Origin of the sequence: Brevibacillus sp. NPDC058079, from assembly GCF_042885155.1 — a bacterium.
Taxonomy (GTDB): domain Bacteria; phylum Bacillota; class Bacilli; order Brevibacillales; family Brevibacillaceae; genus Brevibacillus.
The window spans coordinates 228,306-343,648 of the sequence record NZ_JBHVSO010000002.1 but is presented as its reverse complement, the minus strand read 5'-3'; the positions used below and the strand labels follow the sequence as shown (position 1 = coordinate 343,648).

At 45.0% G+C, this 115,343-nt stretch carries 110 protein-coding genes, 1 other RNA gene and 5 pseudogenes (2 of these 116 cut by a window edge); 84 read left to right on the top strand and 32 right to left on the bottom strand.

Going from position 1 to position 115,343, the window contains the following annotated elements:
• Positions 1–557, top strand: partial view of a hypothetical protein gene (locus tag ACFVS2_RS08310; RefSeq protein ID WP_390232949.1) — the 3' portion only. 283 nt of this gene lie to the left of the window's left edge; 557 of the gene's 840 nt are visible here — the last part of the coding sequence; its start codon lies off the left edge, out of view; its stop codon occupies positions 555–557.
• Between the two features lie 447 nt (positions 558–1,004).
• Here ACFVS2_RS08310 and ACFVS2_RS08305 read toward each other — a convergent pair whose 3' ends face one another.
• On the bottom strand, positions 1,005–1,484 hold the full coding sequence (locus ACFVS2_RS08305; RefSeq protein ID WP_173617282.1) for a CcdC family protein: 480 nt from the start codon (positions 1,482–1,484) through the stop codon (positions 1,005–1,007).
• A gap of 98 nt (positions 1,485–1,582) precedes the next feature.
• Complete coding sequence (locus ACFVS2_RS08300) at positions 1,583–2,782, bottom strand: MFS transporter (protein ID WP_173617283.1); 1,200 nt, start codon at positions 2,780–2,782, stop codon at positions 1,583–1,585.
• A 194-nt stretch (positions 2,783–2,976) separates the two neighbouring features.
• On the opposite strand from ACFVS2_RS08300, the gene ACFVS2_RS08295 reads away from it, so the two are divergent.
• Together ACFVS2_RS08295 and ACFVS2_RS08290 are read left to right on the top strand one after the other, a co-directional pair.
• Positions 2,977–3,657 (top strand): CPBP family intramembrane glutamic endopeptidase, encoded by a 681-nt coding sequence (locus ACFVS2_RS08295; RefSeq protein WP_390232946.1) that lies wholly within the window; start codon positions 2,977–2,979, stop codon positions 3,655–3,657.
• Positions 3,658–3,678: 21 nt separating this feature from the next.
• Positions 3,679–4,230: an RNA 2'-phosphotransferase gene (locus tag ACFVS2_RS08290; protein ID WP_390232945.1), complete on the top strand. Its 552-nt coding sequence runs from the start codon at positions 3,679–3,681 to the stop codon at positions 4,228–4,230.
• On the opposite strand, the gene ACFVS2_RS08285 is transcribed toward ACFVS2_RS08290, so the two are convergent.
• A complete protein-coding gene (locus tag ACFVS2_RS08285) occupies positions 4,227–4,760 on the bottom strand; it encodes a DUF309 domain-containing protein (RefSeq protein ID WP_390232943.1) in 534 nt (177 codons plus the stop codon). The two genes, ACFVS2_RS08290 and ACFVS2_RS08285, sit on opposite strands and share 4 nt — an antisense overlap.
• A gap of 91 nt (positions 4,761–4,851) precedes the next feature.
• Between ACFVS2_RS08285 and ACFVS2_RS08280 the strand changes: the two genes are divergently transcribed.
• Positions 4,852–5,103 carry a hypothetical protein gene (locus ACFVS2_RS08280; RefSeq protein ID WP_173617287.1) on the top strand — a complete coding sequence of 84 codons (252 nt, stop codon included), beginning with the start codon at positions 4,852–4,854 and terminating at the stop codon, positions 5,101–5,103.
• Positions 5,104–5,154: 51 nt separating this feature from the next.
• On the opposite strand, the gene ACFVS2_RS08275 is transcribed toward ACFVS2_RS08280, so the two are convergent.
• The gene (locus ACFVS2_RS08275; protein ID WP_007728413.1) at positions 5,155–5,325 is read right to left on the bottom strand and encodes a YjzC family protein; all 171 of its coding nucleotides are present in this window, start codon (positions 5,323–5,325) and stop codon (positions 5,155–5,157) included.
• Between the two features lie 136 nt (positions 5,326–5,461).
• Here ACFVS2_RS08275 and ACFVS2_RS08270 point away from each other — a divergent pair, with 136 nt between their 5' ends.
• From ACFVS2_RS08270 to ACFVS2_RS08250, 5 genes are all read left to right on the top strand, one after another.
• Positions 5,462–6,394 (top strand): GntR family transcriptional regulator, encoded by a 933-nt coding sequence (locus ACFVS2_RS08270; RefSeq protein ID WP_390232940.1) that lies wholly within the window; start codon positions 5,462–5,464, stop codon positions 6,392–6,394.
• Positions 6,395–6,751: 357 nt separating this feature from the next.
• Positions 6,752–6,976 carry a hypothetical protein gene (locus ACFVS2_RS08265; protein ID WP_390232938.1) on the top strand — a complete coding sequence of 75 codons (225 nt, stop codon included), beginning with the start codon at positions 6,752–6,754 and terminating at the stop codon, positions 6,974–6,976.
• Positions 6,964–7,314 (top strand): DUF4870 domain-containing protein, encoded by a 351-nt coding sequence (locus ACFVS2_RS08260; RefSeq protein WP_017249475.1) that lies wholly within the window; start codon positions 6,964–6,966, stop codon positions 7,312–7,314. Before ACFVS2_RS08265 ends, ACFVS2_RS08260 begins: the two co-directional genes overlap by 13 nt.
• A gap of 130 nt (positions 7,315–7,444) precedes the next feature.
• Positions 7,445–8,620, top strand: a complete 1,176-nt coding sequence (locus tag ACFVS2_RS08255) for a CaiB/BaiF CoA transferase family protein (protein WP_390232936.1) — start codon at positions 7,445–7,447, stop codon at positions 8,618–8,620.
• An 18-nt stretch (positions 8,621–8,638) separates the two neighbouring features.
• Positions 8,639–9,409, top strand: coding sequence for an enoyl-CoA hydratase/isomerase family protein (locus tag ACFVS2_RS08250; protein ID WP_390233470.1), 771 nt, complete (start codon positions 8,639–8,641; stop codon positions 9,407–9,409).
• 4 nt (positions 9,410–9,413) lie between these two features.
• Here ACFVS2_RS08250 and ACFVS2_RS08245 read toward each other — a convergent pair whose 3' ends face one another.
• Positions 9,414–9,839 carry a Gmad2 immunoglobulin-like domain-containing protein gene (locus tag ACFVS2_RS08245; protein WP_390232934.1) on the bottom strand — a complete coding sequence of 142 codons (426 nt, stop codon included), beginning with the start codon at positions 9,837–9,839 and terminating at the stop codon, positions 9,414–9,416.
• Between the two features lie 187 nt (positions 9,840–10,026).
• On the opposite strand from ACFVS2_RS08245, the gene ssrS reads away from it, so the two are divergent.
• A non-coding RNA gene (gene ssrS, locus ACFVS2_RS08240) (6S RNA) lies at positions 10,027–10,217 on the top strand.
• A gap of 85 nt (positions 10,218–10,302) precedes the next feature.
• On the opposite strand, the gene ACFVS2_RS08235 is transcribed toward ssrS, so the two are convergent.
• Genes ACFVS2_RS08235 through ACFVS2_RS08225 form a run of 3 tightly spaced genes read right to left on the bottom strand, consistent with a single transcriptional unit; the run spans position 10,303 to position 12,905 of the window.
• Positions 10,303–10,755, bottom strand: coding sequence for a hypothetical protein (locus tag ACFVS2_RS08235; protein WP_390232932.1), 453 nt, complete (start codon positions 10,753–10,755; stop codon positions 10,303–10,305).
• Between the two features lie 32 nt (positions 10,756–10,787).
• The gene (locus tag ACFVS2_RS08230; protein WP_007728396.1) at positions 10,788–11,129 is read right to left on the bottom strand and encodes a DUF2512 family protein; all 342 of its coding nucleotides are present in this window, start codon (positions 11,127–11,129) and stop codon (positions 10,788–10,790) included.
• A gap of 36 nt (positions 11,130–11,165) precedes the next feature.
• A complete protein-coding gene (locus tag ACFVS2_RS08225; protein WP_390232930.1) occupies positions 11,166–12,905 on the bottom strand; it encodes an Rqc2 family fibronectin-binding protein in 1,740 nt (579 codons plus the stop codon).
• A 179-nt stretch (positions 12,906–13,084) separates the two neighbouring features.
• On the opposite strand from ACFVS2_RS08225, the gene ACFVS2_RS08220 reads away from it, so the two are divergent.
• From ACFVS2_RS08220 to ACFVS2_RS08150, 15 genes are all read left to right on the top strand, one after another.
• Complete coding sequence (locus tag ACFVS2_RS08220) at positions 13,085–13,969, top strand: YicC/YloC family endoribonuclease (protein WP_390232928.1); 885 nt, start codon at positions 13,085–13,087, stop codon at positions 13,967–13,969.
• A gap of 24 nt (positions 13,970–13,993) precedes the next feature.
• Entirely contained in the window at positions 13,994–14,254 is a 261-nt protein-coding gene (remA, locus tag ACFVS2_RS08215; protein ID WP_015891999.1) for an extracellular matrix/biofilm regulator RemA, read from the top strand.
• A gap of 16 nt (positions 14,255–14,270) precedes the next feature.
• On the top strand, positions 14,271–14,891 hold the full coding sequence (gene gmk, locus ACFVS2_RS08210; protein ID WP_173617295.1) for a guanylate kinase: 621 nt from the start codon (positions 14,271–14,273) through the stop codon (positions 14,889–14,891).
• A 4-nt stretch (positions 14,892–14,895) separates the two neighbouring features.
• A complete protein-coding gene (gene rpoZ, locus ACFVS2_RS08205; RefSeq protein WP_007728388.1) occupies positions 14,896–15,102 on the top strand; it encodes a DNA-directed RNA polymerase subunit omega in 207 nt (68 codons plus the stop codon).
• 75 nt (positions 15,103–15,177) lie between these two features.
• Positions 15,178–16,425, top strand: coding sequence for a bifunctional phosphopantothenoylcysteine decarboxylase/phosphopantothenate--cysteine ligase CoaBC (gene coaBC, locus ACFVS2_RS08200; RefSeq protein ID WP_390232925.1), 1,248 nt, complete (start codon positions 15,178–15,180; stop codon positions 16,423–16,425).
• The gene (gene priA, locus ACFVS2_RS08195; protein WP_390232923.1) at positions 16,422–18,857 is read left to right on the top strand and encodes a primosomal protein N'; all 2,436 of its coding nucleotides are present in this window, start codon (positions 16,422–16,424) and stop codon (positions 18,855–18,857) included. Before coaBC ends, priA begins: the two co-directional genes overlap by 4 nt.
• Before the next feature lie 16 nt (positions 18,858–18,873).
• Positions 18,874–19,350, top strand: a complete 477-nt coding sequence (def, locus tag ACFVS2_RS08190) for a peptide deformylase (RefSeq protein WP_007728382.1) — start codon at positions 18,874–18,876, stop codon at positions 19,348–19,350.
• A 4-nt stretch (positions 19,351–19,354) separates the two neighbouring features.
• The gene (gene fmt, locus ACFVS2_RS08185) at positions 19,355–20,305 is read left to right on the top strand and encodes a methionyl-tRNA formyltransferase (protein WP_390232921.1); all 951 of its coding nucleotides are present in this window, start codon (positions 19,355–19,357) and stop codon (positions 20,303–20,305) included.
• Positions 20,306–20,308: 3 nt separating this feature from the next.
• Entirely contained in the window at positions 20,309–21,655 is a 1,347-nt protein-coding gene (gene rsmB / locus ACFVS2_RS08180) for a 16S rRNA (cytosine(967)-C(5))-methyltransferase RsmB (protein ID WP_390232919.1), read from the top strand.
• A 211-nt stretch (positions 21,656–21,866) separates the two neighbouring features.
• Positions 21,867–22,937: a dual-specificity RNA methyltransferase RlmN gene (gene rlmN / locus ACFVS2_RS08175; RefSeq protein WP_173617300.1), complete on the top strand. Its 1,071-nt coding sequence runs from the start codon at positions 21,867–21,869 to the stop codon at positions 22,935–22,937.
• Between the two features lie 4 nt (positions 22,938–22,941).
• Complete coding sequence (locus ACFVS2_RS08170) at positions 22,942–23,697, top strand: Stp1/IreP family PP2C-type Ser/Thr phosphatase (RefSeq protein WP_390232917.1); 756 nt, start codon at positions 22,942–22,944, stop codon at positions 23,695–23,697.
• A gap of 5 nt (positions 23,698–23,702) precedes the next feature.
• Positions 23,703–25,688: a Stk1 family PASTA domain-containing Ser/Thr kinase gene (gene pknB / locus ACFVS2_RS08165; protein WP_390232915.1), complete on the top strand. Its 1,986-nt coding sequence runs from the start codon at positions 23,703–23,705 to the stop codon at positions 25,686–25,688.
• Between the two features lie 18 nt (positions 25,689–25,706).
• Positions 25,707–26,597: a ribosome small subunit-dependent GTPase A gene (gene rsgA / locus ACFVS2_RS08160; protein ID WP_390232913.1), complete on the top strand. Its 891-nt coding sequence runs from the start codon at positions 25,707–25,709 to the stop codon at positions 26,595–26,597.
• Positions 26,591–27,238 (top strand): ribulose-phosphate 3-epimerase, encoded by a 648-nt coding sequence (gene rpe, locus ACFVS2_RS08155; protein WP_390232911.1) that lies wholly within the window; start codon positions 26,591–26,593, stop codon positions 27,236–27,238. The genes rsgA and rpe overlap by 7 nt, the downstream gene beginning before the upstream one ends.
• Before the next feature lie 388 nt (positions 27,239–27,626).
• The gene (locus ACFVS2_RS08150; protein ID WP_173617305.1) at positions 27,627–28,091 is read left to right on the top strand and encodes a protease complex subunit PrcB family protein; all 465 of its coding nucleotides are present in this window, start codon (positions 27,627–27,629) and stop codon (positions 28,089–28,091) included.
• Positions 28,092–28,185: 94 nt separating this feature from the next.
• Here ACFVS2_RS08150 and ACFVS2_RS08145 read toward each other — a convergent pair whose 3' ends face one another.
• A complete protein-coding gene (locus tag ACFVS2_RS08145; protein ID WP_007728371.1) occupies positions 28,186–28,608 on the bottom strand; it encodes an RDD family protein in 423 nt (140 codons plus the stop codon).
• Between the two features lie 128 nt (positions 28,609–28,736).
• Complete coding sequence (locus ACFVS2_RS08140) at positions 28,737–29,870, bottom strand: M20 family metallopeptidase (protein ID WP_390232908.1); 1,134 nt, start codon at positions 29,868–29,870, stop codon at positions 28,737–28,739.
• A gap of 243 nt (positions 29,871–30,113) precedes the next feature.
• On the opposite strand from ACFVS2_RS08140, the gene ACFVS2_RS08135 reads away from it, so the two are divergent.
• The 6 genes from ACFVS2_RS08135 to spoVM all read left to right on the top strand — a co-directional run bounded on the left by ACFVS2_RS08135 (position 30,114) and on the right by spoVM (position 33,507).
• Positions 30,114–30,920, top strand: coding sequence for a transporter substrate-binding domain-containing protein (locus ACFVS2_RS08135; protein ID WP_173617307.1), 807 nt, complete (start codon positions 30,114–30,116; stop codon positions 30,918–30,920).
• 53 nt (positions 30,921–30,973) lie between these two features.
• Positions 30,974–31,633, top strand: a complete 660-nt coding sequence (locus ACFVS2_RS08130) for an amino acid ABC transporter permease (RefSeq protein WP_007728368.1) — start codon at positions 30,974–30,976, stop codon at positions 31,631–31,633.
• On the top strand, positions 31,626–32,348 hold the full coding sequence (locus ACFVS2_RS08125) for an amino acid ABC transporter ATP-binding protein (RefSeq protein WP_173617308.1): 723 nt from the start codon (positions 31,626–31,628) through the stop codon (positions 32,346–32,348). Before ACFVS2_RS08130 ends, ACFVS2_RS08125 begins: the two co-directional genes overlap by 8 nt.
• Before the next feature lie 128 nt (positions 32,349–32,476).
• Positions 32,477–33,037, top strand: a complete 561-nt coding sequence (gene thiT, locus ACFVS2_RS08120) for an energy-coupled thiamine transporter ThiT (protein WP_390232906.1) — start codon at positions 32,477–32,479, stop codon at positions 33,035–33,037.
• Positions 33,038–33,226: 189 nt separating this feature from the next.
• Positions 33,227–33,400 (top strand): hypothetical protein, encoded by a 174-nt coding sequence (locus ACFVS2_RS08115; RefSeq protein WP_007728365.1) that lies wholly within the window; start codon positions 33,227–33,229, stop codon positions 33,398–33,400.
• A gap of 23 nt (positions 33,401–33,423) precedes the next feature.
• The gene (gene spoVM / locus ACFVS2_RS08110; protein WP_005831022.1) at positions 33,424–33,507 is read left to right on the top strand and encodes a stage V sporulation protein SpoVM; all 84 of its coding nucleotides are present in this window, start codon (positions 33,424–33,426) and stop codon (positions 33,505–33,507) included.
• Positions 33,508–33,605: 98 nt separating this feature from the next.
• Here the strand turns inward: spoVM and rpmB are convergent, their stop codons facing one another.
• Positions 33,606–33,794 carry a 50S ribosomal protein L28 gene (rpmB, locus tag ACFVS2_RS08105; protein WP_005831020.1) on the bottom strand — a complete coding sequence of 63 codons (189 nt, stop codon included), beginning with the start codon at positions 33,792–33,794 and terminating at the stop codon, positions 33,606–33,608.
• 303 nt (positions 33,795–34,097) lie between these two features.
• Here rpmB and ACFVS2_RS08100 point away from each other — a divergent pair, with 303 nt between their 5' ends.
• The 8 genes from ACFVS2_RS08100 to ACFVS2_RS08065 all read left to right on the top strand — a co-directional run bounded on the left by ACFVS2_RS08100 (position 34,098) and on the right by ACFVS2_RS08065 (position 43,171).
• On the top strand, positions 34,098–34,463 hold the full coding sequence (locus ACFVS2_RS08100; protein ID WP_007728362.1) for an Asp23/Gls24 family envelope stress response protein: 366 nt from the start codon (positions 34,098–34,100) through the stop codon (positions 34,461–34,463).
• Positions 34,464–34,476: 13 nt separating this feature from the next.
• A complete protein-coding gene (locus tag ACFVS2_RS08095; RefSeq protein ID WP_173617310.1) occupies positions 34,477–36,183 on the top strand; it encodes a DAK2 domain-containing protein in 1,707 nt (568 codons plus the stop codon).
• A 49-nt stretch (positions 36,184–36,232) separates the two neighbouring features.
• On the top strand, positions 36,233–37,090 hold the full coding sequence (locus ACFVS2_RS08090; protein WP_173617311.1) for a DegV family protein: 858 nt from the start codon (positions 36,233–36,235) through the stop codon (positions 37,088–37,090).
• 94 nt (positions 37,091–37,184) lie between these two features.
• The gene (locus tag ACFVS2_RS08085) at positions 37,185–37,676 is read left to right on the top strand and encodes a hypothetical protein (protein WP_173617312.1); all 492 of its coding nucleotides are present in this window, start codon (positions 37,185–37,187) and stop codon (positions 37,674–37,676) included.
• A gap of 207 nt (positions 37,677–37,883) precedes the next feature.
• Complete coding sequence (gene sdaAB / locus ACFVS2_RS08080; protein WP_390232904.1) at positions 37,884–38,549, top strand: L-serine ammonia-lyase, iron-sulfur-dependent subunit beta; 666 nt, start codon at positions 37,884–37,886, stop codon at positions 38,547–38,549.
• A gap of 38 nt (positions 38,550–38,587) precedes the next feature.
• Complete coding sequence (gene sdaAA / locus ACFVS2_RS08075) at positions 38,588–39,472, top strand: L-serine ammonia-lyase, iron-sulfur-dependent, subunit alpha (RefSeq protein ID WP_173617313.1); 885 nt, start codon at positions 38,588–38,590, stop codon at positions 39,470–39,472.
• Position 39,473: 1 nt separating this feature from the next.
• A complete protein-coding gene (gene recG / locus ACFVS2_RS08070; RefSeq protein ID WP_390232903.1) occupies positions 39,474–41,528 on the top strand; it encodes an ATP-dependent DNA helicase RecG in 2,055 nt (684 codons plus the stop codon).
• A gap of 155 nt (positions 41,529–41,683) precedes the next feature.
• The gene (locus ACFVS2_RS08065; protein ID WP_390232902.1) at positions 41,684–43,171 is read left to right on the top strand and encodes a hypothetical protein; all 1,488 of its coding nucleotides are present in this window, start codon (positions 41,684–41,686) and stop codon (positions 43,169–43,171) included.
• 34 nt (positions 43,172–43,205) lie between these two features.
• Here ACFVS2_RS08065 and ACFVS2_RS08060 read toward each other — a convergent pair whose 3' ends face one another.
• Together ACFVS2_RS08060 and ACFVS2_RS08055 are read right to left on the bottom strand one after the other, a co-directional pair.
• Complete coding sequence (locus ACFVS2_RS08060) at positions 43,206–43,652, bottom strand: GNAT family N-acetyltransferase (RefSeq protein WP_390232901.1); 447 nt, start codon at positions 43,650–43,652, stop codon at positions 43,206–43,208.
• Between the two features lie 20 nt (positions 43,653–43,672).
• Positions 43,673–44,035 carry a VOC family protein gene (locus ACFVS2_RS08055; protein ID WP_390232899.1) on the bottom strand — a complete coding sequence of 121 codons (363 nt, stop codon included), beginning with the start codon at positions 44,033–44,035 and terminating at the stop codon, positions 43,673–43,675.
• A 121-nt stretch (positions 44,036–44,156) separates the two neighbouring features.
• Here ACFVS2_RS08055 and ACFVS2_RS08050 point away from each other — a divergent pair, with 121 nt between their 5' ends.
• The 5 genes and pseudogenes from ACFVS2_RS08050 (at position 44,157) to ACFVS2_RS08030 (ending at position 48,226) form a co-directional block, all read left to right on the top strand.
• A complete protein-coding gene (locus ACFVS2_RS08050) occupies positions 44,157–45,026 on the top strand; it encodes an AraC family transcriptional regulator (RefSeq protein WP_390232897.1) in 870 nt (289 codons plus the stop codon).
• Between the two features lie 170 nt (positions 45,027–45,196).
• Positions 45,197–45,529: pseudogene (locus ACFVS2_RS08045) on the top strand (Y-family DNA polymerase); the annotation flags it as partial.
• Positions 45,530–46,005: 476 nt separating this feature from the next.
• Positions 46,006–46,664, top strand: a pseudogene (locus tag ACFVS2_RS08040) (NAD(P)-dependent alcohol dehydrogenase); the annotation flags it as partial.
• A gap of 124 nt (positions 46,665–46,788) precedes the next feature.
• The gene (locus ACFVS2_RS08035) at positions 46,789–47,610 is read left to right on the top strand and encodes a DUF6597 domain-containing transcriptional factor (protein ID WP_173617318.1); all 822 of its coding nucleotides are present in this window, start codon (positions 46,789–46,791) and stop codon (positions 47,608–47,610) included.
• Between the two features lie 187 nt (positions 47,611–47,797).
• Positions 47,798–48,226, top strand: coding sequence for a VOC family protein (locus tag ACFVS2_RS08030; protein ID WP_173617319.1), 429 nt, complete (start codon positions 47,798–47,800; stop codon positions 48,224–48,226).
• A gap of 845 nt (positions 48,227–49,071) precedes the next feature.
• On the opposite strand, the gene ACFVS2_RS08020 is transcribed toward ACFVS2_RS08030, so the two are convergent.
• The 3 genes from ACFVS2_RS08020 to ACFVS2_RS08010 are packed head-to-tail and all read right to left on the bottom strand — an operon-like array spanning position 49,072 to position 51,025.
• Positions 49,072–49,407 carry a YolD-like family protein gene (locus tag ACFVS2_RS08020; protein ID WP_390232895.1) on the bottom strand — a complete coding sequence of 112 codons (336 nt, stop codon included), beginning with the start codon at positions 49,405–49,407 and terminating at the stop codon, positions 49,072–49,074.
• Positions 49,404–50,645: a DNA polymerase IV gene (locus ACFVS2_RS08015; RefSeq protein ID WP_390232893.1), complete on the bottom strand. Its 1,242-nt coding sequence runs from the start codon at positions 50,643–50,645 to the stop codon at positions 49,404–49,406. The genes ACFVS2_RS08020 and ACFVS2_RS08015 overlap by 4 nt, the downstream gene beginning before the upstream one ends.
• Positions 50,642–51,025, bottom strand: coding sequence for a YhjD family protein (locus ACFVS2_RS08010; protein WP_390232891.1), 384 nt, complete (start codon positions 51,023–51,025; stop codon positions 50,642–50,644). The genes ACFVS2_RS08015 and ACFVS2_RS08010 overlap by 4 nt, the downstream gene beginning before the upstream one ends.
• A 252-nt stretch (positions 51,026–51,277) precedes the next feature.
• Between ACFVS2_RS08010 and ACFVS2_RS08005 the strand changes: the two are divergent.
• From ACFVS2_RS08005 to ACFVS2_RS07925, 17 genes and pseudogenes are all read left to right on the top strand, one after another.
• A pseudogene (locus ACFVS2_RS08005) lies at positions 51,278–51,430 on the top strand (Y-family DNA polymerase); the annotation flags it as partial.
• Positions 51,431–52,136: 706 nt separating this feature from the next.
• Positions 52,137–52,982 carry a hypothetical protein gene (locus tag ACFVS2_RS08000; protein WP_390232889.1) on the top strand — a complete coding sequence of 282 codons (846 nt, stop codon included), beginning with the start codon at positions 52,137–52,139 and terminating at the stop codon, positions 52,980–52,982.
• A 265-nt stretch (positions 52,983–53,247) separates the two neighbouring features.
• Entirely contained in the window at positions 53,248–54,165 is a 918-nt protein-coding gene (locus ACFVS2_RS07995; RefSeq protein ID WP_390232887.1) for an MvdC/MvdD family ATP grasp protein, read from the top strand.
• A 1-nt stretch (position 54,166) separates the two neighbouring features.
• The gene (locus ACFVS2_RS07990) at positions 54,167–55,261 is read left to right on the top strand and encodes a hypothetical protein (protein WP_390232885.1); all 1,095 of its coding nucleotides are present in this window, start codon (positions 54,167–54,169) and stop codon (positions 55,259–55,261) included.
• A complete protein-coding gene (locus ACFVS2_RS07985; protein WP_390232883.1) occupies positions 55,258–55,638 on the top strand; it encodes a hypothetical protein in 381 nt (126 codons plus the stop codon). The genes ACFVS2_RS07990 and ACFVS2_RS07985 overlap by 4 nt, the downstream gene beginning before the upstream one ends.
• Positions 55,639–56,478: 840 nt before the next feature.
• Positions 56,479–57,144, top strand: a complete 666-nt coding sequence (locus ACFVS2_RS07980; RefSeq protein ID WP_390232881.1) for a hypothetical protein — start codon at positions 56,479–56,481, stop codon at positions 57,142–57,144.
• A gap of 50 nt (positions 57,145–57,194) precedes the next feature.
• The gene (locus ACFVS2_RS07975; protein ID WP_390233467.1) at positions 57,195–57,479 is read left to right on the top strand and encodes a TnsD family Tn7-like transposition protein; all 285 of its coding nucleotides are present in this window, start codon (positions 57,195–57,197) and stop codon (positions 57,477–57,479) included.
• 405 nt (positions 57,480–57,884) lie between these two features.
• Positions 57,885–58,814, top strand: coding sequence for an AlbA family DNA-binding domain-containing protein (locus ACFVS2_RS07970; protein ID WP_390232880.1), 930 nt, complete (start codon positions 57,885–57,887; stop codon positions 58,812–58,814).
• A gap of 31 nt (positions 58,815–58,845) precedes the next feature.
• Positions 58,846–60,915, top strand: a complete 2,070-nt coding sequence (locus ACFVS2_RS07965; RefSeq protein ID WP_390232878.1) for an ATP-dependent nuclease — start codon at positions 58,846–58,848, stop codon at positions 60,913–60,915.
• Complete coding sequence (locus ACFVS2_RS07960; RefSeq protein ID WP_390232877.1) at positions 60,900–62,588, top strand: UvrD-helicase domain-containing protein; 1,689 nt, start codon at positions 60,900–60,902, stop codon at positions 62,586–62,588. The genes ACFVS2_RS07965 and ACFVS2_RS07960 overlap by 16 nt, the downstream gene beginning before the upstream one ends.
• A 600-nt stretch (positions 62,589–63,188) precedes the next feature.
• Positions 63,189–63,953, top strand: a complete 765-nt coding sequence (locus ACFVS2_RS07955; RefSeq protein WP_390232875.1) for an ABC-three component system protein — start codon at positions 63,189–63,191, stop codon at positions 63,951–63,953.
• Positions 63,950–64,177, top strand: coding sequence for an ABC-three component system middle component 7 (locus tag ACFVS2_RS07950; protein WP_390232873.1), 228 nt, complete (start codon positions 63,950–63,952; stop codon positions 64,175–64,177). Before ACFVS2_RS07955 ends, ACFVS2_RS07950 begins: the two co-directional genes overlap by 4 nt.
• On the top strand, positions 64,171–65,772 hold the full coding sequence (locus tag ACFVS2_RS07945) for a DUF2326 domain-containing protein (protein ID WP_390232871.1): 1,602 nt from the start codon (positions 64,171–64,173) through the stop codon (positions 65,770–65,772). Before ACFVS2_RS07950 ends, ACFVS2_RS07945 begins: the two co-directional genes overlap by 7 nt.
• A 262-nt stretch (positions 65,773–66,034) precedes the next feature.
• Positions 66,035–66,343 carry a hypothetical protein gene (locus ACFVS2_RS07940; protein ID WP_390232869.1) on the top strand — a complete coding sequence of 103 codons (309 nt, stop codon included), beginning with the start codon at positions 66,035–66,037 and terminating at the stop codon, positions 66,341–66,343.
• A gap of 713 nt (positions 66,344–67,056) precedes the next feature.
• On the top strand, positions 67,057–67,533 hold the full coding sequence (locus tag ACFVS2_RS07935; protein ID WP_390232867.1) for a hypothetical protein: 477 nt from the start codon (positions 67,057–67,059) through the stop codon (positions 67,531–67,533).
• A gap of 307 nt (positions 67,534–67,840) precedes the next feature.
• Complete coding sequence (locus ACFVS2_RS07930; RefSeq protein WP_390232865.1) at positions 67,841–69,691, top strand: AAA family ATPase; 1,851 nt, start codon at positions 67,841–67,843, stop codon at positions 69,689–69,691.
• Positions 69,691–70,713, top strand: coding sequence for a hypothetical protein (locus ACFVS2_RS07925; protein ID WP_390232863.1), 1,023 nt, complete (start codon positions 69,691–69,693; stop codon positions 70,711–70,713). Before ACFVS2_RS07930 ends, ACFVS2_RS07925 begins: the two co-directional genes overlap by 1 nt.
• Before the next feature lie 315 nt (positions 70,714–71,028).
• Here the strand turns inward: ACFVS2_RS07925 and ACFVS2_RS07920 are convergent.
• Together ACFVS2_RS07920 and ACFVS2_RS07915 are read right to left on the bottom strand one after the other, a co-directional pair.
• Positions 71,029–71,334: pseudogene (locus ACFVS2_RS07920) on the bottom strand (LysR family transcriptional regulator substrate-binding protein); the annotation flags it as partial.
• A 47-nt stretch (positions 71,335–71,381) separates the two neighbouring features.
• Positions 71,382–72,377 carry a DGQHR domain-containing protein gene (locus ACFVS2_RS07915; protein ID WP_390232861.1) on the bottom strand — a complete coding sequence of 332 codons (996 nt, stop codon included), beginning with the start codon at positions 72,375–72,377 and terminating at the stop codon, positions 71,382–71,384.
• 141 nt (positions 72,378–72,518) lie between these two features.
• Between ACFVS2_RS07915 and ACFVS2_RS07910 the strand changes: the two genes are divergently transcribed.
• On the top strand, positions 72,519–72,863 hold the full coding sequence (locus ACFVS2_RS07910; RefSeq protein WP_390232859.1) for a helix-turn-helix domain-containing protein: 345 nt from the start codon (positions 72,519–72,521) through the stop codon (positions 72,861–72,863).
• Between the two features lie 50 nt (positions 72,864–72,913).
• On the opposite strand, the gene ACFVS2_RS07905 is transcribed toward ACFVS2_RS07910, so the two are convergent.
• The 6 genes from ACFVS2_RS07905 to ACFVS2_RS07880 all read right to left on the bottom strand — a co-directional run bounded on the left by ACFVS2_RS07905 (position 72,914) and on the right by ACFVS2_RS07880 (position 81,116).
• A complete protein-coding gene (locus ACFVS2_RS07905) occupies positions 72,914–73,396 on the bottom strand; it encodes a YhjD family protein (protein WP_390232857.1) in 483 nt (160 codons plus the stop codon).
• Positions 73,393–74,631: a DNA polymerase IV gene (locus ACFVS2_RS07900; RefSeq protein WP_390232855.1), complete on the bottom strand. Its 1,239-nt coding sequence runs from the start codon at positions 74,629–74,631 to the stop codon at positions 73,393–73,395. The genes ACFVS2_RS07905 and ACFVS2_RS07900 overlap by 4 nt, the downstream gene beginning before the upstream one ends.
• Positions 74,632–75,021: 390 nt before the next feature.
• Entirely contained in the window at positions 75,022–75,633 is a 612-nt protein-coding gene (locus ACFVS2_RS07895; RefSeq protein ID WP_390232853.1) for a hypothetical protein, read from the bottom strand.
• The gene (locus ACFVS2_RS07890; protein ID WP_390232851.1) at positions 75,620–77,305 is read right to left on the bottom strand and encodes a site-specific integrase; all 1,686 of its coding nucleotides are present in this window, start codon (positions 77,303–77,305) and stop codon (positions 75,620–75,622) included. The genes ACFVS2_RS07895 and ACFVS2_RS07890 overlap by 14 nt, the downstream gene beginning before the upstream one ends.
• Entirely contained in the window at positions 77,298–79,865 is a 2,568-nt protein-coding gene (locus ACFVS2_RS07885) for a hypothetical protein (protein ID WP_390232849.1), read from the bottom strand. The genes ACFVS2_RS07890 and ACFVS2_RS07885 overlap by 8 nt, the downstream gene beginning before the upstream one ends.
• Before the next feature lie 21 nt (positions 79,866–79,886).
• Positions 79,887–81,116, bottom strand: coding sequence for a site-specific integrase (locus ACFVS2_RS07880; protein ID WP_390232847.1), 1,230 nt, complete (start codon positions 81,114–81,116; stop codon positions 79,887–79,889).
• Positions 81,117–81,300: 184 nt separating this feature from the next.
• Here ACFVS2_RS07880 and ACFVS2_RS07875 point away from each other — a divergent pair.
• The 6 genes and pseudogenes from ACFVS2_RS07875 to ACFVS2_RS07850 all read left to right on the top strand — a co-directional run.
• A pseudogene (locus tag ACFVS2_RS07875) lies at positions 81,301–82,071 on the top strand (DNA polymerase IV); the annotation flags it as partial.
• A complete protein-coding gene (locus ACFVS2_RS07870; RefSeq protein WP_390232845.1) occupies positions 82,068–82,439 on the top strand; it encodes a YhjD family protein in 372 nt (123 codons plus the stop codon). The pseudogene ACFVS2_RS07875 and the gene ACFVS2_RS07870, both read left to right, overlap by 4 nt.
• Positions 82,436–82,786 carry a YolD-like family protein gene (locus ACFVS2_RS07865; RefSeq protein ID WP_390232843.1) on the top strand — a complete coding sequence of 117 codons (351 nt, stop codon included), beginning with the start codon at positions 82,436–82,438 and terminating at the stop codon, positions 82,784–82,786. The genes ACFVS2_RS07870 and ACFVS2_RS07865 overlap by 4 nt, the downstream gene beginning before the upstream one ends.
• 281 nt (positions 82,787–83,067) lie before the next feature.
• Positions 83,068–83,349 carry a hypothetical protein gene (locus ACFVS2_RS07860; protein WP_007728325.1) on the top strand — a complete coding sequence of 94 codons (282 nt, stop codon included), beginning with the start codon at positions 83,068–83,070 and terminating at the stop codon, positions 83,347–83,349.
• A gap of 231 nt (positions 83,350–83,580) precedes the next feature.
• Complete coding sequence (locus ACFVS2_RS07855) at positions 83,581–85,419, top strand: ABC transporter ATP-binding protein (protein ID WP_390233464.1); 1,839 nt, start codon at positions 83,581–83,583, stop codon at positions 85,417–85,419.
• Positions 85,388–87,124, top strand: a complete 1,737-nt coding sequence (locus ACFVS2_RS07850; protein ID WP_390232841.1) for an ABC transporter ATP-binding protein — start codon at positions 85,388–85,390, stop codon at positions 87,122–87,124. Before ACFVS2_RS07855 ends, ACFVS2_RS07850 begins: the two co-directional genes overlap by 32 nt.
• A 64-nt stretch (positions 87,125–87,188) precedes the next feature.
• On the opposite strand, the gene ACFVS2_RS07845 is transcribed toward ACFVS2_RS07850, so the two are convergent.
• On the bottom strand, positions 87,189–88,499 hold the full coding sequence (locus tag ACFVS2_RS07845) for an MFS transporter (protein WP_390232839.1): 1,311 nt from the start codon (positions 88,497–88,499) through the stop codon (positions 87,189–87,191).
• A 220-nt stretch (positions 88,500–88,719) separates the two neighbouring features.
• Here ACFVS2_RS07845 and ACFVS2_RS07840 point away from each other — a divergent pair, with 220 nt between their 5' ends.
• Positions 88,720–90,318 carry an amidohydrolase gene (locus tag ACFVS2_RS07840; protein WP_390232837.1) on the top strand — a complete coding sequence of 533 codons (1,599 nt, stop codon included), beginning with the start codon at positions 88,720–88,722 and terminating at the stop codon, positions 90,316–90,318.
• 81 nt (positions 90,319–90,399) lie between these two features.
• On the opposite strand, the gene ACFVS2_RS07835 is transcribed toward ACFVS2_RS07840, so the two are convergent.
• Together ACFVS2_RS07835 and ACFVS2_RS07830 are read right to left on the bottom strand one after the other, a co-directional pair.
• Positions 90,400–90,879 carry an SRPBCC family protein gene (locus tag ACFVS2_RS07835; protein ID WP_390232835.1) on the bottom strand — a complete coding sequence of 160 codons (480 nt, stop codon included), beginning with the start codon at positions 90,877–90,879 and terminating at the stop codon, positions 90,400–90,402.
• 123 nt (positions 90,880–91,002) lie between these two features.
• On the bottom strand, positions 91,003–91,899 hold the full coding sequence (locus ACFVS2_RS07830; protein ID WP_390232833.1) for a DMT family transporter: 897 nt from the start codon (positions 91,897–91,899) through the stop codon (positions 91,003–91,005).
• Positions 91,900–92,044: 145 nt separating this feature from the next.
• Between ACFVS2_RS07830 and ACFVS2_RS07825 the strand changes: the two genes are divergently transcribed.
• On the top strand, positions 92,045–92,923 hold the full coding sequence (locus ACFVS2_RS07825; protein ID WP_390232831.1) for a LysR family transcriptional regulator: 879 nt from the start codon (positions 92,045–92,047) through the stop codon (positions 92,921–92,923).
• A gap of 1 nt (position 92,924) precedes the next feature.
• On the opposite strand, the gene ACFVS2_RS07820 is transcribed toward ACFVS2_RS07825, so the two are convergent.
• Positions 92,925–93,671, bottom strand: coding sequence for a YwaF family protein (locus ACFVS2_RS07820; RefSeq protein ID WP_390232829.1), 747 nt, complete (start codon positions 93,669–93,671; stop codon positions 92,925–92,927).
• 363 nt (positions 93,672–94,034) lie between these two features.
• Positions 94,035–94,544 (bottom strand): Gmad2 immunoglobulin-like domain-containing protein, encoded by a 510-nt coding sequence (locus tag ACFVS2_RS07815; protein ID WP_390232827.1) that lies wholly within the window; start codon positions 94,542–94,544, stop codon positions 94,035–94,037.
• Between the two features lie 158 nt (positions 94,545–94,702).
• On the opposite strand from ACFVS2_RS07815, the gene aspA reads away from it, so the two are divergent.
• Positions 94,703–96,127 (top strand): aspartate ammonia-lyase, encoded by a 1,425-nt coding sequence (aspA, locus tag ACFVS2_RS07810; RefSeq protein ID WP_390232825.1) that lies wholly within the window; start codon positions 94,703–94,705, stop codon positions 96,125–96,127.
• A 69-nt stretch (positions 96,128–96,196) separates the two neighbouring features.
• Here the strand turns inward: aspA and pdaA are convergent, their stop codons facing one another.
• The gene (pdaA, locus tag ACFVS2_RS07805; protein WP_390232823.1) at positions 96,197–96,982 is read right to left on the bottom strand and encodes a delta-lactam-biosynthetic de-N-acetylase; all 786 of its coding nucleotides are present in this window, start codon (positions 96,980–96,982) and stop codon (positions 96,197–96,199) included.
• Between the two features lie 279 nt (positions 96,983–97,261).
• Here pdaA and ACFVS2_RS07800 point away from each other — a divergent pair, with 279 nt between their 5' ends.
• The 4 genes from ACFVS2_RS07800 (at position 97,262) to ACFVS2_RS07785 (ending at position 104,033) form a co-directional block, all read left to right on the top strand.
• A complete protein-coding gene (locus ACFVS2_RS07800) occupies positions 97,262–97,522 on the top strand; it encodes a DNA primase (protein ID WP_390232821.1) in 261 nt (86 codons plus the stop codon).
• 100 nt (positions 97,523–97,622) lie between these two features.
• Positions 97,623–100,895, top strand: a complete 3,273-nt coding sequence (locus ACFVS2_RS07795; protein ID WP_390232819.1) for a DEAD/DEAH box helicase — start codon at positions 97,623–97,625, stop codon at positions 100,893–100,895.
• Between the two features lie 183 nt (positions 100,896–101,078).
• Positions 101,079–102,851, top strand: a complete 1,773-nt coding sequence (locus tag ACFVS2_RS07790; protein ID WP_390232817.1) for a CotS family spore coat protein — start codon at positions 101,079–101,081, stop codon at positions 102,849–102,851.
• Between the two features lie 33 nt (positions 102,852–102,884).
• Positions 102,885–104,033 carry a glycosyltransferase family 4 protein gene (locus ACFVS2_RS07785; RefSeq protein WP_390232815.1) on the top strand — a complete coding sequence of 383 codons (1,149 nt, stop codon included), beginning with the start codon at positions 102,885–102,887 and terminating at the stop codon, positions 104,031–104,033.
• Positions 104,034–104,272: 239 nt separating this feature from the next.
• Here ACFVS2_RS07785 and ACFVS2_RS07780 read toward each other — a convergent pair whose 3' ends face one another.
• Positions 104,273–104,935, bottom strand: coding sequence for a hypothetical protein (locus ACFVS2_RS07780; protein WP_390232813.1), 663 nt, complete (start codon positions 104,933–104,935; stop codon positions 104,273–104,275).
• A gap of 176 nt (positions 104,936–105,111) precedes the next feature.
• Here ACFVS2_RS07780 and ACFVS2_RS07775 point away from each other — a divergent pair, with 176 nt between their 5' ends.
• Genes ACFVS2_RS07775 through ACFVS2_RS07755 form a run of 5 tightly spaced genes read left to right on the top strand, consistent with a single transcriptional unit; the run spans position 105,112 to position 110,135 of the window.
• Entirely contained in the window at positions 105,112–106,149 is a 1,038-nt protein-coding gene (locus ACFVS2_RS07775; RefSeq protein WP_390232811.1) for a DUF7847 domain-containing protein, read from the top strand.
• Positions 106,142–106,768 (top strand): DUF4129 domain-containing protein, encoded by a 627-nt coding sequence (locus ACFVS2_RS07770; RefSeq protein ID WP_390232809.1) that lies wholly within the window; start codon positions 106,142–106,144, stop codon positions 106,766–106,768. The genes ACFVS2_RS07775 and ACFVS2_RS07770 overlap by 8 nt, the downstream gene beginning before the upstream one ends.
• Positions 106,761–107,885: a DUF4350 domain-containing protein gene (locus tag ACFVS2_RS07765; RefSeq protein WP_390232807.1), complete on the top strand. Its 1,125-nt coding sequence runs from the start codon at positions 106,761–106,763 to the stop codon at positions 107,883–107,885. Before ACFVS2_RS07770 ends, ACFVS2_RS07765 begins: the two co-directional genes overlap by 8 nt.
• Before the next feature lie 8 nt (positions 107,886–107,893).
• Positions 107,894–108,814 carry an AAA family ATPase gene (locus ACFVS2_RS07760; RefSeq protein WP_390232805.1) on the top strand — a complete coding sequence of 307 codons (921 nt, stop codon included), beginning with the start codon at positions 107,894–107,896 and terminating at the stop codon, positions 108,812–108,814.
• Complete coding sequence (locus ACFVS2_RS07755) at positions 108,765–110,135, top strand: DUF58 domain-containing protein (RefSeq protein ID WP_390232803.1); 1,371 nt, start codon at positions 108,765–108,767, stop codon at positions 110,133–110,135. The genes ACFVS2_RS07760 and ACFVS2_RS07755 overlap by 50 nt, the downstream gene beginning before the upstream one ends.
• Here ACFVS2_RS07755 and ACFVS2_RS07750 read toward each other — a convergent pair.
• Positions 110,102–111,082 (bottom strand): stage II sporulation protein M, encoded by a 981-nt coding sequence (locus ACFVS2_RS07750; RefSeq protein WP_390232801.1) that lies wholly within the window; start codon positions 111,080–111,082, stop codon positions 110,102–110,104. The two genes, ACFVS2_RS07755 and ACFVS2_RS07750, sit on opposite strands and share 34 nt — an antisense overlap.
• A 78-nt stretch (positions 111,083–111,160) precedes the next feature.
• Between ACFVS2_RS07750 and ACFVS2_RS07745 the strand changes: the two genes are divergently transcribed.
• The 4 genes from ACFVS2_RS07745 to ggt all read left to right on the top strand — a co-directional run.
• Positions 111,161–111,985 carry an RDD family protein gene (locus ACFVS2_RS07745; protein WP_173617344.1) on the top strand — a complete coding sequence of 275 codons (825 nt, stop codon included), beginning with the start codon at positions 111,161–111,163 and terminating at the stop codon, positions 111,983–111,985.
• Between the two features lie 138 nt (positions 111,986–112,123).
• Positions 112,124–112,630: a hypothetical protein gene (locus ACFVS2_RS07740; RefSeq protein ID WP_390232799.1), complete on the top strand. Its 507-nt coding sequence runs from the start codon at positions 112,124–112,126 to the stop codon at positions 112,628–112,630.
• Complete coding sequence (locus ACFVS2_RS07735) at positions 112,611–113,690, top strand: phosphodiester glycosidase family protein (RefSeq protein ID WP_390232797.1); 1,080 nt, start codon at positions 112,611–112,613, stop codon at positions 113,688–113,690. Before ACFVS2_RS07740 ends, ACFVS2_RS07735 begins: the two co-directional genes overlap by 20 nt.
• A gap of 169 nt (positions 113,691–113,859) precedes the next feature.
• On the top strand, positions 113,860–115,343 hold the 5' portion of the coding sequence (ggt, locus tag ACFVS2_RS07730) for a gamma-glutamyltransferase (RefSeq protein ID WP_390232795.1). Its footprint extends 550 nt past the window's final position; only the first 1,484 of its 2,034 coding nucleotides appear in the window; the start codon lies at positions 113,860–113,862; its stop codon lies beyond the right edge, outside the window.

Below are 115,343 nucleotides of genomic sequence, written 5' to 3'. Positions count from 1 at the left end.
ACATCATTACTCCTAATGAGGAAGTAGATGGGGGATGGCTTGAACTTAATTCAAAAGCTTTCGAAGTTAAAAGTGACGACCCCGATAAAAAGAAATTTTACTTTTATGGGAAATATGAATGGACGGATAGCCCAGCATTCGATTTAACAGACGCTGTTAGTATTGGATTCCCCGATTCTGCTGAATTCGTATTACCGATGTCATCGAGAGGGAAAGTAAGAGAACATGAAACACGTTACTGCTACAGACCTGATAACAACTCGTCTGCAAAATGGAAATGTTCAACTGATACGTCTGCTCACGAGTGGGATAATGGAATGGGAGTTGGAAACATAATGGATTTAGAGGAAATGCCGAGTAACCTTGCTCATAAAGGGTATATTGGACAATATGTATATACTGAACGAAAATCTGGATATGTAAACATTAAGTTCGAGTATGGACACCAAGCAATTGATGTGGGAAATCCTGAGTTTGCTGTTTATCCTGCTGGATTATCAATTCAACCAGAAAGTGTTGATTATACGTTTGATTATGGTTTAGAATTTGAATGGTAGTAATTTCCAAAGCCCCCTCCTTAACAGCCTGAGGGGGCTTTATTATACTGAAAAGGAGAGTGCCCATGATACTTTTTTTAATTATTTTGTTGGCTTTTTTGGGATTTTGTTTTATTTTTTCACTGTTGGAAGCTATTAAATATGCAACGCAAAGTAATTTCATTAAATATAACACATTACGTAACATTTCTTTGATAAGTTTTGTTCTGCTTCTTATCGTTTCTTTTATTATTGCGAGAATAATAGCTAATTAAGATTGAGTTTTGGAAATTTAAAAGGTGGCTGTCCCAAAAGTCATTTACTGATTTTTTGAATCCCTACTGAAATAAGTAAAAGTTACTAAATAAGAGCATCCCGCTCCACTGTGATAGTGAAACGGGATGTTTTTTCATTCCTTTTTGGGATTCAGACGTTCGTGATTACCCTTTTGGGACAGCCCTTTTTTTACTAGGTACCAAACGTTTTTTTAGTTAAATTCCGGTACATCACCAGCATCGCGATACGCCAAGGTACGAGCATACCGAATGCGAGCAAGAAGAACAGTCCACCCGTTTGAATCGGTGTAAAGCTATCATTGATCAGCAGTTTAATAATCAACCGGATGACCAACAGACCGGACAGAATGAAGAAAAACGCACGGGACCGTTTCAAATACACATCTTGCCCAATGATTTCGAAGCGTGACGTCATAATCAACGGAATCGAAAAGATAAGCCCAACCACAAAGGCTGCAATATCAAACTTGGGCGGTAATTGCGCCTCCGGGAATAAGAACATCGCAAACCCTGTCGCCATAAAGAAGGGTGGCAAAATAATGCTTTTTGCAGAAGCCGGCTTTTTTTGCCGACGCATTCTCACAAAGATCACTGCAATGGCCATCACGAGAGGCAGCAAAATTCCCAAAATGGGAGAGGAAAGTATCTGCATGGAAAAACGCCTCCATAATTGTTCAACATACTTTCACTAGTGTACACCAAAGCATGGTCTGTGGGAAAGCGTTTGTCATGGTATATTACATTCCGATACTAGGCAGCTGCTTCATCGTGGGAGCGTACATCCAGCTTATGCTTTTTACTGTAGAAGAAAGTCAATAAGCCAAAGAGCACTGTCACCGAGCCGATGAAGAGGAGGTAGCCGCTAATGCCGAGAAGGTCCAGCCCAACTCCTGTAATCGCGAGAGCCAACAAGAAGAATCCACGATCCAGCATGCTTTTGAAAGAAAAGAATCGCCCTTGCTGGTGTGGAGGTAAACGCTTCTGGAAAATCGTTGCGGTGACCGGGAAGAAGAAAGCAACGACAAAGCCGAACATGGAGAAGGAAGCGAGCACCATGAATTTGTTATCGGCGAATGACATGCCAAACTGGGACAGCGCGAAGAAAAAGAGCATGATGGTGGACGCTGCCACGAGGTTTCTGCGGCCGATCCAACGTTTTGCCAAGAGCCCCCCAATCAAAATGCTGATTCCTTCTGCTGCATAGATCCATCCCATGAGCTGAGGTTCCTGTTGTAGCTCGCTAAAGTTCAAGATCATCAGGTTCAGACCACCAAGGAACAAGGTAATCAGCCCGTTATTAATCAATCCGACAAACAAGGCCGGGTCCTGTCGCGAGATCGTCAGCACTTCGCGAAACTCCACTTTTTCCTGAATCTTCCGTGAAGTGACTGGAGGAATGCGGAGAAAGAGTGTGACGACAGCGAGTACAGCGTACGCGATGATGGAGCACACATACAGCATGGACAGGTCCATGGAGGCAACGAGTATACCGCCGATGGCTGTTCCTCCAATGCGCGAGAGGGTAGAGATATTCAAATATGCGCTGTTCGCCTTGAGTAACTCGTCCTGGGAAAGGATGGCTGGCAAGGAAGCCTGCACGGTTGGAAAATAAAACGCAGCAGAGCATTGCATCACGATCAAAGATACGATCATCCACAGAAGAGAATCGTTTGCAAGAGCGGGGAACATGAAGACTGGGCTGAGTGTTCGGACCAGGCTGGCAAACAGCATGATCTTGCCTTTGTCGTACATGTCAATCACCACACCCGCTTTAGGGGCGAGGAGAATGCTGACCACCAATCCACACATCAGAATCAAGCCCTTCACCGTATCAGAAGGAACGAGTTTCTGCATGAATGCAAGATTGGCAATAATCGAAATCCACATGCCCGCTCCCGCGACGATCTCTCCGCTCATTAAAAGCAGAAAGGTACGATTACGCCATAACATGAGAGCCACTCCAAACATTCGTTAGATAGGTAAAAATTTGAACCGATCCATTCATTTGATAAAAAGCGATTTCTCAAGTATAGCATTCATGCAAACGCTTGTATATTTATTGTCTTTGTGGGTATTCTTCGTGTTCATAACGGACAAACTAACGCAATACTGCGGCCATTACGCCCAAAAGGAGCTATTCGTAAATGGCGCGAAAACGGACGTTGCTACTGTTGATCGTGTATGGATTTGCTGCGACACTCACGATCTTTTACGGATTGGTGGAAAAGCATAGCGTGATTGTCACGTTCTTTTCTTTTCATGTGCTTGTTTGCATCTGTATCCCCGTCATTCACGGATGGTGGGAAGGAGATTTGCGAAAGCACTGGCTTTTGGCCTGGGGAAGTTTTGAATGGCAGGGTACTTTATACGGACTGGCATTTGGCGTTCTTATGTTGACAGGAGTGCTGGCTGGGCTTTGGTTGCTCCTGCAGGAATCGGGAAGACCTGAAGCTGTTCGAACAGGTATGGAAGCATGGGGGATTGAACGCCGCTGGATTTTGGTTTTTTCCTTCTACCTCGTTTTCATTAACTCGCTGCTGGAAGAGTTGTTCTGGCGAGGATTCGTATTGCAGCGGTTGCGCGCATCCTTATCCATCTTGATGTCCATTTTTCTTTCTAGCTTTTTTTATTCCTTGTATCACCTGATTATCTCTACGATCCTATTTGGTTTTCGAAACGGCTTGCTCATTACGTCGATGGTTTTTGGTGCAGGGCTGATTTGGGGATGGATGAAAGGGATGTTTCCTTCGATTTATCCAAACTGGTTTAGTCATTTGTTCGCGGATTTGGGTCTCGCACTAGCTGTGGTTCTCTGGATTTATTGACCGGATTGGAGGGCGAAACTGATGCTGGCGATTCATGAAGAAACGAGACTTCGCAAGCGATTACTCAGTATACTTCGGCAAAACAGTGAAGCATTTCAACTCTACTATGACACGTATGGTTATACCCCAGTTGAGTCGTTGCTGGACTATCTTCATACGCTGAAAGGGTGCGCATACATAACCAGGCAAGATCTTCATCAAGTCGTGGAATTCGACCCGGAGCGGAGTATCGAATGGGACGGTGGAGCACTTATTCGAGTTACCTACGGCTTTTTGCCCTCGATTGCAAAAAGCAGGCTCATCGAGAGCGCACCACCTGATGTTCTTTATTACGGAACACATCGAAAGTTAGTGAAACAAGTACTCACTGGCGGCCTGTTGCCGATTGCCAGTGAGTATGTGCAGCTTGCGGATAGACTGGAGCATATTGGAGAGCCGACAGACACATTGCGCCTCGTCACTGTGAATGCAAAGGAGGCCCATGAAGCCGGCATTTGCTTTTACCGAGTGGGAGAACACTATTGTTTGAGCGATGCTGTCCCGGCCGGTTATTTGCAGCTGTACGCAGATTAGTTCGACTCGTTGATTCGACGTGCTTCGCGCCTTTGTAGCTGGTGCTGGCGTTCTGCCAAAACGTCGCTTCGATCTCTCAGGGTATGCTTATTCAGCAAGTAGGCGTCTTGCATATCACTATCCCGATGTTCAGGGTGATTTTGCATCGTACAAGCCTTTTGATACGCCTGTTTCAAAGTATCGGACATGGGCAAGGACAGGCTTCGATAGGGCTGACCAGTTTGCATTTCCGTCAGGCGCTCTTCAAGCAGGCTCGCCAGACTGTCACTATCCAACCCAAGCTTTTGGATGTCAAGATGATGCCTTTTGACAAGGGATATGGCGCTTGTGAGCATTTTGATTGCACCTGACTGATTCCCGCGTCTCTGGTGATAAAGAGCGACGGAGATTTGAATCAAGCCAACCCACACTGGCTCTCGCTCATGTGGAGGAGCGCTTTTCCAATACTCCTCGAGAATCTCATGACACTCAAAATAATCGCGTTCTACATGAAACTGGATCAAATAATCCAGATACGGTTGCGGATACATGGTGATCTTCACCTCACTGCTTGGTTTTCAATCGTTCGTTTATGTACTATTATAAAGCATAGAGAGTAGAAAATGAGGTGTAAAACCATTTATGACAAGAGATGAACTCGTAGCCGTATTGGAAAAAAAGCGAATGACCGAAATCATAGAACTGATCGAGGATGCTGAACAGGGAGAACTGGAAGAGCTCGAGCTCGTGGAAAGCCTGGGATTGCTCATGGATCAGGAGTTGAACAAAGAAGTCCTTTCGTTATTGGAGAGCTTGGGAGTCACCATTATTTACTTGAGCGGTGATGAAGAAGACGAAGAGGAAGAAGAAGACAACGAAGACGACGACAATTAGTAAAAAAGAGAACCAACCTTGTGCATGGTGCCAGGTTGGTTTTTGCATTCCTTACTTTTGCGTCCATACGCGATTTTTATTTCGTGTAGCGGGGAACTTTTCCCCTCTGGAAAGCTCGATGATCATCGGGTCCTGCACACTTGCGCCGGATTCACCAATCTCCATGTAAACGGCATTTTTCGGAGACTTTTCTCCTTCACGAAAACGACTGTGTTCTCCCACGAAGGCACCTTCTTCCTAAGGAATTGTCATCTGAATTAGTATGACCCGGTACACTGGCTTCATGCTTTCCCTTCTATTGACGATCGATTTTGAATTCCTATACGATCATTTTCATTACTTTTGGAGAGGTGAATCCATGCTATCTTTGACCTTGAAAAAGGAATCTAATATATCTTATCACGAGCAATTATACCAACAAATTTCATCCTCGATTCGAAGCGGTGAGCTTCCTTCCCAAGAGCAGCTGCCAACGGTTAGGGAGTTGGCGGCACAGCTGAAAGTCAATTACAACACCGTTCGCAGCGTGTATTTGCGTCTCCAGCAAGAAGGACTGGTTGATTGTCGGCAAGGGAGGGGAACGATTGTAAGCAATAGCGCAAGTGACGCGCACTTGACACGTAATCCGATCCATCTTGCTTTACTCGCCAAAGAAACCATTCATAAAGTAAAAGCAATAGGCTATACCATGGATGAATTCTCGCGCGTCCTTTCCTGTGTGTTACAAGAAATCAATCAGTTTCCGGTTCTTTTTTTGCGGTTCACAGAGCTGGAGGTCACTGAATATATGCGTTTGGTGCAGTACCATCTTCCGAGTGTGATGGTCGAAGGGAGAACCATCGAGGATTTTTCCCAGCAGGTAGAATGCGATGCGAATTTTTTGCAGCAGTACAAAGCCATCGTTATCCCTCCTTGTGTTAACTTGAAACTTCCGAAGGATGCTCCTCCTATCGTTAGCCTTGATTTTATCCCGGACCCGACGACTGTAATCCCTGCCATGGAGGCCTACCCACGAAATACGCAAGTCGGATTGATCTGTGCGACCATACGAGGCGGTGCGGGGATGATCAATGATCTCTACAACGCGGGCATCACGCATTTGGATATTCGGACAATAGAAGCGAACCATGCCGAAGTGTTTGATTTGATTACATCTTGTGATGTCGTGTATATTTCCAAGCCTGGCTATATGGTGAAGCCTCATTTGCTGACGTTGCCAAAAGTAAAGGAATTTCAAGAAATTCCTGACCACCACGGTATTAATGAGCTGCGCAAGCTCGTCACCCATTAAGTTAGATGCATGAGTATGCTCTCATGTACCGGAGTTACCTGGTCGGAAAAAGCGCGATCCAACCAGCGATTGACCACTCCTACTTCTGAATAGCCTACGAGACATCCGCTGATTTTGACTAGTGTATAGACTTATGTCCATGCCGATATGCCTTCACCTACATACCTTGTAGATGTAACGAACAAGAAGGGGTGAGGTTAATGAGTTGCGGATGCAGAAGATCTCGTCGCAGATGCTTTAAATGCTGCGAAAAGAAAGTGTACAGAAAGCATTGCTTCTACAAGCCACACTACAAAACCCATTGTAAACCATACGGTCGTAGTTGTGGACACGGACATTGTGGAGGTGGAGGCCACTATGGCGGTTGGGGCCAATTTGGCGGCGGCTATGATGGTTACGGCTCCTCTCATGGTGGCGGGTATGGTGGAGGGTACGGCGGCATGTACGGTGGAAGTCACGAGAGCAAGTATTAATAGAGAAAGGCGCCGTGGTGGCGCTTTTTTCGTTTTTTCGCAAGTTTTGCGCAATTTGTCGTACAATAGAGGAAAAGGATTAATGGAGGTATGGATATGCAATTCCTGAATGGGAAAGAGGAACGAATGTGGGCGATGATCGTACATCTATCCGCCTTCCTTGGTTTTATCGTTCCGTTCGGCAATGTACTAGGACCTTTAATTGTATGGTTGATCAAGCGTGAAGAAGGAGCCTTTTTTTATCAGCATGGAAAAGAGGCACTGAATTTTAGCATCTCGGTGACGATTTATGCCGCCATTTCAAGTTTGTTGATCATCATTTTTATCGGCGCACTATTATTAGGAGCCCTCTTTATTTTTTGGGCGATCTTCGTTATTATCGCTGCGGTGAAAGCGAATGAGGGAAAAGAATTCCGGTACCCGCTCACTCTCCGGTTTATAAAATAACCGTTCTTGGAAAAGCCGTTCCACTTGGGACGGCTTTTATATTTGTTTGAATTTTCTATTAAAAAAGAGGGTGAACAGTCGTTCATCTCGAATTAAAAGAGAGTGTAGTCGGTGAAGGGGGAGTCAAATCATGTTGACGGGAGTGACGATAGTTGATTTTTCTCGCCATCTTCCAGGTCCGATTTGTACGATGCGCCTGGCTGATTTGGGGGCAGAGGTCATCGAGGTGGAACCGTTTCACGACAAAGCTCACTCACCGTTAACCGGGCCTTCTTATCCTGAAGCTAGAGAGACGGGAGCGTTTTACCTGCGTTCACATCGCAATCATAAAAGTATTTCCTTGAATTTGCGGACGAATGAGGGAAAAGCGCTCGCGTTTGCTCTGGCCAGACAGGCTGATGTCGTGGTGGAAAGCTATCGACCAGGTGTTATGCGACATTTGGGACTTGATTACGATCGCCTGTGGGAGATGCACCCTGCGGTCATTTATTGCTCCGTGACGGGCTATGGTCAAAGCGGCGAGCTATACCAAATAGGGGGACATGACTTGAATGTCCAGGCAGTAAGCGGATTTCTCTCACTGGTTCGCGATCTGGAAGGCAAGCCTGTCGTTGCAGATATTCCGCTATCTGATTATGCACTCGGGTTGTATGCTAGTGAACAAATATGCGCGGCGCTTGTGCAACGAGCACGGACAGGACGAGGAGCTTATTTGGATGTTTCGTCAGCTGACTTGTTTAGTTCTTGGACAGGGCTGCATGCACTGTTCATGTTATACAGCTCCTCGATTGGACGGGAGACCGGGAGTGGGAGTTTGCTGGCGTATCAGGTCTTTGAGACAGCAGACGGTCAGTATGTCGCACTTGCTGCGTTGGAAGAGAAGTTCTGGCTTAATTTTTGCCGCGCGGTAGGAAGAGCAGACTGGGAGCTTTGCCATCGAGCTAGCGTTGCTGAGCATTCAGAGGTGTTTGACGATATGAAAGCACTGTTTTTGTCCAGAACCCAAGCCGAGTGGAGTGAACTGGGCAGTGAAGTGGATTGCTGTCTGACCGCCGTTGAAGATTGGGAAAACTGGGCAGACAATCCGTACGTTGCGAACAGGGAGATAGCGTATACGCTGCCTTATTTGGAAAAGAAGTCGCCCGATCAAGAGGGGAGCTTCGCACATCGATACAGGGCGGAGCGATTGTCACCCCCGTGGCACACCGATTACACGTACGAGCTGCTCAAACGCAAGCTGAACCTCACAGAGGAGGATTTGAGCAGGCTGCAAAGGCAGGGTGTTATTCCTGCTGCTTCTTCATAGGAAAGGGTGAGAAAAATGATGGAACAGGATCATCAAACGCAATTGATCGTAACAAAAGCTAGTGGAATCTGCACGATTACACTCAACAGGCCACACGTCCTCAATGCGATGACGGTTGAAATGTTTTCCCTTTTGCAGGACGCTATCGCAAAAGCCTCAGCAGATGAGGAGGTCGATGTGCTTATTTTGCGGGGAGCGGGGGGGAACTTTTGCTCCGGTGCTGATTTGGGCGTGTTGACTGCGCTGACGGATAAGAGTGACGCTGATCAATCATTGACGATTATTAATGATTTCATCACTAACTTGCATCAAATGCCAAAGCCTGTGATTGCAGTGATCGAGGGAGTAGCCGTCGGAGCGGGACTCAATCTCGCGTTGCATGCTGATTTCGTCATTGCGAGGGAAGACGCCCTGTTGCAGGAGCCTTTTGTCCAGATCGGTCTGACAACGGATTTTGGAGGGACATACCTTATGCCAAGGCTTGTTGGTACGGCGTGGGCGAAGCGTCTCGCACTGCTGGGAGAAAAGATTACAGGGAAAAAAGCGGAGGAAATCGGCTTGATCTATCGAGCGGTAGAAGATAGTCAAGTCGAAAGTGAGGTTGAAAAATTGGTTGCTGCGGTACGTCGCCTGCCGAAGCAAGCGTATGCGGTAACAAAAGAAGGATTGGGACGCTGCCAGGCAAACGGCCTAGAATATGCACTGGCCTGGGAAAAGCAACAGCAGCCGTCCCTAATCGGAAGTCCAGAATTTCAGGAGCTTGTACAAGCGAAGCTGAAGCGCACGTAGTAGTTTATTTTGGTAGTGGGATGTTTAGCTCATGAATGCGCTGTCCTGTCGCTGCACTTTCCTCGAACAAAGAGAGCACAGGTGATTTTGCGCTTGGGTCCAGCTTGAGATCGATGGAAAAGCTTCCCCAGTCAGGAGCGCCCATGCTAGCTGTCACAAAGCTATTTGCCAATGTCTTGTCTCCGTCCGTCACGACGAATCGTACGTTGGCTTCGTTCACGCGTGCTTCACCCTTAATCGTATATTGTCCTTCACCTGTTTTGGTGATCGCAATATTCCGAAACGATTCATTCTCGTATTGTCCCTTGTCTTCTCCAACAGGATGAGAATGTGTGCTAGCTGCTGCGGGCGGAATGATGGCGGGGAATGATACAGCAGTCAAGCTCATGGCGAGTAAGCAGGTTGTCAGCATATTTGTTCGAAATTGCATGTTTTTCCTTCCCTTCATTCGTTTTCCTCTCTAGGTTGTCGAAATTGGAGTGGAACTATTCTTGGGAGTTGTTTAGATTACGATTCCGTTAAAATGTGTATCCTTCGTGAAGAAGGGATGAGATAAAAGTCCAAAGGGAACTTTATCCGTTGAGCAAAGGACCATTCTGTGATAAAGTAGGGATATCAAGATCCTGCGATGTACGATAGGCCGTAAATGTTTCTAACCTTATACGTGTTTTTCGGGAGACGGAAACTGTGATGGATGTCAGGCCCACCTCCTTTTTGGATGCATGGGAAGGCTGAAGTGCAGAAGGGTCGCCCACCTGTGTGAGCGCAGGTTATAGAAACATGAGGTCAACGGCAGAGCGGGGACTTGGCCGTTTATGAATGCAATGAATTGCCAATAGCACAAAAAACCACTTGGAATCTGCTTCCAGGTGGTTTTTGTTTTTGTAGCTTGTTTAATGGGTGGTTTTGTTTTGTTTGCCCGAGCCGTGACCCTGCCCTTGTTTTTGGGAGCCCTGGTCTTGGTCCCCGTGATCGACAATGGTCAGGTCCTTTTCAAGTGTTTGGGAGTCTTGGGCGTCTTGAAGAATTTGATACATTTGCAGGAAGTTTGCTTTTTGTCCCTCAGGAATTCCTTTAATGCGGACGGTCAGTTCTTGCGGGCCGCCTCCATTTTGCTGTTGCCCACCTTGGCTGTTCCCTTGCCCGCTGTTTTCATTTGAACTCGGCTGCTCATCAAGAAAGCTGAGAAACATCGAGTCGCTGTCTTGATCTTGTTGGTTGTTTTGTCCGCTGCCGTGTGATTGCTGTCCTTGTCCGTTTCCGCCTTGCCCGCCCTGTCCGCCTTGCTGCTCAAACAGCACGTTGAATTCGTTAAGATCGGTCTGGATGATGCCAATGACGTTCATCCTGATCCTCCTTCCAAATTAGAAATGATGCTTCAGCCCGGATGTTTGGAATGATGGACTCCGTGCCGTTGTAAGTAACCATGGAAAAAGTATTCGACCACCGTAATGGCAAATGCCGTCAACAACAAACCAGATAAGGATATGGTCTGACCAAACAAGTAACAGCCAAGCCACAAGGAGGCAAACACGAACAAGAAATCAGCGGAGCTCGCAAACGTATTGTTCGTACGCGGAAGGATTGTCAAATCCAGTACATAACCCAATAAACTGACAATCACGCTTGCGAGCACTGCAAACATAAGGGACGTTCCCGACCACCAAAGCCCTGGAATGGCAATGATTCCGTTAAACAAGAGCTTGAGAACGATGTTCAAAGAGCGAACACCACCTTTCATGCCCTTAGTATGAACTTAGGTAGTCGCACTATTCGTAGAAGAGGTGTTTGATTTTAATCGGCGGATCAGTGCTTCATTGGGTGTCACATAAAGCGTTCGTTGCTGCTCGTAGATCACATAGCCAGGCTTGGCCCCGCTCGGTTTTTTTACATGCTTGACGAGCGTGTAATCTACGGGAATTTGACTTCCTTCTTTGGCACGACTGAAATAAGCCGCCAGATTTGCTGCTTCAAGCAACGTTTCATCCGAAAATTCACGAGCGCGAATGACTACATGGGATCCAGGGATATCCTTGGTGTGCAACCATGTTTCTTGCGACGATGCGAGCTTGTTGGTCAAGTATTCATTTTGCTTATTGTTTTTACCGACCAAAATTTCAATGCCGTCCGAAGAAAAGTACGTATCAAGCTCTGGTCGGGTATCTTTTTTCTTGCGCGGACCGCGTTTTTTACGATCACGCATGTAGCCTTGCTCAACGAGCTCCTCGCGAATTTCTTCGGCATCTTTTAAGGTGGCATGTTCTAGTTGAACTAATACGCCGTCCAAGTACAAGAGTTCTGCCTGTGCTTGCTCAATCTGCTCACTTACGATGGAAAGGCTGTTTTTGGCCTTGTTATACCGCTTGTAATACGACTGCAAATTTTCCGATGGGGTCTTCAACGGATCGAGAGGAATTGTGATGGTACCTCCCGCTTCGTCATACCAGTTGACTGTGACGAGCTCGCGATCTCCTCGCTTCATTTGGTGCATATTGGCGGTCATCAATTCACCGTACAGGCGGAACTGATCTGCCTCATGCGCATCTTGCAGAGTTTGCTCGAGCTTCTCGATTTTCTTTTCATTTTTATTGCGCTCAGAGGTGACGAAACGAATTAAATCGTGCGCACGCTGCTTGACAGTGTCACGGAACGCCTTTCCTTCGTAAAATGCCTGCAAGCATTCTTGAGCGGAAGGATAGGGGGTGGTAACCCCATTTGAGAGATGAGTCAGCTCAACGACGTGAAAATACGCTTTGCCATTTGCCTCTATAATGGATGGCAAATATTCATGAGCGTTGATTGCCTTCATCACCTGTGAAAAGGCTGCCCACAGTGTTTCACGATTCGCGAGGCCAGCTCTGTGCAAAATTTCTTTTGCCAATAAGGGGCTAATCCCGGTGTAGCCATCTACGATTTGCTTGTCCAAACGGCCGCCGTTCCAGTCGAGGGAAGAAATAAATGCTTGCTCGGTTACAGTGAGAGGGTCGCGTTTATCTTGGCTCGGAGGAGAGACATAAGGTCTGCCAGGCGTAACTTGTCTGTACTGGCTAATGGCGAGCGTCACATGCATGGCGCTATCCAAAATCATTCCGGTTGCAGGATCGATGAGGATGATGTTACTGTGCTTGCCCATGATCTCTACAATAATTCGGCGGACAGCCGTGTCACCCAGCTCATCTCGGGTGCGTACGTCGATGTGAATGATTCGCTCCATCCCGATTTGCTGGACAGATTCAATTACGCCGCCTTCACAATGCTTGCGCAATAGCATGCAAAACATCGGAGCTTCCAGCGGATTCGTGAATTCTTCTGTCGTGATGTGCAAGCGGGGATAGGTCGGGTTTGCAGACAGGAGGAACTTTACCGTTTCTCCTTGTGTCCGTACTTGCATAACAATATCACTATGGTGGGGCTGGTGGATTTTCGAGATGCGTCCTCCTACCAGTTTATGTAATTCCCTCGCTACGGAGCGGGTTACTACGCCATCAAATGCCACAAAAGTCACCTCAGATCAAAAAAATGGCTAGAATAATAGATAGAGAGCTGCCAGTCACAGTGTAGCATAAGTCAGAGCAAGGAGGAATCTCATCGTGGTGGGGTTGCTTCGGTTGACACTGCCAAGAGTTGTCTCCTATAATAAATTAACGATTTTGCGTCTAATGGAAGTGAAAACTTGTGATTCGAAGCATGACTGGTTACGGTAGAAAAGAAGATAGCAAAGGTTCCATTCGAGCAACAGTCGAGATTCGTGCAGTGAATCACCGCTTTTCTGAGATTGTCGTGCGCCTGCCCAAAGCATGGAATATGCTTGAGGATTCGATTCGTAAGCTGGTCGCACAGTATGTCAGAAGAGGGCGTGTCGATGTCACTGTCTCAGTGGAAGGGAAAAATTCTTCTGCTACGGTTATGGACATTGACTGGGATGTAGCTGAACAGCTAGTCTCCATTTCCCGCGAGATGACTCAGCGTTTTTCGCTAGAGACGCCTTTAACCGTCAAGGATCTGCTACACTTTCCTGGCGTGATACATAACAAAGAGTCAGAGGACAATGTGGAGGAGCTGGCAGAGTGGCTCCAAGACCTAGTCAGGGGCGCAGCAATGGATCTCGTTTCGATGAAAGAGACCGAGGGTAATCTGCTGCACGCTGATCTAGCGAGTCGCCTGACTGCCGTCAACACATGGACGCGGGAGATCTCCCAGTTGGCCCCACTTTGTAGGGAAGATTACAAGGGCCGACTTGAGCAGCGCGTAAGTGAGTGGGCCGGTTCGACACCTTTTGAATTGGACCCTGCTCGTGTAGCGCAAGAGGTTGCCTTTTTCGCTGATAAAAGTGATATTAGTGAAGAGTTGACCCGTTTAGATAGTCATTGCCAACAGTTTGCTGTTCAATTAGGCAAAGAAGAAGCAATTGGTCGAAAACTGGATTTTCTGCTCCAAGAAATGAATCGGGAAGCCAATACGATTGCTTCCAAAGCGAATCATTTGCGTATTCAGCATCTGGCTGTCGAGATCAAGACAGAACTGGAGAAGATGCGGGAGCAAATACAGAATGTCGAGTAGCATGAAAGGATGGGCTGGGCCGTCATGGCAATCAAGCTAATCAATATCGGTTTTGGCAACATCGTCAATGCCAACCGCATTATTTCAATTGTAAGTCCGGAGTCCGCTCCTATCAAACGGATCATCCAGGAAGCGCGTGATCGCAACATGCTTGTGGACGCTACCTATGGGAGACGTACACGTGCGGTAATTATTACAGACAGCGATCACGTGATTTTGTCAGCGGTACAGCCAGAAACAGTGGCACAGCGCTTGACTACGAAGGATGACGAATCGGACGAATAAAGTAGGAGTGTAAACAATGAGTATGGTTGATCGTGGTCTCCTTTTGGTTCTTTCCGGACCAGCTGGTGTGGGAAAAGGAACAGTATGCAAGGCGCTTCGTGAAGTGATGCCTGATCTGGTGTATTCTGTTTCGGCTACCACACGCCAGCCGCGTCCTGGAGAGGTGGAAGGAGTTAATTACTTTTTTAAAAGCCAGGAAGAGTTCAAGCAGATGATTGAAGAAGATGCTCTTCTGGAATGGGCAGAATACGTAGGAAATTACTACGGAACACCTCGTCATTTCGTGGACGATATGCTAAGTGAGGGGCGCGATGTCATTCTTGAGATCGAAGTTCAGGGTGCTCTTCAAGTAAAAGAGCGCTTCCCGCAAGGTACATTCTTGTTCCTGGCTCCGCCTGATTTAAACGAACTGGAAAACCGGATCGTGGGTCGCGGGACAGAATCACAGGAGATCATTCGCAAGCGTATGGAAGTGGCGCGTGCTGAAATCGAGCTCATGGACCACTACGATTATGTAGTCGTCAATGACGTCATCGAATCGGCTTGCGATCGAATTCAAGCGATTATTACAGCGGAACATCTGAAAAAAGAACGTCAGGTTCACAAATATAGCAAATGGTTACAGGAGGTTGAATAGAATTATGTTGTATCCATCTATTGACGAATTGACTGAAAAAGCGGAGAGCAAGTACATCCTGGTGACAGTAGCATCCAAGCGTGCGCGTCAGCTTCGCGAAAACAGCGAAGTTCAAGTAGTGAGACCCAAATCCAAAAAGTTTGTAGGTTTGGCACTGGAAGAGTTCATCTCCGACGAGCTCGTTCACGAGTTTTTGGACGGTCGCAAATAAGCAGTCACCTTTAAAAACAACCTCACGAGGTTGTTTTTTTCGGATTTCGGAAAGGGGAGAAAGGAGAGAGTGCAGATGCATTCGCTTGCAGGAAAACGTATTGTTCTTGGAGTTTCTGGCGGTATCGCTGCTTACAAGGCTGCTGCACTGACCAGCAAGCTGACACAGGCAGGTGCATTGGTGCATGTCATTTTGACAGAGAGCGCCTTACAGTTTATTCAGCCTTTGACGTTTCAAGCCTTGTCTCACCTGCCTGTTTATACAGATACATTTACAGAGCCAGACCCGCATGTGATTAGCCATATTGAACTGGCTGATCGAGCTGATCTCGTTTTGATCGCGCCAGCAACAGCTAACGTGATTGGCAAAATGGCGAATGGCATAGCGGATGATATGCTGACGACGACTGTACTGGCTACGAAAGCGCCTGTCATGGTCGCGCCTGCCATGAACGTCAATATGTACAATCACCCTGCGGTTATCGCAAATATGGATAAGCTTACGGCTTATGGCTATCGGTTTGTTGAACCGGGTGTCGGGCTCTTGGCATGTGGCTGGATTGGCAAAGGACGTTTGGCGGAGCCAGAGGAAATCGTCGAAGCTGTTCGTCAATGGTTTGCTTCCGATGAGACAAGACAAACGATCCGAGAAAAAGATTTGTTGGACAAGCACGTACTGATCACAGCGGGACCGACTCGTGAAAAAATTGATCCAGTTCGTTACATAACCAATCATGCTTCAGGAAAAATGGGCTACGCCATCGCGGAAGCGGCACGAGACAGAGGCGCGAAGGTCACACTGATCAGTGGGCCGACTTCCTTGGCACGTCCTGATGGAGTGGAATTCATCGCGGTGGAATCGGTACAAGAAATGTTTGATGCCGTCATGGAGCAGTTGCCGGACTGTGACATCGTCGTCAAATCAGCAGCAGTGTCCGATTATCGACCGAAGCATGTAGCTGAACATAAGATGAAAAAGGGTGATGGTCCACTCGAACTTGCGCTAGAGAAAGCACCCGATATTTTAAAGACCATTGGTGAGCGGAAAACGAAGCAATTCGTCGTTGGCTTTGCAGCAGAGACCCAAAACGTGTTACAGCATGCCCAGTCCAAGCTGGAGCGAAAAAATCTCGATATGATCGTAGCCAACAACGTATTGCTCGAGGGAGCAGGTATGGGGAGCGATACGAATATCGTGACCTTGCTAACCCGTGGCGGAGAGCAACTGGCATTGGATAAATTGAGCAAGCGGGCTGTGGCAGATAAGCTGTTTGATGCTGTCCTTGCAGTGCAAGAGCATAGACCGCTCCAAGACCTGTCATGATTGCCCAAATTATCGTGGATGTTCCGGTCCATCGGACGAATCGACCTTTTGATTACCATGTTCCGCCTTGGTTGCGTCCACTGATTCGCATCGGCAGCCGTGTGGTTGTCCCATTTGGTCCCCGTCAACTGCAAGGTTATGTCATCGGGATCGTAGAGGATGACGAAGCTATACCAGATCGTTCGCGACTAAAAGACGTCGTGCAGGTACAAGACGACACTCCTCCTCTTACGCTAGAGCTGCTAAAGATGAGCGAATGGATGTCTAAGCAATACTTGTGTCCATGGGTAACGGCTGTACAGGCGATGCTTCCGGCTGTGCTCAAAGGGAAGTCGGAGAAGTGGCTGACGGCGACAGATGCATTAGACGAAGAAGCGTGCGGGAGATCGGGGCTTCTGTGGGAATTGTTTCGCAAAAGGCAACTACCGCTGACAGAAGTGGAGAAACAATTTGCGGAGGAGTATTTGCTCGTTCCGGGTTGGATACAGAGTGGTCTGCTTGCTACGGAGTATCAAGTAAGGGACAAAATTACCCGCAAGCAGCAATCATTTGTCCGGAGCTTATTGGATGAGGGTAAGCTGGAAGAAGCGATCGGTTCTTTGCCAGCGCGGGCAGAGCAGATGCGCCGTGTCCTTCAACTGATGCTCATGCACAAGGAGCAGTCCTTATCTGTACAAATGCTGCGGGATGAATACGGAATAACGCGTTCTCCGCTGAAAAGCCTGGAATCAAAAGGCTGGATCGCGATCGAGCAAGTGGAGGTTTACCGGGACCCGTACGCCAATCGACGTTTCCAGGAAAAGCAAAAACCGGTCTTTACCCCGGTACAGGAAGCGGTACTGACGCCTATCTTGCAATCGATTGAATCGGGAACCTATGCTTCTTACTTGCTGCACGGTGTTACCGGAAGCGGTAAGACCGAAGTGTATCTCGAAGCGATCGAACGCACGTTGAAAAAAGGGCGGGAGGCGATCTTTCTCGTTCCGGAAATTTCACTGACTCCACAAATGGTAGAACGCTTCAAGGCCCGTTTTGGTGCAGACGTCGCTGTTTTGCACAGTGCATTGTCACAAGGAGAGCGCTATGACGAGTGGCGCAAGATCATTCGCAATCAGGTCAAAGTGGTGGTAGGTGCACGATCTGCCATCTTTGCTCCGTTTCGGAATGTTGGTTTGATTGTGATCGATGAAGAGCATGAGAGCTCGTATAAACAAGAAGAGACCCCTCGCTACCATGCACGGGAAGTAGCTCTGTGGCGAGCGAAAGAGAATCAGGGTGTACTCGTCATGGGTAGCGCGACTCCTGCCTTAGAGACGTATGCACTGGCTACACGAGGCCGATATGAGTTGTTGCGTATGCCGGAGCGTGTCGGGAATCGCCCGATGCCAGAGGTGCATGTTGTGGATATGCGCGAGGAGCTTCAGGCCCAGAATCGTTCGATGTTCAGCCGGAAGCTGCATGAGATGATTGCGGATCGATTGGCAAAAGAAGAGCAGATGGTCATTTTCCTTAACCGAAGAGGCTTCTCTACTTTTGTCATGTGCCGATCCTGCGGCTATACGATGCGCTGCATTCATTGCGACATCTCGCTTACTTATCATAAAACGAATCATACGGCGCGCTGCCATTACTGTGGATACACCATCGCACAGCCTAAGCATTGTCCAGAGTGTCAGAGTGAGCATATACGCTTTTTTGGTACCGGAACGCAAAAGGTGGAAGCAGAGCTGGCAAAACTTTTTCCTGGAATCCGGGTCATCCGAATGGACGTGGATACGACCTCGCGTAAAGGCTCTCACGAAGAGCTATTAAACAAATTCCGCTCAGGTCAAGGCGACGTTTTGCTCGGTACGCAGATGATTGCCAAGGGCCTTGATTTTCCACGAGTGACGCTGGCGGGAATCATTGCAGCGGATACTTCCTTGCATCTGCCTGACTTCCGTGCTGCGGAAAAGACATTTCAGCTCCTGACACAGGTAGGTGGACGGGCAGGGCGGCATGAGCTGGACGGCGATGTCGTGATTCAGACGTATACGCCAGAGCACTACAGCATTATTCATGCGACCAAGCATGATTATCCCGCATTTTATCAGGATGAAATGATGCAGCGCAGACGAACAGGCTACCCACCGTATTTCCGTCTCGTATTAATTACGTTTAGCCACGAGGATGTACCTGTTGTTATCCGCGGTGCGCATACAATGGCTGACTATTTGCGGCAGCGTTTGGCACAGACAACGGTCCTCTTGGGCCCAGTCGCTTCGCCTATTGCAAGGGTGAAGGATAGATTTCGTTTTCAGATCATGCTAAAATATCGTGATGAACCGCAACTGTCAGACCTGCTCGCTCAGGCGACGGCTGCGTTTGAAGAATGGAACAAACAGCAGAAAGTATTGATGACGATTGACGTCGACCCTTACGTACTGCTTTAGGGAGGATATGAAACACATGGCGATTCGCACAATTGTAAAACATCCAGATCCGATTTTGCGTGAAAAAGCAATGGTCGTAACCAAATTTAATTCCAACTTGCACAAGCTGCTTGATGATATGGCAGATACGATGTACGATGCAGACGGTGTAGGCTTGGCTGCTCCACAAGTGGGCATCTCCAAGCGTGTCATCGTGATGGATTGCGGTGATGGACTGATTGAAATGATCAATCCGGAAATCGTTGAGCATGAAGGGGAGCAATACGATTATCCAGAAGGCTGCCTGAGCATTCCTGGTCTGCAAGGAGACGTTCGTCGCCACAAGTGGATCAAGCTGCGCGGTCATGATCGTAATGGGAATGTGGTTGAGCTCGAGGCAGACGACCTGTTGTCCCGTTGCGCTCAACATGAGATCGATCATTTGAATGGTGTCCTCTTTATCGATGTAGCTGACAAGGTGTACAAAGTAAACCCGAACCAGGAAGGGGAATAACCATTTGAAAGATGCTCGCATCCTGTTTATGGGTACGCCTGACTTTGCTGTATCGAGTCTTACGGCTGTACTCGAAGCAGGCTACAACGTGATTGGAGTCGTAACAAAATCCGATCGTCCCGTTGGACGCAAGCAAGTATTGACGCCGCCCCCCGTGAAGGAGGCGGCTTTGCGTCATGGACTTTTGGTATTGCAACCGGAGAAAATCAAGGAAGAAGAAGCTTTGGATGAAGTGTTAGCGCTCGAGCCTGATCTGATCATTACCGCGGCGTATGGACAGATTTTGCCTAAAAAACTGCTCGATGCACCGAAATATGGCTGCATCAATGTGCACGCTTCTCTTTTGCCGAAATATCGTGGGGGTGCCCCGATTCATAAATCAATTGTCGAGGGAGAAGCAGAAACAGGCGTGACCATCATGTACATGGTGGAAGCTCTCGATGCAGGGGATATGCTGTCCAAGGTAGTCGTTCCGATTGAGGAGCGCGATACCGTGGGGACCATGTTTGACAAATTGGCTGCGGCAGGCTCTGAGCTGTTGCTGGCTACTGTTCCACGCCTGTTGGCTGGTGAGCTCGTAGCAGAACAACAGGATCATTCGGCAGCGACTTTTGCCCCGAATATCAAGCGTACAGACGAAAAAATTGACTGGAGCCGTTCTGCGGAACAGATTTATAACCAAGTCCGCGGCTTGAATCCATGGCCAGTCGCATTTACTACATGCGAAGGCAAGATCTGGAAGCTGTGGTGGGTAGAAAAAATGCCTGCTTCGGGCGAAGGAAAAGAGCCGGGAACGATCATCGCCCGTGAGGAAGATGGTATCGTTGTCGCTTGCGGTAGCGGTGCAGTGAAAATAACCGAATTGCAGCCAGAAGGCAAAAAACGTATGAGTGCACTCGACTTTTTGCGTGGAGCGGGCAGCAGCATTGAAATCGGCACAAAGGTAGGAGAATAGTCCGTGGCAAAAAAGGGAGCTCGCGATATCGCCCTCGATGTTTTGAACAGGGTAGAAGAACATAAGTCCTACAGCAATCTTGAGCTGCGCAATGTCTTGGATCGGGAAAATCTCAGTGCAGTAGATGCAGGGCTGGTAACAGAGCTTGTGTATGGTACCATTCAGCGCAAGTTGACGTTGGATCATGTCCTTTCCCATTTTGTCGGGAATAAAAAGGTCCAGACCTGGGTCCGTAATTTGCTGCGTCTCAGCTTGTATCAAATTCACTTTTTGGACCGTATTCCTGAGCGCGCTGCCGTTCACCAGGCGGTTGAAATCGCCAAGAAACGTGGTCACCAAGGGATTGCTTCGATGGTCAACGGTGTCTTGCGTAATGTGTTGCGCCAGCCGGATGTGTGGGAGCGTCAGCCAAAAGGTGACCGTGCCTTACAAATCGCCGTAGCCTATTCTCATCCAGAATGGCTTGTGCGTCAGTGGCTCGCCGTATATGGCGAAGAGACGATGATTGCGATTTGCGAAGCCAACAACAGAACCCCGCATAGCTCTGTCCGGGTCAATGCATCGAAAACGACGAAAGATCAAGTGCTGGACAAGCTGGCGGAAGAAGGGCTGGAAGGACAAGCATCGACTGTCAGTCCCTATGCTATTCTGATGGAAGGCGGACATGCAGCAGGCTCTCGCTTGTTCAAGGAAGGCTACTTCACGATCCAGGATGAGAGCTCTATGCTCGTCGCACCAGCTCTTGCTGCCGAACCAGGCATGCGTGTACTGGATGCTTGCGCGGCACCTGGTGGAAAAACAACGCACATAGCAGAAATGATGGAAAACCGCGGGCAAATTATTGCGAGTGACGTACATCCGCACAAACGCGATCTGATTGCGAGTGCAGCGAAAAGACTCGGGATTACGATCATCGAGCCAATCGTTAGTGATGCGCTGGACCTACCTGAAAAAGCGCTGGGAACTTTCGATCGAATCCTGCTGGATGCGCCATGCACCGGTTTTGGCGTGATTCGTCGCAAGCCTGATCTGAAATGGAACAAAACGCCTGAAGACGTCCGTGCGATTGCTCAGCTACAGTACGAACTGCTCAAGACATTGGCGCCGATGCTTGCTCAGGGTGGTGTCATGGTTTACAGCACATGTACGATCGAGCCAGCAGAAAACCAGGAGATTGTTCGCCGCTTTGTCGAAGAACACCCTGATTTTGTATTAGATGATACACTGGCACAAGACCTGCCTGAGGCTGTCAGAAAGCATGTCGATGAAACCGGAGCCTGCGTACAAATTTTGCCTCACCATTTCGAGAGTGATGGATTCTTTATCGCGCGATTGAAACGAAGAGGATAAGGAAACGGACATACAAACAAGGGGTGGCGCACCAACGGGTGGAAAATGCCACTCCTTTGCCTTTGTTTGCGAGCGGGCGTATTGGTTTACACTAGGAAAAGCGACGCATTTATGAATCTGGATGTCAAAACCGTTTGAAGCGAGACGTCCCACGAGGTACAATGATAGAATGGATTTAGGTAAGCAATGATTTTGAGGATGTGGAGATAGAATGCCGTTAACGACATTTACTGGCGCAAAGCCGCTAATTTACAGTTTGACACAAGATGAAATGAAGGAATGGCTGGTTAGTGCTGGCGACAAAGCATTTCGTGCGCAACAAATTTTTGACTGGCTATATGTAAAGCGCGTCACTTCTTTTGACGAGATGAGCAATTTGTCCAAGGAGCTGCGCGAAAAGCTGGCTGATACATTCCGCATGGAGCCACTCAAGGAAATCACGCATCAGGAGTCGCAGGATGGGACGATCAAGTTTTTGTTCCAGCTTGTTGATGGACATGCGATTGAGACGGTGATTATGCGTCATAACTACGGAAACAGCATTTGTGTTACGACACAGGTGGGCTGCCGTATCGGATGTACGTTTTGTGCCTCTACATTAGGTGGACTAAAGCGTAACCTGGATGCAGGTGAAATCGTCTCTCAAGTATTGACGGCACAACGCAGATTGGATGCGGAAGGTGAGCGTGTCAGTCACGTTGTCGTCATGGGGATCGGGGAGCCTTTCGAGAACTTCGAGAGCTTGATGGCGTTCTTGTCCGTAATCAACGATAACCGTGGACTGAATATCGGTGCTCGTCACATAACGGTTTCCACCAGTGGAATTGTGCCGAAGATTTACGAGTTTACTGAACGAGGCGGACAAGTGAACCTGGCGATTTCCCTGCACGCTCCAAACACGGAGCTGAGAAGCCAGCTGATGCCGATCAACCGCGGCTTCCCGCTCGATAAGCTGATGGAAGCATGCCACCATTACATTAACAAGACAGGGCGCCGCATCAGTTTTGAGTACGGTCTTTTCGGTGGGAAAAACGATCAGCCTGAGCATGCAGAGGAGTTGGCCGAACTCATTGGCGACATGCTTTGCCACGTGAATCTGATCCCGGTGAATTACGTACCAGAGCGTGATTATGTGCGTACGCCTCGCAATGAGATTTTTCAGTTCAAACGGATTTTAGAGGAAAAAGGAATCAATGTGACCATCAGACGCGAGCAAGGTAGTGACATTGCTGCTGCTTGCGGACAATTGAGGGCACAACACGCTAAAGAAACCGTGGGGTGATGCCATGGAAATCGCGATGAAATCCCATGTTGGCCGCGTTCGTCAGGTTAACGAGGACTATTATGCCTGTGTGACCGATTTAAACGGACGCGTGCTCGCCATTGTAGCAGATGGTATGGGTGGCCATCAGGCTGGTGATATCGCCAGTCGCCTTGCTGTTGAGCGAATAGTAAAAGAACTGCGTCACCTAGATGGGGACCTCGAAGCAGAGGATGTGCGTGAGCAATTGATGAACGCTATCCTGCTGTCGAATAAAGAAGTCTATGAATATGCGGTTGAACATCCGGAGTGCAGTGGCATGGGCACAACTGTGGTTGCTGCCTTGTTTGATCAATCCACTGTGATTACCGCGCATATTGGCGACAGCCGTCTGTATTTTTACAACCAAGACGGACTGGTCATGAAAACAGAAGACCATTCCCTTGTCAATGAGCTGGTGAAAAGTGGACAGATTACAGCCGAGGAGGCGTCTGTCCACCCTCACCGCAACGTTATTATGCGTTCGCTCGGGACTGAACCGGATGTTCTCATTGATCTTGGGCAGTTTGAATGGTCAGAGGGTGATATCGTCTTGATTTGCTCAGATGGACTGAGCAACAAGGTCAGTCATCCTTCCTTAGAAGAAAATTTGCAGAAACAGATATCGTTACAAGCGAAGGTGGACGGTTTGGTGCAGGAAGCACTGGATGCCGGTGGGGAAGATAACATAACGCTGGTTGCCGTACGAAATACGCTTGATGCCGGTCAGGAAGAGGGGTGAGAGAGATGGAAGGTCAACGACTGGGAGGACGATACCAAATAGAATCCCGCGTCGGTGGGGGCGGTATGGCCATTGTATACAAGGCCAGAGATTTAATTTTGAATCGTCCAGTGGCAGTCAAAGTACTGCGTTCACATTTTGGTACGGACGAAGATTTCGTCAATCGTTTCCGACGTGAAGCGCAGGCGGTGGCGAGCTTATCTCACCCCAATGTGGTTGGGGTGTATGATGTCGGTCAGGAAGGCGATACCCATTACATGGTGATGGAGTACATAGAAGGCTACACGTTGAAAGAGGTCATCATTCAACGTGGTGCGCTGCCGGTAGAAGAGGCAGTGCGGATCGCCGAGCAAATTTGCGATGCACTCGATCATGCGCATCAAAACCAGATCATTCATCGAGATATCAAGCCGCATAACATTATGATTGGAAAAAATGGTCGGGTGAAGGTTACGGACTTCGGGATTGCGCGAGCCGTTACATCAGCAACGATTACGCATACGAATGCGATGCTTGGCTCTGTCCATTATTTTTCGCCAGAGCAGGCGCGCGGTGGGATTACCGGGGAAAAATCCGACATTTACTCGCTGGGGATCGTCTTGTACGAAATGGTGACGGGTGAACTGCCGTTTTCCGGTGATTCGCCTATATCAGTGGCGCTCAAGCATTTGCAGGAGCCGCTTCCAGAGCCGCGCCAAGTCAATCCGGCTATCCCACAAAGTGTGGAGAATGTCATTTTAAAGGCGCTGGTAAAGGATCCGTTTCTCAGATACGCATCCGCGAGCGAAATGCTAGAAGATTTGGAGACCTGCCTGTTTCCAGAGCGATTAAACGAAGAAAAGCTGACGTTCCCGGTGGATGAAGAGATGACGCGTGTGGTGCCGATCATCACACCTGACATGCTCGAAGGCCATACCAATGGCAAAACCGGAGGAGCGGGGCGTGGTCGCTATGAGCAGCGTACGGAAGAAGAGGACGCAAAACCAGCCAAGAAACAATGGTGGGTCAAAGCCCTATTATGGGTAGGCGGTATCGGACTGTTTTTCGTACTGGCATTCTTCGGATTTAACTTACTGTTGAATCTGTTCCCTTCCGTTCCTGAGGCACAGGTACCTCATGTAGAAGGGATCGAAGTGACGCTTGCCGAGAAGAAGATTCAGGATGCCAAACTTGTTGCCCGTATTGTCGAAGAAGCCAATGATACGATAGAAAAGGGAATGGTGATACGCCAGGACCCTGCACCTCCCATGCGGTTAAAGGAAAATTCCGTTGTGACCTTGTATGTAAGCAAAGGACAACAAGAGATCAACATGCCAAATCTGGTTACGTTGCCGCGAGCAACAGCAGAGGAAGCATTGAAAAGCAATGGTTTTAAACTGGAGAATGTCACTTTCGTAGAGGAAGAGGACGACAAGGCCGAGGTAGGCACGGTTATCAAGCAGTCTCCAGCCGCAAATGAAAAGGTGTTCCCGACCAAAACAAATGTGACGGTCACGATTAGTAAAGGAAAAGCCTTCGTGAAAATGCCGGATGTCCGGAATAAATCAGTAGAGGCTGCACAGGTAGAATTGTTCAAAAGAGGGCTGTCTGTCGGTGAAATCAAGGAAGTGCCAACTTATACCACGGACAAACCAGGCATTGTTCTCAGCACGCACCCATATGATCCGGGAATGGATGTGCAAAAGAGTGTAGCAGTTCCGCTTGAGGTCAGCAATGGCCAATATCCGCAGGACGCCAAGCTGGCAAACGTTCCGGTTTATGTAGAGGTTGTGCCTGGTGAAACACTGGAAGTGAAAATTGAAGTGACAGATGCTCGTGGAGAAGCAAAAGTTCTCCACACGGATACGGTCACCGAAAATAAAGAGTACGATGTACCAATCGTCTTGGCGCCACAGAAGGACGGGGTAGTCAAGGTCTTTGTGAAACGATCGACTGATCAAGGCTTCAATGAATACCAGACGATTCCAGTTTCGTATAACAGCTTGCCATAGTGTAGTGGAGGGACATGAATGCCAGAAGGACGGATTGTGAAAGCGCTCAGCGGTTTCTATTATGTAGCCGACGGAGGGCGAATCTACAGTTGCCGTGCACGAGGGCTCTTCAAGAAAAAAGATGCAAAAGTAAATCCACTGGTTGGGGATTGGGTCGTCTACGATGCGATCAATGAGGAAGAAGGCTATATCATGGAGGTGGGCGAACGGACGAATGAGTTGGTTCGTCCGCCCGTTTCCAATGTGGATCAGGCGGTACTCGTCTTTTCGATGTATAAGCCGATGTTCAGTCCGTTGCTGTTGGACAAGTTCCTGACGCATACGGAGCGTGCAGGGATTGATTCCGTGATTGTGCTATCCAAAGCCGATCAAGTATCGGAAGAAGAGGTAACCGAAATCGTGGAGAAATATGAAGCGATCGGGTACCGCGTGATTCCGACTTCAACAGCGGATGAACGTGGTGTGGAGGACGTGCGTGAGATTTTGCGGGACCGTATTTCGGTTTTTGCAGGTCAGTCAGGTGTAGGCAAATCCTCCCTGATCAACATGCTGTTTCCGGGTGTCAGCCTGCAGACAGGAGATGTCAGCCAAAAGCTCGGACGAGGAAAGCATACAACGCGTCACGTCGAACTGATTCCGCTTGCGGGCGGCGGCTATGTGGCAGACACACCAGGCTTCAGTTCACTTGAATTTATCGATTTCTCCGAGCTTGATCTGGCGGAATCCTTCCGGGACTTTGCCGATCGCAGTTCGGAATGCAAGTTCCGTGGCTGTCTTCACGTAAGCGAGCCAGCTTGTGCCGTACAGGCCGCACTGGAGGCCGGGGAGATCAGTGAACAGCGCTACGCACACTACAAACAATTCCGCGAAGAGCTAAAAGAATACCAACGGAGGAACAAACCATGGTAAAAATCGCACCTTCTATCCTATCTGCTGATTTTGCCCGTTTGGGCGAAGAAATTCTCGATGTCGAGAAGGGAGGAGCAGATTGGATTCACGTGGATGTGATGGATGGACACTTCGTTCCAAACATTACGATCGGCCCTCTAATTGTGGAGGCGATTCGCCCAGTGACCAAGCTGCCTCTCGATGTACACTTGATGATTGAGGATCCAGATCGCTACATTCCGCAATTCGCGAAAAGTGGGGCAGACTGGATTACTGTTCATCAGGAAGCATGCCGTCATCTGCATCGCACGCTGTACTTGATCAAGGAGCAAGGTGTGAAAGCGGGAGTGGTATTGAACCCGGCTACACCGATTTCCACGATCGAGCCAGTCCTTGCTGACTTGGATATGGTTCTCCTCATGACAGTGAACCCTGGTTTTGGTGGACAAAAATTCATTCACAGCGTTGTGCCAAAGGTTGCCCAGTTGCGTCAAATGCTGAACGAGCGTGGCTTGGGGCATGTGGAAATCGAAATCGATGGCGGTGTCAATGCACAAACAGCACGTTTGTGCGAGGAAGCAGGAGCGACTGTCCTCGTTGCAGGTAGCGCGGTATTCAATCAGGCAGATCGCGGTCAAGCGATCGCTGCGATTCGTGGATAGTAAGAATAATACGTAGCTCTAAGCTGACGACGATATGCAATCGGCGTCAGCTTTTTTGTGCTTTATTCTGTTTATGTTGTTTGTAATCATCTGAATATTGTAACTAATTATGTGATAAATCAATTAATAATAAAAATAAAAGTATAATTATAGTTCATACTACAAATAGAATGAAATCGAATTATTCTTACTCTTACAAGGATTATTGGTTATAGATGGTGAAGGTTAATTAATAAAAATAAAATATTTTGGAAAATATTGCTTTTTAATAAATATAATGATTAAATCAAATTATCCAGATAGTGGTAAAAATTTCCTGTCTGAGAGATACTGGCCAGTATCAAGAAATGTTTCTCGCCCTCTAAAAAAAATCAGGAGTTGATCATGTATGAAATCGTTATGGAAAAACAGTGTAGCGGTTCTCACCATTCTCTCCATTCTGCCATTTTCACAAACTGCCGTGCACGCTGAACAAAAACATTCGGAGCCGATCTCGACTTCTCAAGTAGACGTGCAAACGAAAAAAATGTCTATCGAAAAAGAAGGTACCTTGACAGCGGTTGAACGAGCATTCGTAGGAAAAGTAAAATCGAAGAAGGGTGTACATCGCCAAGGCGACCTGTATGTGGTCTCCCGAGGTGAAATGCCTACCTCTGGTTACAATTTGAAGGTTGTTGGAACGCAGCAAGGATGGGAAATGCTCACGGTTTATGTAGAGCTGACAAATCCTGCTCCAGAAGAGATTACAATGCCAGCGGTGCACACACCTTATATCATTGTACGTGCAAGCCTACCGCCGTACACAACTATGGTGTTTATGGATGCGAATACAGATAAGGTGTTGTTCCGATAAACTGCTTGATGGATAGAAGTAAAAAAAGGCCGGATGATTATATCCGGCCTTTTTTCGTCGCAGAGCTACTATTCTATTTCGGAAGAGTGGTAAATTAAGGCTGATTCGATGTTACATACGTACCGGCGATCAAATCATGGATCGAGCGTTTATCCTGACGAACACCAACCATGATGGCGCTGACGATTATACCAAGACCGAGTGTAATGACATACACGATTCCTCCAACTAAGTTGCGTAACAGCATAGTGCCGATTCCTACAGGCTCTCCATCGATTCGGGCGATGCGAATAACGGCAATTCGTTTGCCCACTGTATAGCCATGCCAAAATACAGGCACGAGGAGGCTGTACAGTGAGGAGATGATGTTGGTAACAAGATTGTCTTCTGTATTGCCTGTAATGATATAGGTGATCAGTAGTAGCGGTAGTCCGATAATGATTGCATCTAGTAGACCGGCACCCAGCCGGCGCCAAAATCCTACGGGATTGCTTGGCGATGTGGTGATTGATTCCATGTTTTACCTCTCCTTGTTATTCGAATAGGAATATATATGAGTGCCCATTCAAAAATAGTGCAGATAAGGCTCCGTCGTTAACTAGACGGAGCCTTAATTTTCCATAAAATTATACACTTGTAAATTTATTATGACAAGGTTAAAAACATCCGAAGCATTACGGCAATCCTGCCAGGAATGGCGTCAATGACGATATGCTCGTGGGAAGCGTGGGCTCCATCACCAACAGGTCCCAAACCGTCAAGCGTTGGTGTTCCTGCATCAGCGGCGAAGTTTCCATCGCTTGTTCCACCGACACCTTGCTCTGTTAATTCAAATCCTTCCAGACGCGCTTGTTCCTGAGCATGCAAGAACAGTTGCTCGGTACCATCTGTTCGTTCCATAGGAGGCTTGGTGATTCCGCCTTCCACGATCAGCTTGGCTTCGGGATGGACAGGGGTCAAATGACTCATCAATTGGGTAATACGCTCGCTTTCCTCGCGGCTTTGGATACGCACATCGATTTCTGTCATGGCAAAGTCAGGTACGACGTTCGATGCACTTCCGCCTGTAATGGTACCGACAGACAAGGTAGTGCCTGCCTCATAATTCGTAAACGATTGAATATCGAGGACGTGGTGAGCCAGCTCAGCGATCGCATTGATCCCCTTAGCGTGATCATTGCCTGCATGTGCAGCGCGGCCTGTTACTTTTAAAATGAAGTCTCCGCCACCTTTGCGGCTTGTTTTCAAAGAGCCATCTCCTGCGGCAGGCTCTAGTACCAATGCATATTTACTTCTTTTTGCTTCCTCTCTAATGAGCATTTCGGAGGAAACACTGCCGATCTCTTCGTCGGTGTTCCAAAAAAAGACGAGCTTATTTTTGGGCGAGAGATTATGTTCCATCATGGCGCGCAGGGCGAAATAGCTAAAAACGATCCCTGCTTTCATGTCGTATGTACCAGGCCCATAGAGTCGGCCATTTTCCTCGCGACAAGGCTCAACGGCTAATGTTCCAATCTCTTTTACGGTATCGAAGTGACCGAGAATGAGGATTTGCTCGTCGCCATCTCCATACTCCATTCGCAGCTGATTTCCGTATTGTTCTTGTGGCAAGCTCTCTACCCGACACCCCAATTGGCGAAAGCGTTCGGCAATCAGGCTGCCCAATCGATCGACAGCTTGCTTGTTATGGGTGGGTGTTTCCATCTCTACATATGTACGCAGTTCCTCGATAATTTCTGGGAGTTGCTGCCGAAAATAGGACGTCCAGTTTTTCTCCATGTCAGCCTCCTGTAATTCCTTTTACTAGCACTATAAAGCCTTGTTTGCTTTTCTGCCACTAAAATAAAGATTTGTACATAAAATTCTGTATATTCGGTGTTTAAAATGTAAGTAAAAAATGATTGAAATTGTTCAGATTATGAGTAAAATAATCATTGTGATGCATAAATATAAGTTTTCATGCAAATTAATGCTACGAATAGACTGCTTTATGCGTAAAAATCATAACAACGGGGGTTCATCATGAAGAAAACAAAATCATTTATTACTTTGGCACTTACTTCTATGCTTGCGGCAGTCGTGATCGCTGGATGCGGTACAGGCAATCAAACCGCAACAGGACAAGCACCTGCACCTTCTGCTGGCGATAAGAAAACATTGGTTATGGCTACTTCTGCTGACTATAAGCCATATGAATATCACGACCTGAGCAGCGGAAAAGATGAGATTGTCGGCTTTGACATTGATATCGCGAAATATATTGCAAAAGAGCTCGGCTATGAACTGCAAATCAATGACATGAACTTTGACGGACTTATTCCGGCACTGCAAACGAAACGCGCGGACTTCGTTATGGCTGGCATGACAGCAACACCTGAGCGCGAGAAGAACGCTGATTTCTCCACCATCTATTACGATGCGAAAAATACGATCGTAGCAAAGAAAGACAGCAATCTGACCAAGCCTGAGCAATTGGCTGGCAAAAAAGTGGCGGTACAGCTCGGTTCTATTCAGGAAGGGGCAGCAAAGGAGATTGCAAAGACTGTTTCCGGCTTGCAGATCACTTCACTGAACAAGCTACCTGAGATTGTCGAAGAAGTAAAAGCGGGCCGTGTAGATGCTGCTATTATCGAGGACACGGTAGCGAAAGGCTTCGTGGAAAACAATGACACTCTGCAATTCACCACTCTGGAAGAAAACGAACAGAATGGCTCTGCTGTTGCGTTTCCACAAGGATCGCCACACGTAGAGAAATTTAATGAAGTCATTAAAAAGATGCAAGAAAACGGAGAAATGGACAAGCTGATTAAAAAATGGTTCGGTCAATAATCTCTCCAGGCAACGAAGAATAACGGTATAAGCAGCAAGAGGGGAGAATGGGCATGAATTTGGATTTTGCACAAATCGTGCCCTATATTCCTTTCATATTGGAAGGGATAAAGGGCACGCTACTTGTTACTTTGATTTCGGTTGTATTGGGATTTTTCTGGGGCTCCATCCTCGCACTTATTAAAATTTCGAATGTGAAATTGCTAAACTGGATCGCGGTTGCCTATACGTCTGTTTTCCGCGGGACACCTTTGATTTTGCAGCTGACCTTTGTTTATTTTGCAACGCCACAGCTTACTGGCTACAACATTTCTCAATTGGAAGCAGCTGTACTGACGTTTACACTAAACTCAGGTGCATACATTTCTGAGACGATTCGCGGTGGGATTTTGGCGGTGGATAAAGGGCAGTGGGAAGCGGCCAAGGCGCTTGGTGTACCATATCACCGGATGATGCTCGACATTATTTTGCCGCAGGCTGTCAAAAATATCTTGCCTGCACTTGTCAATGAAACGATTGCGCTCTTGAAGGAATCTGCACTTGTTTCTACGATTGGTCTTGCAGACATCATGCAGAACGCGAATGTGGTTAAAGGCACCATCTTCCGTTATTTTGAGCCATACATGATCGCCGGTACCCTGTACTATGTCATGGTTATGATCCTGACTTGGGTAGCTCGCGTGCTGGAACGGAGGATGAGACTCAGTGATTAAGATCGATAACATTACGAAGTCATTTGGGCAACTGAATGTATTGAAGGGCATCACGACGAACATCGGTAAAGGTGAGGTTGTCGCCATTATCGGTCCATCTGGATCGGGGAAGTCAACGCTATTGCGTTGCATCAACCTCATGGAGACACCAACGACGGGTACAATTACGATCAACGGCCAGGAAATTACAGCTCCAAAGGCTGACGTGATGGGCATTCGTCAGCAAATCGGGATGGTTTTCCAGCATTTTCACCTGTTTCCGCATATGACTGTATTGAAAAACTTGACCTATGCTCCCATGAAAGTAAAAGGCATGTCTGCGGCAGAAGCAGAACAAAAGGCGAGAGAGCTATTGGCACGCGTAGGGTTAGCAGACAAAGCGGATGTCTTTCCATCACGCTTGTCAGGCGGTCAGAAGCAGCGTGTAGCCATTGCCCGTTCGTTGGTGATGGAGCCACAAATCATGCTGTTTGACGAGCCGACCTCTGCCCTCGACCCAGAGATGGTCAAGGAGGTTTTGGAGGTTATGAAGGGGCTGGCTGATAGCGGAATGACCATGGCAATCGTTACGCATGAAATGCGCTTTGCCGAAGAGGTGTCAGACCGTATTTTGTTCCTCGATGATGGTCGTCTCTTGGAGGATACGCCACCAGAAGAGTTTTTCCAAAAGCCAAGAAGTGAACGTGCCCAGCAGTTTTTGGAGAAGGTTCGGTAATACAACTAGCCGCAGTGCCGATGAGGCAGCGGCTTTTTTCTTTGACACGAGCATAGACTTGGGCTAGAATCAGAAACATTATCAGTGTAAAAAATTTTTTGTTTATTCTATTTTGAGGAGTGACTATTTTGGATCGTCAACGGTTGGTCATTTTGTTGGAAATGGCGATGATGGCGGCTCTTGCAATTGTGTTTAGTCAGATCAAGGTTTTCGATATGCCACAGGGCGGCTCTGTATCCCTGGTGATGGTGCCAATCGCGTTGATCGCTGTTCGCCGTGGACTCGCTGCTGGTGTCATTACAGGACTTGTTGTCGGATTTCTTCAATTGCTCTTGGGCAGTACAGTTGTCCATCCAGTTCAGCTGTTGCTGGATTATCCGCTCGCTTTTGGTGCGCTGGGTCTCGCTGGGCTTGTTCGCCTGTCTGGCTACGAAGGAACGAAGCAACGAATCATGGTACTGTGGAGCGGCTTGTTCATCGGCGTGATTGGACGATTTGTCTGCCATTTTCTATCCGGTATGATTTGGTTTGGCAGCTACGCGCCAGAAGGTGTACCAGTCTGGCAATATTCCCTCATTTATAACATTACGTATCTGCTGCCAGAAATGATTATCGCGGGAGTCGTCTTGACAGTTGTGCTCAGCAGCGCATCGCAGCTGCTGTTCCCCGCACGCGATCGAGTCGCGTAAGAAACAGGAAAAAATCGGTATCAAGTACAAACTATCCACATAATGTAATCAGGCAGCGAGTTCCGTTGCCTGATTTTTTACTTCTTAGGCATATACTTTTTTCATGTGGCAGGATACATGTTTATCCGACAGCAGAATATGATGTAATATGCACGTTTTTGAGAACACCTAAAGGAGGTGCGGCACGAAATGGGATTGCGCTCCTATCGCCTGCGACAGGGGGGCGCCTTGCGACGTGTTCTCGGGGTTGCGTTGGCTGTCGGGGGAATCACCATTTTCTTGTATTGGGCACCTCCGTGGGTTTGGTATAGCCTATTGGCATTAGCACTCATAGGGGCCGGCGTGTATTTGTATCGTGTGTAGTAATTTCGGTGAGGAGGGGTAGCATGCGGTTTTACACCATCAAGTTGCCGAAGTTCCTGGGTGGCATGATTCGGGGCATCATCGAGGCGTTCAACAAGAAAAAGTGAAGCTTCGGCCCCGAGCCTCCTTTGGGAGAAGAGTGGAGAAACGGGAGAAATGCAAAAAAGCACCTCGAGGGTGCTTTTTTTCGCATAGCTGAGATCAACTATACGCGAGTTACGAGACCGGATTTCAGTGCTCGAGTACTTACATAAACGCGCTTCGGTTTTCCATTTACGAGAATGCGCACTTTTTGTACGTTGACACCCCAAGTGCGGCGAGTTGCGCGCATGGAGTGGGAGCGAGCGTTTCCAGCTTTAGCAGATTTACCTGTTACAAAGCAACGACGTGCCATTACAATCCACCTCCCTTGTTACATATAAACGGGATTTCCTTTGTGGGAAATACAAATACTCGACTATATTAGCACACCATTGCTGTCAATTGCAATACTTGACAACATGATTTACCCCTACTTTCTCAACGTATGCTAAAACGCGGTCGCTCCCCCATGCTAGACTTCGATAGAGTTTTTTTATAGGGTTGATAGGATTGACAAAACGCTTCATTTCTCTTTTGTGTTAGTGTAGAATTGTAAGGAAGCATGGTTACGCTTACCTATGACGGTCAAGCTGTTTAACAGAGGAGGAGTCCTTGCATGACAGTGGAAATGAATACATCGCTAGGAAAGATCGATGTTACAGAAGATGTGATCGCACGGATCGCTGGAGGCGCGGCCATGGAAGTTTTTGGACTTGTGGGCATGGCTTCTCGCAAAGCGTTGAAAGATGGAATCGCTGAACTGTTAGGAAGAGACAACCTGAGTAAAGGTGTCGTCGTTCATAACACAAATGGCGAAGTAGTATTGGACATGCACATTATCGTCAGCTATGGCGTGAAAATTTCCGAGGTGGCAGGCAACGTTCAACGCCGTGTTCGATATACCTTGGAGCAAACAGTAGGCATTGATGTGACTGCTGTTAATATTTTTGTGCAGGGAGTTCGTACAGACAGGGATATGTAAGGAGGAACATCAGTTGGTACATACGCGTCTAGATGGCGTGCTGTTTAGCCGGATGGTTTACCTGGGGGCGAACCTTTTATCCGACAACGTCAGAGTAGTGGATGGATTAAACGTCTTTCCTGTGCCGGATGGCGATACGGGGACAAACATGAATTTGACTTTCTCTTCCGGTGTGGAGGAGCTGACTCGAAAAGAATCCCCCCGAATCACTGAATCGGCAGCTGCTTTGGCAAAAGGTCTGTTAATGGGCGCGCGCGGTAACTCCGGCGTGATTTTGTCCCAGTTATTCCGCGGCTTCAGCAAATCAGTCAATGGAAAAGATGAGGTTAACGCCCGTCAGTTTGCCGATGCCTTGAAAGCTGGTGTTGACTCTGCGTATCAGGCAGTGATGAAGCCGGTAGAAGGCACGATTTTGACTGTTGCCCGTGAAGCGGCGGAGATGGCTGTGCGTGCAGCGCGCACGTCAGATGATATTATCTCTGTCATGGAAAAAACATACGAGCAGGCGCAAGCTACGCTGTTGCGTACGCCGGAAATGCTGCCTGTTCTAAAAGAAGTGGGCGTAGTCGACTCAGGTGGACAAGGTCTCTTGTTTATTTATGAAGGGTTTTTGCGAGCATTGCGCGGGGAAGAGCTTTCCGCCGATCGTGAGCGTTCGGTACCTAAAATCGGTCAGGAAGAGCTGGACAAGCTCATTTCTGAGCAGCATAATGCACAAATCCACATGAAAACAGAAGACATCACGTACGGATACTGTACGGAGTTTATGGTTCATGTCGCGCATAGCACCGAGCCGAACAAAAAGACGTTCTCAGAAGCGCTGTTCCGCAACCATCTGGATACGATGGGCGATTCATTACTAGTCGTCTCTGATGAAGAAGTCGTCAAGGTACATATTCATGCAGAGCATCCGGGAAGCGTATTGCAATACGCTCAGCAATTCGGCAGTCTGCATCGACTGAAGATAGAAAACATGCGCGAGCAGCATGCGAACATTCTAAAAGCGGAAGAGAGCAAAGGACAGGCGAAGCCAGAAACAGCTGCTCAAGCTGCTACAGAGCTGCTTCCATACGGATTGATCGCGGTAGCTGCTGGTGGGGGAATCGCAACGATTCTGCGCAGCATGGGTGTGCATGTGGTGGTAGAGGGCGGCCAAACGATGAATCCGAGCACAGAGGACTTCATGAAGGCCATCGAAGGACTGAATGCCCAGCACATCATTATCCTGCCAAACAACAGCAATATCATCATGGCAGCCCAGCAGGCATCCGAGCTCGCTGAAGTTCCTGTATCTGTCGTACCGACGAAGAGCATTCCGCAGGGATTGGCAGCACTGGTCAGTTTCCGTGCAGATGTTGAACCGGAAACGAACGCGCAAGCAATGACCAAGGCGATTGCCCAGGTGAAAACAGGTATGGTGACGCACGCGGTTCGCGACACGCAAATGGGTGAGGTAGAAATCAAAGAAGGCGATTTTATCGGCATGGCTGAGAAAGAAATCGTCACAGCAGGTCCCGACTTGCTAGCTTGCGCAACGACGTTGCTCTTGGGAATGGTGGATGAAGACTCCGAAATCGTGACGATATTCTTAGGAGAAGATGCGACAGAAGATCAGGCTCATGCTTTAGAAAAAGCTTTGTCTGATGCATACCCGGATGTGGAAGTTGAGATCCAGGCAGGCGGTCAACCGTTGTATCCATTCATTTTTTCTGTCGAGTAAAAGCCAACTTTTTGAATAAGAACGAAAATAGGGAGAGGAGCGATCGAGAATGCCAATTGTGATTCTTACCGACAGCGCGTCTGATATCGATGCGTCTGTGAGGCAGTCATTGGGGATCGTGGCCGTCCCGTTGAAAATCATGTTTGGGGCGGAAACGTATGTGGACGCGGTCACTATCTCGTCTTCGGAGTTTTTCGATAAGCTGAAGCAATCGAGCGTGATGCCAACGACCTCACAGCCGTCTCCGCTTGAATTTGCTGAAGCGTACAAAGAGATCCATGAGAAATATGGCAAGGACGTGCAAATCATTGCCATACTCTTATCGGGTTCCTTATCGGGTACGTATCAATCAGCGATGATCGCCAAGTCGATGTTGGATGAAAATATCGACATTACGGTGATCGATTCGCGCAAAGCTTCGTTTGTTCATGGAATGATCTGCGTGGAGGCTGCCAAAGCCGCACAAGCAGGCAAGAACAAGGAGCAGATTCTGGATCAGATTGATCGTTATTTGGATGAGGTGCAGGTATACTTTATTGTGGATACACTGGAGTTCCTGCAAAAAGGCGGTCGGATAGGCAAAGCATCTGCCGTTATCGGTTCGCTCTTGAATATCAAGCCGATTTTGACACTGGATACCGCTGGGTACGTGTCTGCTTTTGACAAGGTAAGAGGGACGAAGAAAGCTCTGAATCGCGTATTTGAAGCTTTGCAGGAATACGCGCAAGGGGAGCCTGTGAAAATCGCTGTGCTACACAGCAGTGTTCCAGATCAAGCGGCTGAGCTATTGGAGCGACTCAAGCAAGAGTTTTCGGTAACGGACTCTTGGTTGGAACAGATTGGTCCCGTGATCGGTACGCATACAGGTCCAGGGCTTCTTGGGATCGTCGTGGTAAAAGATAAGTAAGGCATATATGGTATGGAGAGGAGCTTCCCTGAGGCAGGGGGCTTCTTTTTTATACGGAGATTCTAATAGTCATGAAAATAAGGGGGAGGTTTTGGTGAATAAGGATGATTTCCTTTTTGAGTTGGAGGATATTGTGTATGACTCTCTATTGATTGGCGGTCATAAGGATGATTTGAACAAAGAAATTTCTGCTAATATGTGGTCTATTTCTTTAAGTATGCAGTTAGCTAGTCAGTTCACAGTTTCTGATTTCATGAACTTTTTCCATAAAGTAATAGAGAATAGACAACAGCAAATTTTAAAATCAAATAGTGATCATGGAATGCTGTTATATGTTTGGTTCGATTGGCAGGCTTCGCAACTAAGATTTAATCTTATATCTCAGATTCATGAAAGACTCCCCTTTAGCGGAAAGATTGAAATCCTTGATGAGCTTGAACCAATCATTAACGAGTTTATTCATTTCCCTTATCATGATGGAATTCCAATAGTAGAAACAGCAAACGAAGGAAATGATGTTCAAGCAGATTTCGACCAAGAACTAGATTCCGTAAAGGTATTTTTAATTTCACTTCCAAAGAAATAAAATGAAATTCATGAAGGTTGTACGCTTACATGTTGCCTGTGGGACTCAGAGGGAGTATTTTCATTTAGCCTGATTTGACCGCATGTTGTCAGCGTAAATCGGTTATGATTGCTTTACGTGCAGTTTCCTCTGTAGCGCTTTCAAAGGCTGTAGGATACAATGAAAGTGAGTCTTGTTGAACCCCTTGTGATTCAGGAGGAGAACCGGTTGAAGTACAAAAGCGTATTTGATATTATCGGTCCAATCATGGTTGGGCCATCTAGCTCCCATACGGCTGGTGCAGCCCGTATCGGTCGTGTGGCTCGCAAGCTGTTTGGCAGAATGCCTTTGCGAGCAGAAATTGTTTTTTATGGCTCATTTGCAAAAACGTATCAAGGACATGGCTCTGATGTGGCGACTGTTGCAGGAATTCTTGACTTTGACACGTCGGATTTGCGTCTGAAAAATTCGCTGGTGATTGCAGAAAAAGCTGGCATGGAAGTGGAGTTGACCACTTCTGAGGTTTTGACAGAGCACCCGAACACGGCGCGGATCAAGCTGTCTGATGATGAGCAACAGATTGAAATCGTTGGTGTTTCCATTGGTGGCGGGAAGATCGAAGTGTTGGAAGTGAACGGGTTTTCCTTTCAGTTGGGCTTCGATACACCGACGCTCTTGGTCTTGCATGAGGATCGCTTTGGGATGATTGCGGCTGTGGCAAAGGTGCTGACCCAGCACAACATTAATGTGGGGCTCATGGAAGTGTCTCGACACACACGCGGTTCGCGTGCTTTGATGGCAATCGAAACGGATTCGACGATCTCAACGGAAGTCTTGGAGGAAATTCGTCAAATCCCCCATATCTTTGACGTATCCCTGCTCGCATTGAACTAAGCAAAAGGACGAGCAGGATTAGAGGAGTGAACAACCAGATGTTTCGTAATGTGGCTGAACTAGTAGAGTTGGCCGAATCCCAGGGGAAGAAAATCTCCGAGGTGATGATTGAAGCAGAAATGGAAGTTTCCCAGCGTAGTCGGGATGCCATTATGCAAGATATGTACGCCAACCTTGATGTGATGGAAAAAGCAGTGCGTCGCGGGCTTACCGAAGATATTCGCTCGCATAGTGGGTTGACGGGCGGCGATGCGAAGAAGCTGCAAACATATATGGAGACCAAGACGTTTTTGTCTGGTCCCACACTTTTGAATGCTGTCTCGATGTCCGTGGCGGTTAATGAAGTAAACGCAGCAATGGGTACGATTGTCGCAACGCCTACAGCAGGAGCATGTGGCATTGTACCAGGGACGTTGTTTGCCGTATCTGACAAGCTGCAACCGACCCGTGAGGAAATGGTCAATTATTTGTTCACGGCAGGCGCTATCGGGTATTGCATTGCCAACAATGCATTCATTTCGGGTGCTGCAGGTGGCTGCCAGGCAGAGGTGGGCTCTGCAACGGCTATGGCTGCTGCGGCGATTGTAGAAATGGCTGGCGGTACGCCTGAGGAATCTGCCCAAGCAGTGGCGATCGCGATGAAAAATATGCTCGGTCTGGTCTGTGACCCCGTAGCCGGACTGGTTGAAGTACCATGTGTCAAACGAAATGCGATGGGAGCAGCGATTGCGACGGTTGCCGCAGATATGGCAATGGCAGGCATCAAGAGCGTAATCCCGACAGATGAAGTCATCGATGCCATGTACCGAATCGGCTGCGCCATGCCGACTACGCTGAAGGAAACCGCACAAGGTGGTCTTGCTGCTACGCAAACGGGCCGCATGATCGAAGCAAAAGTGTTCGGCGTACGGATGGAGAAGTAAGATGGCTGGTGCATATCATTCGCCCGTCTCCCTTTTGCACGGGGTAGGGGAAGAGCGGGCGAAGGCATTTGCAGGACTGGGAATCAACAGCATTGGTGATTTGCTGGAGTATTTCCCGTCTCGTTATGAAGATTACCGTGTGCGCGATTTGACAGAAGTAAAAGACGGAGAGAGGGTCACGCTGGCAGGTACGGTGTACGGCGAACCCTCTGTTCGTTTTTATGGAAAAAGAAAATCACGACTGTCGGTCAAGGTTGTCATGGATCGTGTCGTGGTGACGGCTGTCTGGTTCAATCAGACGTTTGTCAAAAGCAGGCTGTCGCCAGGCAAGGAAATACTCGTCACAGGAAAATGGGACAAGCACAAGCTACAAATCACTGTGAGCGAGATGACTGAAGTAGACTCCGAACGTGCGACAAAACGAGGTGAGCTCGCTCCAGTCTATCCACTTGGCGGCGATGTGACGCATACACTGCTGCGCAAAACCATTCAACTGGCGTTGCGTCAGTACGGCAAGGAGATTCCTGAGGTCCTTCCGGCGGATATCGTAGAGCGCTACCGACTGATGCCGCGCATGAATGCCTTTCATTCGATTCATTTTCCGGAAAATGCGGAAGATGGTCGTCAAGCGCGGCGACGGATTATGTTTGAGGAGCTTTTCTTATTCCAGTTGAAAATGCAAACACTGCGCAAGATTAATCGGCAGCAAACGGAAGGCGTTGCTTTGGCGATCCCGATGGAAGAGGTACGGGAATTTGTCAAAGGGTTACCGTTCCCGCTGACAGATGCGCAGAAACGAGTGGTAAAAGAAATATTGGATGACATGCGGGCCCCTCATTCGATGAATCGGCTGCTGCAAGGGGATGTAGGCTCGGGGAAAACCGTCGTAGCTGCCATCGCGCTGATTGCTGCTGTGAAAGCAGGTTATCAGGGAGCGCTGATGGTACCGACGGAGATTCTCGCCGAGCAGCATGTGCAGTCGTTGACGAAGCTCTTGTCCGATTACGGCATTCAGGTCGCGCTCTTATCTGGCTCGCTGACGGCGAAACGTAGACGCGAAGTCATCGGCTCGCTGCAAATGGGGTTAATCGATGTCGTGGTCGGCACCCATGCGCTTATTCAGGAGGATGTCTTTTTCTCCCGTCTTGGTCTCGTGATTACGGACGAGCAGCACCGATTTGGTGTAGAGCAACGGCGAATTTTACGGAATAAAGGCTTGTCGCCTGATGTCTTGTTTATGACTGCAACGCCAATTCCGAGAACACTGGCAATTACGGCATTTGGCGACATGGACGTTTCGACGATTGATCAAATGCCTGCGGGGCGCAAACCGATTGAGACGACATGGAAAAAGCATGATCAGTTTCCGGCTGTGTTGGAGCAAATGCGGGATGAGCTGCGCAAAGGACGACAGGCGTACGTGATTTGTCCACTCATTGAGGAGTCGGAAAAGCTCGATGTGCAAAATGCGATTGATGTACATGCTCAGCTCACACACATTTTCCCTGAATTCGGCGTAGGATTGATGCATGGGCGACTGCCAGCGAAGGAAAAGGATGCCGTCATGCAAGCCTTTCTTGCGGCAGAGCACGCTGTCCTGGTTAGTACAACGGTCGTAGAGGTCGGTGTGAATGTTCCGAATGCCACCTATATGGTGATTTATGATGCGGAGCGGTTTGGTCTTGCTCAGCTTCACCAATTGCGCGGGCGGGTAGGACGTGGCTCTGAACAGTCGTATTGTGTACTGATCGCCGATCCGAAATCCGATATCGGAAAAGAGCGGATGCGTGTTATGTGCGAGACAACGGATGGATTTGAGCTGTCACAGCGCGATTTGGAATTGCGCGGACCAGGTGATTTTTTCGGGACAAAGCAGAGCGGCTTGCCGGAGTTTAAAGTCGCTGATTTATTAAGTGATTACAAAGCCCTGGAAGTAGCAAGACAGGAGACTGTTAAGCTGGTAGCAGAGGACTCCTTCTGGCGCGATGAAAAGTATCACTGGCTGCGTGACTATTTGAAGAATGAGGGCGTACTGGACGGTGTCGTCTTCGATTAAGAAAGGAAGGCTTTCCCACTTCAAGCGTGTGGGGAGGCTTTTTCTTTTGTGGGGTGAAACTTTAAGCAGGCTATCGACGTCTATCCTCTGTAAGGTAAATTTTTCTAGGAAGCGAGGCGAGTTTTTTGTCTTTGCGAAAAATTCGGGGAATGAGTATGTCCATTGTGTTCGCATTGCTTATCATGACAGGATCCGACTTCGCGCAAGCAACTTCCACGGACAGTCGGATTGCCCAGACTGGCCCATCCCATACGACAAAGGAATGGAATCAAAAGGAACTGCCTTACGACTACGCGGCGATGAAAGAAGACGTGGTCATTCAGCTAAACGATGCTCCACAGCTCCGTTCTCCTCGAAGAACAGTCGTGGGACCTGCACCACAGGCGTACACCATATTTTTTAAAGAAGCTGTGAACCGTGGAACAGTCGAAGCAGCTATCCGCAAAAATGCCAAGGAAGAGACAAAAAAAGAGGACTTGGGATTCGTGGAGCCGATTTTTACGTTTCACTGGTTGCACGACCGTCAACTGCAATTGAAGGCTACCCTTCCTGATACACTTGCCAAAGACAGAAGCTGGACGGAATATGTTGTAAATGTAGCAGGAGCGAAGACGGTAAAGGGAACCGTGTTTGACGATACGAATGATTTCTCGGCGGTGGTGTTTGCTCCGTCTCAGATTTGGCGAGTCTCAGTCGATGGCAAGGTGAAAGAAAAAATGACGGACTTTGCCGTCAGGACCCCCATGGAGTTTATCGACCCTGAGGAACGGTATGTGCAGCTGGAGCGATTTACAGAATATTGCGAGTGCGATGCGCGGTTCCCCATGCTGTATTCGATTTATGACACACAGACAAAAGAACTGACTGCTTATCCAGTGGAGCTGACTGATAACTATAGCGGTGCAGGCGACTTCATGGCAGATCGTCGCGGCTTCTTTTTCGCTCATCCACCGAAAGGGACAGAAGTACCGAAAAGCGAGTTTGCCACTCGTGTCAAGGTAGATGGATACGTACATGGAGCCAGCTTTAGCCATGATCGCAAGCATGTATTGCTGGCAGTAGGAAAGACCGAACAGAAAAAGGATCTCGATCTGGTCGTGTATGATTTGGCGACTGGAAAAGAACGGCGCCTCCCAGGTGTAATTAAAGGATGGGTCCCAACAGATGAGATGAATGGGCAAGTCCAGCCCGTCAGTTTTATGGATGATGGACGTTACGCAACGTTTGAAATGAGAACAGAGGAAGATAGCTTTGAAGAGCTTCGTCAACGCTACGATTGGCAGTCAGGCAAGGTGATCAGCTGGAATCCACCCGTTCCCAAAGAAGCGTGGTCTGGCTATATCCAGTCGACAGATGCGGCCTATCAAATGTATTGGAATGCAGGGGTGTTTAAGGGCGACGTCAAACTGATGGAAATGAAGCCAGAAGCGATATGGATTCCAGGCACTCACCATTTGGTTTATATCGATTGGGAAAAAGCTGAACAAGGAGCGGAGTCCGTGTCGTCGCTCTTCCTGTTCGATGCCGATCGTAAGCAACAATCTGTGCTGGTGAAAGGACTGCCAGCAAGTGTATCGATTTTGGGAGCTAGCAACGATGGAAAATGGATATACGTCACGACTCCGGACGCATTTGCCCCTTAGGTGTCATATTCTGTTGCCAGCATCGATAAAATGATCAAGGATCGTAAGTATCGCCTGCTTTTAGGCAATCGCGCAAAGTGCCCTCTATGTGAAACCCTTCGGACAAGTAAAGGCTGCGGGCGCGGTCGTTCGTTTCTTTTACATCCAGCCAGAGTCGATGGGCTTTTTGCTCGATGAATGCCCAATGCTTGATCTGATGCAGGATGTTGCGACCGTAGCCTTCCCCCTTCACTGCGATTGTAATACGCATAAGCTCAATACTTTGATGAGGATTGGTCAGCCCGGCGATGATAACGTAGCCGACGGGGTGGCCTGTTTCTTTTTTTTCGGCAATCATATGGAGGATGTCCGGGTCGCCAAGAGCGTTGTGGTGCCGATCTTCGCTCCACGGAATAATGAACGGGGTATTCTCTGGTGCATTTTCTACTTCGCATACGAATGGCATGTCTGCAGGTGTAGTGCGGCGCAGGTGGATGGTCATGCGTGTATCTCCTCTTCCGTTTAACATTGGCTTACCATGATCAGATTGCCGTCGGGATCGCGGAAGTTGAACCAGTGACCATGCTGGATAGGAACGACGACTTCAACTCCGCTCTCCTTGAGAAAGGCATAAGAGGCTTCGATATCCTGTGTGTTGAAATGAAACAAGGGAGCATCATCTGTGATGCGCTTCGGAAAGATTTTGCTGTCCAGAACGAGCGTCAGTCCGTTTTGCAAGGGAATGCAGTATATATGTCCGAACATGATCTCACCGTCCGAGGGAATGCCCAATAGGCGGCAGTACCAGTCGCGTGCGCGCTCGATGTCGCTGACGGCTACAAAAATGGCACCGATTTGGGGGAGCAGGGGGGAAGTGGTTGTCATTGTGATAAAGCTCCTTTCAATTGGTGTCTTTCACAAGGTCGACCCGTCATAATTGTGCACGAAATGTCGGATCGCCCGATTTTGCATCTGCTATTCTGAGGGGGAAAGAGAGGTCATTACCATGGATTTGCTTGCAAAGCTGAATGAGGCTCTGGACTACATCGAAGACAATTTGACAAGCGAGATTGACTACAAAGAAATCGCTCGGGTGGCTTGCTGCTCCGAGTATCACTTCAAAAGGATGTTTTCTTTTCTCGCTGGTGTTCCGCTATCCGAGTACATCCGGCGTCGGCGCATTACGCTTGCAGCTTTTGAGCTTGCGGACAGCAACGAGCGGGTCATTGACATTGCGATCAAATACGGATATGGATCGGCTGATTCCTTTGCCAGAGCTTTTCAGACTGTGCATGGAGTCACTCCGACAGAAGCCAGACACATCGGCCATTCCTTGAAGGCTTATCCGCGAATGACCTTTCATCTATCCATTAAAGGAGGCAGTGCCATGAATTACCGTATGGAAGAAAAAGAGGCATTTCGCATTGTGGGTCTGAAAAAAAGAGTTCCGTTGATTTATCGTGGGGTCAATCCAGAGATTGCGGCCATGTGGGCTTCATTAGATAGGGAGACGATTCAGCAACTGAAGTCGCTATCCGATGTCAAGCCACTTGGACTGCTCAGTGCGTCCACGAATTTTTCAGAAGGTCGGCTGGAATATGGCGAGCTCGATCACTATATCGGCGTTGCCACTGCAAAAGCTTGTCCAGACAACCTGACGGTACTCGAAGTTCCTGCCTCCACCTGGGCGGTATTCGAAGCAGTGGGTCCTTTTCCTGATACGCTGCAAGATGTCTGGGCCCGGATTTATTCGGAATGGTTTTTATCCTCCGGTTATGAACAGGCTGAGGGTCCAGAGATTTTGTGGAACGAAAATAAAGAGATTTCATCACCAACCTTCCGAAGCGAAATTTGGATTCCTGTCGCGAAAAAGTAACCCCTTATTGGATTCGCTCTCGCTTGCGGAACACCTACCAACGTGTGCTTATCCGGCAAGAAATAATTACCAACTTTTTTTGCGCAAAACAGGCATAAAAACGAACGTTTGTTTGCTATAATAAGAACAAAGTGATACGAGAACATAAGTTCTTATTAGGGGATGATCGTGTGTCCAATGCGAACAAGCGGATCGTGTTTTTGATCGACATGCAGAGCTTTTATGCCAGTATCGAGAAAGGGGCCAATCCAGAGCTGGGAAACAAGCCGATTGTCGTCGCAGGTGATCCAGAGCCAGAGCGGCGCAGCGGAGTTGTACTGGCAGCGTGTCCGATTGCCAAGTCATACGGAGTGGTCGCAGCCGAAGCGCTATGGCAGGCGCAGCAAAAGTGTCGCCAGCTCGTCGTTGTTCGTCCGCGCATGGAGATGTACATTCGCATCTCCATGCAAATCACTCGCATATTCGAAGCATTTACAGACAAGGTGGAGCCGTACTCGATCGATGTTCTGTTACCTAAATGTTCACCATAACTGTTCGTTTACAAAGGATATATTTTCAAGTTAATCTATTTATGTGGTAATCGTTTACAATAATACTCTGGTAAACGATTACAATAGCTCGTCTATTTAGACCAAATAATAGTTCATAGACTGTATTTTTATTAAAGGATTGTTGGGCGGATTTATGAGTGTAGAAAACAAAATTGAGAGCTATGGTTTATTTGTAAAAAGGGCGAGCAATGGGATTCAGTTAAGATATCTGATTACTGAAGATGGGATTCCAGTCCCCGATGTATGTCTGTGGTTGGATCTGGTTAGTATAAACAGTTACTTGACTGGCGAACGGTATGCTTACTCCTTATTGAGATATTTACGATACTTAAAACGTATGAAAGTTCATTATAAGGAAGTGACAGGCTCTGGAGTTATAGAAGAATATATTAAACATCTTCTGGGATTGGAGCAACTGGTGATCAACCAACAGACCTATTTTGTTTTGAATTCCTATGAGATTATTGCTAGGTCTCAGAAAAACAAGAAACCCTATTCTAGGTGTAGAGTTAGCCGGGGAAATTGAAGCCATAGGCAAAAATGTGACCAGGTGTATGCATGAACAGGGATGCGTTTTGGCGCTCATTCCGAGTACACTTGTCTGCCTGAAGATGGAGTTGTAGCTTTAAAACCGGCGAATGTGACTTATGAGGGAGCCGCAGCCGTTCCTTTTGGGGGAACCACAGCCTTGCATTTTTTTAGAAAAGGAAATATCCAGAACGGACAAAAAGTTCTTATCTATGGAGCTTCTGGAGCGTTAGGAACTTCCGCCATACAGCTTGCCAAGTATTATGGGACAGAAGTTACCGGTGTGTGCAGTACCACAAATGTAGAAATGGTGAAATTTCTGAGAGCCGATAAGGTCATCGAGAACGGGACATACTTGACAGTTGAAGGGCAAGGGATCGCAAAGGTGAGTTCGAAGGATCTAGTTTTCCTCAAAGAGCTTATGGAGACGGGGAAAATAAAATCAGTCATAGATAGACGCTATCCGTTGGAACAAATTCCTGAGGCTCACAGGTATGTAGAAAAAGGGCACAAAAAAGGAAATGTCGTCATCACCGTGGAACATGCTAACAAAACTTAACGAAGATCTGCGCCTATTTAACATGTCCGGATATATGCTGGTTTGACATCTTTCTGGTACTCCCCAAGAGAGGAGGGAGCGACTCCACGGATTTAACTTCCATGGTTCTTGTCGCACATATGCTATGTTGTTACAAACGTATATTCCGCAAGCTCCTTTATCAAGTTTTGTAGATTACTTCTGGTATTTCGAAGGATATAGTCCACCTCATTCGAAGGAGCTCTTGCTGCCTGATGGTTCGATAGAACTTGTAATTAACCTGCGTGACGATAAGATTAAATTGTTTGACCGCGCATATAAGGACCCGTTGCGGACTTATGGCAGCTCTGTTATTTGCGGGCCGCATTCCGAATATTTCATCATTGATACTTCGGCAGAGACCACGGTCTTGGGCATACATTTCAAACCGGGCGGTATTTATCCATTTCTTAAAATACCTGTGAATGAACTACATAATAAGCATGTTTCCTTGGATACACTGTGGGGAGTCAGAGCCCATGATCTGCGTGAGATGCTGCTTCAATCGGAACTTGTGAACGATAAGTTTCGAACACTGGAAGAAAGTCTTATAAAACTGGCCTCCCGACCACTGATAAGACACTCGGCAGTAAGCTTCGCACTTAACGAGTTTCAGAGCGTGCCTCATACTAGACCCCTCTCGGATGTGATCGGACAAGTCGGTTTAAGCCAAAGGAGATTTATCCAGGTTTTTAAAGAAGAAGTGGGGCTGACTCCCAAGCTATTCTGTCGACTTCGCCGTTTTCAGGAGGTATTGAACCGAATAGACCGCGCGAAGAGCGTCAATTGGATGGATGTCGCTATCGCTTGCGGTTATTATGATCAAATGCATTTTATTAAGGATTTTCAGGAGTTCTCCAGTCTTAATCCTACAAATTATTTGTCGACGCATGGCAGGCATCACAATCATGTTGCGATCCACAATTAAATCTCTCTTCAACCGCAGACGATATGTTATTAGTCGGTCAATAATTAAATATAGGGTCAATTTTTTACTATACCCTTATTTGGAGAGCGGTTAGGATATTTATAAGAGGCGGGAACAGTCAGTCAGCATGATTGCATCTAACGATATTGCATAGCTCATCATTCGGGAAAAAGGAAGGTGGATTCAAATGATTAATGCAACTCCATTTCTATGGATCAAGAATACTGCGGAGGCGATTGAGTTCTATAAGAAGGCTTTCGATGCGGTAGAGGTTTACCGTTTGACAGAGCCGGGAGGCAAAGTGGCTCATGCTGAAATTACAATCGGCGGAGCCAAAATATCAATCGCAGGTGAATATCCTGATTACGGTATTCAGGGGCCGGAAACTTTGGGCAATACAACGGTTGGTATCCAACTTCAAGTTGAAGATGCGGATAAGCTGTTCCAGCAGGCGATTGCGGCTGGAGCGACAATTGTTAATCCAATGACGGATCAATTCTACGGTGACCGTGCGGGAAGTGTGAAGGATCCGTTCGGACATTATTGGATGATCTATACGACTATTGAAATCGTGTGCCCGAAAGAAATGCAGAAGCGATTCCTCGCTATGTTTTAGAGTTAGCTGATCCGTGCAATGATTGCTTTGACTACATGCAAGCAAGTTATAAAAGACCTTTCTTTTGGTCTTACCCCTGTCAAGTAGACAGAACTAAAAAAGCCTAAGCAGCCAGTGTGTTACGGTATTCCACCGGAGCACACTGGTTTAATTTTTTCTGGAACCGTTCATGGTTATAAAACCATATGAAATATAGATGAAGCTACAACCGAACAAGGCATATGTGCCTACGGCTTCTTATGTTGCTACAGCTAATGGTAAAGCTACTAGGTTTGTATAAAAATTGGAAAAAATTCTAAAATTAGCATCTGTTTTTTAAGATGATATTTAAATGTCATTTGAAAGGATAGGTGCTTTTTAGAGTCTGTTAATAATTTCTTGTAAACTCAAGCAACTGATATATAAGAGGTTTTATCTCCCTAATAAGGAAACTTTTTTTGCAACCAACAGAGTCAAGGGTGTAAGGAAAAGTGGACCCTTGACACGTTGGTAGAGAGAATGCTGGACTGATGTTTCTTTACAATGGTTGGCTCAAAATCGCCTTCTAGATCCCGGTGGACGTCGACTTCGTCATACTAAGAACATAGAGAGTTTTCTTACTTTACCCATCGCCGATGTTGGTTGTCCGCTAAGTTTTTTATGTTATGTTTGGTATATTTAAGAGAGGTTCTATTTTAGCTTCAAACATTTCTTGAATCGTGTCTGCAAATAGATCCTTTAACGTTTACTGCACGTTGTCCACTGACGTTCTGTTTCTGTTGTAATCCACTCGTTTGAAATCATAAAAAATATCCGAGCTTTTTAGACTAATTGTAGTTTAGACCAGACTTTGCTAGCAGAATCCATTAAATAAAGTGTAGGGTAATAATATTATCGAAGGGAATCAACTGACGATCCATTACGTTTGCTAATTTTATTGCCCTTTTTTGTTGATCAACATCGATAACTCTACCTGTTGCTATTTTTTCCTCAAACATGTCAAATAAGACGATTTTTATTTCTCTGCCGGTAAACATCGATTCAGAAATCATATGTGCAAAGAGTTCCGTTTCCTGTCCGTCTAACAATGGACGGGTCTTTTTTTTCAAATTTTGTTGATGCTCAAGATATGCTTCCTTGTGCTCTGGAAGCATCATCCGTGAAGATTCAAACAAGCCATTACCTTGCAGCTTTTTGCTCATTTATAGTGGCCTCCAATTTTTTGAGAACGATCTTTTGCTTGACCTGCTTTTGTTAGGGATACTGCTCGCATAATCGATGCATTTCCAAATCTTTGCTTAATCATATCGGTGGTCTTTTCCAATGCAAGCTTCTTCTCACGGTCATCGAACAAAACTAACTGAAATTCCTCATCGCTGACAAGTTGACTTAGGCTTACTCCGATACTGCGTATAGGAGATCCATCCCAGTGTCGCTCTAACAACATGGTCGCAGCTTTGTAGACATCACCTGTAAGACTTGTTGGGTCAGTTAATGTCATCTGCCGATGAAACCCCGTGGGACGATTGAAGTCTGCTCCCCGGCAACCTACGGATACAACCCATCCCATATACCCCTTGGCACGGCATCTTTGGCATACCAATTCTGATAGTTCCAAAAGGGGAACTAAGATTTCTTGCAACGTGTAATAATCTCTCGGTAACGTTATTTGATGACCGATCACTTTTTGGTGGTTATGGGTGTTTGGACTTACCGGTGAAGAATCTATGCCGTTAGCGATACACCATAGAACTTCTCCGTTAATACCCCATTTGCGTTTTAGAGTGGTGAGAGAGGTATTTGCCAGATCACCGATTGTCATGATGCCCATTCGGGTGAGATGTTGTGTCATTCTTGATCCAACCATAAACATTTTGTTCACCGGTAGTGGCCAAAGTATGGTTGGGAGATCCACCTTCGAAAGGGTAAAAATACCTCGTTCATTTTTTTTTGCGAAATTATCGCAAGCCATTTTACTTACGACTTTGCAGTAACTAATCCCGATCCTTGTGCGGACGCCTGTCTCGTTCATCACTCTTTGCTGAATGTTTTTAGCAATCGTGACGGGGGAGCCGAAAAGCTTCAAACTAGCCGTTATGTCGAGGTGCTGTTCGTCAATGCTATATGGTTCCACTAGATCTGTATAAGATTGTAGAATTTCGGTAATCTGAAGAGATACCCGAATATATTCCTCCATACGGGGCCGAATCACAACCGCCTCTGGACACTTAGCAAGAGCTTCTCCCAACCGTTCTGCCGTTGTAATACCATGTTTTTTGGCTATGGGACAAGCAGCTAGAATAATCCCTGATCGCCGCGTAGGATCACCGGCAACAACAAGCGGTTTATTTTTATATTCAGGATGAGCTGCTTTTTCCACACTCGCGTAAAAAGATTGGCAATCTGCCAGCATAATGACTCGATCTAATTGTTTACTCATGAGTTTATTTCACCAGCCAGATCAATATTTAAATATTCGCTTAGCTTTTTCTCCACTTCAGCTTTCACTAAGCCCCGTAGCATTGAAAATTGGTGATGATAACCGCGACATAAGTACCTTGCTTCTATACCGAGTTTAGTCCAGTTTTGTTCATACACTTTTATCCCATGTTTATTCAGATATTTGCGTATTCCCAATAAATCGATAGTAATCAGGTCTTGTACATGGCGTAAGGTTCTGGCATAAATAGTAGGCATTTTTAACGGTACAGAATCCAAAGTTTTGATATCCTTTTCCAAGATATCCAAAATGATGGGGAGAAGAATGTACTCTTTAATGAATTGAGATTCTTCTTCAGTTTGCAAAGGGATTTGCGTCATCCTAATTGCTTCTTTGCTACTAGGGACAAGGATAGAATACAACTTCGATTAAAATAGATGGTTTCAACGCTACGGCAGCCTTGGTGCTTTTCTAAATTCCAAGACATAGAATCACCCTCCGACAAGAACGTTTGTTCCCTTTGTTATTGTATACAGAATACCGAACAAATATTCCTGTTTCAAGAGCACATTTTTTTCCAAGGTCAGTGACTTATTTGGTTTACTTATCATGAACAATAAAATGAAAACAGAATCGACGAGCAGTTTCTCGACGTGACAGGCAGCGTCCATCTGTTTGGTGATCCGTTGCAGATGGCTGCACAGATTCGGCAGCGCGTCTGGATGGAGACGGGAATCAACTGTCGGGTAGGCATCGGGGAGAACAAGGTACTGGCCAAGATGGCCTGAAGACCGACGAATATATATGTACATAATTTAAAAAAGCAGCTATAGCAAGGGATATTAGACATTTTCGCCTGTACATTATTCAATAGCAATCCAACTACTTAGCACGTCCAAATAAGTGGTTTAGTTCCCCATGGTTCTGTAAAATAACATAATATTTATAAGTAAGGTATTTTAATAACAAGAATATAGAACGCTTCTGAATGATCGGAATGGGATAGAGGAACTAAGGTGTATTGATAAGTGAGAATATGAGAAGGCTGCCAAAATGGTAGCCTTCTCATATTCTCAAGAAAGAGACAAAAGATTGGAAAAGCATATGAACCGAATGTGTCATAAAATAGATTATCAAAAGAGGGCAAGAGCTACTGAGTAGTTGTTGATTGATTGATTATTGTAAAATTACACCATAGGATTAAGCATATATAAAAGAAATTATTCAAAAGGGGCGATTACAATAGGATACTGTATCTATTATAAGAAAACTGACCAATTCTTACACTTCGATAAAGAAGAACACATAATACCAGCAGGTTTAGGTGGAATTCAAACACTTAAGAAAGGTACTGTATCAGACGAAGCGAATGAGAAGTTTTCAAAATTAGAAACAGTCGCATTAAGAAATTCGGCTATTGCTGTTAACAGAAGAAATTTTGGACCAGGAAAAAGGGGGAGCTTAAATGTAAAAAAGATAAAATCTCCAATTATGCGCTTGCTAAAACAAGAGGGAGAAGACGCTTTAGAATTTCTATTGGGATTTATATTCGCAGGACAATCATATATTATCCCACAAATAGTACTTAATTTTGACGATGAAGAGAATACGGTTTTCCCGATGTATGTGTCTACAAATTTAAATGAACAATCAGTTGAGCATTACCACATCTCATTAAACAAAAAACTCACACAATTTTTTAAAAATAAGATAAAAGTATATAAATTAGTACATATGTCATATCCGACAAAAAAGCATTTTATTGTAATAGGTTATTATGGAGAGAAATGGTATGCTAGCACTTCTCATAAAACAATAAATATGGACTATTTAGCACATGAGTTGTTGTTGCCGATGCTAATGATGCATGAATTAAATCATTTCAGAGATTTAGCTAAACCACAAAATTTCAATCAATCGGTTTTTAAATACACGGACCAAATGGATACAGATTTTAATACTTTCTTTTTTCTGTATCTTAAAACGGCTTTTAATGCCCTCACTTTTTTTAAAGGAACAAACTATGTATGTAATGAGATTTTTGATGGAGTCCGTGAGAGTATTATCAATTTAAGTAATATATCTAAATATATTGAATCAGACCAAGCTAGTACAAATTCAGAAATTGGCGCATATGTGAATAACTTTCCTGATAAATCTCATTATGTGATTTTATGTACAAAAGACAATTGTCTATTTGCATATGTAAGCTTTTATGGTGAGTTCCCTGGAAAAGTGAAACTAACAGATAATTACCAAGGTGAAGAATTTAAAGAAGGGCTTATTTGTGATTGGCAGAACAGAAAAGAGTTTAGACTAGAGAGGTTCCAAACGTGAAGATAAAAGTATAAACATCCACTGTATATATCATTTTTACGGATGAGGGTAAGTACCATTGAGATAAATCGCTGATTTTGGAGGGGAAAAATCTATTGCTTAGAGTCTTTTTTTAAATCGCGATGCAGACGGGGAGGTTAGTACAATAAGTGAATGCTTTGCCTTTACATATGTTTGTATAAATGCCTGTATTTCTAGCTAAAATGATATAATTGCCTCTAAACGGGTAGTTAAACAGCTCGTATTAAATGGTAGGGTGATATTGTTGAAAGCAATACTGATAGTGACTAGTACACGAGATTTGACCGCGGATTATATAATAAACCGTTATGGATCTTCTGTCCCATTCTTTCGTCTCAATGTCGACAGACTTAAAGATTATGATATCAAATTTTCAAATCGGGATTCTTTCTTTCAAATTTTCGGTAAAAACGGTAATTTAAGTGAATGTGATATCGGGTCGGTGTATTATCGAAAGCCTATACTGCCTGATCTTTCAGATTATGAGGAGAAATTCAGACCCATTATGCAACGGGATATCATGACGTTGATCGAGGGGATTACAGAGACCGCTGGAACTCGCTGCTTAACCCCACCTTCTATATTGAGAAGAGCTGACAATAAAGTTGTTCAGATGAAGATAGCAGATAAAGTTGGGTTTCGATTACCCACATCAGTTATCACTAATTCTGAACTCGCTGCAAGGAATATTTGTAATGAAGCTCCTTCAATTGTAAAACCTCTATCAATGGGGAGAATTATTCATAGCAACCGTATTGGTATCATACAAACAAATCTTGTAGATCAAGCGACTGATTTCTCAGGTTTGGAATTGGCTCCAGCTTATTTTCAACATTATGAAAAAAAGGATACTGAGGTCAGGGCAACTGTCGTTGGCCGTGAGGTATTTGCTGTTCAAATTGATTCTTCTGATCGCATTGATTGGAGAAAGTTTGAAGCAACGCACCAATATGATTTAATACAATTGCCTAATGATATTACTGAAAAATGTTTTTCAATGATGGACGCATTGAATTTATCATTTGGCGCCTTTGATTTCATTATTAATGATGGGGATTATGTGTTTTTAGAGGTTAATGCAAACGGGCAATGGTTATGGTTGGAGGAAGCATTGGAACTGAACATATCAGGAGCTATCATTCGGTATTTAACGGAGGATTAAAATGAGATTAAGGCTCTCAAGTTATTTAATTATGTGTTTCTTTTCAAAATTACCGATTTTACGCTTAACAGACGATAGACACTTTGGAAAGATTAAAAGGGAAGGAGAGCGAACCTTACGACTTTCACTTTTTAGTATCAATTGGGGAACGAAGATTTATTGTGCTGTTTCATGGGCGCTAGGAGGGAATAAACAATTCAAATGGTTACACCAGATCACTTTTGACTCGATTCCCGATGAGGCTACCGTTAACAGAAAAGTCGAAGCATTCAGGAGCTCACTCATAGGAAAAGCCCAAGAATTGAGACAGGGATATCAGAATATGATAAGCTTTCGATTGAATCAAGAGGACATTATAAAAACAAAGTCTTTTAACAAACTATTGGCGTATTTGGCGGTAGTTGCCTTTCTGGTGCCATTATATGTGCCCTATGCTTTGAAAGTATACACATTATTTGCTATAGATGGTATAGAAAAATGGATTTATCTCGCACTTCTTATCGTCCTTATTCATTCTTTAATTAACATCTATCTGTTGATTGCAGAAATGATTAACATCAAGGAGTATGTCCGATATACAGTGGGAGCAATTAGACAGGCAGAAGACCCTGTTGAAGAGTTTCTAGTTGGTCAATATCACGACTGGTTCTGGAGTAAAGAAGAGAGACGTGTCGAAGTTTCCGTGATGAAAAATATTGAAAAATATATGGCTAATATTTTAGGTGCGTCTATTTTATTTATTGTCACTTATAACATTGTACTGGACACATCTCATAGTAGTGCTGAAACAACTGTACTTATTAATTCAAGTCAGGTGGAGCACATCGATTTATCTCTTAAGCCGGATATTTTTTTTGATCAATATCAAAAGTTATTTGTGGAACTGCAAAACGAATTTCTGAACGATAAAATTGAATCTATTGTTCTCTTGAAAAACGATGAAAAAACTAGTTCCGACCCAAATTATAAACGCGTATTAAGCTTGATCTCAACGTACAATATTAATAATATTAAGGTAATTGAGATTTTAGACGAAAAAGCAAAGGAAGCCACAAAGGATGATCTCCAACTTTTGATATTGAGGAGGGAGCTATGAAGATACCGTACATTGGACTCTATTTAGAAGAAATGGAACTTAAAGAAACGGTAGTATTATTTTATGATGATGTTACACAAATTTCCTACGTTGATCAGGAAAAGAAACGTAAGGCGATCGAGGCTAATAGGCTCGATAAAACCACCGTGGAAACGGCCACCACTGAAACGTCTGATGCAGATGAAATTTTCTTATCGGAGACAACAAGGGAAACCAGATCTATAGAAAACAACGACCCAGATGAATTTTTATTTGATAAAACCACCCGCAACACTTTTACCAACGAGGCAAGCGATCCAGATGAATTCATTCTAATGAAAACTACTCGCATCACTAAAACTATAGAAGATAGTGATCCGGACGAATATTATGCATAAAAATTTCTTTGTATTTGTTTAATACGAGCAAGCATGGAAAGCTGATACGGGGATGTTCACTATCTATCGCGGGCGTAGGAAGTTTGAGGAGAGATGTCCTTAGTACGCGAGGACTGGGATGGTGTACCAGTTGTCACGCCAGTGGCACAGCTGGGTAGCTATTGGCGGACGGGATAAGCGCTGAAAATCATCTAAGCTGACGATGAGGTTGATAGGTTCGGTTCGAAAGCATAGTAACGTGTGGAGCTGATGATTACTAATCGGTCGAGGATTTTTCACTCACTTAGCAACTGATCATGCAGATCTGATTTTGAATGAATGATGAAAGAAAGCCACTCCCTAGGAATGGCTTTTTTAGATAGGTACGAAGCAAATAGGTTCCCGTGTTCACTAACAATTTGACTCGAAAAATAAAGTGAATCAATTCGATCATTTAACTAACGGGCAGTTTAGTTGAACAACGAAAGTGTTTCGAAATAACTGTGAAATCATCATCTTCTAAAGGAATATAATTAAAACAGAAGCAAAATAAAGCGGTAGAAAATCTATCTGAAAGGAATGTTTCCAATCAATAATAAAGGGATTTCGCTGGTTCAAAACTATACGTATATGTTCAAACAGGATCAACTTAGCACACTCAAGGATCTCTACAAGAATGACGAGGATAACTTTCACATTTATATGGTTGGCAGACGACCACTTATCATGTTTAACACATCCTCCTACGATATCGCAGAGGGAGTTTTCAAAGGTAATATCCGTATTGCCCATAATGATTCCTTTAAGAATGTCGGAATCGAAATCCCTATGGAAGACACGATCCTTAAGGTGAGCTTCGAGGTGAACGATCAATATATTATTATCCAAACCCAGAACAAACCAGTTTTTAAGGCGCACGCTGCGTTAGTTTTACAAACATTCTTATCTCGATCTGAACTGGACTCATCCATCATGGATCTTGAAGTGCTATATATTGGTCGCGCATTTGGTAATAAGGAAATACCTACCCGCAATGTTTTCGATCGACTGAATCATCATGAAACCGTACAAAAAATTTATAGCGAAAGAAAATGGGATAGCGATATTTGGCTTACAACTTGGAGGTTTACTCCCAATTCAATTGCATTCTTTGATCCCAACGACAGTGCCGAAGATCTAAGGAGCTACATCCAAGACTTTGTTGAATCAATAAAGAATAACACCCAATTTTTACAAATATCTGATAAGCAAAATATTGCTGTTGCCGAGGCTGCTTTAATCAATTACTTTAAGCCCCCGTATAACGAGAAATTCAAAAATAACTTTCCGTCACCTGCGCATGAATATAAAGATTGTTACGAATTAGACCTCGATTATGTAGTAGTGGAATTAGATACAACTGGATTGGGTTTTAGACTCTGGAGTCAAACGGTTGAAGTGAATAAAGAACATATGATTCAATATACATTCGATTCGAAACAAGACTTTAAGAACCTGTTTAATGTTAGTGAGCCGACAATAAACTAAATCGTAAGGCCAGATTCGGCAGCGAAGGCCCATCACCCACGAAAAGCCGAATTATTGAGCTTTTAAGAAAGAATGTAAGTATTACTAGGACGGAACTAGCTAAAATGCACAGCCATCTATATCATAAGATGCTAAGGGAAGATAGGGAATGGATGGAGCAAGTTTTATCCTCCAGCAAAAAGAATAGGGTGCGTAATGAGTGGGAACGACTAGATAATCAATATAGTAATGATTTAGTTGTGGCGGCAGATGAATTATACAGAAAAAATCCCTCGAAACAGATAAAAGAATATACGATTCTAGCTATGCTCCTAAGACCATTAAAGAACACATAGAGACTGCATCAGAATAAACTTCCAAAAACGATTGAGTTGTTAAAAAGTAGAGGTGAAACAGACGAACAGTATTTGCTCCGACATCTTCCCGTAATCATTAGTCAAATGAAGAAATATAATAAGAAAATATTCTCACTAGAAAATATAAAAACATTTAGTCCTATGTACATGAAAAGTACAGAAGAATTAGATGAGCAGCTTACAAAACAATTAAATGATGTGCTATGAAAAGGATGAGCACAGCGAAATATAATCGCGCTGTTCATCCTTTTCAGTATGATACTTTAGTTTGGGTATTTGGATAATCCTTGGGAAAAAGGTAGGGTTTTTGCAATGTATGTCGAATTTTTACAAATATTGTGTAGTTCATTGTGCATAACCGTATTAGATTAAAGTGGGGTACCCATGGATAAAATTTCTGATTTAATTGAGTTTGGCTTTGAGTGTGATTATCTGGATTTTAAAGAAAGACAGTACAATAAAGAAAAGAGTATGGATCTGTTAACAGATATTATGGCTATGGCTAATTCCCGTCATAATGGAGATAAATTCATTATCGTTGGAGTTAAGGATCGACCAGAAGGTAAGGAGATAAAGGGAATAGAGCCAAAAGAGTTTATAGATTCTTCTATTTACACACAATTAATTCTAAGTAATATTGAACCCGAAATACAGTTTGATTATTTTAAATATGAGTACAAAGGTTCGGTATTAGGAATCTTTCGAATTTATAGTACGGACAATAAACCTTACATGCTGAGGAAGAAATATGAACGACTGAATGAGGGGTATTGTTTGATCCGCAAAGGCAGTATGAATGCTTTAGCCAAACGTAGCGACTTTGATTATATGTACCTAAATAAAGGTCAATTCGAGATTAGATTTCTGGAACAAGCTTTACATGCCGTCCATGATGCAGACTCCTGTGCGTCTATAGAGGTGGCATTTTCGAATACTACAGAGTTGCCCATTACGATAATCGGTGGCACGTTGTACATCAGCAATGATCAAGGGGAAGAGTTGTCCAGGCATCGTGTGTATGGATTGGATGAATATGTAGGTGCAGATTTTAAATTAGCCTTACCACCAAAATCAGAAGTAGTTGGACACTTGATGGTTGGCTTTGAATCATCAGATACACTTAGACTAAATATTGATGAATACGGGATATGTACTGAGAAGTATGATTTCGAGCTACTGCTTGTGGATGCAAGAGAGAGAAAATATTCCGCAACAATCCGTCAAGCGAGTGTTTTTGCTATAGGTGACTTTCTTTGGAAGGTGAAAAAACAAAAAGGAATTCCGCATAAGTTTCGAACACATTCAAGTAAATAAAATAATCCAGTTTTGAGGGGGAGATTCTGAATTGTACATTTCTAAAATTAATATAGAGAATTATCGAAGCTTTAAAGGAGCGAATAATATTGTAGATTTTAGTGAAGGAGTCAATGTAATCATTGGTCATAATAACTCAGGGAAATCCAACGTACTAAAAGCACTTGATCTAGTCTTAAACTTTGGATCATCTAAAAAGTTATCCATTGATGATTTTAATAAAGAAGTGAGTATACAGGAGTTAAAAGCACAATCCCCTAAAGTTTCAATTACGGTGACCTTTTCTGAATCTGAAAACGAAGTTGAATATTCCGAGGACTTAATAACAGTGGCCACGTGGCTAACTGAACTGAAGAGCCCTTATCAAGCACAATTAACTTATGTATTCTATTTGCCTGAAAAGGAAGAAGCGGAATATAGAAGAGTGTTATCTAACATTATATCTGATGATATTGAGCAGTATTGGTTAGTAATTAAACATAACTTTTTGAGAAAATATAAGAGCAACATCTATGGAGGAAATCCAGATTATAAACAAGTTGCAGATTCAGAAAGTTTGAAGAAAATTGATTTTCAATTTTTGGATGCTATAAGGGATGTTGAACGTGATCTTTTTACGGGCAAGAATACCTTACTACGAGAAGTCATTGATTTCTTTATGGATTACGAAATAAAGAATGATAATACCAAAGATAAAGTGCAACAACAGCAAGCTATAGATCAATTAAAAAAGGAATTTTCTGCTCGTGCATCTGAATTGATCAAAACTTTGCAACTAAGAATGGAACATGGGAAGAAGGAGATGCTTAGTTACGCAAATAATACTGGAGCATCATTTGGAAATGCAGAACCAGATTTTGATGGTCATATTATGGATACAGAATTGTACTCAGCTTTAAGATTAATTGTTAAATATCAAACAGGCATATCTATTCCTGCTACACATAATGGGTTGGGATACAACAACTTAATATTCATGTCTTTACTATTAGCAAAAATGCAGAAAGATGCTTCGGGTGATTATCTTGGAAGTAATGCGAAGATTTTTCCCATCCTAGTAATAGAGGAGCCTGAAGCACATCTACATCCTGCTATGCAGTACAAGTTTTTGAAGTTTATAAGAGATAATATAAAGGAAAAGGCTCGACAAGTTTTTGTTACAACACATTCACCGAATATTACCGCGGCAGTTAGTTTAGATGAAATCATCTGTCTCCATCGTAGAGATGATAATACTTTAAATGTTGGGTATTTAGGCAAAGCTTTTGGTAATGATCTAAAATCCAAAGCGTATGTACAGCGTTTTTTAGATTCCACAAAATGTGACATGTTGTTTGCTAAGGGCATAGTCCTTGTTGAGGGAATTACTGAACAATTAAATATGTCTATATTTGCTCAATATGAAGGCTATGATTTAGAGAGCAGCCACATATCGGTAATAAATATAGCTGGTCGCTATTTTGAACATTTTCTTAAGCTTTTCGACTCGAATAGCAAATATACCATTCACAAAAAAGTTGCCTGCATTACAGACCTTGATCCCGTTAGGAAAGAAAGTATAGAGGATGCGAGTTTTGAAAAATGTTATCCATATGAGCTAGATCACGATATGACAAAATACATTTATAATTCATGTTCAAATAATTTGGTAGAAAAATACCCATTTGATTCTCAAAAGCAAGGTCCAAAAGCAAATGTTGCTTGTTTTTCACAAAAAATTGGTCAAGGAAAAACATTTGAATATGAACTTGCGTATAGCAATCCTAGTTGCAAGTTGATACTCACCGAATCAATTTCTAATTTGAAGGAACTCACGGACTTGGTTGATTATTATAAACAAGGGAAAACATTAGATCAGATGCTCGAGTTACTTGGAAAGAGAGGGAAAGAAAACCCAAGAATTGCTGAAAGCATTAAGAAGTATGTTGGTTCAGATAATAGAGAACACTTGATTGCATCAAGATACTTAAATTCAATTCATAAGGGTGAGAATGCTTATGAATTAACAGTAGCTTTAGAAGACAACTTTCGGAAGGAAAATAACGCTAAATTCAAAGTGCCAACTTATATTAAGGATGCGATAGTATGGGTGTGCAGTTAGTCAACTCTGATTCTAAAATTGATATTGAAAAACATTTTAAGGTTACTGCTGGTCCAGGAGCCGGTAAAACAAAGTTCTTAATAAGTCATCTAAAGAATGCTCTTCATAATTCAAATCGTTTAGGGCGGAACAGAAAAATTGCTTGTATTACATATACAAATGTAGGAGTAGAGACTATTGTACAGAGACTTGGCGATGACGTTGACCATGTAGAGGTTAGTACGATACATAGTTTTCTCTTTTCGCATATTGTTAAACCATATCTGCACTTAATTAGTGACAAGCATGGGATCAATCATTTGAAAGTAGACTCTCCCTACGAACATATAGTCTCAAATGGTTATTTTAGAAAAACTGATTTGGGTATGAAAAATATACAAGAGCAAGAAATGAAAAATATATTCTGGTTTATTGAAGGTGACTCGTGCAAATTGCATATACGAAAAAGAAAAAGTGATTTTCATAAGAGTCTACTTAAATATAAAAAAATGTTTTGGGCAAAGGGGATTATACATTACGAGGATGTATTGGCTTTTTCCTGGGAGATTTTAAATTCATTTACAGAAGTTCTTCGTATTATACGTTCTAAATTCCCGTATTTCTTCATTGATGAATTTCAAGATACTAATCCGATCCAAACTGAGATTATTAAACTGATAGCTGAAAAAGAAACAGTTGTAGGGGTTATCGGAGATAAAGCTCAATCCATATATGAGTTCCAAGGTGCAGATGTTAAGCAATTTGATGATTTTGTATTGCAGGAAATGGTAATTTACAAAATGGAAGATAACCATCGCAGTACTGCAAGTATAATAAATCTACTAAATGGAATTAGAAAAGATATTGTTCAAAGAAGCCCGGACAAAAAAACGGGGAGTCTTCCGTGTATTATCATTGGCGAACCTTTGCGGACGTTAAAACATGTACAGGATATTATGAATGGTGAAGATGTTATAACCCTTTCCTACTCAAATATCATGGCAAATTCCATTAGAAATAACAAAAATATTGAAGATGGACAGAAGTGGACGCTAATTGATGAAGCATTTGTTGATTCAAATCCTGATCGAAGAAAAGTATTGATATCAATTATTAAGAGTATTGAGTACGCACGGCTAGATCATTATAAGGATGCGATAAAAGAAATTAGTAGGCATTTGAGATTAACTGATGATCATAATGGTCAAAAGACCGCGTTAATGTTGATTAAGATAATGTTGAATGAATATAGTAGCTATAGCGATAAAACTTTATGGGAATTTTACTGTAGGTTAAATGAAACAGGGTTTTTTGATATCCCAAAGATAAGGGAAAGTAAGGAGGATAAAGCCCCATCATCAATTGAAGAGTATTATAAAAATACGATTTATTCCAGTATTGCTTTGCGTGTCAAGATAGCTGAAGATGATAGTTTACATCGCACAATTCATAAAGCCAAAGGCAGCGAGTTTGATAATGTACTAGTAATTGTTAAAGGGAAGGATGGTTACAAGTATAATGAAAAGCGAGATTTGGGATTCCTATTAAATCCCGATATAGATGGTAACGAAGATCATAGGGTAAACTATGTAGCTTGTAGTAGAGCGAAAAAAAATTTGTTTATTTGCGTGCCGGAGATATCAGAAAAAACAAATAAGGAGTTATCAGCAAAGTTTATAGTGAAAAAGTTATGATTGAATCTTATGGTTTTATGACCATTACAGATAAGCAATCAGAGGTTGTCGAGTATATTTGCTATTCTGAAGAGCTTTTATAAGATAAAACAGGCAGTGTGGTGAAGAATGCAATTTAACGAAATCCCCTGAATTTATGGAGAGGTAAGAAGAATTAAGCGAAAACGGAATTCGTAAAATTGAGGAGCCAAAGATTAATAAAGATTCTGTAGAGATTTTGACGTTTGCTGGTCGTATTATTGGGACCATGTCAAGTGAATGGATGACGAGGCGAAACATACCGGATAGCTCATGGATCTTACAGATCACTTACGACAGAAAGAAATCGAATAAATTACAGATTCGATAAACGATTGGAACGATCGTTATGGTGATGCAAATAATAGGAGATCGATCTTGGGAATGAAAGATCCGTCTAGTATAGCAGTGTTTTGTGTTTAATTATCTAAATCAGGGTTTGACAAGATGTGGCCAATCTATTTCTACAGGGACTCCTATGAACTGTTTTAAGATGGATGATTATATTGGATCAGAAATATTAAAAAGAGTAATGGAGTAGTAATATGAGATTATATTATTTCCAATGATTTGAGGTGCAAAATGCAGGACAATAGAAGGACTCCTACTGAAAATGAAAATCTAATCCTCTTTTCCGAGGTGGAAGGAATATGTCCTTTATGTGCTAAGAGTCTTATATATACAAAAGGTGGTAAGCAATACAAAATTTTTGAAGGAGCCCATATTTATCCTTTAAATCCAAGTGCCCATGAAAGTGCAATTTTAAAAGATGAAGAAAAATTGAGTGACGATGTGAATGATATAAATAATTTTATCGCTCTTTGCCGAGATTGCCATAGAAAATTTGATAACCCAAGAACAGTGGAAGAGTACCGAAAATTACAATCAATAAAGAAGAAGTTAATAATTAAAAATGAGAACAGAAAACAATTTTCAAGTTATCAAATTGAAATCGAAATAAAGTCCATTTTATTGAAATTGGCTAATGATGATGATTGGAGTCTTGAACCGGAAGAACTTAGTCTCGATGCAATAAAAGTGGATGAAAAGGCAAATAAAACGTTAACGAGATTGACAAAAAGAAAGATAAAGTCAGATGTAGCGGAATATTATTTATTTATAAAAGAGCAGTTTGCTGAGCTAGATAAAACGAATGCAGATACATTTGAAACCATTGCTACTCAGGTAAAAGCATTTTATATGGTGCTGAAAAAGGCTGGTCATACACAAGAAGACATATACCAAAATTTATCGGAATGGTTAAGCAAAAAAACAGAAAGCAGTTCTATAGAGGCTTGCAAAATTGTGATTTCATTTTTTGTGCAGAATTGTGAGGTGTTCTCATGATTGTTCCAAACAAAGTAATATCTTTTCAGGAATCGATTATTAATAAAATGCTTATTATTTTGGAACAATTACGCAGAAACGAGCATTATAAAGTAGCCGATTTATTTTTGGAACATGGACGTAAGTTTGAAGGAATTGAAGAATTCGTCTACGCTCTCGACGTATTGTTCTTGTTAGATGAAATTGATCTTGACGTAGAGAGTGGGGTCATTAAGATATGTTAAAACAAATTCGATGTGATGTATTTAGACAAAAGACGATCATTTTTCACGATGGTTTAAATGTGGTGTTAGGAGATAATCAAGGTTCGAATTCAATCGGAAAATCTTCATTATTAATGATCATTGATTTTATTTTTGGTGGTACTTCGTATACTGATCATAACAGCGATGTAGTCAGGGAATTGGGTGACCATCAATTTGAATTTGTCTTTGAATTTAACAATGAGAAATTTTTCTTTATAAGAGGCACTGCCAATCCAAAGGATGTGTATGAAAGTAACGAAAATTTCGATAAACTGAAAACCATATCATTAGGAGAATACTTGATATTTTTAAAAAATAAATATCCATTGCCCTCTGAACACATATCTTTTCGGGCTGCAGTAAGCTTATTTTCACGAATATGGGGGAAACACAATTTGGATGTAAAAAGACCTCTCCATACGTTCCCCAAAGAAAAAAACGCTGACACCGTGGTAAGATTTCTTCTCATGTTTAATGCTTATGACAACATCATTTCGGGAGAAAAAAAGTTAAAACTGCTTAAAGATTCACGTCTTACTCTTAATAAAGCGGGTAAATACGAGTATGTACCGAAGATTACCAAAACGAGGTATGAAAAAAATCTTTTAGAGAAGACGCAAATTGAAGAGAAGATATCAAGTATTAAAGATAATATTTATAAGGTCGCGCTGAACTTAAGCGAGCTTGTTTCAGAGGAATTATTCAGATTACAAGAGGAAAAGAATAAATTAATAAGGGAACGCGATCATTTTAGGGCTAGATTAAATCGTGTTAATAAAAATTTTAAGAATAAACATGCGGATCAAAAATTCGAAAAGTTAGTTGAATTCTTTCCCAATGTTAACTTAGATAAATTGAAAAATATTGAAACATTTCATGAAAATATAACCAAAATTCTTACCGAAGAATTAAAGAAGGAAAAAAAGCAACTTGAATTAGAAATCAATTATTTTGACGAGCAAATTACTAAGATCGATTTTAAAATGGATGCTCTTCTTAGTAATGATGGGCAATCCAATCATTTGATTGAGCATATGTTCGATTTATCTACAAGACTTAAGAGTATCGAAATTGAAAACAACATGTATTTGAAGTCGCAGCATATTAAAAACGATATAGAAACAACTGAAAATGATATTAGCGAAAATAAGAAACAAAGCTTAATTAAGGTAAACGATTTGGTAAACACTGAATTGGTTAGAATTAATGATAATATTCATAGCGATAAAAGACGTGCTCCCCAGTTGGCATTGGATGAAAAGGATTACGAATATAAGGTCTTTGATAACACAGGAACAGGGAAGGCGTATACAAATTTATTTATTTTAGATCTTGCAGTGTTTGAAATTACTAAACTTCCTATTCTTATCCACGACTCCATATTATTCAAAAACATTGAAGATAAAGTTGTTGAAAACATAATTAATATCTACAACGAACACTCATCTAGACAAATTTTCATTGCTATTGACACTATCAATAGATACTCTGAAGAAACACAAAAAATTCTGAAGGAACATAAAGTGATTTCGTTATCGAAAGACCTTCTGTTATTTATTAAAGACTGGCGTTAATTGCTGGTTTCTTAAAAAATAAACAAGGAATACAAGCAAAAGTGATAAAAGCAACGCATCTCAAGCTGCCGTAACGGCAGCTTTTGCATGGGATTCAATTATGTGATGCCCTTACCTTAGATAGTTTTGTTACCTGGTTAAGAGGATGTCATGCCCTCATCGCCGAGGCCCAATTACTGTATACTTTAGTCCGATTTGGTTTATTGATCACGGCCTTCGAGCGAATTTTTCTGTTTAGCTAAACCTAGAGAAGTTTGTATATATGACCGCTTTAATAGGTGATCGAATAATAGATGCATCTGATAACTCCACTTTCCATGCAGCCGGCAGATTTTATTTGCGTGCTTTAAAGTCCTATGAGGACAATTGCGACGGGGAAGTGGTTGGACGAATTAAAAATCGAACTCCTGCTTCGTGGCTTGCCAAAGTGAGCGAGTGGCCGTCGGGAGAACAGATTGACGGCTCCATCTATCCTGACGGCCGTATATCTCTTAGAAGCCAAATGGCATGCAGACCCGCTATCAGTATCGACATTTTATCAGTTGTTCAAGGGCAAGCGAAGGAAAGTTGACTGGCATCCGCAGAGGACGCCGTTGATGCTCTTGTCCATGGCAAGGCGCTCAACATTATTTTGTTCGACGGACGTGACTTGGACGCGGCGATCTGTCGTGGTATCGGATTCAAGAATATTCTAAAACTCAAGCTCCGCAAGGCAGATGAGGAGGGTGCAATTTATTTCCCCTCCGAGGGTGAACTTGTCACCGCCAAAAAGAAGCCGTCGAGATCGACCATCTTAAATTCGATCCGACAACAGGGGGGCTTGGCCACGCAACTTGTCGATGCAGTTGAAGCAGATCTTTTAATCGTGTGCGAAGGTGACACTGATCGTGTGGTAACTGCTACGTTGTCTGAGCGGATCTTAGGGAATGCCTGCTCAATCGATCGATCAAAATTATAGTCGCTATGGGAAAGAGTACAATTCCTCGTGTGGCCAACTCGCTTTGGAATACTTTCTATTCTGTTTCTAAAGTATCCTCAAGTGAAATGATGGAACACTTTTCGTAAGGTGAACGTATATAAGGATTTACTTAAGGATCATATAGAGGTGTAAACGCATTGAGTTAACGGGTACGATAGTGGAACAAACACAAATAGATGTGCAGGAATAATAAAGTTCTAGACTGGGTCCAAGTTAAACTACCGGGCAGTTTAGCACAACATTAATGTATAATGATTTTTATATATTGATATATTGTCATTGGGAAACAGGTGGTGTGAACGAAGGTGGCAAACAACAAAAGAACGATAGTAATTTGCAATGATGTGGGTCTTTATTTTGACGCTCTGACACGTGGTAAGCATTACGAAGTTTTAGCTGAGGACGAAGCAAAAGAACAGATAAGGGTTGTTGGTGACAATAACCGAGCTAGATGGTTTAGAAAGTATTATTTCGTACCTGACGGGAGTAGTGTACCAGTATTCGTTAACTGGACGTTTGACGATACGATTCAAGATTCAAGTGAAGAATCTTTAGAACATATTGAGGTCACAGTCACCTTTAGTGAAGGTGACAAGAGATGGTGTTCCCTTTGCACTAAGGCTGGATTGTTGGATTACATTGAGCGGAACATGGGCGATAATGCTTTCTTAATAGAGAATCAGGTAATTGTGAATAACTTTTCAAAAGAAGTAGTCAATGACGCATTAAAGCGATTAGACCAACAAAATCAACTACTAAGTTCAACCAAACCGTTCAACTAACGGGATCGATAGTTAAATGAGGCAGTCTACAACTTTATTATTCAGTTAGATCCGTCGATAGCTTCATTCTGACGTATAGTCTAAAACTAATTTTCTAATACCTGGTGACTAAGTAGACTGGGACTCCTAGTAACATAAGGGGTTCCGGTCTAAAACTTTATTATTACTGAACAGGTACGTCAATACCTCTTTTAAGATGTGGAATGCCACTGCGATATAAGAACATTGTTATGCCAAATGTCGAATAATGGAGGGAAGTGCGGAGGGACGTCGAATAAGTTCCGAGATAAGCTGGAGGTGTGTTTAAGTGCAATGTGTATTCTTCTGGGTGAAGAAACATCGAAATTACGTTGGGCAAGGTTTTAATTTTGGAGGGCCGCTGCGTTTTCATTTTGACGAAGAATTGAAAAAGATGATTGTAAATTCTTCGCCTTTTCATATAGAGGATTTTTTTGTTCCTGACGTGCGCGAAGGAAAGGAGTCATCCGCTTCGACGATCACAAATGTCACCGCAATTATCGGAGAGAATGGAACGGGCAAATCCAGTCTTTTGGAATATATAATCAGACTTTTTATCTCCAAGGAAAATCGGGAGGAGAGCGAGTCCGATCATTTGATCGTTTTTCAAAATACGGAACAATTTATCGTGTACCATTCTCCGTCTTTACAATTTGAGCTTATCAATTCGTTGAAGGTGGAGGTTGTTAAGCGACCGCTGACAGATCTTAATCAGGAGCAGCTGCCTTTGCCTGTGTATTTTTCCAATATCTTTGATACTAGACGGATGCCGGGTTCCATGCAATTAATCGATATTTCGACAAATCGGTTTATAGAAGGATATTTCGAAAGTGAAGAACAGCGGGGCTTAAGTGGATATCATATGGAGGAAACTGAACGACAGCTTCGATTTATAAAAAGTAGGAGAGACAAGCACGCGGATAATATCTCGTTCAAACTTCCAGAGAAGATTACTGTGTCTGTCAAGGAACCGGAGGCGGCGTTTTTGGCGTTTGAAGGACGAAAGCAGGCTTCTCAGCATTTTGGAAATTATATACGGAAGTGCAGAAACGAGCTGACTTCTTTTTACGATGAATATCAGATACCAAAGAAATTACAGTACGAGTTGGCTTCGAGGGTCTTGGACCATGTATTACAAGAGAGGCATTTTTTTCGGCAACAGGATGTATTGGGGAAATTAAATGCTGTCGCTTTACAGGTCGAATCTCAGTTGTCCAATCAGAGAGACTTAGAGCAACTCGAGGGGCATGAATTATTAAATACAAAGCTTGCAATACTAATTGAGCATGTCCAAAAGATGGTGAATCCTAACAATCTAATGTACAGATCTCTTTACCATAGCTACGAGCTGCTAAAACTGATTTCGGAAATGAATGCGGATGTGCTGGAGCAAGAACGTACATTTGAACTACCGGTGACTGATGAGAGAAAAACACTGGAGAGGCTAATTAATCATTACCATTTATCAGTTCGATTTGACAGCTACTTGCAATTTAAATGGCCAGGACTCAGTTCAGGAGAATTGGCACTACTCAATCTGTATACTCGATTTTATCAAATTCGAAATTCTGTGAACAGATGGGGAGGAAGTCAAAGTGTTATGGTCCTGATTGATGAGGGAGAGGCGATGTTTCATCCTCAATGGCAAAAGCAGCTTGTTTTAAATCTGGTCACGTTTTTGTCCGATATATTTCAGGGCAAGCAGATCCAAATAGTGCTGACGTCAAATTCGCCGTTTATTGCGTCGGACTTACCGAAAACGAACGTCATTTTTCTGAAAAATGTGGATGGAAAAACCGTCAGCATTAATGAGCTGGATGACCAGCATCAAACATTTGCAGCGAATATCCATACGCTTCTCGCACATTCTTTTTTCCTGCAAGATGGCCTTATCGGTATGTTTGCACGTAAAAAAATCAATGAAGTTATCGACCTACTGGTGAACCAGGGAAGGGAAGAGGTCATGGCGAGAAAGCGTGAGATAGAAGCGATAATTTCCATCATTGGTGAGCCGCTGATTAAAACGAAGCTAATCCAGCTGCTGCAGGAAAAGATAGCGTTACACGGCCTATCTCTGGAAGAGCGAGTGGCTGCGCTCGAAGAGAGGCTATTGAAGAAGGACGGTGGAGGCAGAAGCTAATGATTAGAATTCAACATCCTCGGCTTGATGAATGGGCCATGTCCCTGTATCATGATTTTTTCGTTAAAGATGGCTACGAAGCTAAACTTCAAGCTTGCGCTAACGATCCCATCTGGACCCCAGATCAAGCGGATTTTCTGCGCTATCTACTTGCACGGGGGGAAGCAGTCGTTGCTGGAAGGCCGTATCGGCTTGCCTCAATAGTTGATCATATCAAAAGGACGTATAAAGGGAAGCGCAAAATTTTCAATGTCGTGGTAGACCGTAAAACCAAGAAATGCAGGCTGAAAACGGCACTGCAAGACATTTATAACTACGGAACTTTTTCATCAAACGACCGTTTGAAGTGGGGCGCCTATTATTTAACCGAAAGGCTCCAGGTGACTGTTTGTCCCTATTGTAACAGACAGTTTACGACGACATACCATTCCAAGGAGGGGCGCACACGACCTCAACTAGACCATTTTTATGATAAGGCGACTCATCCATATTTGGCCGTTTCGTTCTTTAACTTGATTCCGTCCTGTTATGTGTGCAACGCGAATTTAAAGGGAAAAAAACTCTTTACCCTTCAAACGCACATGCACCCTTATGAAGAAGGGTTTGGTGAGCGCCGCAAATTTGGAATCGAATTCAAAGCAAAAACGAATGAGGCTATTGATTATGTCGGTATTTTTGAAGGCAAATGGGACGGTTTTAAAATTGCGTTTCGTGATGACCCCACTTTGGACAAGCAGCACCCTTATTGGATACGGGCGAACAATAACTGCAATGTGTTTAAAATTAAAGAATTTTATAATGAACATAAAGATTATGCTTCGGATCTCATTTTGAAAGCTAGAGTCTATAATGACGAGCATATCAGACAATTAATGTCTAGCTTTCCTGAACTGTTTCCAACTGAAGCTGATGTCGTTAGGCTGATTTCCGGAGCACCGATGAAAGAGGAGGAGTACCCTAGGCGGACATTATCCAAGTTGACTATGGATTTGATCGATGATTTGAAGCTCCGCTTCGTTTAGCTTGTCATCCTACAAGACAAGAATCAATTTCGATTTGAGAAATTAAATTACTCTTAGTACTTACAATTGTATGGCTTGGATTTTATCGGATGTAACCATCATAAATAAAGGCTGTCGGAATACGGCAGTCTCTGCTTAACTAACCGACAGGATAGTTTAACCAGTACCCTATACTTAACTCAAGTTTGGGTTGAAAGTGGCAAACAAAATCGTGTGTCGATTTATGTTGTTATCCTTTACCCTATTCCGTCAATGAAAGTTGCAATGAAGAAAAGTCCAAGCTATTTATCATGCGTGGACATAAGAGCAGCATGATTAATTTGTCGGTTTGGATAAGGCCTCAAAATAATCTACAACGACCTCCCGGAATTCTAGAGCAGCTCCCGAAATGTAGCGACTCCTGTGCCGTAAAAAAACTATTTCACATATTAATTCGTGATTCTCTACTTGGAGATATTTCATTTGTTCCCGCGAATCCCTTGCCGTGCTTGGTATGAAGGCTATGCCAATTTCTGCTTCTACAAGAGTGATTAGTCTTGCAGCTTCATCGCCCTCATACACATATTTAGGGGAAAATCCAACCGATTTGCAGATTAAGTCCACTAAAGCGCGAGTATTGTAGACGATTACATGCAAGAGCCCAGAGCCTTGTTTCTGGGCTCTTAGCGTCAACCGATCATTTGCTCTAATAACTCCGAGGCTAGCGTTCTAGAACCACTCAAACCCTTTACATACTTCAATGGCCCCTCACTCGACCATTCGATCCCCTTAAGTTTCTTAATATGACGTGCAGCTGCAGTAAGATCGACTTGTTTACGGGTTTCCTGTATGCAGGTAGCAAGAACTTGGGAACCTGCGATTGATAGAGCATCTAAGCATACAATATGTGTTAAGCGTTGGCCTTTATAGTCCATCCATTCTGAAGGGAACAATTCCTTCATTGTAGAGAAATAAAATGTGGCAAGAGAAAGCTTTTCCTCTTTTGTGAAGACACTTAGTTTTTGATTTTTAAACAACAAGCTTAATGTTCGGTATAAGTTTTGAAGTGTAATATGCCTGCTTTTGTTACGTTTGCCGAGGATACTTCCATTATTATGGAAGGGGCTACCGCTCTGGATTAAGAGCTGTGTTGCAACCCAACTAAGTTCATCAGAATCTCTACGTAAATATTTACTTAATGAGGAGCCTATGCCTTTAGCTTTTGTATTAATCGTATCAAAAAGCCTAATCTCCTCATCTTCATCGAGATAATGAAAGGAAAGGAACGGGATGTTTAAATCCGAATTTGTTTCTTGAATGTACCGCTTTATACCACCTAAACGATGTTGCCCATCCATTAAAGAGGCCTTACCTTTACAGATTAGACGACCATATGCCGGTCGAGCACGATCGTAACAAACAAACTCCCATTTCGATGCAGCGTTGAGTAGGATAGGTGTGAAAAGTGCATCTTCTCCTTTTGAAAGATAAATCGCAAAATCGTGGCTTCTTTTTTGATCGACAGGCCTTTGATATCCTTTACCCGACGGATCATCATATGGCTTTACATAATACAACCCCATTATGGTTGATGCAGATATATTACCCTGATAGGCAATTTTACCTCTGATTTTACTGACTAGAACATTCTCTATAACTACTTGATTTGGAAGTGTTGTGTCCATATTTCATTCTCCTGTAATGACTATAGTATCTTGGTAACAACAATAATAGTTTTTATAAGATCTAAAATCAATTGGTTTTATATGTTATGACTATATTTAATTGCCTGCATGACTTGCCTACTCTTTAAGAGAGGTGGTTTTATGGCAGGGTTAATTAATCAAATCGGGAAACAAATACGTATTCTTCGAAAAAATCGTGGACTTACACAAGAGCAGTTGGGAGAGAAAGTAAAATTACCTCAGTCATATATCGGTGGTGTAGAGCGAGGGGAGAAGAACATCTCAATCGAAACCCTTGAGCGGTTCATTCTTGCTTTAAAAGTTAACCCTTCTGAGTTATTTGGAACGGAACTACCTTCTGATAAGGAAAAGATTCTGGACTTACTCAAAGTGTTACTTCAAAATCGTAGTTTAAAAGAAATAGAGATCATTTACAACCTATCCAAAGACGTGCTAAGCGCTTTTGATGCCAAAAATGCTGATTAGACTGCTTCAAAAAAGTGGTCTTAAACCGACCACTTTCCGCAGCCGTTGGTCTAGTTGTCGCTATTTCTGAACATATCGGAGACATATTTTGAAATTCGCATACTTATTTCTGCTCGTGCTACATCACGCACTATAGCGAAGGTATCCTCATAACCTCGACACACAAACCGATAGTACAGCGCGCTATCTATGCGTTCTTCTTGAAATACTTTAATATTTTTTGCCTTCAGTTTTTTCCTGACCTCACTTAGATCCAGATGGATTCGTGCCATCAATACTTGGGAAGCTTTGAGGTAAAGATTTTTCAATGAATAGGACGAGAGGCCGATTTCTGTACTGTTTTTATCGACTATCGTTAAGATCATCGGCAGAAGAACCGAATCCCTTATTAATTCAAGTTCTTCTTTGCTGGGCAACTCTGGTTTGACCGGCTCTTGTTGCTGATTCTTTCTGCTTAAATATTGTTCCCGGTGTTCTGGAAGCATCATTCGACTGGATTCCCATCGTCCATTATTCTGAAGTTTTTTACTCATCTATAGTGCCCTCCTATTTTCGCACTACGCTCTTGAGCTTGTGCTGCTCCCAATAAAGATGATGCGCGCAAAATCGCTGTGCTTCCGTAGCGATTCTTTATTTGATCTGTGGTGCCTTCTAGCCTTCTGTACCTTTCTCTATTACCGAAGAAGGAAAGTTGGTACTCATCATCACGGCTCAAATTTGATATCACTACTCCAAGTTTTCGAATCGGTTGTCCATCCCAATGGATATAAAACAACTTCCGAGCTACTTCAAACACCTCATTGGTGATATTGGTTGGATCGTCAATCGTGATTTGTCTAAAAAATCCCGTAGGTCTGTCAAAGTCAGCACCTTGAGCTCCTACGGATACCACTTTTCCCATGTAGCCTTTGGCACGACAACGGCGACAAACTTCTTCGCTTAACTCAAGCAGTATGACGTCGATATCCTCCTTATGGGAATAGTCACGCGGCAAAGTCATTTGATGTCCAACAGCTTGTTGATGATCATGTGTGCCTGGTGTAACTGCGCTTGGGTCTATGCCGTTCGCAGTTTGCCAATACAATTCAGCTTGTATATCACTATTTTTACCCATAACAAGTTTCATTCTACGTTTGAAATCACCAAGCGGAAGTTTGGCTATATCGCCAATTGTCGCAATGCCTATTCGGTTAAAGTGAGCCGTCATCCGTGAACCGACACCGAACATTTTGTTGATGGGCTGAGGCCATAACAGACTATCTATATCGCTTTTAGGAAGCGTGAAAATACCCGTTTCACTTTTTTTAGCCCATATGTCAGTTGCCATTTTCGCCAACATCTTCGTGGAACTTATACCCACCCTGATCCAAACACCGGTAGACATCATTACCTTGACTTGTATTCGTTTTGCAATTTCTTCTGGAGATCCAAAATAAGAAAGCGATCCGGTCACATCCAAAAATTGCTCGTCAATTGAAAACGGCTCAACTAAGTCTGTAAAGGATTCAAAGATCTCAGTAATCATTAGTGATACATCGATATAAGTCTGCATGCGAGGACGTATAACGACCGCATCAGGACATTTAGCGAGAGCCTGACCCAATGTTTCTGCCGTAGTTATTCCAAACTTTTTGGCCACAGGACATGCTGCTAAGACGATGCCCGATCTTCTGGCTGGATCTCCAGCCACAATAACGGGACTATTGCGATATTCTGGACGTGCTGCCTTTTCAACAGATGCATAAAATGATTGGCAATCTGCCAACATTATTACGGGCACCACAATGACACCCCCAAGTTAATGCGAAAGTACGTTCTTGTTATATGCCGAATGTACGTTCGTGATACAAGGGGTAAATCATCCAGTTCAGGTATTTTTTCCACCCCAATATTTTACTTCAAGCTTTCTATACAACAATGGTCCCAGAACTCCTGAATAGAGTTCTGGGACCATTGTATGCAAAACCTTAGGCAAAAGAGGGGATTAACCCTATAAACGAGAATGTAGGCGCGGCTAAACACCAAGTGAGGGGTGTCAATGGTTGCGTGAATGCGTCGATTTTGAGAGCTATTGTAACCATCTCAACAACGTCGGTTTAATCCGATCTCAGCAGGTGGAAAGACCAACATGAGCACACCAGCGTACTTAAAGTGCATATTAAGTTTTTGGACCAAACATGCCAAACTGGTTTATCAAATCAGCGGTAATTTTCTTTTCATTGTTCTTATCATTTTTCTTAAATTCAAATACATTCTTTAAGTTTGAATCTGGATACGATGAAGTTAACGCAATATCTCGATATGCTTGACTAAAATGGTCCACCTGCTCCTGCAACGATCGGATAGTTTCCTTGTCCTGTTTCGATTGCTCATTGATTTTTTTTAACTCCATTTTTAGACGTTTAATCTCTTGTTCCAGTTGTGAAACACTTCTAGCTTGAACAAATAATTTTTGCAAAATACTGCTTACTTGATGAAGTTCTTCAATGAGTTTTTGTTTGTTTGCATAATTGTTTTGAACCAATTCAGCCATATTGGGTAAAGGAAGTAGGTTGCTCTGCAAGGCTTCAGTTATTGGCAAAGGGCTATTTAGTGCTTCAATTCTATCTTTCATATTACGAGCCCATGTATTTCTTCCCACACCCGTTTCTCTTTCGAGTTCAATAAAAGTAATCGTTCTAGAAGGGTGCTCCTCAATAAACTTTAACAACAAATTCTCAAGATGCGCTAGGGGATGTTGCTTTGGTCTTCCAACTTTATTTTTCGTCATAATTTTTCCTTTCTATGATAAAGTTAAGCTTAGCATCGACCATTGCTTTTTGTTCCCTTAGCTTATGAGAATTTCGAGCTAAATAACTGAGCTCTGATTGTGCAAGGGGATCATATTCGAATGTCGAACAATTATAAGTCATATTGCAAGAAAGGCTCTTCATAAGCTGCAATTGTTCTTTAATTCGGCCATGAATACGATCCGTTTCATCATTAAGCCAACAAATGACAGAATCATTGAATTGACTCTCTGGAATAAATAAGTGGGGACAGTACCTGCAATCCCCGACGGGACATATTTGAGGATCAAATGTACAATAACCAAACTCCAACGAGGGGAGATTTTCCAATTCCTCTTTTGTATATCGACTAAACATCCCTTTAGCACGTATCATTTTTTCTCTTTCACCTAAAGAGCTAAACGTGTCGTTTTCCAAGTTGAACTTGTTTTGGTCAGCTAGGTATTGAATGGATGACTGGCTTAATTGCTCGAGGTGACTAAAATAATGCATTTGAGAATGAAGCGACTTATGACCACCAACATGGGCAATCGTCATCATATTGAAGCCCTGCAACATCATGTTACAAAATGCAAAATGGCGAGTATCCATTGGATTAATTCTTTCCATATTCGAGAATCCGAATTTTTTTTCTGCGATTTCATCATAAAAATGCTTAAGTAATAATCTCAATTGAGTAGGAGTAAACGTTTCTTTAATTCTTTTATGAGATATTGCACGAGGTGTTACCCAAGAAGACTCACAGTAGGCATCATATGATAACAAGTAAGGAGTAGGCTTATATCCCTTAATGGTTTCTTTGTAATTTAAAATAAGCTCATAAATTTCCTGATTAACTTCAAGGGTATCTGAAACATCAATCTCAGTGCTCTTATGGGCACGTAATTTTTTTCTGGGAACTTTCAATAGAAAATTTCCAGATTGACTTACTGAAGCGCAATGGTTTTCGAGTGAGCAGAATTCAATTACTCGCATTGGAATGACTAACGTTATTTTCCACCACAATACAATAGGATAAAATATCAGTTTTTCGTAGGAGTTCCATGTCTTTTGAAAGTTATTAATAATGGAATCAAAAACTAAAGTATCTTTAAAGTTCGGAAGGTTTCGTACTGCGCTAGTAATGATAGGGAACTGATCCAAGATATCAAAAAGTTCTTTTTTATTATTGAGGTTAGAAAATCGAAGAAATTGCGTAATTACCAGTGCTACTCTTCGCAAGGCAGGTTTTGTTTTAGAAAGAAGCCAGCTCTCGAATTTATCAATTATTTCATTAGAATTAACCTCAAACCCTTGGCAATGCAGAATACATTCTTTTAGAGACTTGATTCGAAATTGAGTATACTTATCATCATGTCCTTCCAAGAGTCCAAGTAAAGTAAAGCATTTCAGCAGGGATTTCATAGATTGAAACATATCTAAATCGAAAAAAATGGAAGTGGTAGAAGCTGATGTTTCGGAGAACAGTACCCACATATCGTCCTCGAAGTCATCATTTCGTATCTTTTGTACTGTCTTCATTTTTAAAAATATTTCTTTATAAGAACCAATTTCCGTTATATTAAAAATAACCTTATCAATTGATTGTGCAAAATGGAAGTCACCGATATTCACGATATGCTCATACCTGTTATACCCCTGTAAACTACTCACCATTACCCCCCTCTAATTTCTTTATTTGGAGTGAGTGTTGATGCCGATACGCTTCAGAAACACTCGTCAATAAAGCATCATAATCAATAAATGTCTTAGTGTACTCCATTCCGTATTTATCCGTAGCTTCTTGAAGCAGCATTAACAATCTTTGAATCCAGGCTTTTTCTCTACTTGCGATGACGGGATTATCAGTACCATTTAGAATCGTAATTCTTTTTTGAAGTTCGATTCCGACACTAAGTAATAAATAATTTTTAGGAATCATATTCGAACAGCCAATACAGGATGTTGCAGTAGGATTAGTGCAGTTTGGATAAATAACACATTGCGCATGCTCAGTATGTCCAGGCAGCTTATCCATGTAGACTTGCTTCACTAATGCTTGGGCTTCGTCAGGGGACATAAGGGATACTCTAATAGCCAGAGACTCTCTTTCCTGTAGTTGTATTCTTAAAAATTCACCAAACTGTTCAAGCTCGTATGGTGTGGGGAAAACGTCCTTATATTCAAGGATCTTTAACGTGCGCTCATATAGAGTATCTTTACTTTCCATTTTCGAAAGTGCAAAAGACCTTTCAATTAATAAATTATAGAGGTAACCAAAGTGACCACGATTACATAAGTTCACAGTTGCATTTCCAAGAGGGCCATCTCTATCCGTAGATTGAATATAGATAGCAGTTGAATCTTGTTCTTTGTGACGCCGTGTTTGCTGGACTAAATCTAATGCTACGCCCATTGATTCTGAACTCTCTGTCGCTTTATGAAAAAGATGGGTCATGAAGGAACGATTCATTTTCAAACTACTGAACTTAAATGGGGGAGGAAAAAATTCTTGTAGCTTGTGCCTGATAAGAGTGTAGTTATTCATACCTGTCGTCATAAGAGATTGTTCTTTTTCATTTCTACGGTGAAGCTCGCAAATTACAATCATAGTAGAGAGAGGAACCAGCATATCCTGGTTTACTAAAAATCGGTTTAGTACCCCTGTTTTTGAAACCTTTAAACGAGTATGGGCAAATGTATTGACTATACGTTGAGACTGTTCAACGGATAACCGGTTTCCCTCGTAGAACCATTGAAAATCGCTAACATTCATGAATGAAATATCAGGGGTAGGTAATCTCAAGAAATCCGATGACCTCCAAGCATTCGTCAGATGTAATGAGCTGTAAAGCCAAGTGACAGCGTATTGCCTATGATTAAGTGCTTCTAACAAATGAAACTCAATATTCTTTAAATACTTCTCTATTGCAATGAATTCATCTAAAGAATATATATCTTTATTTCCATTGGCCATATGCTTTCTAGCAACGTGGTACTTCTCACGATATTCTGTATGAACTTTCTCTTGTAAATACAACAGGAAAGCAATTAAATTTTTCTGCTGGTTAGCGTTTGTAGTGATTTTGAGTAGCCATTTAATTTCATTATCACTTAACAGAAAAAGTTCCTTATCAAGTGACATCAAAGTTTTAAATAAAAATGTGAACTCTCTAGCGAACATCCTCTGAACTTGTAGGTCTGCACGTGAGGTGTTTTGTCTCAAAGCTACAAAATCTAGAAATAATGCTTTTGTTTCAGAAAGGTGCGGGGGAGTTACGATCAAAGAAATTCCATTAGTAAATATTGACTGAGGATCTGTAGTCTTTTCCGTTCTATATTTATCATATGTAGCATAAAACTCCTCAAAATCTGCTATTAATACGACCATTTCCAATTGTTGAGAAAGAAGAAGTACCCATTTTATTTGATCAGCTAAATGTTTGGATAGAAGTGTATGGACATAACGGCTTGAGACATTGTATTTATTCATAATCTGTTTAACTGTGTAGTATTTACTTGGTATGTCCTCTAGGAATTTTTTGAAAATGTATACATCCTTTTTTAATAAAAAGTACGTGCTTTTCACATTGTTTTTAATAGCACTAATTTCAACTTTAGAGCTTCTGATCATCGTTCGTAAAGAATGGGCTGAATAACCAAGGATTTCAGCAGCTTCCCCTATGGAATAGTATTCATTTGAGTCTTCGATTTTTAGGAATTTTTCTTTGTACTGTTCCACAGATTCTCTCGGTACATAATAGTGGCTTTTGTATTTAATACCGCCTACTAAATGGTTCTTGTGAATCGCGTCAAGAACAGTACATCTATGAATTTGTAACTCCTGAACGATCTCACTGGTCTTCATGAAGTTGGAGATATTCAAGGTCAGTTCCTGTATCAGTTCTGAGTCATCTTTATGGACATAGTTTACTCCGCCTACTTTCCTTCCTCTTATTTGACCTTTACGCAGTTTTCTACCTACCCACCACACAACATCTTGAAGCGGTAATCCAAAATTGGTCGCTATTTCTTTACAAGTTAAATGGGTATGAATAAAGGCTTCATATGCTTCTATAATATTTTCGGAAATTAATATTCTTCGGTTTATTCTTTCAATTTTAATTCCAGATACCTCTTCAAGTGGGTTAAATGTATTGTTAAACCACCATGCAATTTTATCTTTTTCAATGTTTAGACGCTCAGCCGTCTCGGCAATTGTATAATATTTCAAAGCTTGAACCTCCAGCCTTTCCTAATGCTCATATAACTCATTTATAAGCATCTCAATACTTTTCTTCATTTCCTCACTATCAGACATATAAGTTAACGAAGAAGTGATACTTTGATCTCCACGAGGTAACGCAATATCATACGGATTTCTAGCCTTTTTTGCTAGGAGATTTGTAAACGTGCCCCTGCCGATATGAAAGGACCATTTGGTTGACTTTAAATTTAATGCAATAATCATATCGTCAGGATGATGAGAGGAGGCTAATTCGCTGAGAAATTTCTCTTTTACGTTATTAAATGCATCACGCAGGCTTTTTCCTGTGAGAGCCTGACCATTGCGATTAAGAAAAAGGGGGGAATTCAAATTCATCGCTTTACCAAATTTATTTTCCATATCCGTTAGGTGATTTTTATACAAGGTGGGGAGAATTCCTTTTATAGAATAAACAAACTGCTTCCTATTGCGTTTTACCCTGGAAGTCCCCGAAATGTCTTTAATATCCCTTCTTAAATCACGAGTAGTAAGGAAGATTAACACCCCCCCAGATCCATACTGATCACCATAGGGTGTAAGATCGCTAATCAGGATATTCACTATTTCACCGGCACGCAGACCACCGAATATTGACAAGTAAATGGCAAAGGCTATAGAGGAGGATACTGAAATGGCGGTTCTGAGAAACATTAGGATAAGTCTTGGAGGCAAAGTGTGTTCTATGGCTACTCTACCTTTATCAATATCATAGGCATATTCTCTCGAATACATAGGATGAAAGGTTACTTTGGTTTCGTTGAAACCATCTAAACAGCCCTTCTCAATTAAGAAGGTATAAAAGTACTGCAAAGTACCTTCAACATTCTTAACACTTTTGTTTGCGTTTCCTTTGATTAAAAGATAGTTTAAAAAGTCTGTTCCATGAAGTTTTGTTAGTTCTGATAATGAGTTTAATTTGTAAACGTTTCGCTGTTGGATCAGGATGTAGTTTAAAAATTGTGCTAGATGAATTCCTTGCAACCGTTGGGTATTATACTCCTTATATTTCCATTTCCAATGTATGAACGCAGTAAGTGGATGAACAACGGATTTATTATTCTGCTTATTCTTAAGCATTAGAACAGCATGTTTTCTTATTAAGCGATTAGATTTCACTCTATATTCCACGAAAGCTACGTCTATACAGAACACAAAATCCTCACATCTATTCTGTTCACCAAAACTGTCAAAATGAGACTTTATCACCAGTAGAACCATCTCCTAAAAAACTCCATATTTCGACTATATATTCCTTCAATTTTGTGCGCAAGAGAAGAGTGAAATAAAAATTAGGTGCATGAACACTATGTTATGTCGATTGGAAGATCACTTTGGCCTGAAAAAGCCGGCGGAAAAGCGAGGATAATGTACATGAAATTATGTACAACTTTTGTTTGTCTAGGCCTGCGACAATTTCGCCAAGAAACGGGAAGAAGGCGTTTTTTGGCTCAAGCGGGAAACGTTAGCGGATACGCTCTGGAAGCTTCCGATTGAAAAGCTGTTCGGGGTAGGCTCACGCATGAAGCGTCATTTTCATCGGATGGGCGTCTATCAGATCGGGCAGCTTGCAGATATGAGGCCAGCCATCCTCACCCGACATTGGGGAGTGAACGGGGAGGTGCTGTGGCGCACGGCTCACGGAATCGACGATTCACCTGTGGCTTTGGATTCCTATGATTCACAAAAAGGGATCGGTCATCACATGACGTTGCCACGGGATTATCATACAGCAGTAGAAATCAAGGTTATATTGCTTGAGCTGTGCGAAGAAGTGTGCCGTCGGGCGCGGAAAAAGGAGCTGATGGGCTCCGTTCTGTCTGTGGGCTGTCGTGGAGCCGATTTGGCTGCTGGAACGGGCTTTGGGCGGCAGATGAAGCTCACGGACCAGACGAACGATGCCATGACTCTGTACGAAGCGGCCTGCTTTCTGTTTGACCGTCACTGGCAGGAAACGCCCGTCCGCAGTATCGGGGTCAATCTGGGGCAGCTTGTCCCTGATAACGTGGTGCAACTCAATCTGTTCACGGACAATCACAAGCGGCGTTCGTTGGCACAAGCCATGGATGATATCCGGAGCCGATACGGTCAGGACGCCATCCTGCGCGCCACCTCTGCCTTGGAAGCGGGACAGGCGAAAGAGCGCGCACGTAAGATCGGAGGACACTCCAAGTGACGGAGCCGATGGTGTCAGACGAGCAGGAATTGATACGCCAGTATATTTTATTTGGCATTTTGTTTCGGGCAGTCATGGCCGATCTGGGGCAGATGCGGATTGTGCCGTTGAAGTTTTCTTATCAGATGATGTTCGATGAGCTCTCGCGGTGGGCGGAGAGGCAGCATCACCAGCTGCGTGGCATCTTGCGGCAGCGAGGTTACACAGTCGTCAGCTCACGACGTCAGGGACATATGTATGTCGTCAACTATCGACAACGCGGGTATGTGCGAGAAGCGATCTATACGATTGAGGTATTGCGGGCAGAGTGTCAGGAGCTCGTCCATTTGTGGACCCGATATGAACAGCGAGGAGAGAACAAGCGATGAGGGAAAAACGCGTGTCCAAAAAGGAAAATGCATTAGTGGCCAGTCGATTTGTGCTGCCGGAGCATCGGGAAATGTATTTGCGCATCAAGGAAGAAGAGCGCCGCTATGTACCACCCGAGCTGGATCAGGAGCAGCTCAGCGCCTTGAGCGAGCTGGTATGGCAGGCGTTCCAGACAGAGAGAATCCTGACGCTGACCTATTATGACGGGCGAGAGCCGCGACGCCTGTCTGCCCATATTATCCATATTGATCAGGCGGCGAGACGCCTCAAGCTTCGGGCTGGCTCCGAGATTCACTGGGTTCCTTTTGCTCGACTGCTGCATGTGGAGCTGGCAGCGAGCTTCTAAAACGAGGAAATACAGGTACATGATGGGCAGGACACGAAAAATAGTCAGGAAATCTGCAAAAATAGGCCTCTTTTTCAAAAGCAAACGGCAAAAAACAGCGTGCCGCGTTGAAACGGTGTGTGCGAGGAAGATGTGAGATTCCTGAAACGAAAAGCGGTCAAAAACAACCGTTTTTCGTGTTTTTTTGGCTTACACGGATTTTGCCAGAAGGGAGGTTTCCCTGTATTGTTAGATTATCTTTTGAAGCATATATTTGACGGATAGAACAAAGGAGATTTTACATGCTAGCACAAGAAATGGGTGTCATATTCACCAAGCACGCCGATCAAATTACTTCCAAGCGTTGGGGAGAATTCATGCAACAATTGGAGGAAAAAGGCCTGTACGTGCTCATTGAGACAGACACGATCGGAAGAGTGATGAGTCCATTGGGCGGATTGATGCCCATGCCGTGTAAAAGTGAGACGCTCCATATTGTGACAGCTGATGAGCTGGAGCAGCGCGGCTTGCCGCTCGGTCACCACATCGTAACGAAAGCGAAAGAAAAAGTAGTCCAACCATAATCGAAAAAACCAACGCAACCTTTCCTGTGGGAGCTAGCCTCCTAGTGGGAAAGGTTTTTTGTGTGAAAAACGTCCCCTCTCATCAAATAAGATAATCCTCCGGCTAGGGGCAAGATCTATCCGGCAATCGGCGGTAGAGGGCAGAAGGTCACATTATGATAAGAGGTAGGACAAAAGAAGCAAGCAGGAGAGAGGAGAACAGGAATGACGACAATGGAGAGCAAAGAGGGGATGCAGCCCAAAAAAGGCGTGCGTCGCTTGCTGGAGATTGCGGATGAGAAGCGCGGATTGCTCGTCGTCTCGGCAATATTGTCTTCCTTGAGCGCAATATGCATGTTGGTGCCTTATGCATCTGTCTACTTCATTTTACGCGAACTGTTAACGCATGCAGCGTCTCCCGCTATGGCGGACGGGGCGTACATGATTCGGTGGGGAGTTATTGCACTTTTTGGACTCGTGGGAAGTCTGCTCATGATGTATGCGGGCGGGATGGTGTCTCATATCGCTGCGTTTCACATTTTATACGGAATGCGGGTCAAATTGGCTTCGCATATCGGCCGTTTGCCGCTTGGCTGGCTCAACGGAACGTCTACCGGTGCAGTTAAAAAAACATTGGAGCAAAATGTGGAAAAGGTCGAGACGTTTGTCGCGCATCAGCTTCCGGATTTGGTGCATGTAGTCGTGACGACGGTGCTCATGATCGGCGTGATGTTTTACTTGAACGTCTGGCTGGCGCTGGCCTGCGTCGTGCCGATTATACTGGGACTGATTGTGCAGATCATTACGTTTTCCGGGACGAGAACAAAAGAAAATATCAAGAGGTACTACGATTCGTTAGAACGGATGAACGGATCTGCCGTCCAGTATGTACGCGGAATGCCAGCGATCAAGGTATTCGGTCAGACGGTTCATTCCTTCCGGCGCTTTTATGCGGATATGACCACCTATCGGGACTATTGCGTCAAGCATACGGATGATTTTCAAAACGGATTTTTGGTGTTCAAGGTGATCCTGAGTTCATTTGCGGCCTTCATACTCCCGGTAGGGGTGTTTATGCTGAGTCAAGACCCGCAAAATGTTGCGTTTGCGTCTGTTCTGCTCTTTTTTCTCGTAATGGCGCCAGGTGTATCTGCCCCAATGTTTAAGCTCTTGTTTTTGACCTCTACCCTGCGTGACATTGGTGAGGGGGTGGAGCGCATGGATCGGATTTTGGCCGAGCAACCCGTTGCCGAACCGATTAGCTCCCGGCGTCCACAGAGCTTTGATGTCGCATTTGAAAACGTCTCTTTTTCTTATGCAGCAGAGGGTAAAACAGGAGGCGAGGCACTTTCTCGCATATCCTTCTTGGCGAAGCACGGGCAGGTGACAGCTCTGGTCGGGCCGTCTGGTGCAGGGAAATCTACGGTAGCGAATCTCATTCCAAGATTTTGGGATGTTTCGGAGGGAGCGATTCGCATTGGCCAGGTAGATGTTCGGGAGCTGTCGAGCACCGATTTGATGAACACCGTAGCTTTCGTCTTTCAGGATACGTTTTTGTTTTACGACACGGTTTACAACAACATTGCCATTGGATTGCCAGAAGCAACGCCAGAGGCAGTCTATGCAGCGGCGAAGGCAGCCCAATGTCATGATTTTATTCAAAAGCTCCCGAAAGGCTACGACACCCTGATTGGGGAAGGGGGAGTCTACTTGTCCGGGGGAGAAGAGCAGCGTGTGGCGGTCGCACGGGCGATTCTGAAAAACGCACCGATTCTTGTCCTCGACGAGGCGACTGCCTTTGCTGATCCTGAAAATGAGTATGAGATGCAACTGGCTCTGGCAGAGCTGATGAAGGGCAAAACCGTCATTGTCATCGCGCATCGCCTGTCAACGATTCGGGATGCCGATCAAATTTTGGTGCTGGAAAAAGGAAAGCTGATCGAACAAGGCAGGCATCAATCATTGATAGAGGCGAATGGGCTCTATGCCCGGATGTGGAAGGCTTACACCGATGCGCAGGATTGGCAAATGGGCGAAGGAAAGGGGAATGTGGACGCAGATGAGTATGCTGAACAATATCACAGCAGGTAAACCGAGGGCGCTGATCAAACCCGTTATTTACACGACACTTGCCAACCTTGCGCAAATATTGCCGTTTGCCTTGCTCGCGGAGGCAGCCCGATTGATTTTTGAGCCGTTTGCCCAGCCGGGTGCCTCATTGAACATCGAGCGACTCTGGTGGGTATGCGGATGGATGGTAGTCTCCTTGCTCCTTTTGTTTCTATGCGAAATTCCAGCGTATCGCACACAATTTCGCGGTGCCTACAGCACGGCGGCAGAGGGGCGAACCAAGCTCGCAGAGCATCTTCGCAAGCTGTCACTCGGTTACTTGAACAAAAGAGACCCAGGGGATTTGGCCAATATGATGATGGGAGACTTTACGATGGTGGAGCACGGGATTTCCCATCTCGTACCGCAAATGCTGGGGGCGATCATCATGCCTGTCATGGCGATCGTAGGTCTTTCTTTCGCGGATTGGCGCATGGCACTGGCCTTGTTTGCTGCATTTCCCATAGCGATTCTCTTAGTGCTGATGACATCAGGACTTCAACGCAGGCTCGGAGCAACGCATATGCGGGCCAAAATTGACGCCGCCAATCGCTTGCAGGAATATTTGAACGGCATACGCGTCATCAAGGCGTACAATTTGACCGGCGAACGCTTTGTACGGCTGGAGCAATCCTTTCGCGAGTTCATGCGGCAGAGCATACGAATCGAAGGCTTGCTGGGACCAATTGTGCTCGCCGCCATTGCTTTTATCCGAGCTGGCCTCACACTCATGGTCATGGTCGGCGTGTATTTGCTCGTAGCAGGTGGCATAGACCTGATCACGTTTGTCATGTTCCTGCTGGTTGGTACACGTCTCTTTGATCCATTGACAGCTGCACTCGTCAACTATGCAGAATTCCGTTACCACGAGCAAGCAGGGGAGCGGATTGTCCAGTTACTGGCGGAGCCGATCATGACAGGCCAGCACCAACCGCCTGCGGAAAACGATGTAAAGCTCGAAGGAGTCTCTTTTGGCTATATCGAAAAGAACGTCCTGAACAACGTGAGCATGCACATGCCAGTCGGTTCATTTACAGCATTGGTCGGGCCGTCCGGCAGTGGAAAAAGCACCGTGATGCGGCTGATTGCCAGATTTTATGACCCTTCGCAAGGCACTGTTCAGCTAGGCAATCAACCGCTTGTCGACATAGAACCGGAGGCACTCCTCTCCCGCGTGTCGATGGTGTTCCAGGACGTGTATTTATTCCAGGACACGATTGCAAACAACATTCGCTTCGGAAAAAGGGATGCGACACAAGCTGAGGTCGAGGAGGCGGCCAAACAAGCGAGCTGCCATGATTTCATCATGAAGCTGCCCGATGGCTACGATACGCTCGTAGGAGAAGGGGGAAGCACGCTGTCAGGCGGGGAAAAACAGCGCATATCCATTGCCCGAGCGATCTTGAAAAATGCGCCGATCATTCTCTTGGATGAAGCAACAGCCTCACTCGACCCCGAAAATGAGGCGCAAATTCAGAAAGCGATCGATACGCTTATCGAGGGAAGAACGGTTATTGCCATTGCTCATCGCCTGAAAACCATCCGAAATGCTGACAACATCTACGTGCTGGAAAATGGCACTGTCGTCGAACAGGGACAGCATGATGAGCTTGTGATGAAAAACGGCTTGTATGCACGGCTGTGGAAGCTGCAGCAAACGACAGGTGGCTGGAGACTGTCTTCATAAATCAGTGACAAAACCCGCTAGGCAAGTTAGCCGAAGCGGGTTTTGTCATGGGCGCATTCTTCGTTCAGTTGTCAGCTTTTTTAGTCACAGGGACGTGACGGAATAGCTTGGTCATGCACACCCATGCGATGAGTGGGCCGATTCCGATGCACAGAATCAACCAGTTCAGCGTAAGAGGAGAGACGCTCAAGGAGGTTACCAGCAGAAAGATCAGAATCCCCACCAGCCGACCAACGTCCAGAGCGAACTCTCGCAGCACGACATACTCGACCCGATTGCGTGCGCTCTCTTCGTTAGTGCCAATCAGATCAAAAATCGTGGAGAGCATGGGCACAGAGAACAGCGGATAAGCGATAGACACGGCGATCCCGAAAATAAGCAGTGTCGTAAAGCTCACCTGCCAAAAAAATACGAAGAGAATCCCCCACATGATGACAGAACCAGTGAGCATTCCCCACTTGCGATAGCGAGGAGCGAACCATTTGGTGATCAGGAAGTAGCTCACAAGTCCGACGGCAGATGTAGTCAACCAGTAATTGCCGAGAGTCATCTCGCTTCTCGTGGAAATGTAGACGAGTAGACCGATCACAAAGCCGAATACGCCTTCACGCAGTCCTTGACCAGCCAAAGCGCCTGCTGCCCAGCGCCACTCGGGCTCCTCTCGCAAACAACGTAAGGAAAAGCTCCAAGAATACGTCCCTTCCGACTGGCGTTTTTTCAGGAAAAAGCTGATGAACACGCCGACGACAAATAGCGCAAGAGAGATCCCGAAAATAAGGGAGTAACCACTATTGCCCGGAAGTCGCGTAATGAGCAAGCCTGATATCCATGGAGCGAGCATACCGCCAATGGAAGCAAGCAACCCTGCCGAACTGTTGAAAAGGTCGCGGTTATCGGCATTCGTGATTTCGAAGTACACGACATTAAAAGAAAGCCAGAAAAATCCACTCGCCATCCCCTGAACGAGCCCAAGCGGTACGGCATAAGAGACAGCTTTTGGACCCGCCAGAAGAACGAGCAAATAAAAAAGGGCAGAAACTGCCATTCCGGCACGCAAGACATTCATTTTGTTCAAACGCTTGACGTACCAGCCAGCAAGCCAGAAAGTAAGAGCACCCGCGAGATGGGCGGCAAAAGTAAACCAAGCGATCGGCGCAAATTGACTTTTTACCTTCCACAAATAGACGTTTACAAACGTGCCAGAAAGGGCGCCAGCGGCAATGAATACAGCGTTGACAAGGAGCAGCAGCTTGGCTTGATTGTCCAGACGACCTGATGGCTTTTGATGAGAAGGCTCGTGGGGTGACACTTTCAGACCAGTGGACTCCTGAATTTGAAGGAAGGATGGAAGGCGTTTCTTTGTTTTTTGCTGCATACGTTCCCTCCGCGCAAAAATAGGACATGAACATAACGTGCCCTACCGCTGCTGCTTTCAACAGGAAAGTGAGTAAACACCATGTTTTTCCAAACGAAAAGCGAAGATCGCAATTTTTTGAACGTTATTTCATTTCAGGGAGGAAAACGACTAGCAGCAAACAAATTAAGAGAGGATAGGCATACGAAAATACAGAAGCGAACAGAAAAGAGGTCACGAAATGTCGACAACCATTTTCAGAAATGGACGCATTTACACAGGGGATTCTAGGCATTTGTTCGTACAAGCGCTAGTCGTTCGGGATGGAATTGTCCATGACTTGGGCAGTGATGCGGACATGCTTCTTCAATACGGAGGCAGTGATGCAGCGGTCATTGATTTGCAAGGATATACTGCTACCCCGGGATTGATTGACAGCCACCTGCACTTGGGATGGCTCGGTCTCACCTTTTTGCAGCTGGATTTGAGCAAAGCACGCTCCAAGGACGAGATGCTGTTTCTCTTAAAAGAAAAAGCGCGAGCGACACCTGAAAATACGTGGATACAAGGCTACGGCTGGGATGAGAATTTGTTCGCGGATGGTGGCGGCATTCCTACCATCGAAGAGCTTGATCAAGCGGCACCACATTGCCCGATTCTTCTCGCACGAATATGTGGACATGCGAATTTGGTCAACAACAAGGCGTTGGAGCTATGTGGCTATCATCGTGACATGGAGGTGCCGGCGGGGGGAGTCATTGTACATGATCCTGTGAGCGGAAAACCAACGGGTATGCTATTAGAAACTGCCTCCAACCTGATTACGAAGCATATTCCGAGACCTGACTATGATCAGTTGAAGCAAAGCCTGCGCAGCTCGATTCGCTATGCAATGGCGCATGGATTGACAGGGGCACATACAGAGGATTTGCGTGAATTGGGCGGACTTGCGCAAACGTATCGGCTCTATGATGAGCTCATCAATGGCGAAGAGCTTGCGTTGCGCAGCAACCTGCTTGTCTTCTATCCGCATATGCATGAGCTGCGCGACTTAAACATGACGGCAGGTTACGGCAACGCTCATGTGCAAATCGGAGCGGTGAAAATTTTTGCAGATGGGGCATTAGGACGCAGGACGGCTTACCTGTCAGCTCCGTACGCTGATGATCCGAGCACCAGTGGTTATCCCGTACATGAGCAAGACGAGCTGACAGAGCTGGTTCGACAAGCACGTGGACTCGGGATGCCCATTGCTGTACACACCATTGGCGACAAAGCACTGGAAATGGTGCTGGACAGCTTGGATCAGTTCCCGGCAGTCGCCTATCGGGACCGCCTCATTCATACGCAAATCTTGCGGTCGGACCTGCTGGACCGCTTGAAGCATCCTCATCGAATCGCAGATATCCAACCGCGTTTTCTCGCAGGAGACTTCCCGTGGGTGATGGATCGCGTAGGACAGGAACGGATTCAACACGCGTACATCTGGAAAACGATGATGGATTACGGAATCATTTGTGCTGCGGGCTCGGATACACCGGTAGAACCAATCGATCCTCTGTTGGGGATACACGCAGCCGTCACGCGCAAAGCACCGGGGGAAACACACGATGGATACTTCCCGCAAGAAAAGCTGACAATGGAGGAAGCGATTCATCTGTTTACATTGGGCAGTGCACAGGTGACGAATGAAGATCATGTCAAAGGCACGCTTTCTCGTGGAAAATATGCGGATATGACCGTCTACTCCAAAGACCTATTTACCATCGATCCAGACGAGCTGCTCTCGACAAAGGTCATGATGACCATCATTGGCGGAAAAGTTTGCTACACGTCTTGAAAAAATAACCCGAGAATCAGAGCAGCGGCTGCCCTGGACAAGAAAGTAAAGTCCTGGATTGCCGCTGTTTTATGGAACGATCTACTTTTCAGACATACGTGCCAGATGCTCTTCAAGACGATCCATGGTCTGTTCGGCACCTGGGACGGCATATGTTTTCACCTTATCGAATACAGCGGCAGTTTCTTCAAAAACGGTGCGATAAGTGAGTTTGGTCTTGCCATCCAGATCCTCAAAGATGGCTGTCGCTTGAAAATGAGGAAACACAGTATGTTTGAAGGCGATTCGCTCGAGTTGAACGACCTCGACAAATACGTTGGTGTTGGGAAAATCAACGCCATCAGGACCGTGCATGATAAACTGCCATGTACCGCCCGGTTTTAGATCAAACTTCTGAGAAGTCGTCGTAAAACCTCGAGGCCCCCACCACTTCGACAGGTTCTCCTCTTTCGTCCAAGCATCAAACACAAGATCGCGTGGAGCATCAAATACGCGGGTGATCACAATCTCGCATTCACCTACTTGCGTTGTGAATTTGTTTGCTTCGTTGTTTTGGTTCATGTCCATCCCTCCATATTAAATAGCTTCGTCATGGATAAACTCATTTTTTCAATCATAGCAAATAAATCAGGCATGGATTTCTTTCAAATTGCTCTCTTGCATGACCCATAGGCAAAACCCGACTCAGGATAAGTGGGTCGGGTTTTTTGTCAGCTGCTTTCCACGCAGCAAGCTCTTCACATCGATTTCCGCAATCAACACACTGATCAAAACGAGACCTGCGCCTATGTACCCGCGAGCAGACAGTGTTTCGCCTGTGACCAAGAAGGCAAACAGGGCAGCGAAGACTGGCTCCAAGGAAAAAATAACCCCCGTGTGCGTGGCAGTCGTATATTTTTGGGCCACCGTTTGAACGACAAAGCCAATTGCACTGCATAATACGCTAAGGGCGAGCACGGCGATCCAAGCCTCTGTAGTCTGTGGCAATGTGGGAGTCTCCAGCGCAAAAGAAAAAACAATGCCCAACAGTGCCGTAAAGCCAAGCTGGTAAATCCCCAACTGGATCGTATCCGATTGATTGGCCCATCGGCCTGTTACGGTAATATGTGTAGCGTAAAAGAGGGCACCAGCGATGCACAAAAGGTCTCCTTGGCTGATGCGAAATTCAGCGCTTAGTGTGAGCAGCCCGATGCCGATCATGGCCAGTCCAGCGCCGACAAAGACTCTTTTTTCAGGACGATTTTTCAAAAGAATAGATAAGAGCGGAACAAAGATAACGGTCAAGCTAACGAGAAAACCAGCCTGGGAAGCTGTCGTTGATTTCACTCCGTTCGTGATGGTGGCAAAAACCCCGAAAAGGAGCGCACCGAGTACGAATGCATGGAGCAATGTTTTTCGATTCGTGCCACGCAAGCGTTTATGGAACAAGGCGGCTGCCAGTAGAAAAGCAATGCCAAAGCGGATACCGATCAGATTGAAAGTCTCCAAATCCTTCAATCCCATTTGCATAAACACATACGATGTTCCCCAAAACAGGGTGACCAAAATCATAGCCAAATCGGCTTTCACTTGCGGTTTCATGATGGGGTAAGCCTCCTTGCCCGGGAAAAAGCGGGTCCTAATCAGTGTTGCGCCATAAACAGTATACGAGTATCGTTTAAATAAGAAAAATGAATGTTTGTGATGATTTTCATGAATCGGATTCATGTAAAGGGGACGAAGAAGGGTGAGTTTGAACAAGTTTGAGGTAGTGATCACCGTTATTGAGTCGGGGAGCTTAACCAAAGCTGGCGAAATACTAGGTCTGACACAATCAGCGATCAGCCATGCGATTGCGAGTCTGGAGCGGGAATTTGGGTTTTCGCTTTTGACCAGAGGACGATCGGGCATTAGCCTCACGAGTAATGGGGAGCGACTGCTTCCGTATATGCGTGAGACCTTGCGCTGTCATGAGCGGATGAAACAAGAGGTGTTTGCCATCAACGGGTTGGAGGTCGGAACGGTGAGAATTGGAACGTTCACGAGTGTTTCCACGCAATGGCTTCCCGGAATCCTCAAGCGGTTCCAAGACCAGTATCCGGCGATCGAGATTAAGCTGATGGAAGGGTATTACGATGGAATTGAGAGCTGGATTCAAACCGGAGAAATTGATTTCGGCTTCGTCTCCTTACCGACAACAGAGGATTTGGAATGTATTCCTTTAAAAAAGGATCAAATGTATTTGCTGGTGACAGAGGAACACCCGCTCTACGGAGAGGAGCGGGTGCATGTGAGCCGATTGGCCGAAGAGACATTTATCATGCCGAAGACGGGCTGTGACAATGATATACAGCGCTTGCTGGCCCAGTATCAGATCGAGCCGCGAATCAAATATGAAGTGGGAGATGATCACGCGATTATTGCCATGGTGCAAAATGGGCTCGGGATCAGCATTCTTCCGGAAATGATTTTGTTCCGTTTGCCTGCAAATATCCGGATGATCCCGCTTGAAGGGGAGCATTACCGTTCGCTGGGGGTGGCAGCAACTTCTTTTTCCAAGCAGTCACCGGCTGCCAAGCGCTTCTTGCAGTTTGTAACCGATTGGGTGAACGAGCAGCAAGCGTAATTCAGACAGATAAATCGCCTCTGACTTCCTTTGCCAACGGCTGCTTTCGGACAAAGGGCAGGTACAACAAGAAAAACAAAGCGAGTGCTACTCCTTCCAACGAAACGATATACCACGGATACGGGCCTAAAAAGTCAATCAGACTGGGATTGTCCGGTTTACGCGAGACAAATAAGTAATTTCCGCCCGTCCATTGGTTGACGAAAAGTGCGACAAGCAAAAGCAGGTTTAAAAAGCCCATCGTTTTCCAAATTGAACGGACAGTCGGACGGTAGCCTTCTACCCACGTCATGTACAGGCAAGCAAGGACGATTCCCGCGTGGGCTACAAAAAAATGCACAAAGCGAAAATGCGGAAATGGATAAAACAACTCGGGGGTAAGCAATGCCTGCATGGCTCCGCCAATCCCGGCAAAAAACGTAATCTCATACAGCCCGTAGCTTCTCGTCATCAGCATCACGGTAGAAAGAAGGAGAGTCACGCTACATAGCTGCAAGGGCAATGTGTAAGCAGCCGTCCAGCTCTCGGTATAAACATGCCAAAGCTGATAACAAATCTCCGATAAGAGCAAGACACCCGCAAGTGAGTAACGTGTGGCGAGTCGATTTGTCGAGGTTTGGAGCTTTTGCCGAAATAAATAAGTGAGCACGACCAGACAGAACACAAGAATCAAGGTGATAACGTGAGAAGTGGAAAGTAGTTGAAACGGCTCTCCTGTCAGGAAAAGTGAAAAATAGGGTGAGGTCATGATGATCTCCTCTTTGTTTATTATTTTTTATATTTGAAAATTCACGAAATTTTAACAGATAGCTATTTGTCTGATATAAATCTTTGGTTATAATATAAATAGACTACGTTACATCATTGAGAGGAGATATAGTCTTGAACTTAGTGCTCACGGAAAAACAATGCAAGTCTTGCCAGGCTCGCTTGACAGAGTATGAAATCGAGAACAATGGTGCACTCTGCATGGAATGCTTCAAGGAAGAACAAGGCGAGTAAAAGTAACAGCAAGGCATACGGCAACTGACTGTCTACTGCTATCTAATAATAGACCCTTTCAATCAGGCCCTCTCTTTTTAATAGAGAGGGTCTGATTTTTTTGCAGGCCTTATTCCGGGAGCGGAATGATGAGTTCCATTCTTCGGCTGCCGTCTTTCATGCTTGTTTCAAACAAGATCAGTGTCAGTGTGCTGTTCGGCTCCGCTTTTTTCACTTTCAGTGTATGGGTAAAATCTCCCCAATCAGGAGCAGCGGTCGTAGCCTGCACGAAACCTTGCGTCAGCTCGTTATGTCCATCTTCTACGACATAATTAAGTACAGCTTCGAACACGCTTGCCTGTCCTTTGATTTCAAACGTGTCTTGGGCGGTTTTCTTCACAGTGACATTGCGGAAAATATCATTGGCATAGACTGTCTCCTGCTGAGCTGGTTGCTCCGTTGGTGGTTTCTCAGGAGTTGTAGGTGGTTGCGTGGTTGCGGGTGGCTCAGAAGCAGGTTTCTCTGGCTCGGCCGCAACGGGTGGCTTCTGTTGTTCTGTTGGAGTGGAAGGGCTAGTTGTGCCACTCGTGCATCCTTGCAGCAAGCCAATCGTCAACAGCAGCAAAAGCAGTTTTTTCATGGTATCCCTCGATTCTGTCTGGTATGAAATGGTACCTACAAATAGTAAGACGTAAAAACAAATAATAGTGTTTCAGGTGGAACGGTCTTCCTGCGTCAAACTGTGGTAGAATGGAGAGGAAGTAGCAACCATTATCCTAGAAGGCTGGTCTGATAAGAATGGAACAACAGACGTTTCGAGTGGAAAAAGACTTTCTTGGCGAGAAGCAAATTCCAGTAGATGCTTATTATGGCGTGCAAACAATGCGAGCAACGGAAAACTTCCCAATCACCGGGTATCGTCTTCATTTTTCCCTCATCAATGCAATGGCAATGGTAAAGAAAGCAGCTGCGATGGCAAATATGGAAGTTTCCAGATTGAATCCGCGCTTAGGAAATGCGATTGTCGCTGCGGCGGAAGAAATCATGCAAGGAAAATGGCATGATCAATTTATCGTCGATCCGATCCAAGGTGGAGCAGGTACTTCGATCAATATGAATGCCAACGAAGTGATCGCGAACCGCGGTCTTGAAATGCTTGGTGAGAAAAAAGGGGATTATTTCCACCTAAGCCCAAATACACATGTCAACATGTCTCAGTCTACCAATGATGCTTTCCCGACAGCGATTCATATTTCAACACTCACCCTGTTGGAAAAGCTGCTCGTGACGATGGATAAGATGCATGATGCATTTGACCAAAAAGCAAAAGAATTCGATGATGTCATAAAAATGGGCAGAACGCATTTGCAGGATGCGGTTCCGATTCGCTTGGGCCAAGAATTCGAAGCATACCGTCGAGTACTTGAGCGCGACATCAAGCGTATCAAGCAATCTCGTCAGCATTTGTACGAAGTGAATATGGGAGCGACTGCGGTAGGAACGGGTTTGAATGCTGACCCTCGTTACATTACAACAGTAGTCAAGCATCTTGCCGCTATCACAAGCTTCCCGCTGACCGGTGCAGAGCATCTCGTGGATGCTACACAAAACACAGATGCGTACACAGAAGTATCAGCAGCACTGAAAGTTTGCATGATGAATATGTCTAAAATTGCGAATGACTTGCGTTTGATGGCATCAGGACCTCGAGCTGGACTGGGTGAAATCTCCTTGCCAGCACGTCAGCCAGGTTCCTCGATCATGCCAGGAAAAGTCAATCCTGTCATGGCAGAGCTCATCAACCAAGTAGCGTTTCAGGTCATCGGAAATGACCATACGATTTGTTTGGCATCCGAGGCAGGTCAGCTAGAACTGAACGTTATGGAGCCTGTGCTTGTCTTCAACTTGCTGCAATCGATCAGCATTATGGACAATGCATTCGATGTCTTTACGCGTCACTGCTTGGAAGGAATCGAGGCAAACCGCGAGCGCATGAAAGAATACGTGGAAAAAAGCGTAGGCGTCATTACAGCGGTGAATCCTCATCTCGGGTATGAGACTGCTGCACGCATTGCCCGCGAAGCCATTTTGACAGGAAAGTCTGTACGTGAGCTGTGCTTGCAACACAATGTACTGACAGAAGAAGAACTGGATCTGATTCTCGATCCATTTGAAATGACTCATCCAGGTATTGCTGGAGCATCCTTGCTGGATCGCAACTAAACCCAAAAACTCCCGCGCTTTGCACATGCGAAGCAGCGGGAGTTTTTGCTTGCAAAAGGAGGGTGTGCATTACTTTTTCGGAAGGTGATCCAAGCTCTTGAATTCATAGCCTTGCTTGCGTGCTTCATCGATCATCATCCCGAGAGCCTCTGCATTGTCTTTGGAGACAGAATGGAGCAGAATAACAGCGCCGGGATGCAATTGAGCCATTACGCTATCATAGGCATATTTTGCCCCCCGCTGGACTTTTGTATCCCAATCCTTATAGGCGACCGACCAAAAGACATTGGTATAGCCCAAATCTTTGGTTACAGCAAGTGTGCGATCGCTGAAAATACCTCTCGGAGGTCGCAAGTAACGCATGTTAGCTTGTCCAGTCACTTGCTGGACGGCATCGCTTACTTTCGTCAGTTCGTCTTTGATTTTCTGATTCGATACGGTTGTCATATCGGGATGGCTCCAGGAATGGTTGCCGATCAGATGTCCCTCTTGTGCCATTCGCTTTATCAACTCGGGTTGTTCCTTCACAAAGTGCCCTGTCACAAAGAAAATGGCAGGGACTTTTTTCGTGACAAGTGTATCTAAAATCTTTGGCGTAAAGCCATTTTCATAACCGTTATCAAACGTCAAGAAAAGCTCTTTTTTCGTAGTATCCCCTAAAAAAACCGCACCGTGACGATCCACAATGCCTTTAAAGCCTTCCTCGTTGATAGAGGGTAGCTGACCATTCTTGCTCTTTTTAAATCCAAAATGGTACGGGTGATCTGGTGAGGCCATAATCGAGTCAACTGGCAAGGCACTTGTAAGCAACAAACTAATCCCGATCAACAAGCTTTTGAACATTCGTCTTTTCAATAATGAGCTCTCCCTTCTGTAGCGAAGTCGTGATGTATTTAAGGCGATTCCCTCAAAAGTTTGTCCAGTCTACTTCCAAATATGTAAACGTACATTTGCAACAGCGGCTAGGTAGAAGCGCGAGTGAAGCGGTATTCCAAGTTGTGTAAAAATCTTCTTTGAGTAAGGCGACAACTGTCCATACAAGAAAAAGAAACGCGTCATATAGTATTAAAGTCGACAGAAAACTGTTGGCAAATGCTACCAAGTAATCATTTATAGCCAGGAGGTGTGGTTAACATGGAAGAATGGTTGGAGCAATTACGTGAGGCCATCGGTGAAGGTGCAGAAGAATTGGAAGTAAAAATTGAATACGAAGATGGTACCACGAAAAAATTGTACTTCGGCAGTAATGAAGAAGATGAGGAAGATGAAGACGAAGAATCCGAAGGCGAGGAATCCGAAGACGAGGAATCCGAAGATGAGGAATCTGAAGACGAGGAATCTGAAGAAGAAGAAGATGAAGATGAAGACGAAGATGAAGACGAAGATGACGACTAATCGTTTGTATTTGTTGAAAAAAGATACGCGTACATGCGTATCTTTTTTCTGTTGCATTCTGTAATATTAAACATATTTCATGATAAGGATGGAACAGAAAATGAGCTTTCAAGTGAGTCATCAAACGATAAAAGAATGGTGCGGTCGCCTTTCTTATGAAAGAGGAAAGACTTTTTACCGTTCTGGGAACGTGCTTGTGGAGCATTTTCAACAGGAGCCTGCCTGGATCAAAACGACAGTGAACGCAGGAAAAAATAATTATCAGGTCACTATTGAACTGGACGAGTCTGGTATGGCAGCAGTGTGCAGTTGCCCTACTTTAGCGTCGTACGATCACTACTGCCAACATATCGCAGCCTCTTTGTTAACCATGCGTGATCTGCAAGTAGATGAGCATCCTGTCAGCTATTCCACTTCCTTTACAACGAGACAAGCAGGCATGACAACACAGCCTGATTCCCAGCTAACTGAGGGACTGTTCGGCTTGTTCGTGGACCGACCGATTCGGACAAGCCATAATCGCGTGTTGCTGGATTCACGAACAACGCTTGCCTTGGAAATCATATGTAAAATCGTACCGTACGGCTTTCGCAAGAGCATGATCGGGATAGAGCTGAAGCTAGGGCCAAAGAGGTTGTACATCGTAAAGGACATTCGCGCGTTTTTAGACCGGGTGGATAAGCAGCAAGTGTATCGTTTCTCTAGCCAATTTACCTATGATCCGAATTTGCATCGCTTTTTGCCAGAACATAAAGCCATCCTCCTTGAACTCGTGCAAATTTACCGCACGGAAAAAATATATCGAGAGACAGCCAGTTACCAGTATCAGGAACAGAAGCATGTAGGTGGCGAACGGGTTCTTCTTGTTCCGCCATTTACCTGGGAGCGATTATTTGCTTTGTTACTAACCGCACCGTCTGTTCACATTCAGCATCATGACCAAATGTATCCAACGTTTGCATGTATCGATGAGCCGCCGCCACTCCACTTCGAATTTGACCAGACAAAAACCGATGAATATCAGCTGGAAGTCCAAGGATTCAAACAAATCACTGTCTTGGAAGCTTACGGATTGTTGTTCGTAGATGGCAAATGGCACAGACTGCCAAAGGAACAATGCCACAGTTTGGCAGAGCTGAAGCACTTGTTAGAATCTCATAGCAGTGAGCGGATTCACATTCCAGCAGAAAAAATCGAGCCATTCATGGTGCAGATTGTTCCGGCCTTGATGAAACTGGGGAACGTGCAAATTGCAAAGGCCGTCTCGGAAAGAGTCGTGCAATTCCAGTTAAAAGCCAAGCTGTATTTGGACAGGGTAAGAGACCGGCTACTGGCGGGACTTGAGTTTCAATATGGCGATATCATCATCAATCCGCTGGAAGGCTATGAAGGGGGAGGGCAACGTGGCAGTGAGCTGATTTTGATGCGTGACGGGGAGAAGGAGCGACAGATTTTAGAGCTGATGGAGGAAAGTGCCTTTACCCGCACGGAAGGAGGGTATTTTCTCGATGACGAGGAAGCTGAGTACGACTTCCTTTACCACGTCGTCCCTAAGCTGGAAAAACTGTTAAAGGTATTCGCGACAACTTCCGTAAAAATCAGGATTCAGCCTCTCCACCTACCACCCAAAGTAAAAGTGGATGTCGATGAGCGAACAAATTGGCTGGATTTTCGCTTTGATATGGATGGGATACCCGAGTCCGAGATCCGAAGTGTGATCCAATCGGTAGAAGAAAAGCGCAGATATCATCGGCTGTCGAATGGAGCGCTCCTGCCGCTTGAGACAAAGGAATTTGAGCAAATCAATCGTTTCCTGGACGAGATGGGCATGCAATATGCTGAGCAAATGGGAAGTGGTTTTCAACTGCCTGCTTTTCGCGGACTGCGCTTGCTTGATATACCTATGCAGGGACAGTCTGTTCAGCTAGGCAAATCATTGCGCCAGTTTTTGGAGAATATGCGTAACCCTGATAATCTGGACTTTCCAGAACCCGAATCTTTGCAGGCGACACTTCGAGATTATCAGAAGTTTGGTTATCAATGGATGAAAACACTGGCACACTACGGCTTTGGGGGAATTCTTGCAGACGATATGGGCCTGGGGAAGACATTGCAAAGTATTACTTTTCTTCTCTCTGTTCTGCCCGAAATCCGAGAACAAAAGCTCCCAGCGATTATCGTGGCTCCTGCCTCTCTTTTATACAATTGGCACAATGAAATCAAAAAGTTCGCGCCAAATATCCGTAGCGTTATTGTGGATGGCACGAAGGAAGAGCGAAATCAAATCGTAAACGAGCTATCAGAAATCGATGTACTCATTACTTCGTATCCGCTCTTGCGTCGTGATCATGCCCAGTTCGAGCAGAATTCCTTCCACACCTTGATTTTGGATGAAGCGCAGACCTTCAAAAACTATGTGACTCAAACAGCTCAGACAGTAAAACGAATAAAAGCCAAGCATCGCTTTGCTCTTACGGGAACACCTGTGGAAAACAGGGTAGAAGAGCTGTGGTCCATCTACGATGCTGTTTTCCCTGAGCTTTTTCCGGCACGAAAGGAATTCCTCGACTTGCCGCGAGATACGATTGCGAAGCGAACGCGTCCATTTTTATTGCGCAGGCTCAAGACTGAGGTACTGAAGGAATTGCCGGCCAAAATTGAAACACTGCAAAGCGCAAGACTGTTGCCTGAACAGAAAAAGCTGTATGTCGCCTACTTGGCGCAGCTCCAACAGGAAACAGTGAAGCATCTGTACAATAAAGGCTTTCAAAAAAATCGGATCAAAATTCTCGCTGGCTTGACGAAACTGCGCCAAATATGTTGTCATCCAGCGCTGTTCGTCAAAGAGTATGACGGAGGGTCATCCAAGCTCGAACAGCTATTTGAGATTATTGGTGAATGCAAAAATGCTGGGAAGCGCGTTTTGCTCTTTTCTCAATTTACGGAGATGCTAGGGATAATCGGACGCGAGCTGGGGTATCACGGTGTCCCGTTTTTCTATCTGGATGGACAGACGCCAGTAGCAGAGAGACTAGATTTGTGCAACCGATTTAACGAGGGAGAGCGGGATTTGTTTCTCATGTCTTTGAAAGCTGGGGGAACTGGATTAAATGTGACGGGTGCGGACACCGTAATCTTGTATGATCTGTGGTGGAATCCCGCTGTGGAACAACAGGCAGCTGATCGTGCCCATCGTATCGGACAAAAGAACGTCGTTCAAGTGATCAGGCTTGTTGCAGAGGGAACGGTCGAAGAGAAAATGTACGAGCTGCAACAAAAAAAGAAAAACTTGATCGAGGAAATCATTACACCGGGGCAAGAGGCAATCTCAGCTTTAACCGAGCAAGAAATACGCGAATTGCTGATGATTTAATACGAACAGCTTGACTATCGCTACCATGCGAGGGGTCGAGCTGTTTTTTTGCGAGACTTTATCCCTGTGCGAATAACGAATTGGCAGACTCCCAATGATATTTGTCCGGTTCGAGATAAGGACATAGCGAATAGCTTATGGAGAAGGACGAAGGCATCACCACAGAAGTGTGGGGGGAATGTAATGGAACAATATGTGATTAAGCCATGGGATACCCGAGAAGGGAATGCGGAAACGCCGGCTAACTGGGATATGACAGTGCCACCGGAAGTAGATGCGATCGCAGACCAAGTGATCAAAGAGTATGACATGTCGGTGAAGAGTCGTACACTCATTACTTCCAAGCCAGACAAAGGCGGGGCTATTTGGCGCATCGAGACAGATAAAGGTCCGCGCAGCCTAAAGGTACTGCACCGTACGCCTGAACGCAGTCTCTATAGTGTGGCTTTCCAAGAATACGTCGTCAAACAGGGGGCAAGAGTACCAGCATTGATTCCTGCCCGAAATGCCAGTCTTTTTGTAGAAAAGGGTGGGAAACTTTGGATTGTTACCGATTGGATTGCCTTGCAACCGGCAACAAAAGTAGATTTGGTAGGCGCGCAAGAGCTTTGCTACGGTCTTGGTGAATTCCATCGTCATTCGAAAGGCTATGTTCCGCCCGCAGGAGCCAAAAACTCTTCCCGTTTATATCGTTGGCCCAATCATTATCAAAAGATTGCCAAAAAAATCGGGTGGATGCGGGAAGTAGCAAAAGCCTACAGTGAAACCCCAACAAGTAAATCCATTTTGGCCGTCGTCGATCACTATGAACAGCAAGCATGGGCAGCCTTAGAGAAATTAAAAACATCTGCCTATCCCAAAATGATCAAAACGGGAGAGGCGCACTGGGGATTGGTGCACCAAGATTACGGCTGGTCAAATGGTCAAAATGGTCCGGGAGGGCTTTGGGTCATCGACCTGGATGGCGTGTCGTACGATTTGCCGTTTCGGGATTTGCGCAAGCTCATCACCAGTACGATGGATGATATGGGCGTCTGGGATGTTACCTGGATGCGCGGCATGATCGAAGCCTATCATAAGGCAAATCCACTGGATCGCGAATCGTTTGAAGTGCTCTTAAATGACATGGCAGTGCCAAACGAATTTTATAAGCACCTCAAAGAGATGTTTTATAATCCCGAAATCTTTCTGTCGACGGAAGCGGAAGGTATTCTGCAGCGAGTGTTGACGGGGGATAAAACGAAAGATGCTGCATTGGCAGAGCTCGCCAAAGACATCAGCAAATACGAACCAGGCAACTATGACCAAATAACGGAAGTGGTTGAACCGCAAAGGCTGGCGTCAGGTATCACGGAATTCATACCTGTTGCGGTATCCACTCCACCGACAGAGTCTTTGCTCGAGGAGCCGAAAGGCAAAGAGTCCATGAGCAAGGTGTCTAAGGAAAAAGATTCGAAGGTGAAGGCATCCAAAGTCAAGGAGCCTGCAAGCGATCAGGTAGCCAATTCACTTCCGACTTCCGACCAGGAAGAAAGCCAGCAGGAAGGGGCAGAGGCAGACCAAAGCACTACCCGCAGAACGCGAATCTCATTTTCGGGAAATGTTCCTTTTACGCCATCAGCGCCACTCGCTACAAGCGAAGCACGAAACCTCGTTCGTCGAAACAAAAAACGGGGGATGAGCTCATCTGTCTCAAAAAGCAGCAGCAATAAGTCAAGCAAGCCTCAAAGGAAAGTAAAGGTCTCTATCAATGTAAAGGCCAAATCACCACAAGCAAAACCCGCAAGTCAAAGGAAAAACATAAAAGGAACTGTGTGGACATCTAAACAGCAGTCCCGGACCGTCACTTCCAACAAGAGCAAGAAAGTTGCCAAGGCGGCGAAACCAAGCCGTAAATTCATCAACAATCAGCTGAAGAAGCAGCGTCAAAAATCAAAGAAGACGAGAGGCAACTAATGTAAGAAGGCGGAACGGGAAAGGAGAATACGGATGAAAGTTATTATGGTCTGTACAGAAAAATTGCCAGTCCCTCCTATACGAGGGGGAGCGATTCAGACATATATTGCAGGGATTGCAGATATTCTAGGGAGGCATCACGAGCTGACTATCCTGGGAACGTCGGATCCCACGCTACCAATGGATGAAAAAGTTCGCAATGCACGTTATGTGCGGGTAGAGGGTCAAGGGGTGTTCGAGATTTATGCACGCGAAGTAGCCGCTTTCCTAAGTGCGAACAACTATGATGTCATCCATGTTTTTAACCGACCGCGGATGGTTCCCATCATTCGTGAGGTATGCCCGAACGCACGTATCATTCTAAGTATGCACAATGATATGTTTGATCCGGTAAAAATAGGGCAGGCAGAAGCTGCTAGAGCGGTTGCTGAAACAGAACGCATCATCACCATCAGTGATTATGTCGGTCGGGTCATTGCCTCGTTGCATCCAGAAGCCGCAAATAAGGTTCGCACGATTTATTCAGGTGTGAACTTGGAAACATTCGTTCCGGTGGAAAGATCCAATACGGCGCAAAAGATTCGTCAGGAACTGCGGGCGACGCATAATCTTGGCAACAAACAAGTGATTTTGTTTGTAGGACGATTGACGCCGAAAAAAGGAGCTGACATTCTAGTTCGTGCGATGAATGAACTCCGCTCCTACCATTCCAACATCGCTCTCGTCTTGGTCGGAGGGTCCTGGTACGGTGAAAATAAAATCAGTGACTATGCAGCGTATGTACGCTCATTAGCGAATCGTTCGCCTGTTCCGGTTATTACTACGGGATTTGTTCCGGCAGATCAGATTCACCACTGGTTCTGGGCGGGGGACGTTTTTGTCTGTCCTTCGCAATGGGAGGAACCACTGGCACGTGTCCATTATGAAGCGATGGCTGCCGGTCTGCCTTTTGTCACGACAAAACGGGGTGGAAATGCTGAGGTGATCATTGGAGGCAATGGACTGTTGGTCGAGCAGCCGGAGGACCCTCAAGCGTTTGCTTTACAGCTGAAACAACTGTTGTCCAGCCGCGATCTCCAACGTCAAATGGGGAGAAGCGGACGCCAGCTTGCCGAACAAAGATTTACATGGGATCGAGTCGCAAGAGATGTGCTAGACGTATGGAATAACAGCGGTAGGTAAAACCAAAAAGTGAATGCTATCAGCCCACTTCCCGCAGAGAGATCGGAGAAGTGGGCGTTTATTCATACCTTCGAGACGAAAGAGTCATGTAATGTCCTGCTAGAGTGGACAGGCCTGTCTGAACAAAAGGGCTTGTCCCACATGCATATTGCACGAAATGGGGAAGATGCGGGGAATCTACTACGCACAGACTCCCCGCATCTTTAGGTAACCTAAAGCCTCGCAGAATATTAGCTTTTTCAATAAGGTTCTGCATTTGGAATAATCGCGACGATGTGGGTGATAGGAATCAGGATAGAGGCTCCGTTTGTACGTGAGGAGGCTAAGGTCAGTAATTCAATGATTCCTTCATCCACTCTAAGAAGCTTGCCGACTCGGTAAGAACGACTCTCAGGTCCCCAATCCGTCGTCAGTAAGACCTCCACAAGTTGATCGTTTCTCAGGCATTTGCTGAGCTCTTGACGAAGCCCTTCTATACATGCTTGATCCGCTGATTCTTCCGCTTCGACATCTACCTTCACTAATGGTGCCGGGATGACGATTGGCTTCGGAGCTTCCACTTGTACATAAGGTGCTTCTACTTGTACAACAGGCGGTTCTACATGTACAACGGGAGCTTCTACTTGTACAACAGGCGGTTCTACATGTACAACGGGAGCTTCTACTTGTATAACGGGAGCATCTACATGTACAACAGGTGCTTCTACATGTACAACAGGTGCTTCTACTTGTGGAATGGGGCTGGTCACATTCACTCGAGGCGCGCGAACGCTGATACGCACAAAACGGCGTAGTTGCCTGAGCAGACTATTGGATTTGCGTTTGGTAGATCGCTTCTTGCAGCGGCAGCGGGCTTGCTTTGCTTTTAGCTTCTTCTTTCTCAATGCTTTCAAAGGCAACACCCTCCTTACTATGCATGCAATATCATATTCAGCAGGGGGGGGACCGCATTGGACTAACACCTGATTTGACAAAATCAGGCAGGAAAACATTAGCAAAATTAGATGATTTTTTTAAAAAAACAGGAAAATCGTGTATACTTATCAGGTAATCTCAAAAAGAAAGATGGAGGTTTCTCATGAATCGTACGCCGATTGCCCCCATGGGAGTGGGGAAGCTGTTGGACAAGAGCTTTTCTGTATATCGCCAGTATTTTGGAGCATTCTTTTTGCTGGCTTTAATTTGGTTCGGTCCATTGTTACTCCTGCAGCAACTGCTTCTGGTTGACCTTACCAGAGTGCCTTTGCTCGCACAAGATACAGAAGGTATGGACTTTGCGGAATCGTTAGGCGCAAGGTTTGCTGGACAAGAAGAATTTATGACACAAAGCCTTCCTATGCTGCTCATATTCATATTCCTTGTCGCACCAATCCTTTTGATCATCGCCTACCCGCAAATGATTTCCGGTTCGATTTTACTGACGAAGGCTGCTCTCGAGGGAGAGACTTTGAGCTTAAAAGATGCCTTGAAGGGGGCACTTCGTCGATTTTGGCCGCTCGCGGGCAGTACTTTCCTATATGGAGTAATCGCGTTTGCAGTGTCGACAGCGTTTGTCATCGTATATGGATTGATTTTCGTCATGATCGCCTTCGCGGGTGGAATGACATTTGAAACCATGTTTGATCCGTCAGATGAAGGCAGCATTGTGCTTATTATCGTTTTAGTTTTATTTGGCTATTTATTCTTAATTGCTGGGATGATGCTCGTACCGGGCTTTTTCTTAATTCGTTGGGGTTTTTATATGCCGCTCGTTCTGTTCGAACGCGATGGTGTCGGAATCGGTCAGAGCTGGAATATGACAAAAGGAAACTTTTGGCGTTTATTTGGTCTTTTTGTTGTTCTCAGTGTGATCTACTCGATGTTCTCTAGCGGCATGCAATTAGTACTCACTGGCGTCTTAGGTACATCTATCCTCGCGCAAATCATTTTGGTTGCACTTACCTGCCTCTTGACCCCTTGGATGGCCATTGTTTACGCGTTGGCTTACTTTGATCTGCGCGTGAGAAAAGAAGGGACAGATTTACAAGAGCTAGTAAGCCGTCAGCTTGCTACATCTGCACCAGTAGAACCAGCAACTCCTACCCCTGCACAAGAGCCGGGAGTTACCCATGATTAGCACGAGTCCTTGGGTAGATGACAAGGAGCATTTACAAGAGATTCTAGCCAGAGATGAGTTCAATTTGCCCCAAGGTAGTGGAGAGAACTGGATTCAAAGAGCGATGGAGTTTGTGATCGAGTTGATCGCCGATCTTTTTAAGTGGACCAGTATTCCATCTGGCGCGGCTAATACCGTATCTACACTCGTGCTCATTATGGCAGTACTGGGACTGGTCGGCATCATTTACTGGTTGTTCCGCAGAATGATTTGGGTACAGAAGAAGTATCGACCGCTGTTTATGGAAGGTGAAAAAATACGTTCTCATGCAGACTATTTGCGTGATGCGAAAGAAAAGGCAGCGCGAGGAGAATGGCGGGAAGGAGAACGCTCGTTGTTTTTGGCGTTGTTGGTTTATTTGCAAATGAAGTCATGGGTTCGTGTGGAGAAATGGAAAACGAACTGGGAATACGCAGAAGAAATTGAGGCAAATCAACCGAGCTTACGCGATGTGTTCGGCAGCTTCGCACGAGAATTCGACGCTGTTTGGTACGGGCAGGCACTTGTTGATGAAGCGTCGTTCTGGCAGCGTGTAAACGAACTGGAAGGCATCTGGCGCGAGGAGGGACAGCATGGATAGTTTGCGCACTTATCGTGTCGGAATTGTTGTGGCTACCTTGCTGCTCGTCATCGTGGGCTGGTTGATTGTCAAGCCTACATCCGAGCCTCTTCCACCGTACTTGGCTTCTTCTGCACAGCCGAGCGGAATCAAGGCTGTGCTCGTATTGCTGGAGGAAAAAGGCAAGCAGGTAAAGGAATGGCGGCAGCCTATGCGTTTTTTACCAACAGCAACTGGGCAGGCCATGCTCGTAGTAGAGCCGGAAAGACTGATGCCAGAGGAACAGATAGATATTCTGGATTGGGTCAGTGAAGGCAATGACCTGATTCTCTTTCACTCGAGACCAGAGTGGGAAGACCTTCCGTTTTATACGGAGTACATCCGGGATAAAGAAAATCAGGAGCGAAATATTCAGGGACCTCTCGTTCAGGGGAAGTTCATGGGCAAAGCAGAGACCTCATTGAGATTTTTAGAAGATGACGACATGGAGCCACTTCTCTACGACGATCAGGGGATACTCGGAGGAAGAACAGAAGTGGGAAATGGCAGTGTCACGTTTTTTCTCGTACCGGAATGGCTAACCAATCAAAAAATTGAGCGATTGTCCCACTTTGAAGCGATCTGGCCGTACGTACAAGGAGATTGGTCGGTCCTCTGGGTAGACGAATACCATCACGGCTTGCAGGAAAAACCAGGTTTTTTGGCGATCTACCCGGGGTGGCTCATAGTTGCCTGCATACAACTCGGTATCCTTCTATTGCTGTATGTGTGGTGGAGAGGAAAACGTTTCGGACCGGTCTATACGCTTAGGGAATGGACGGTGCGACGTGGTGATGAGACGTTGCTCGCCGTGTCTAGCTGGTATGAGCGAAGAGGGCTGGCACAGGATGCGTTACGACATCGAGAGGCTTACATGCGACAGCTGTTGTACGATCGGTGGGGAGTGCACCAACGGGCTGATCGTGTGGAAATCGTGCGATATGCCAAAACAAGATGGACAAATCAAGAGGTAGAGAAATTCGCTCATCTGCTGGAACGACTGGAACAGGCAAAAAACGAAGGGCGATACTCGCCGAAGAGCTTGCTTGCAGACAGTCTCTTGTTGGATGAGATTACGAAGCGTCTGGAGAAGGAGTGACAACTACCGTGGAGCAATTGTTGCAACAAATGGAAAAAGAGCTGGTTGGTCAGCGGCAAAATGTTCGGCTACTGCTAACAGCTTTGGTTGCCGGCGGACACGTTTTGCTAGAAGGTGTACCTGGTATCGGAAAGACGAAAATGGTCAGGACCTTATCGGAATTGATGGGGGGCGTAAGCAAGCGCGTCCAGTTTACGCCTGACATGATGCCATCGGACATTATTGGTCACGTGGTGTTCAATATGCAGCAGAACCAGTTTGAGACAATCAAAGGTCCTGTTTTCGCTAACTTATTGCTGGCGGACGAGATCAACCGGACACCGCCGAAAACCCAAGCGGCCCTTTTAGAAGCAATGGAGGAAGGGCAAGTGACGATTCATGGTATCACTTATCCTTTGCCAGATCCGTTTTTCGTCGTCGCTACGCAAAACCCGGTGGAATACGAAGGAACGTATGTGTTGCCGGAGGCTCAGCTTGATCGCTTTTTGTTCAAGCTAACGATGTCGTATCCATCGCATGAAAATGAAAAGCAAATCCTCGCTAAACATATTCCCAACAAGCGCAGCCACGAGCGTAATCAAGAGCCGCTCTTTACATGGGAGGCGATTTTGGAGAAGCGACGCCAATTAGAAGAAGTGGTTGTGGATGATTCGATTTTGGAGTACATCACGACACTGATTCGCAATACACGCGAAACGAAACGCTTGCTCTTAGGTGCCAGCTCTCGTGCCGGAATCGCTGTGTTGATGGCCAGCAAAGCCTGGGCACTTTTGGACAATCGCAATTTTGTGACGCCTGATGACGTGAAGATGGTGGCTCGCCCTGCATTGCGGCACCGACTCATACTGTCACCGCAGGTAGAATTGGAGGGGGGTACCAGTGACCACATCATCGAAGAGACGCTGGCGGCTATTCCAGTTCCTCGCTGATTTTTTGGCAGACCGTTTTGTCTTGCCATCCAAGCGACTGCTCGTGGCAGTTTTGCTAGGCACACCCATCGCGATCGTTGGATTTCTACTGGAGATTGGCTATTCGACATTCTTTTTGTACAACGGTTTACTCCTGATCGCTAGCATCTTGGATTGGATGACCATCCCCAAACGCAGAGACTTGTCGATCCAGCGAATCTTGCCTGAGCAGACGGATATCGGACAATCGTTTTCGATCGAGCTTGAGCTGGCGAACAGAAGTGGGCAATCCGTTGCGTACTCCATCGTGGACGATCTTCCACTGTCATTTGAAGAAGCCGGACCGGTCACAGGTGTGATGGAGCAACCCTTAACTAACATAAGTTTTGAAACAAGAGGAAAAGAACGCGGAGAGTACGTGTTCCGCTGGCTTTACATGCGGTGGCATGGCAAACTCGGCTTGTGGTATCGCCAAAGCCGCTTTGCGTGTGAACAAACGATCAAGGTATATCCCGACCTTTCAGCCGTTCGTGGTTACTTGGCTTCGTTGCAGGAGAGCCTGATCGTCGACGGGAAAAAAATCATGCGCAGGGCAAAAGCTGGGACGGAATTCCATGCGATCCGCGATTACGTGCCTGACGATGATCCTCGGATGATTAACTGGTCTGCTTCAGCACGCTCCGGCCGTCTGATGACAAACCAATATCGACCAGAGCATGGCAAAGTGATTACCATACTGGTCGATTGCGGTAGGTTGATGGGTGTTGAGCTGGATAACCAGACGAGACTGGATCGATCACTGGAGTCTGCGCTCACGTTAGCGGCAGTGGCATTGCGTCAAGGAGATCAGGTAGCGCTACTAGCCTATTCGCATGAGATCAAGACGTACATACCTCCAGGTAGAGGGCTGCGCCACTTGCACACCCTTTTGGAGGCAACCTACAACCTGACGAGTGATTTTGTAGAGGCTGATCCGGCGAAGGCGCTTGAATTTTTGAATCGCCAGCAGAAGAGAAGGAGCTTGGTGGTTCTTTTTTCAGATATGGAAAACTACCTCGTCGAAGATCAGTTGAGCAATTATTTGTGGCGGATGCGCCGTTCGCATTTACTCTTGCTGCTGTCTTTGGCAGATCCGCTTCTGCATGAATGGAGTCATATAGACACGAGCAACAGCAGCTTGGCGTTTACGAAGGCGGTAGCTCAACGGTTCCAGCTCGATCGCAGGGCGTTTCAACAAAAAATGATCGGCGCGGGTATCCAGGTACTGGACGTTCCGGCCGATCAATTGACGCTAACGGTTATCAATACTTATTTGGACATCAAATCAAGAGAAGCTTTGTGAGAATCGGGTCTGTATCCGAGGAGGTACCAGGCAATTAGCAAAAGCAATGTGCCGACAGCTACGATGTACTTGGCTTCAAGAGAGAGACTCGATGGAGTAATATAGCCTTCGATGATTCCCGCGATAAACAAGAGTGGAATAGTAGCCAATAGTAGATGCGCTGATTCTTTTGCCGCCTCCAAAAATTGATGTCTTCGTGCGTAGCGGCCGGGTACTAGCAGACGGTACCCCATGTGAAGACCTGCTCCGCCAGCAATGAAAATGGCAGTCAGCTCGATCACGCCGTGTGGCAAAATGTAGGCCCAAAACGCATAGCTGCTATCTGCCTGATAGTAGACGGCTGCCAAAGCTCCAACCAGAAGGCCATTGAACAAGAGAAGGTAGATAGGGACGATTCCAAACGTAATTCCACTGACAAAGGCCAGCATCGCAACTTTGATGTTGTTGGTCATAATCATCGTGGAGATGACCGGACTGTCGAGAGATTCGTGCCCTTCTCCCAGCCTAGATGGATCGATCTGCTCAGCCATCCCTTGTGGCAATACATAATACAGGTTGAGTGGATCGACCATAACGGCGGCAAAGCCAGAAATACCACCGATGATGAAGAGAAGGGCTGCCACACCAATGAAGCTCATTCGCTTATGTACGAGACCCATCAAGTAGCTACCAAAGAAATGCTTGAGCTGCTGCCAGCTGCCTATTCGTTGCTTGTAAGCCAAATTATGTGCACGTAAGACGAGTTGATTTAAGTAAAGCGTGATCTCGTCTGCAGGATGGTAGGAGCGCACATAGGCCAAATGAGCAGATGTTTTCTTATATAGTTGTGTCAGGCGATCAATATCGGTAGCACTGATGTGCCGAGGTTGTCGGGTAAAACGCTCCACTAATTGTTCCAGTTCGGCCCAAGAGGCTTTATGCTTGTGCCAAAACGAGGTAATATCCATGTATAATGCCTCCTTACATTAGCGCGTGTTTCAAAACTAGAAAAAACCTCAAAGTTTCGAGGGGGGAAGAAAACCATCATGAATGAACCGACATACGTCAGTGGGTCAAATCGAGAAGCTTCTGTCGTGACACCCGAGCATGTTATGCTGCGATTTCAGACGGCAGGTCTAGGCAGTAGAGCCACTGCGATGCTGATTGATACAGGAATCTTGCTCCTGGTTAATCTTACTGTATTTATTTTGTTTGGCATAGTTTTATTTGGAAAAGAAGAAGATTTTTTCCTGGATGATGACAACTACACGATAGCCATCGTTCTCCTGGTTACCTTCATCGTGAACTTTGGCTACTTTTGGCTACTGGAAGCATTCTGGGGCGGACAGACCGTTGGCAAAAGGCTGGTGGGAATCCGGGTCATCCGTGATAACGGACAGCCTGCGACTTTTGTTTCCTCAACGATCCGGAATCTGTTTCGCATCATTGACGCAATGCCATCTGGTTATTTTCTCGGGGCGCTCGTATGCTTTTTCCACCCCCGTGATAAGCGAATTGGCGATATGGTAGCTGGCACAATTGTCGTGGTGGAGTCAGGACAGCGGTCGACTCTTTTTCAGAAAAAGAAAGACAAACAGCCAAATGGCTTTGATTTGAATCATGCGCTACTCATACTTGATGAGCGCCAAAAACAGGCGATTACCCGAGAGGACTGGCAACTGCTTTCTTCCTTCATCGGCAGACTATCCTCTTTAACTCAAGCGAAAAAATATGAACTCGGGAATCAAATTGCCAGCATCATGCGCAAAAAATTAGAGCTTGTTGACGAACAGAACACCAAGGAAGACCCGATCCTGTTTTTGCAAAGGCTGCACAACCAGTTGCAAAACGAATTTCAACTACGAAAATAAAGCGAGGTACCGCCAAAAATATTGGCGGTATTTTCTTTTCTCGACTTATTTCTCCATTATTCAGCAAAATGCAGCTTCAAAAACTTTCTATGTTATAATGAAACCTCACTCTAAGTCACAGAAAGGAGGAGGGGGCCGATGGACGACAAATACATGGGAGCGTCATCGACTTCGTCACCCACACTGCCACTCCCGGCAAACGGGAAGCAGAAAGGAAGACGCAGAAGAGGCAGTCTTTTTCAGGCATTGATTCCCTCCCAGACAGAAGGTAAGCGTCCTTTACTACCAATCGTTTTGGCCGTTCTGGTCTGGGTAGGACTTGCCTACGCTGGATATGCCTTTGCTGTTTATACGTTGGACAAGCAGCAGCAATTTGTGAACCAACGAATTGATCAAATTCAAGAAGATAATCAAAAGCAGATGAAGGCATTGGGAGATCAATTGAATCTGGTGCAGGAAGAAATGCAAAATGTCCAGAAGGGTCTGGGAAATCTGGAAGAAGATTTGGCATTGACGGGTGAAACCATTGGTGGCACGAACAAGACCAAAGAAGCTCTGCAGGATAGGGTTGACCAGCTCAATAAACAGCTGGTTGATTTGAAAGCATCTCTGAAAAAATTGGAGGATGCTGCCCGTGCTTGGTAAGATAAACCGTTTCTTTCTCTTTCTGTTGGCGCCTGCTCTCGGTTTTTTGGTCGCTTTTGCGCTGGACAATCCAGTGGACAAGCTCCAGACAGAAGGCCTGAAGCTTCCTTCTGCCGTAGCGAAGAGCCAAGCAGATGAGCTGGGGGAACGGCTCAACGACACCAAGGTGCAGCTTCGAAACGTAGAAGTTGTCATCGAAGACATCCGGGATCGCTCGAAAAAGGAACAGAAAGAATACGAGCAACAAAACAAGAACATCAGCAGCGCACTTGAAGCGAGCAAATCCCAGACGCAAAAATCTGCGGATGTATTGGACACGATTTTGTCCAACATGCTTGGCAAGCCGATCGGTCAACACTTCGGGAAAAACTCGACAGTGAAAGTCTATTCCTTGCAAGAAGGCGGATACCGCGGTTATATGGCCAAAGTGCGCCTCAATGATCCGAACGCGTTGAAAATGGTGTTGGCCAACAACTCTGTGAAAAGTAAAGGAGAAACGACGAGTCAAGCTGGTAAGCGTACAGGATCCATACTTGCGATCAATGCAGGTGGCTTTATGGCGGACAAGCAGGGCAATCTGACTCCGTTAGGCATCACTGTTGTTGACGGCAAGATTCGAACCTTTTCCAATAATGCGAAGCTGAGCTTTGTCGGTTTCAACAACAAAGGTCATCTGGTCGGAACAAACATCAAAACACAGGCGCAAATTACACAACAAGGGATATTGCAGGGAGCGAGCTTTTTGCCGCGTCTCTTGCAAGACGGAAAGCGATTGCCTATTCCGCGTGAATGGGCGAATGCGCGTCAACCGCGAACGCTGATCGGTCATTTCGACAACGGCGATTTGCTGCTGATTGTCATTGATGGAAGACGAGATGGTTGGAGTAATGGTGTTACGCTCGAGGAAGCGCAAAGAAAGCTGCAAGAGTGGCATGTCGTGGATGCGTATAACCTCGACGGCGGTGGTTCCAGTGCGTTTTATTACAATGGCAAGCTGTTGAACAAGCCTTCTGGCGGCAAAGAAAGACGCGTGGTGAGCAATTTGGTCGTCATGCCATAAGCAAAAATCGCAACACTCTTCTGTGAAGACGACAAGTCTTGCTGCAGAAAGAGTGTTTTTTTCTGTAGAGAAAAGTTTGCCTAGGCAACTGTGAATGTGGGTTGACCTTGAAAAATGCTGAAAATTATAATAATAGTAGAAGTTAATGAAATGGAATAGGAGGGATCGCATGAAAAAAGGGATGTTGGTTGCCCTCTCGATTGTTTCCGTGCTTTCGTTTCCTCATTTTGCGGTGGGAAAAGTCCCAGGTGTGCCAGCAGGTGTGCAAGGAGCTACAAAAGGAATTGTCGCGGTCTCTCATCCAGCAGCGGCGCAGGTCGGTAGAGATATCTTGGCAAAGGGCGGCAATGCGATTGATGCTGCGGCTGGGATCCAATTTGCTCTGAATGTGGCAGAACCGTATATGTCCGGTATCGGCGGCGGTGGCTTCATGATGATTTACGTGAAGGATCAAAACAAAGTGACCGTGTTAGATAGTCGGGAAGTGGCGCCTGCCAAGGTGACTCCTCATATGTTTTTGCGGGCGGACGGCACGCCGATCCCGTTTGAAGAGAGACATACGAGCGGTCAGGCCGTAGGTGTTCCAGGTACATTGCTGGGTGTAGAACAGGCGTTGGAATCGTATGGGACATGGGACTTGGGAAAAGTGATAGAACCGTCGATTGAACTGGCGGAAAAAGGAGTTCGCGTCAACTGGGTGTCCGCTCAATTTATTGCCAATTCCATGGAAAAGCTGAAGAAGCACGGGACGGCTGCACAGGTGTTTGCGCCAAACGGCGTTCCACTCAAAGAAGGTGAGATGCTGATTCAGCCCCAATTGGCGAAAACGTTGAAGATCATCCGCGACAATGGCTCGAATGCCTTGTATGAAGGGGAAATTGGCAAGGCCCTCGTCGAAGAGGTACAAAGGACGGGTGGCTCCATGACACTCGATGATTTGCAGGCGTATCAAGTAAAAGAGCGTGAACCGCTCCGCGGCATGTATCGCGGATATGAAGTGATTTCGATGGCACCACCCAGCTCTGGCGGCTTGACGCTGATTCAGATTTTGAAGCTGATGGAAGGCTACGATAACACAAAGGACGGAATCGGGTCGGTAGCCTATTTGCATCATCTGATTGAAGCCAACCACCTCGCCTACGCAGATCGGGCGGCGTATATGGCGGACGAGGACGTGTATCCAGTACCGAAAAAGGGACTGATTGCGGAGGAATACATCAAGGAACGGCGTCAGCTCATTCGTGAAGAAACCGCGAATGCCAATATAGTGGCAGGCGACCCTTGGAAGTACGATCCTGGCAAAAAGCCAGAGGTGTCCATAAAACTGAGAGATCAATCTCCGGTCAAGCAGACCACGCACTTCTCTGTGATGGACAAATGGGGGAATATCGTTGCGTATACGACCACCATTGAAGATATTTTTGGCAGCGGTGTGATGGTTCCGGGTTACGGCTTCATGCTCAATAATGAGCTTACGGATTTTGACGCGATTCCTGGTGGTGTCAATCAGGTCGAGCCTGGCAAGCGTCCACGTTCGAGCATGACGCCAACCATGGTGCTAAAAGACGGAAAGCCTTTTTTAGCAATTGGCTCACCTGGTGGCTCTACGATTATCGCCTCCGTATCGCAGACGATTCTCAATGTGATCGATCA

Coding starts and splice junctions, on each gene's coding strand:
- ACFVS2_RS08305 (WP_173617282.1), bottom strand. CDS start 1,484: ATGCAGATACTTTCCTCTCCCATTTTGGGAATTTTGCTGCCTCTCGTG.
- ACFVS2_RS08300 (WP_173617283.1), bottom strand. CDS start 2,782: ATGTTATGGCGTAATCGTACCTTTCTGCTTTTAATGAGCGGAGAGATC.
- ACFVS2_RS08295 (WP_390232946.1), top strand. CDS start 2,977: ATGGCGCGAAAACGGACGTTGCTACTGTTGATCGTGTATGGATTTGCT.
- ACFVS2_RS08290 (WP_390232945.1), top strand. CDS start 3,679: ATGCTGGCGATTCATGAAGAAACGAGACTTCGCAAGCGATTACTCAGT.
- ACFVS2_RS08285 (WP_390232943.1), bottom strand. CDS start 4,760: ATGTATCCGCAACCGTATCTGGATTATTTGATCCAGTTTCATGTAGAA.
- ACFVS2_RS08280 (WP_173617287.1), top strand. CDS start 4,852: ATGACAAGAGATGAACTCGTAGCCGTATTGGAAAAAAAGCGAATGACC.
- ACFVS2_RS08270 (WP_390232940.1), top strand. CDS start 5,462: ATGCTATCTTTGACCTTGAAAAAGGAATCTAATATATCTTATCACGAG.
- ACFVS2_RS08265 (WP_390232938.1), top strand. CDS start 6,752: ATGGCGGTTGGGGCCAATTTGGCGGCGGCTATGATGGTTACGGCTCCT.
- ACFVS2_RS08260 (WP_017249475.1), top strand. CDS start 6,964: ATGCAATTCCTGAATGGGAAAGAGGAACGAATGTGGGCGATGATCGTA.
- ACFVS2_RS08255 (WP_390232936.1), top strand. CDS start 7,445: ATGTTGACGGGAGTGACGATAGTTGATTTTTCTCGCCATCTTCCAGGT.
- ACFVS2_RS08250 (WP_390233470.1), top strand. CDS start 8,639: ATGGAACAGGATCATCAAACGCAATTGATCGTAACAAAAGCTAGTGGA.
- ACFVS2_RS08245 (WP_390232934.1), bottom strand. CDS start 9,839: ATGCAATTTCGAACAAATATGCTGACAACCTGCTTACTCGCCATGAGC.
- ACFVS2_RS08235 (WP_390232932.1), bottom strand. CDS start 10,755: ATGAACGTCATTGGCATCATCCAGACCGATCTTAACGAATTCAACGTG.
- remA (WP_015891999.1), top strand. CDS start 13,994: ATGGCAATCAAGCTAATCAATATCGGTTTTGGCAACATCGTCAATGCC.
- gmk (WP_173617295.1), top strand. CDS start 14,271: ATGAGTATGGTTGATCGTGGTCTCCTTTTGGTTCTTTCCGGACCAGCT.
- rpoZ (WP_007728388.1), top strand. CDS start 14,896: ATGTTGTATCCATCTATTGACGAATTGACTGAAAAAGCGGAGAGCAAG.
- coaBC (WP_390232925.1), top strand. CDS start 15,178: ATGCATTCGCTTGCAGGAAAACGTATTGTTCTTGGAGTTTCTGGCGGT.
- priA (WP_390232923.1), top strand. CDS start 16,422: ATGATTGCCCAAATTATCGTGGATGTTCCGGTCCATCGGACGAATCGA.
- def (WP_007728382.1), top strand. CDS start 18,874: ATGGCGATTCGCACAATTGTAAAACATCCAGATCCGATTTTGCGTGAA.
- rlmN (WP_173617300.1), top strand. CDS start 21,867: ATGCCGTTAACGACATTTACTGGCGCAAAGCCGCTAATTTACAGTTTG.
- ACFVS2_RS08170 (WP_390232917.1), top strand. CDS start 22,942: ATGGAAATCGCGATGAAATCCCATGTTGGCCGCGTTCGTCAGGTTAAC.
- pknB (WP_390232915.1), top strand. CDS start 23,703: ATGGAAGGTCAACGACTGGGAGGACGATACCAAATAGAATCCCGCGTC.
- rsgA (WP_390232913.1), top strand. CDS start 25,707: ATGCCAGAAGGACGGATTGTGAAAGCGCTCAGCGGTTTCTATTATGTA.
- rpe (WP_390232911.1), top strand. CDS start 26,591: ATGGTAAAAATCGCACCTTCTATCCTATCTGCTGATTTTGCCCGTTTG.
- ACFVS2_RS08150 (WP_173617305.1), top strand. CDS start 27,627: ATGAAATCGTTATGGAAAAACAGTGTAGCGGTTCTCACCATTCTCTCC.
- ACFVS2_RS08145 (WP_007728371.1), bottom strand. CDS start 28,608: ATGGAATCAATCACCACATCGCCAAGCAATCCCGTAGGATTTTGGCGC.
- ACFVS2_RS08140 (WP_390232908.1), bottom strand. CDS start 29,870: ATGGAGAAAAACTGGACGTCCTATTTTCGGCAGCAACTCCCAGAAATT.
- ACFVS2_RS08135 (WP_173617307.1), top strand. CDS start 30,114: ATGAAGAAAACAAAATCATTTATTACTTTGGCACTTACTTCTATGCTT.
- ACFVS2_RS08130 (WP_007728368.1), top strand. CDS start 30,974: ATGAATTTGGATTTTGCACAAATCGTGCCCTATATTCCTTTCATATTG.
- ACFVS2_RS08115 (WP_007728365.1), top strand. CDS start 33,227: ATGGGATTGCGCTCCTATCGCCTGCGACAGGGGGGCGCCTTGCGACGT.
- spoVM (WP_005831022.1), top strand. CDS start 33,424: ATGCGGTTTTACACCATCAAGTTGCCGAAGTTCCTGGGTGGCATGATT.
- rpmB (WP_005831020.1), bottom strand. CDS start 33,794: ATGGCACGTCGTTGCTTTGTAACAGGTAAATCTGCTAAAGCTGGAAAC.
- ACFVS2_RS08100 (WP_007728362.1), top strand. CDS start 34,098: ATGACAGTGGAAATGAATACATCGCTAGGAAAGATCGATGTTACAGAA.
- ACFVS2_RS08090 (WP_173617311.1), top strand. CDS start 36,233: ATGCCAATTGTGATTCTTACCGACAGCGCGTCTGATATCGATGCGTCT.
- sdaAA (WP_173617313.1), top strand. CDS start 38,588: ATGTTTCGTAATGTGGCTGAACTAGTAGAGTTGGCCGAATCCCAGGGG.
- recG (WP_390232903.1), top strand. CDS start 39,474: ATGGCTGGTGCATATCATTCGCCCGTCTCCCTTTTGCACGGGGTAGGG.
- ACFVS2_RS08065 (WP_390232902.1), top strand. CDS start 41,684: ATGTCCATTGTGTTCGCATTGCTTATCATGACAGGATCCGACTTCGCG.
- ACFVS2_RS08060 (WP_390232901.1), bottom strand. CDS start 43,652: ATGACCATCCACCTGCGCCGCACTACACCTGCAGACATGCCATTCGTA.
- ACFVS2_RS08055 (WP_390232899.1), bottom strand. CDS start 44,035: ATGACAACCACTTCCCCCCTGCTCCCCCAAATCGGTGCCATTTTTGTA.
- ACFVS2_RS08050 (WP_390232897.1), top strand. CDS start 44,157: ATGGATTTGCTTGCAAAGCTGAATGAGGCTCTGGACTACATCGAAGAC.
- ACFVS2_RS08035 (WP_173617318.1), top strand. CDS start 46,789: ATGTTGTTACAAACGTATATTCCGCAAGCTCCTTTATCAAGTTTTGTA.
- ACFVS2_RS08030 (WP_173617319.1), top strand. CDS start 47,798: ATGATTAATGCAACTCCATTTCTATGGATCAAGAATACTGCGGAGGCG.
- ACFVS2_RS08020 (WP_390232895.1), bottom strand. CDS start 49,407: ATGAGCAAAAAGCTGCAAGGTAATGGCTTGTTTGAATCTTCACGGATG.
- ACFVS2_RS08015 (WP_390232893.1), bottom strand. CDS start 50,645: ATGAGTAAACAATTAGATCGAGTCATTATGCTGGCAGATTGCCAATCT.
- ACFVS2_RS08010 (WP_390232891.1), bottom strand. CDS start 51,025: ATGACGCAAATCCCTTTGCAAACTGAAGAAGAATCTCAATTCATTAAA.
- ACFVS2_RS08000 (WP_390232889.1), top strand. CDS start 52,137: ATGCGCTTGCTAAAACAAGAGGGAGAAGACGCTTTAGAATTTCTATTG.
- ACFVS2_RS07990 (WP_390232885.1), top strand. CDS start 54,167: ATGAGATTAAGGCTCTCAAGTTATTTAATTATGTGTTTCTTTTCAAAA.
- ACFVS2_RS07985 (WP_390232883.1), top strand. CDS start 55,258: ATGAAGATACCGTACATTGGACTCTATTTAGAAGAAATGGAACTTAAA.
- ACFVS2_RS07970 (WP_390232880.1), top strand. CDS start 57,885: ATGGATAAAATTTCTGATTTAATTGAGTTTGGCTTTGAGTGTGATTAT.
- ACFVS2_RS07960 (WP_390232877.1), top strand. CDS start 60,900: ATGGGTGTGCAGTTAGTCAACTCTGATTCTAAAATTGATATTGAAAAA.
- ACFVS2_RS07955 (WP_390232875.1), top strand. CDS start 63,189: ATGCAGGACAATAGAAGGACTCCTACTGAAAATGAAAATCTAATCCTC.
- ACFVS2_RS07950 (WP_390232873.1), top strand. CDS start 63,950: ATGATTGTTCCAAACAAAGTAATATCTTTTCAGGAATCGATTATTAAT.
- ACFVS2_RS07945 (WP_390232871.1), top strand. CDS start 64,171: ATGTTAAAACAAATTCGATGTGATGTATTTAGACAAAAGACGATCATT.
- ACFVS2_RS07940 (WP_390232869.1), top strand. CDS start 66,035: ATGACCGCTTTAATAGGTGATCGAATAATAGATGCATCTGATAACTCC.
- ACFVS2_RS07925 (WP_390232863.1), top strand. CDS start 69,691: ATGATTAGAATTCAACATCCTCGGCTTGATGAATGGGCCATGTCCCTG.
- ACFVS2_RS07915 (WP_390232861.1), bottom strand. CDS start 72,377: ATGGACACAACACTTCCAAATCAAGTAGTTATAGAGAATGTTCTAGTC.
- ACFVS2_RS07910 (WP_390232859.1), top strand. CDS start 72,519: ATGGCAGGGTTAATTAATCAAATCGGGAAACAAATACGTATTCTTCGA.
- ACFVS2_RS07905 (WP_390232857.1), bottom strand. CDS start 73,396: ATGAGTAAAAAACTTCAGAATAATGGACGATGGGAATCCAGTCGAATG.
- ACFVS2_RS07900 (WP_390232855.1), bottom strand. CDS start 74,631: ATGTTGGCAGATTGCCAATCATTTTATGCATCTGTTGAAAAGGCAGCA.
- ACFVS2_RS07895 (WP_390232853.1), bottom strand. CDS start 75,633: ATGACGAAAAATAAAGTTGGAAGACCAAAGCAACATCCCCTAGCGCAT.
- ACFVS2_RS07880 (WP_390232847.1), bottom strand. CDS start 81,116: ATGGTTCTACTGGTGATAAAGTCTCATTTTGACAGTTTTGGTGAACAG.
- ACFVS2_RS07865 (WP_390232843.1), top strand. CDS start 82,436: ATGAGGGAAAAACGCGTGTCCAAAAAGGAAAATGCATTAGTGGCCAGT.
- ACFVS2_RS07860 (WP_007728325.1), top strand. CDS start 83,068: ATGCTAGCACAAGAAATGGGTGTCATATTCACCAAGCACGCCGATCAA.
- ACFVS2_RS07855 (WP_390233464.1), top strand. CDS start 83,581: ATGCAGCCCAAAAAAGGCGTGCGTCGCTTGCTGGAGATTGCGGATGAG.
- ACFVS2_RS07850 (WP_390232841.1), top strand. CDS start 85,388: ATGAGTATGCTGAACAATATCACAGCAGGTAAACCGAGGGCGCTGATC.
- ACFVS2_RS07845 (WP_390232839.1), bottom strand. CDS start 88,499: ATGCAGCAAAAAACAAAGAAACGCCTTCCATCCTTCCTTCAAATTCAG.
- ACFVS2_RS07840 (WP_390232837.1), top strand. CDS start 88,720: ATGTCGACAACCATTTTCAGAAATGGACGCATTTACACAGGGGATTCT.
- ACFVS2_RS07835 (WP_390232835.1), bottom strand. CDS start 90,879: ATGAACCAAAACAACGAAGCAAACAAATTCACAACGCAAGTAGGTGAA.
- ACFVS2_RS07830 (WP_390232833.1), bottom strand. CDS start 91,899: ATGAAACCGCAAGTGAAAGCCGATTTGGCTATGATTTTGGTCACCCTG.
- ACFVS2_RS07820 (WP_390232829.1), bottom strand. CDS start 93,671: ATGACCTCACCCTATTTTTCACTTTTCCTGACAGGAGAGCCGTTTCAA.
- ACFVS2_RS07815 (WP_390232827.1), bottom strand. CDS start 94,544: ATGAAAAAACTGCTTTTGCTGCTGTTGACGATTGGCTTGCTGCAAGGA.
- aspA (WP_390232825.1), top strand. CDS start 94,703: ATGGAACAACAGACGTTTCGAGTGGAAAAAGACTTTCTTGGCGAGAAG.
- ACFVS2_RS07800 (WP_390232821.1), top strand. CDS start 97,262: ATGGAAGAATGGTTGGAGCAATTACGTGAGGCCATCGGTGAAGGTGCA.
- ACFVS2_RS07795 (WP_390232819.1), top strand. CDS start 97,623: ATGAGCTTTCAAGTGAGTCATCAAACGATAAAAGAATGGTGCGGTCGC.
- ACFVS2_RS07790 (WP_390232817.1), top strand. CDS start 101,079: ATGGAACAATATGTGATTAAGCCATGGGATACCCGAGAAGGGAATGCG.
- ACFVS2_RS07785 (WP_390232815.1), top strand. CDS start 102,885: ATGAAAGTTATTATGGTCTGTACAGAAAAATTGCCAGTCCCTCCTATA.
- ACFVS2_RS07775 (WP_390232811.1), top strand. CDS start 105,112: ATGAATCGTACGCCGATTGCCCCCATGGGAGTGGGGAAGCTGTTGGAC.
- ACFVS2_RS07770 (WP_390232809.1), top strand. CDS start 106,142: ATGATTAGCACGAGTCCTTGGGTAGATGACAAGGAGCATTTACAAGAG.
- ACFVS2_RS07765 (WP_390232807.1), top strand. CDS start 106,761: ATGGATAGTTTGCGCACTTATCGTGTCGGAATTGTTGTGGCTACCTTG.
- ACFVS2_RS07750 (WP_390232801.1), bottom strand. CDS start 111,082: ATGGATATTACCTCGTTTTGGCACAAGCATAAAGCCTCTTGGGCCGAA.
- ACFVS2_RS07745 (WP_173617344.1), top strand. CDS start 111,161: ATGAATGAACCGACATACGTCAGTGGGTCAAATCGAGAAGCTTCTGTC.
- ACFVS2_RS07740 (WP_390232799.1), top strand. CDS start 112,124: ATGGACGACAAATACATGGGAGCGTCATCGACTTCGTCACCCACACTG.
- ACFVS2_RS07735 (WP_390232797.1), top strand. CDS start 112,611: ATGCTGCCCGTGCTTGGTAAGATAAACCGTTTCTTTCTCTTTCTGTTG.